General features: G+C 68.5%; 105 protein-coding genes and 3 tRNA genes (2 of these 108 only partly in view). 76 read left to right on the top strand and 32 right to left on the bottom strand.

Annotated elements, in window-relative coordinates:
- The 3 genes from ACK4SC_RS02805 to coaD form a co-directional block, all read left to right on the top strand.
- A protein-coding gene (locus ACK4SC_RS02805; RefSeq protein WP_409614606.1) for an ATP-dependent DNA helicase RecG crosses the window boundary here: on the top strand, positions 1-1051 show its 3' portion. It extends 1166 nt beyond the left edge of the window; the window shows 1051 of its 2217 coding nt (coding positions 1167-2217); its start codon lies off the left edge, out of view; it ends in the stop codon at positions 1049-1051.
- A gap of 3 nt (positions 1052-1054) precedes the next feature.
- Positions 1055-1741 (top strand): endonuclease/exonuclease/phosphatase family protein, encoded by a 687-nt coding sequence (locus ACK4SC_RS02800; protein ID WP_409614604.1) that lies wholly within the window; start codon positions 1055-1057, stop codon positions 1739-1741.
- Between the two features lie 69 nt (positions 1742-1810).
- Positions 1811-2302: a pantetheine-phosphate adenylyltransferase gene (coaD, locus tag ACK4SC_RS02795; protein WP_409614602.1), complete on the top strand. Its 492-nt coding sequence runs from the start codon at positions 1811-1813 to the stop codon at positions 2300-2302.
- A gap of 232 nt (positions 2303-2534) precedes the next feature.
- Here the strand turns inward: coaD and ACK4SC_RS02790 are convergent, their stop codons facing one another.
- Together ACK4SC_RS02790 and ACK4SC_RS02785 are read right to left on the bottom strand one after the other, a co-directional pair.
- A complete protein-coding gene (locus tag ACK4SC_RS02790; protein ID WP_409614600.1) occupies positions 2535-3029 on the bottom strand; it encodes a hypothetical protein in 495 nt (164 codons plus the stop codon).
- A gap of 156 nt (positions 3030-3185) precedes the next feature.
- Positions 3186-3473 carry a hypothetical protein gene (locus ACK4SC_RS02785; RefSeq protein WP_409614598.1) on the bottom strand — a complete coding sequence of 96 codons (288 nt, stop codon included), beginning with the start codon at positions 3471-3473 and terminating at the stop codon, positions 3186-3188.
- A gap of 423 nt (positions 3474-3896) precedes the next feature.
- Between ACK4SC_RS02785 and ACK4SC_RS02780 the strand changes: the two genes are divergently transcribed.
- The 4 genes from ACK4SC_RS02780 (at position 3897) to ACK4SC_RS02765 (ending at position 8799) form a co-directional block, all read left to right on the top strand.
- Entirely contained in the window at positions 3897-4121 is a 225-nt protein-coding gene (locus ACK4SC_RS02780; RefSeq protein WP_409614596.1) for a PLDc N-terminal domain-containing protein, read from the top strand.
- A gap of 130 nt (positions 4122-4251) precedes the next feature.
- Positions 4252-5220 carry an AAA family ATPase gene (locus ACK4SC_RS02775; RefSeq protein WP_409614850.1) on the top strand — a complete coding sequence of 323 codons (969 nt, stop codon included), beginning with the start codon at positions 4252-4254 and terminating at the stop codon, positions 5218-5220.
- Between the two features lie 13 nt (positions 5221-5233).
- Entirely contained in the window at positions 5234-6502 is a 1269-nt protein-coding gene (locus ACK4SC_RS02770; RefSeq protein WP_409614594.1) for a DUF58 domain-containing protein, read from the top strand.
- Positions 6499-8799, top strand: a complete 2301-nt coding sequence (locus ACK4SC_RS02765; protein WP_409614593.1) for a transglutaminaseTgpA domain-containing protein — start codon at positions 6499-6501, stop codon at positions 8797-8799. The genes ACK4SC_RS02770 and ACK4SC_RS02765 overlap by 4 nt, the downstream gene beginning before the upstream one ends.
- On the opposite strand, the gene ACK4SC_RS02760 is transcribed toward ACK4SC_RS02765, so the two are convergent.
- Positions 8786-9307 (bottom strand): DUF402 domain-containing protein, encoded by a 522-nt coding sequence (locus tag ACK4SC_RS02760; protein ID WP_409614591.1) that lies wholly within the window; start codon positions 9305-9307, stop codon positions 8786-8788. The genes ACK4SC_RS02765 and ACK4SC_RS02760 overlap by 14 nt on opposite strands.
- Before the next feature lie 62 nt (positions 9308-9369).
- Here ACK4SC_RS02760 and ACK4SC_RS02755 point away from each other — a divergent pair, with 62 nt between their 5' ends.
- The 6 genes from ACK4SC_RS02755 (at position 9370) to mutM (ending at position 14701) form a co-directional block, all read left to right on the top strand.
- A complete protein-coding gene (locus ACK4SC_RS02755; protein WP_409614589.1) occupies positions 9370-10620 on the top strand; it encodes an FAD-binding domain-containing protein in 1251 nt (416 codons plus the stop codon).
- An 87-nt stretch (positions 10621-10707) separates the two neighbouring features.
- Positions 10708-12081 (top strand): aspartate aminotransferase family protein, encoded by a 1374-nt coding sequence (locus ACK4SC_RS02750; protein WP_409614587.1) that lies wholly within the window; start codon positions 10708-10710, stop codon positions 12079-12081.
- A 118-nt stretch (positions 12082-12199) separates the two neighbouring features.
- Positions 12200-12730, top strand: a complete 531-nt coding sequence (locus tag ACK4SC_RS02745; RefSeq protein WP_409614585.1) for a YceD family protein — start codon at positions 12200-12202, stop codon at positions 12728-12730.
- 74 nt (positions 12731-12804) lie between these two features.
- Complete coding sequence (gene rpmF / locus ACK4SC_RS02740) at positions 12805-13008, top strand: 50S ribosomal protein L32 (protein ID WP_096421009.1); 204 nt, start codon at positions 12805-12807, stop codon at positions 13006-13008.
- A gap of 22 nt (positions 13009-13030) precedes the next feature.
- On the top strand, positions 13031-13738 hold the full coding sequence (gene rnc, locus ACK4SC_RS02735) for a ribonuclease III (protein ID WP_409614583.1): 708 nt from the start codon (positions 13031-13033) through the stop codon (positions 13736-13738).
- Between the two features lie 30 nt (positions 13739-13768).
- A complete protein-coding gene (gene mutM, locus ACK4SC_RS02730; protein WP_409614581.1) occupies positions 13769-14701 on the top strand; it encodes a bifunctional DNA-formamidopyrimidine glycosylase/DNA-(apurinic or apyrimidinic site) lyase in 933 nt (310 codons plus the stop codon).
- A gap of 263 nt (positions 14702-14964) precedes the next feature.
- Here the strand turns inward: mutM and ACK4SC_RS02725 are convergent, their stop codons facing one another.
- Positions 14965-16044, bottom strand: a complete 1080-nt coding sequence (locus tag ACK4SC_RS02725) for a GNAT family N-acetyltransferase (protein ID WP_409614579.1) — start codon at positions 16042-16044, stop codon at positions 14965-14967.
- 99 nt (positions 16045-16143) lie between these two features.
- Between ACK4SC_RS02725 and ACK4SC_RS02720 the strand changes: the two genes are divergently transcribed.
- Together ACK4SC_RS02720 and ACK4SC_RS02715 are read left to right on the top strand one after the other, a co-directional pair.
- Entirely contained in the window at positions 16144-19905 is a 3762-nt protein-coding gene (locus ACK4SC_RS02720) for a chromosome segregation SMC family protein (RefSeq protein WP_409614577.1), read from the top strand.
- Positions 19906-20182: 277 nt separating this feature from the next.
- The gene (locus tag ACK4SC_RS02715) at positions 20183-20359 is read left to right on the top strand and encodes a hypothetical protein (RefSeq protein WP_409614575.1); all 177 of its coding nucleotides are present in this window, start codon (positions 20183-20185) and stop codon (positions 20357-20359) included.
- A 101-nt stretch (positions 20360-20460) separates the two neighbouring features.
- Here the strand turns inward: ACK4SC_RS02715 and ACK4SC_RS02710 are convergent, their stop codons facing one another.
- Complete coding sequence (locus ACK4SC_RS02710; protein WP_409614573.1) at positions 20461-21801, bottom strand: nicotinate phosphoribosyltransferase; 1341 nt, start codon at positions 21799-21801, stop codon at positions 20461-20463.
- Positions 21802-21861: 60 nt separating this feature from the next.
- Between ACK4SC_RS02710 and ACK4SC_RS02705 the strand changes: the two genes are divergently transcribed.
- The 5 genes from ACK4SC_RS02705 (at position 21862) to ACK4SC_RS02685 (ending at position 26271) form a co-directional block, all read left to right on the top strand.
- Positions 21862-23340 (top strand): cryptochrome/photolyase family protein, encoded by a 1479-nt coding sequence (locus ACK4SC_RS02705; RefSeq protein ID WP_409614571.1) that lies wholly within the window; start codon positions 21862-21864, stop codon positions 23338-23340.
- A gap of 62 nt (positions 23341-23402) precedes the next feature.
- Positions 23403-24245: a glutamate racemase gene (gene murI, locus ACK4SC_RS02700; protein ID WP_409614569.1), complete on the top strand. Its 843-nt coding sequence runs from the start codon at positions 23403-23405 to the stop codon at positions 24243-24245.
- Positions 24242-24994, top strand: a complete 753-nt coding sequence (gene rph, locus ACK4SC_RS02695) for a ribonuclease PH (protein ID WP_409614567.1) — start codon at positions 24242-24244, stop codon at positions 24992-24994. Before murI ends, rph begins: the two co-directional genes overlap by 4 nt.
- On the top strand, positions 24991-25593 hold the full coding sequence (gene rdgB / locus ACK4SC_RS02690) for an RdgB/HAM1 family non-canonical purine NTP pyrophosphatase (protein WP_409614848.1): 603 nt from the start codon (positions 24991-24993) through the stop codon (positions 25591-25593). The genes rph and rdgB overlap by 4 nt, the downstream gene beginning before the upstream one ends.
- 9 nt (positions 25594-25602) lie before the next feature.
- Positions 25603-26271 carry a metal-dependent transcriptional regulator gene (locus ACK4SC_RS02685; RefSeq protein ID WP_409614565.1) on the top strand — a complete coding sequence of 223 codons (669 nt, stop codon included), beginning with the start codon at positions 25603-25605 and terminating at the stop codon, positions 26269-26271.
- 9 nt (positions 26272-26280) lie between these two features.
- Here ACK4SC_RS02685 and ACK4SC_RS02680 read toward each other — a convergent pair whose 3' ends face one another.
- Together ACK4SC_RS02680 and ACK4SC_RS02675 are read right to left on the bottom strand one after the other, a co-directional pair.
- Positions 26281-27249, bottom strand: a complete 969-nt coding sequence (locus ACK4SC_RS02680; RefSeq protein WP_409614846.1) for a DUF368 domain-containing protein — start codon at positions 27247-27249, stop codon at positions 26281-26283.
- A 2-nt stretch (positions 27250-27251) separates the two neighbouring features.
- On the bottom strand, positions 27252-28082 hold the full coding sequence (locus ACK4SC_RS02675) for a DedA family protein (protein WP_409614563.1): 831 nt from the start codon (positions 28080-28082) through the stop codon (positions 27252-27254).
- 110 nt (positions 28083-28192) lie between these two features.
- On the opposite strand from ACK4SC_RS02675, the gene ACK4SC_RS02670 reads away from it, so the two are divergent.
- Both ACK4SC_RS02670 and ACK4SC_RS02665 read left to right on the top strand, forming a co-directional pair.
- On the top strand, positions 28193-29749 hold the full coding sequence (locus ACK4SC_RS02670) for an L-lactate permease (RefSeq protein ID WP_409614561.1): 1557 nt from the start codon (positions 28193-28195) through the stop codon (positions 29747-29749).
- A 161-nt stretch (positions 29750-29910) separates the two neighbouring features.
- Positions 29911-31005 (top strand): alkene reductase, encoded by a 1095-nt coding sequence (locus tag ACK4SC_RS02665; protein WP_409614559.1) that lies wholly within the window; start codon positions 29911-29913, stop codon positions 31003-31005.
- A gap of 75 nt (positions 31006-31080) precedes the next feature.
- Here ACK4SC_RS02665 and ACK4SC_RS02660 read toward each other — a convergent pair whose 3' ends face one another.
- A complete protein-coding gene (locus ACK4SC_RS02660; protein ID WP_409614557.1) occupies positions 31081-31305 on the bottom strand; it encodes a hypothetical protein in 225 nt (74 codons plus the stop codon).
- Positions 31306-31338: 33 nt separating this feature from the next.
- Positions 31339-31420 (bottom strand) — tRNA-Leu (locus tag ACK4SC_RS02655).
- A gap of 202 nt (positions 31421-31622) precedes the next feature.
- On the opposite strand from ACK4SC_RS02655, the gene ACK4SC_RS02650 reads away from it, so the two are divergent.
- A complete protein-coding gene (locus tag ACK4SC_RS02650; protein WP_409614555.1) occupies positions 31623-32261 on the top strand; it encodes an NYN domain-containing protein in 639 nt (212 codons plus the stop codon).
- A gap of 30 nt (positions 32262-32291) precedes the next feature.
- On the opposite strand, the gene ACK4SC_RS02645 is transcribed toward ACK4SC_RS02650, so the two are convergent.
- Entirely contained in the window at positions 32292-33848 is a 1557-nt protein-coding gene (locus ACK4SC_RS02645) for a PucR family transcriptional regulator ligand-binding domain-containing protein (RefSeq protein ID WP_409614553.1), read from the bottom strand.
- A 147-nt stretch (positions 33849-33995) separates the two neighbouring features.
- On the opposite strand from ACK4SC_RS02645, the gene gabT reads away from it, so the two are divergent.
- The 5 genes from gabT to ACK4SC_RS02620 all read left to right on the top strand — a co-directional run bounded on the left by gabT (position 33996) and on the right by ACK4SC_RS02620 (position 39684).
- Positions 33996-35348, top strand: coding sequence for a 4-aminobutyrate--2-oxoglutarate transaminase (gene gabT, locus ACK4SC_RS02640; RefSeq protein ID WP_409614551.1), 1353 nt, complete (start codon positions 33996-33998; stop codon positions 35346-35348).
- 75 nt (positions 35349-35423) lie between these two features.
- Positions 35424-36884 (top strand): NAD-dependent succinate-semialdehyde dehydrogenase, encoded by a 1461-nt coding sequence (locus ACK4SC_RS02635; protein ID WP_409614549.1) that lies wholly within the window; start codon positions 35424-35426, stop codon positions 36882-36884.
- A gap of 243 nt (positions 36885-37127) precedes the next feature.
- Positions 37128-38666 carry an APC family permease gene (locus tag ACK4SC_RS02630; RefSeq protein WP_409614547.1) on the top strand — a complete coding sequence of 513 codons (1539 nt, stop codon included), beginning with the start codon at positions 37128-37130 and terminating at the stop codon, positions 38664-38666.
- A 35-nt stretch (positions 38667-38701) separates the two neighbouring features.
- Positions 38702-38971 carry a hypothetical protein gene (locus ACK4SC_RS02625; protein WP_409614545.1) on the top strand — a complete coding sequence of 90 codons (270 nt, stop codon included), beginning with the start codon at positions 38702-38704 and terminating at the stop codon, positions 38969-38971.
- A complete protein-coding gene (locus tag ACK4SC_RS02620) occupies positions 38968-39684 on the top strand; it encodes a gamma-glutamyl-gamma-aminobutyrate hydrolase family protein (RefSeq protein WP_409614543.1) in 717 nt (238 codons plus the stop codon). The genes ACK4SC_RS02625 and ACK4SC_RS02620 overlap by 4 nt, the downstream gene beginning before the upstream one ends.
- Here ACK4SC_RS02620 and ACK4SC_RS02615 read toward each other — a convergent pair.
- Positions 39637-40680: a phosphotransferase gene (locus ACK4SC_RS02615; RefSeq protein ID WP_409614541.1), complete on the bottom strand. Its 1044-nt coding sequence runs from the start codon at positions 40678-40680 to the stop codon at positions 39637-39639. The two genes, ACK4SC_RS02620 and ACK4SC_RS02615, sit on opposite strands and share 48 nt — an antisense overlap.
- A gap of 112 nt (positions 40681-40792) precedes the next feature.
- Between ACK4SC_RS02615 and nudC the strand changes: the two genes are divergently transcribed.
- On the top strand, positions 40793-41737 hold the full coding sequence (nudC, locus tag ACK4SC_RS02610) for an NAD(+) diphosphatase (protein WP_409614540.1): 945 nt from the start codon (positions 40793-40795) through the stop codon (positions 41735-41737).
- Entirely contained in the window at positions 41734-43479 is a 1746-nt protein-coding gene (locus tag ACK4SC_RS02605; protein WP_409614538.1) for an ATP-dependent helicase, read from the top strand. Before nudC ends, ACK4SC_RS02605 begins: the two co-directional genes overlap by 4 nt.
- Here ACK4SC_RS02605 and ACK4SC_RS02600 read toward each other — a convergent pair.
- Positions 43448-44248 (bottom strand): hypothetical protein, encoded by an 801-nt coding sequence (locus tag ACK4SC_RS02600; protein ID WP_409614536.1) that lies wholly within the window; start codon positions 44246-44248, stop codon positions 43448-43450. The genes ACK4SC_RS02605 and ACK4SC_RS02600 overlap by 32 nt on opposite strands.
- 55 nt (positions 44249-44303) lie before the next feature.
- Entirely contained in the window at positions 44304-45701 is a 1398-nt protein-coding gene (locus tag ACK4SC_RS02595) for a zinc-dependent metalloprotease (RefSeq protein ID WP_409614534.1), read from the bottom strand.
- A 113-nt stretch (positions 45702-45814) separates the two neighbouring features.
- Between ACK4SC_RS02595 and ACK4SC_RS02590 the strand changes: the two genes are divergently transcribed.
- The 8 genes from ACK4SC_RS02590 to ACK4SC_RS02555 all read left to right on the top strand — a co-directional run bounded on the left by ACK4SC_RS02590 (position 45815) and on the right by ACK4SC_RS02555 (position 57837).
- Entirely contained in the window at positions 45815-46927 is a 1113-nt protein-coding gene (locus ACK4SC_RS02590; protein WP_409614532.1) for a PDZ domain-containing protein, read from the top strand.
- A 74-nt stretch (positions 46928-47001) separates the two neighbouring features.
- Positions 47002-49932 carry a UPF0182 family protein gene (locus tag ACK4SC_RS02585; RefSeq protein ID WP_409614530.1) on the top strand — a complete coding sequence of 977 codons (2931 nt, stop codon included), beginning with the start codon at positions 47002-47004 and terminating at the stop codon, positions 49930-49932.
- 174 nt (positions 49933-50106) lie between these two features.
- Complete coding sequence (locus tag ACK4SC_RS02580; protein WP_409614528.1) at positions 50107-50463, top strand: hypothetical protein; 357 nt, start codon at positions 50107-50109, stop codon at positions 50461-50463.
- A 49-nt stretch (positions 50464-50512) separates the two neighbouring features.
- Positions 50513-50586 (top strand) — tRNA-Met (locus tag ACK4SC_RS02575).
- Between the two features lie 444 nt (positions 50587-51030).
- A complete protein-coding gene (locus tag ACK4SC_RS02570) occupies positions 51031-53382 on the top strand; it encodes an ATP-binding protein (protein ID WP_409614527.1) in 2352 nt (783 codons plus the stop codon).
- A complete protein-coding gene (locus tag ACK4SC_RS02565; protein WP_409614525.1) occupies positions 53379-54995 on the top strand; it encodes a diguanylate cyclase domain-containing protein in 1617 nt (538 codons plus the stop codon). The genes ACK4SC_RS02570 and ACK4SC_RS02565 overlap by 4 nt, the downstream gene beginning before the upstream one ends.
- A gap of 2 nt (positions 54996-54997) precedes the next feature.
- Positions 54998-55546 carry a molybdopterin-dependent oxidoreductase gene (locus ACK4SC_RS02560; protein ID WP_409614522.1) on the top strand — a complete coding sequence of 183 codons (549 nt, stop codon included), beginning with the start codon at positions 54998-55000 and terminating at the stop codon, positions 55544-55546.
- Positions 55501-57837 carry a putative bifunctional diguanylate cyclase/phosphodiesterase gene (locus ACK4SC_RS02555; protein ID WP_409614520.1) on the top strand — a complete coding sequence of 779 codons (2337 nt, stop codon included), beginning with the start codon at positions 55501-55503 and terminating at the stop codon, positions 57835-57837. Before ACK4SC_RS02560 ends, ACK4SC_RS02555 begins: the two co-directional genes overlap by 46 nt.
- Positions 57838-57840: 3 nt before the next feature.
- Here ACK4SC_RS02555 and ACK4SC_RS02550 read toward each other — a convergent pair whose 3' ends face one another.
- Entirely contained in the window at positions 57841-58725 is an 885-nt protein-coding gene (locus ACK4SC_RS02550) for a ribokinase (RefSeq protein ID WP_409614518.1), read from the bottom strand.
- A gap of 59 nt (positions 58726-58784) precedes the next feature.
- Between ACK4SC_RS02550 and ACK4SC_RS02545 the strand changes: the two genes are divergently transcribed.
- Positions 58785-59591: a carbon-nitrogen hydrolase family protein gene (locus ACK4SC_RS02545; protein WP_409614517.1), complete on the top strand. Its 807-nt coding sequence runs from the start codon at positions 58785-58787 to the stop codon at positions 59589-59591.
- Here ACK4SC_RS02545 and ACK4SC_RS02540 read toward each other — a convergent pair.
- The gene (locus ACK4SC_RS02540) at positions 59588-60784 is read right to left on the bottom strand and encodes an aminotransferase class I/II-fold pyridoxal phosphate-dependent enzyme (protein ID WP_409614515.1); all 1197 of its coding nucleotides are present in this window, start codon (positions 60782-60784) and stop codon (positions 59588-59590) included. The genes ACK4SC_RS02545 and ACK4SC_RS02540 overlap by 4 nt on opposite strands.
- A 35-nt stretch (positions 60785-60819) precedes the next feature.
- Positions 60820-61485: a TetR/AcrR family transcriptional regulator gene (locus ACK4SC_RS02535; RefSeq protein WP_409614513.1), complete on the bottom strand. Its 666-nt coding sequence runs from the start codon at positions 61483-61485 to the stop codon at positions 60820-60822.
- A 230-nt stretch (positions 61486-61715) separates the two neighbouring features.
- On the opposite strand from ACK4SC_RS02535, the gene ACK4SC_RS02530 reads away from it, so the two are divergent.
- From ACK4SC_RS02530 to ACK4SC_RS02515, 4 genes are all read left to right on the top strand, one after another.
- Complete coding sequence (locus ACK4SC_RS02530; RefSeq protein WP_409614511.1) at positions 61716-62285, top strand: hypothetical protein; 570 nt, start codon at positions 61716-61718, stop codon at positions 62283-62285.
- Between the two features lie 344 nt (positions 62286-62629).
- Complete coding sequence (locus ACK4SC_RS02525; RefSeq protein WP_409614509.1) at positions 62630-63217, top strand: hypothetical protein; 588 nt, start codon at positions 62630-62632, stop codon at positions 63215-63217.
- Between the two features lie 124 nt (positions 63218-63341).
- The gene (locus tag ACK4SC_RS02520; protein ID WP_409614507.1) at positions 63342-64859 is read left to right on the top strand and encodes a S1C family serine protease; all 1518 of its coding nucleotides are present in this window, start codon (positions 63342-63344) and stop codon (positions 64857-64859) included.
- A 25-nt stretch (positions 64860-64884) separates the two neighbouring features.
- Positions 64885-65937 carry a glycosyltransferase family 2 protein gene (locus ACK4SC_RS02515; protein WP_409614506.1) on the top strand — a complete coding sequence of 351 codons (1053 nt, stop codon included), beginning with the start codon at positions 64885-64887 and terminating at the stop codon, positions 65935-65937.
- A gap of 21 nt (positions 65938-65958) precedes the next feature.
- Here the strand turns inward: ACK4SC_RS02515 and ACK4SC_RS02510 are convergent, their stop codons facing one another.
- Positions 65959-68751, bottom strand: a complete 2793-nt coding sequence (locus ACK4SC_RS02510) for a CDP-glycerol glycerophosphotransferase family protein (protein ID WP_409614504.1) — start codon at positions 68749-68751, stop codon at positions 65959-65961.
- Positions 68752-68879: 128 nt separating this feature from the next.
- Between ACK4SC_RS02510 and ACK4SC_RS02505 the strand changes: the two genes are divergently transcribed.
- The gene (locus ACK4SC_RS02505; protein ID WP_409614502.1) at positions 68880-70187 is read left to right on the top strand and encodes a CDP-glycerol glycerophosphotransferase family protein; all 1308 of its coding nucleotides are present in this window, start codon (positions 68880-68882) and stop codon (positions 70185-70187) included.
- On the opposite strand, the gene ACK4SC_RS02500 is transcribed toward ACK4SC_RS02505, so the two are convergent.
- From ACK4SC_RS02500 to ACK4SC_RS02485, 4 genes are all read right to left on the bottom strand, one after another.
- Entirely contained in the window at positions 70165-70968 is an 804-nt protein-coding gene (locus tag ACK4SC_RS02500) for a hypothetical protein (RefSeq protein ID WP_409614501.1), read from the bottom strand. The two genes, ACK4SC_RS02505 and ACK4SC_RS02500, sit on opposite strands and share 23 nt — an antisense overlap.
- Positions 70965-71708: an ABC transporter ATP-binding protein gene (locus ACK4SC_RS02495; protein ID WP_409614499.1), complete on the bottom strand. Its 744-nt coding sequence runs from the start codon at positions 71706-71708 to the stop codon at positions 70965-70967. Before ACK4SC_RS02495 ends, ACK4SC_RS02500 begins: the two co-directional genes overlap by 4 nt.
- 2 nt (positions 71709-71710) lie before the next feature.
- Entirely contained in the window at positions 71711-72508 is a 798-nt protein-coding gene (locus tag ACK4SC_RS02490; RefSeq protein WP_409614498.1) for an ABC transporter permease, read from the bottom strand.
- Between the two features lie 78 nt (positions 72509-72586).
- Entirely contained in the window at positions 72587-73279 is a 693-nt protein-coding gene (locus tag ACK4SC_RS02485; RefSeq protein WP_409614496.1) for an NTP transferase domain-containing protein, read from the bottom strand.
- A 204-nt stretch (positions 73280-73483) separates the two neighbouring features.
- Between ACK4SC_RS02485 and ACK4SC_RS02480 the strand changes: the two genes are divergently transcribed.
- The 3 genes from ACK4SC_RS02480 to ACK4SC_RS02470 are packed head-to-tail and all read left to right on the top strand — an operon-like array spanning position 73484 to position 76204.
- Entirely contained in the window at positions 73484-74389 is a 906-nt protein-coding gene (locus tag ACK4SC_RS02480) for an ABC transporter ATP-binding protein (RefSeq protein ID WP_409614495.1), read from the top strand.
- Positions 74365-75927 (top strand): ABC transporter permease, encoded by a 1563-nt coding sequence (locus tag ACK4SC_RS02475; RefSeq protein ID WP_409614493.1) that lies wholly within the window; start codon positions 74365-74367, stop codon positions 75925-75927. Before ACK4SC_RS02480 ends, ACK4SC_RS02475 begins: the two co-directional genes overlap by 25 nt.
- A 10-nt stretch (positions 75928-75937) precedes the next feature.
- Complete coding sequence (locus ACK4SC_RS02470; protein WP_409614492.1) at positions 75938-76204, top strand: DUF3039 domain-containing protein; 267 nt, start codon at positions 75938-75940, stop codon at positions 76202-76204.
- A 4-nt stretch (positions 76205-76208) separates the two neighbouring features.
- Here ACK4SC_RS02470 and ACK4SC_RS02465 read toward each other — a convergent pair whose 3' ends face one another.
- Positions 76209-76814 (bottom strand): vitamin K epoxide reductase family protein, encoded by a 606-nt coding sequence (locus ACK4SC_RS02465; protein WP_409614490.1) that lies wholly within the window; start codon positions 76812-76814, stop codon positions 76209-76211.
- 342 nt (positions 76815-77156) lie between these two features.
- Between ACK4SC_RS02465 and ACK4SC_RS02460 the strand changes: the two genes are divergently transcribed.
- Genes ACK4SC_RS02460 through ACK4SC_RS02445 form a run of 4 tightly spaced genes read left to right on the top strand, consistent with a single transcriptional unit; the run spans position 77157 to position 82848 of the window.
- On the top strand, positions 77157-79703 hold the full coding sequence (locus tag ACK4SC_RS02460) for an Rne/Rng family ribonuclease (RefSeq protein ID WP_409614488.1): 2547 nt from the start codon (positions 77157-77159) through the stop codon (positions 79701-79703).
- Complete coding sequence (locus ACK4SC_RS02455; protein ID WP_409614844.1) at positions 79697-80743, top strand: permease; 1047 nt, start codon at positions 79697-79699, stop codon at positions 80741-80743. Before ACK4SC_RS02460 ends, ACK4SC_RS02455 begins: the two co-directional genes overlap by 7 nt.
- A 1-nt stretch (position 80744) precedes the next feature.
- Positions 80745-81485: a TIGR03943 family putative permease subunit gene (locus ACK4SC_RS02450; RefSeq protein WP_409614486.1), complete on the top strand. Its 741-nt coding sequence runs from the start codon at positions 80745-80747 to the stop codon at positions 81483-81485.
- A complete protein-coding gene (locus ACK4SC_RS02445) occupies positions 81466-82848 on the top strand; it encodes a hypothetical protein (RefSeq protein WP_409614485.1) in 1383 nt (460 codons plus the stop codon). The genes ACK4SC_RS02450 and ACK4SC_RS02445 overlap by 20 nt, the downstream gene beginning before the upstream one ends.
- Here the strand turns inward: ACK4SC_RS02445 and ACK4SC_RS02440 are convergent.
- On the bottom strand, positions 82801-83130 hold the full coding sequence (locus tag ACK4SC_RS02440) for a DUF4031 domain-containing protein (RefSeq protein ID WP_409614483.1): 330 nt from the start codon (positions 83128-83130) through the stop codon (positions 82801-82803). The genes ACK4SC_RS02445 and ACK4SC_RS02440 overlap by 48 nt on opposite strands.
- A 165-nt stretch (positions 83131-83295) precedes the next feature.
- On the opposite strand from ACK4SC_RS02440, the gene rplU reads away from it, so the two are divergent.
- From rplU to rsfS, 9 genes are all read left to right on the top strand, one after another.
- Positions 83296-83604: a 50S ribosomal protein L21 gene (rplU, locus tag ACK4SC_RS02435; protein ID WP_096421064.1), complete on the top strand. Its 309-nt coding sequence runs from the start codon at positions 83296-83298 to the stop codon at positions 83602-83604.
- 18 nt (positions 83605-83622) lie between these two features.
- A complete protein-coding gene (rpmA, locus tag ACK4SC_RS02430) occupies positions 83623-83877 on the top strand; it encodes a 50S ribosomal protein L27 (RefSeq protein WP_096421065.1) in 255 nt (84 codons plus the stop codon).
- Between the two features lie 103 nt (positions 83878-83980).
- Positions 83981-85495 carry a GTPase ObgE gene (gene obgE / locus ACK4SC_RS02425; RefSeq protein WP_409614482.1) on the top strand — a complete coding sequence of 505 codons (1515 nt, stop codon included), beginning with the start codon at positions 83981-83983 and terminating at the stop codon, positions 85493-85495.
- A complete protein-coding gene (proB, locus tag ACK4SC_RS02420) occupies positions 85492-86277 on the top strand; it encodes a glutamate 5-kinase (RefSeq protein WP_409614480.1) in 786 nt (261 codons plus the stop codon). Before obgE ends, proB begins: the two co-directional genes overlap by 4 nt.
- 28 nt (positions 86278-86305) lie before the next feature.
- A complete protein-coding gene (locus ACK4SC_RS02415; RefSeq protein WP_409614842.1) occupies positions 86306-87592 on the top strand; it encodes a glutamate-5-semialdehyde dehydrogenase in 1287 nt (428 codons plus the stop codon).
- A gap of 47 nt (positions 87593-87639) precedes the next feature.
- On the top strand, positions 87640-87843 hold the full coding sequence (locus ACK4SC_RS02410; RefSeq protein WP_409614478.1) for a hypothetical protein: 204 nt from the start codon (positions 87640-87642) through the stop codon (positions 87841-87843).
- A 27-nt stretch (positions 87844-87870) separates the two neighbouring features.
- Positions 87871-88482: a nicotinate-nucleotide adenylyltransferase gene (gene nadD / locus ACK4SC_RS02405; protein ID WP_409614840.1), complete on the top strand. Its 612-nt coding sequence runs from the start codon at positions 87871-87873 to the stop codon at positions 88480-88482.
- Entirely contained in the window at positions 88479-89630 is a 1152-nt protein-coding gene (locus tag ACK4SC_RS02400; RefSeq protein WP_409614476.1) for a hypothetical protein, read from the top strand. The genes nadD and ACK4SC_RS02400 overlap by 4 nt, the downstream gene beginning before the upstream one ends.
- A gap of 31 nt (positions 89631-89661) precedes the next feature.
- On the top strand, positions 89662-90054 hold the full coding sequence (gene rsfS / locus ACK4SC_RS02395; protein WP_409614475.1) for a ribosome silencing factor: 393 nt from the start codon (positions 89662-89664) through the stop codon (positions 90052-90054).
- On the opposite strand, the gene ACK4SC_RS02390 is transcribed toward rsfS, so the two are convergent.
- A complete protein-coding gene (locus ACK4SC_RS02390) occupies positions 90014-90571 on the bottom strand; it encodes an antibiotic biosynthesis monooxygenase (protein WP_409614474.1) in 558 nt (185 codons plus the stop codon). The two genes, rsfS and ACK4SC_RS02390, sit on opposite strands and share 41 nt — an antisense overlap.
- A 116-nt stretch (positions 90572-90687) precedes the next feature.
- Here ACK4SC_RS02390 and ACK4SC_RS02385 point away from each other — a divergent pair.
- The 4 genes from ACK4SC_RS02385 (at position 90688) to ACK4SC_RS02370 (ending at position 94168) form a co-directional block, all read left to right on the top strand.
- Positions 90688-90763: transfer RNA gene (locus ACK4SC_RS02385), tRNA-Ala, on the top strand.
- Between the two features lie 118 nt (positions 90764-90881).
- The gene (locus tag ACK4SC_RS02380) at positions 90882-92282 is read left to right on the top strand and encodes a pyridoxal phosphate-dependent decarboxylase family protein (protein WP_409614472.1); all 1401 of its coding nucleotides are present in this window, start codon (positions 90882-90884) and stop codon (positions 92280-92282) included.
- A gap of 53 nt (positions 92283-92335) precedes the next feature.
- Positions 92336-93007, top strand: coding sequence for a pyridoxamine 5'-phosphate oxidase (gene pdxH, locus ACK4SC_RS02375; RefSeq protein WP_409614470.1), 672 nt, complete (start codon positions 92336-92338; stop codon positions 93005-93007).
- A 78-nt stretch (positions 93008-93085) separates the two neighbouring features.
- Positions 93086-94168, top strand: a complete 1083-nt coding sequence (locus tag ACK4SC_RS02370; protein WP_409614468.1) for an LLM class flavin-dependent oxidoreductase — start codon at positions 93086-93088, stop codon at positions 94166-94168.
- A 10-nt stretch (positions 94169-94178) separates the two neighbouring features.
- Here ACK4SC_RS02370 and ACK4SC_RS02365 read toward each other — a convergent pair whose 3' ends face one another.
- From ACK4SC_RS02365 to ACK4SC_RS02350, 4 genes are all read right to left on the bottom strand, one after another.
- Positions 94179-96827, bottom strand: a complete 2649-nt coding sequence (locus tag ACK4SC_RS02365) for a cation-translocating P-type ATPase (RefSeq protein WP_409614466.1) — start codon at positions 96825-96827, stop codon at positions 94179-94181.
- A gap of 83 nt (positions 96828-96910) precedes the next feature.
- Complete coding sequence (locus ACK4SC_RS02360; protein ID WP_409614464.1) at positions 96911-97744, bottom strand: UbiA family prenyltransferase; 834 nt, start codon at positions 97742-97744, stop codon at positions 96911-96913.
- Positions 97745-97753: 9 nt separating this feature from the next.
- On the bottom strand, positions 97754-98119 hold the full coding sequence (locus ACK4SC_RS02355; RefSeq protein ID WP_409614462.1) for a rhodanese-like domain-containing protein: 366 nt from the start codon (positions 98117-98119) through the stop codon (positions 97754-97756).
- A 58-nt stretch (positions 98120-98177) separates the two neighbouring features.
- A complete protein-coding gene (locus ACK4SC_RS02350; RefSeq protein WP_409614461.1) occupies positions 98178-98435 on the bottom strand; it encodes a hypothetical protein in 258 nt (85 codons plus the stop codon).
- A 194-nt stretch (positions 98436-98629) separates the two neighbouring features.
- Between ACK4SC_RS02350 and ACK4SC_RS02345 the strand changes: the two genes are divergently transcribed.
- Both ACK4SC_RS02345 and ACK4SC_RS02340 read left to right on the top strand, forming a co-directional pair.
- Entirely contained in the window at positions 98630-99862 is a 1233-nt protein-coding gene (locus ACK4SC_RS02345; RefSeq protein WP_409614459.1) for a phosphotransferase family protein, read from the top strand.
- A 74-nt stretch (positions 99863-99936) separates the two neighbouring features.
- Positions 99937-100335, top strand: a complete 399-nt coding sequence (locus ACK4SC_RS02340; protein ID WP_409614457.1) for a hypothetical protein — start codon at positions 99937-99939, stop codon at positions 100333-100335.
- Between the two features lie 6 nt (positions 100336-100341).
- Here ACK4SC_RS02340 and ACK4SC_RS02335 read toward each other — a convergent pair whose 3' ends face one another.
- Genes ACK4SC_RS02335 through ACK4SC_RS02325 form a run of 3 tightly spaced genes read right to left on the bottom strand, consistent with a single transcriptional unit; the run spans position 100342 to position 103641 of the window.
- A complete protein-coding gene (locus ACK4SC_RS02335; protein ID WP_409614838.1) occupies positions 100342-101004 on the bottom strand; it encodes a response regulator transcription factor in 663 nt (220 codons plus the stop codon).
- Positions 101004-102536: a sensor histidine kinase gene (locus ACK4SC_RS02330; protein ID WP_409614455.1), complete on the bottom strand. Its 1533-nt coding sequence runs from the start codon at positions 102534-102536 to the stop codon at positions 101004-101006. The genes ACK4SC_RS02335 and ACK4SC_RS02330 overlap by 1 nt, the downstream gene beginning before the upstream one ends.
- A gap of 52 nt (positions 102537-102588) precedes the next feature.
- Positions 102589-103641 carry an App1 family protein gene (locus ACK4SC_RS02325; RefSeq protein ID WP_409614454.1) on the bottom strand — a complete coding sequence of 351 codons (1053 nt, stop codon included), beginning with the start codon at positions 103639-103641 and terminating at the stop codon, positions 102589-102591.
- A 176-nt stretch (positions 103642-103817) separates the two neighbouring features.
- On the opposite strand from ACK4SC_RS02325, the gene ACK4SC_RS02320 reads away from it, so the two are divergent.
- From ACK4SC_RS02320 to ACK4SC_RS02300, 5 genes are all read left to right on the top strand, one after another.
- Positions 103818-104459 (top strand): TetR/AcrR family transcriptional regulator, encoded by a 642-nt coding sequence (locus ACK4SC_RS02320; protein WP_409614452.1) that lies wholly within the window; start codon positions 103818-103820, stop codon positions 104457-104459.
- A 212-nt stretch (positions 104460-104671) separates the two neighbouring features.
- A complete protein-coding gene (locus tag ACK4SC_RS02315; RefSeq protein ID WP_409614451.1) occupies positions 104672-105496 on the top strand; it encodes an ABC transporter ATP-binding protein in 825 nt (274 codons plus the stop codon).
- Positions 105493-106197: an ABC transporter permease gene (locus ACK4SC_RS02310; protein WP_409614449.1), complete on the top strand. Its 705-nt coding sequence runs from the start codon at positions 105493-105495 to the stop codon at positions 106195-106197. The genes ACK4SC_RS02315 and ACK4SC_RS02310 overlap by 4 nt, the downstream gene beginning before the upstream one ends.
- Positions 106194-106952: an ABC transporter permease gene (locus ACK4SC_RS02305; protein ID WP_409614447.1), complete on the top strand. Its 759-nt coding sequence runs from the start codon at positions 106194-106196 to the stop codon at positions 106950-106952. Before ACK4SC_RS02310 ends, ACK4SC_RS02305 begins: the two co-directional genes overlap by 4 nt.
- Positions 106952-107878 carry an ABC transporter substrate-binding protein gene (locus tag ACK4SC_RS02300; protein ID WP_409614446.1) on the top strand — a complete coding sequence of 309 codons (927 nt, stop codon included), beginning with the start codon at positions 106952-106954 and terminating at the stop codon, positions 107876-107878. The genes ACK4SC_RS02305 and ACK4SC_RS02300 overlap by 1 nt, the downstream gene beginning before the upstream one ends.
- 36 nt (positions 107879-107914) lie before the next feature.
- On the opposite strand, the gene ACK4SC_RS02295 is transcribed toward ACK4SC_RS02300, so the two are convergent.
- A complete protein-coding gene (locus tag ACK4SC_RS02295; protein ID WP_409614444.1) occupies positions 107915-108643 on the bottom strand; it encodes a DedA family protein in 729 nt (242 codons plus the stop codon).
- A gap of 149 nt (positions 108644-108792) precedes the next feature.
- Between ACK4SC_RS02295 and ACK4SC_RS02290 the strand changes: the two genes are divergently transcribed.
- The 5 genes from ACK4SC_RS02290 to ACK4SC_RS02270 form a co-directional block, all read left to right on the top strand.
- Positions 108793-110214, top strand: coding sequence for a cytochrome ubiquinol oxidase subunit I (locus tag ACK4SC_RS02290; RefSeq protein WP_409614442.1), 1422 nt, complete (start codon positions 108793-108795; stop codon positions 110212-110214).
- A 24-nt stretch (positions 110215-110238) separates the two neighbouring features.
- On the top strand, positions 110239-111258 hold the full coding sequence (gene cydB / locus ACK4SC_RS02285) for a cytochrome d ubiquinol oxidase subunit II (protein WP_409614440.1): 1020 nt from the start codon (positions 110239-110241) through the stop codon (positions 111256-111258).
- A 44-nt stretch (positions 111259-111302) separates the two neighbouring features.
- Positions 111303-112886: a thiol reductant ABC exporter subunit CydD gene (cydD, locus tag ACK4SC_RS02280; protein WP_409614439.1), complete on the top strand. Its 1584-nt coding sequence runs from the start codon at positions 111303-111305 to the stop codon at positions 112884-112886.
- Entirely contained in the window at positions 112883-114544 is a 1662-nt protein-coding gene (gene cydC, locus ACK4SC_RS02275; RefSeq protein WP_409614437.1) for a thiol reductant ABC exporter subunit CydC, read from the top strand. Before cydD ends, cydC begins: the two co-directional genes overlap by 4 nt.
- A 148-nt stretch (positions 114545-114692) precedes the next feature.
- Positions 114693-115048: the start of an aspartate ammonia-lyase gene (locus tag ACK4SC_RS02270; protein ID WP_409614836.1), read on the top strand. 1105 nt of this gene lie beyond the right edge of the window; the window shows 356 of its 1461 coding nt (coding positions 1-356); it begins with the start codon at positions 114693-114695; its stop codon lies beyond the right edge, outside the window.

Below are 115048 nucleotides of genomic sequence, written 5' to 3'. Positions count from 1 at the left end.
GCGCATCGTCGTCGGCACCCACGCCCTGCTCGGCGACCAGGTGCAGTTCGTTGATCTCGGTCTCGTGGTCGTCGACGAGCAACACCGTTTCGGGGTCGAACAGCGCGAGACACTCCGACGCAAGGGTGCTGTGCCACCCCACGTGCTCGTTCTCACCGCCACCCCCATTCCCCGAACGGTCGCGATGACGGTGTTCGGTGACCTGGATGTCTCGACGATTCGCACGCTGCCCGAGGGACGCATCCCGATCGTGAGTCACGTCGTGCCGCTCGCCGACAAGCCGGGCTGGTGGCCGCGCGTCTGGCAGCGCCTCGGCGAAGAACTCGACGCGGGGCGGCAGGGCTTCGTCGTCGTGCCCGCGATTGACCCGTCGACGGTCGAAGACGACCCGGATGCTCTCGCTGACGACCCCGACGCCCCTCCCATCATCGACCGCCCGCCCGGCAGCATCGTCGACTTGCTGCCGATCCTGCAGCAGGCGCCCCCGCTGGCTGGCCGCCGCATCGCCGCGCTGCACGGCCGCATGCCAGCCGAGGAGAAGGACGCGACGATGCGCGCCTTTGCCGCCGGCGACCTCGACGTGCTGGTCGCGACGACGGTCATCGAGGTCGGGGTCGACGTGCCGAACGCGACCTTCATGGCGGTCATCGACGCCGACCGCTTCGGGGTCAGCCAGCTGCACCAGCTGCGGGGGCGCGTGGGGCGGGGCGCGCATCCGGGTCTGTGTTTGTTCGTCACGGCGGCGGAACCCGACACGACGGCGCGGCAGCGCGTCGACGCGGTCGCCGCGACGCTCGACGGTTTCGAGCTGGCGCAGGTCGACCTGGAGCTGCGTCGCGAGGGCGACGTGCTCGGCGCGAACCAGTCGGGCGGCCGCTCGAGCCTGAAGTTGCTGCGCGTCGTCACCGATTCTGAGGTGATCATCGACGCACGCCAGGCTGCAGCGGGGATACTGGAGGGTGACCCGGCGCTGGCCGGGCATCCTGCTCTGGCGGATGCCCTCGCTCGGCGTCTCGATGAATCAGCTCGAGAGTTCATGGCGAAGAATTAGACGATGCGTGTCATTAGCTACAACCTCCGCAAGCACGCGGCGATCGGTGAGCTCGCCGCTCTCATCGCCGAGTACGAACCCAATCTGCTGTGCCTGCAAGAGATCGACACGAACCGGCTGCCCGATGATCTCGGCCCGATGCACTTGGCCGATGCGACGCGGGGCAACCGCTTGGGGCTCGCCATCTACTACCACCACGAACGGTTTGAGGCCCTCGACACCAAGGCCTTTTCGCTGAAGCGCTCGCTGCACGACATCATTGCCAAGCCTGCCCATGAGCGCCTTCTGGGGTCGCTGCTGTTCGACCACAAACACCAGCGTGAGGTCGTGATTGGCTCGTTCCACGCCGCGCCCCTGACGGCGCTGAACTCGCTGCGCCGCACCCAGATCCACGCCGCGCACGAGGCCCTCGACTCGTTCGGCGCACACCTGCCGACCCTGATGGTCGGCGACTTCAACTATCCGTGGTTCCAAGAGTTCTTGTCGTCGACCGTGCAACGCTCGGGCCACGAGGTTACGCTGGCCGACTCGCGCACGTACACCCGCTACAAGTTCTTCCGCGGGCACTTCGACTTCGCCACGTCAATCGGCATGGCTCTGACCACCGTGACGACGCTGCCGCAGGGCGTGAGCGACCACATGCCGATTCTCGTCAACGCGGAGTACGCCGAGCGGGTGCAAGCCGCCTGACACGATTCGGGGATGCTCGTGGCCGGTTCCGTCACGGATCGATAACGTCGAGTCGCTAGGCTGGAGCACATGAGCAGGATCGCCGTCGTTCCTGGGTCGTTCGACCCGGTCACTCTGGGCCACCTCGATGTCATCGAGCGCGCGGCCAACATCTTCGACGAGATCCACGTGCTCGTGGTGCACAACCCCGGCAAGGCGGCCATGCTGCCCATCGCGCAGCGGGTGTCGCTCATCGAGCAGGCGATCGCCGACCGCGCGCTGCCCGACTCGATTCGCGTCACGGGCTGGAGCGTCGGGCTCCTCGTCGACTACTGCACCGAGGTCGGGGCCACGGTGCTCGTCAAGGGCGTGCGCAGTCAGGTTGATGTCGCCTATGAGACGCCCATGGCGATCGTCAACCGCAACCTCGCGGGCGTCGAGACGGTATTCATGCTGCCCGATCCCGCGCACGCACACGTGTCGAGCTCGTTGGTGCGCCAGGTGGCGAGCCTGGGCGGCGATGTGGCGCCCTACGTGCCCCGCGCCGTGGCGGAGTTCCTGGAGGAAACGGGGGAGGGGTAATACCCCAGGGGGTATAGTGGGGGTACTCGCGAACCCCAAGGAGTCCTCCATGTGCCAGCAGGTCACCTGCCGTAAGTGCGGCAAAGCAACCTGGACGGGATGCGGCCAGCACGTCACCCAGGTGATGCGCGGTACCCCTCAGTCGAAGCGATGCCAGGGCCACGAGGGCGAGCCAGGATTCTTTGCGCGCCTCTTCCGTCGGGCATAGACCGCGCGACGCCAAACCCGACTGTTAGGCGGAGACGCGCTCGGGTACGGGGATGCTCGCAGTATCGGCCTTGTGCTTGCGCAGCGCGTGCCCGCCAATGATCAGTGCGCACGCAATGATGACGAGGTTCTTGACGATGTACTGGCCCTCGATTGTCAGGCCGAAGGGGAAGACCGTGTAGGTCACCTCGGGCAACAGCACGAGCGGGAGGAAAGTGCCCGGCATCTGCGGAATCAGCATCAGCAGCGCCAGTCGCGTCGTCGGCGGGAAGAGGAATGCGAGCCCGATCGCGACCTCCCACACGCCGAGCAGGGGCACGATGATCTCGGGAGTGGCGAAGTACACGGTGGCTGCCACCAGGTCGTAGGCCGGGCTCAGGTCACCCATGATCTTGAGGGCCCCGAACCAGATGAACACCACGCCGATTGCGAGGCGGGCGAACTTCACCCCGAAGTTGTCCATGGTCCAGACGACGAACCGGTCGAACAGGTCAATTCCTCGGGTGATGAGTGCGCGCATCCTGATATTCGCTTTCGTGACGACGAGGGTTCCGTGCTCTCACCGTAGGGTGCTCATCTGAGCAGCCGCTCAGCGTCGCACGCCGGACGCCGGACGACGGAGGCCGGACGCCGCCGCATGCCCGCCCGGGCATGAAAGCCCGGGCGGGCTGGGTGCTCATCGCGGCGGCAGGCACTGCAGCATTAGCTGCACCTGCCGCCGTTCACGCTGCTCGTCGCTCATGCGACGGTGCACCCGGCGCTCGAGTTCATCGCGACGATCGGCGATGCGCGGGCGCCGGCTCCACGTCACGAGCGCGACACCCACGGTCAGGGCGATGCGGTCGATCAGCGTCAGCGAGCGGCGATCGCGTCGGGCGCGGAGTGAACTCGGGCGTATCGATTCGGCTTCGGGCCGACGCGCGTGCGTCGACTCGGGGGAGGGGGTGTGGGTCGTGATGGTCACGAGGGGTGTTCCTCACTGCGAGAAAGGCGGGCGGTGCGGGGGAGCCGCGGCGCACGACGGCGCCGGGCGCCGCGCGCGGGCGCGGCAGACGGGGCGATGATCCGCTCTGCGCTGCGGTTCTCGCGCGACGTAGAGTGCGCGCAATAACAGCGAGGGGATCGAGCTTCGTGAGCGTCGCCACCGGCAGAACGGGTGGCGAGAGCGCTACCCGCTTACGCGGTGAGGACGCCGACGAAGCCGGCGGTGTGACGGGGCTGTCCCGTAGTGAAAATAAACATGCTCGGCCTCCTTTCGACGTGAGAGCGAAAACGACCGTAGCGGGCGGGATGCGCATCCCGCAAGGGGCATACGGCGATTCGTCGAAAAGTTTTCCGTTTGACGGCGGGCTCGACACGAGCATCCCGCTCTGCCAGTCTCGACCGCATGGAACAGCTATCGGGCTTCACGCCTCTCGCCGTGATCATTCTGCTGCTCGGTGTGCTGTGGATCGCGCTCATCGTCGTGGCGCTTATTCAGATCGCGCAGTCGACCGAACTCAGTGCGGCGATGAAGCTCGTGTGGGCGGTCATCGTGTTTTTCTTCCCGTTCCTCGGCACCATCGCGTGGTTCATCCTGGGGCGCCGCATCGGTGACCCGTTCCGCTCGTGACGGGCGCGAGGCGGGAAATCCTCATCTGAATGCGTGATTCTCGGGCGTTTCGTCACGCGCGCGTGGCAGAGTACGCAGGGTGAGCACGACGACGAGCGCGACGACAAGCCCCGCGGCCGGGTCCGGCCCCATGACCGCCGATGAGTTCCGCGAGGCCGGCGACGCGATCCGACGGGCCATGAACGGGGTCATCGACGGCAAGCCTGACGCGGTCGATATCGCTCTCACGGTGCTCCTCGCCGAAGGGCACCTCCTGATCGAAGACGTGCCGGGAGTCGGCAAGACCGTGCTCGCCCGGGCGCTCGCCCGCTGCGTCGACGGCCGGGTCAGCCGTATCCAGTTCACCCCGGACCTCCTGCCCGCTGACATCACCGGAGTCAGCGTGTACCGCCAGCAAACCGGCACCTTCGAGTTCACTCCGGGGCCGGTGTTCGCCCACATCGTCATCGGCGATGAGATCAACCGGGCGAGCCCCAAAACCCAGTCGGCCCTGCTCGAGTGCATGGAAGAAGGGCAGGTCACCGTCGACGGGCGCACCCACGAACTTGCCAAGCCCTTCCTCGTGGTGGCAACGCAGAATCCCATCGAAATGGAGGGCACGTACGCCCTGCCCGAAGCGCAGCGCGATCGCTTCATGGCCCGCATCTCGATCGGCTACCCCGCGGTTGACGACGAACAGCGCATGCTGCGTGATCGAGAGCGGGTGAGCCCCCTCGACGAGTTGCGTCCGGTCGTCGACATCGCCGGATTGACCCGGATGATCGCCACGGTCCGCGAGGTCTACGTGAGCCCCGCGGTCGAGCGCTACGCCGTGCTGATCGCTCAGGCGACCCGTGACGACACGGCGCTGCGTCTCGGCGCGAGCCCCCGCTCGACCCTGCAGCTGGTTCGTGCCGCGCGGGCGCGGGCGGCCCTCGACGGTCGCGACTTCGTCGTGCCCGACGACATCGACGCGCTCGCGACGACCGTGCTCTCGCATCGGGTGATCCTCGTTCCGCGAGCACAGCATCCCGATGGGCGCCCCGTCGGACACGTCGACGAGGTGATCGATCGCATCGTGGCGTCCACCCCGGTGCCGGTTCCGACCGCCACCGACTGACCCCGCCGCGCTCGTGCCCCGTCTCACCTTCCGCGGCGTGATCTTCGCGCTCGCCGGAAGCGCGATCATCACGCTCGCCTATGTCGTCGAACGGCCCGAGCTGCTCGCGGTCGGCGTGATCGCCGTGGCGGCCCCACTCGTTGCCCTCGTCGTCGTGGCGTCGGGGCGCCCGCGGGTGCGGGTGAGCCGCCACCTCGATCCGGTCGTCGCGACAGTCGGCGAACCCGTCTCCGTCACCGTGACGGTCGCGGGGCGGGCGCGCGCCGCCGAGTGGGTTGAGCGCGTGCCGATGCGGCCCGGCTTCGCTGGCCCCGGCCGACTCCCCGACGTGCGCCGTACACGGCCCGCCCGCGTCACCTACCGCTACTGGCCCGCAGAACGCGGACTCGTCGCCGTCGGACCGCTGCTCATCGAGGAGCGCGACCCGTTCGCCCTCGCCGTGCGCGTCACAGACACGACGGCCGAGGCGACCCAGCTCGTGGTGCCCGAGGTGGTGCCGCTGGTTCCGGGCCCTGTGCCTGAACCGTCGACCGAGGCTGGCCCGCGCAGCAGCCGCTCGCGCGAGCGCGCTGACGACGACGTCGTGACGCGGGAGTATCGCGACGGCGACGCTCTGCGTCGCGTCCACTGGCGCGTCACCGCCCGGCACGGCGAGCTGATGGTGCGCCAAGACGAGCCGCAGGCCGGCCCTCACTCGCGGTTGATCGTCGACACCGACCCCGCCGGCTACGCCGACAGTGTGCGTCGGGGACCGCGCCCCGGAGCGCACGGTGGTGCGTGTTTCGAGTGGGCCGTTCGGATGGCTGCGTCGTCGGCCGCGCACCTCGTTGAGCGCGGTTATTCCGTCGACCTCAGCACCTCGACACCTCAGGCACCGCAGCCGCCGCTCGCCGATGCACCCGGCATGTCGGCGGCCCTCGCGCCGGTGCTCGGCGAGCTCGCGCTGCTGCGTGCGGCTCCGGCCGACGGCAGCCCGCCCCCGCTCGAGGCACACCCCGCGGTGCCGCTCATCGCCATCGCCTCCCTCCCGCAGAACGCCGTCATCGATTGGATGCTCGCCCAGCGCGCCCCCGGAACGGTCGCCGTCCTGCTTCTGGTCACCCCGCAGGGCACGGTCGACACCCCCGAGGTGCTGGCCCTGGCTGACGCGTTCTCCCGCGCTGGGTGGCAGGTGGCACGCGTTGACCCGAGCGTGCCGGTGGACGCCGCGTGGCGCCGTCTCATCGATGGCCCGCCGGTGGCGGTCGAGGCGACCGCGATCCTGCGGGGAGGCACGCCGTGAGCGCCCGGGTTCGCGCGGCCCGGCCCGCGCCGACGGCCTGGTGGCTGAGCGTTGCCGTCCTCGTGTCGGTGGGTGCCGCTCTGAGTGCCCTGAGCGTGGTGCTCGGCGATGGCGACTGGTTCGTGCCGACGATGGTGACGGCAGCGATCGGCGTCGCGGTGGCCGCTGTTGTGCGGCGCGCCGTTCCCGTCTGGCGGGGCTTCTGGTCGGTTGTCGCCGGCGGCGCAGCGCTGTTCGCCGCGGTCGTCGTGCAGTTTGCCGCCGACACCGCTCTGCTGGGGGTTGTTCCCCTACCGGAGACGTTTCTGCGATTGTCGCTCCTCATCCGCGAGGGCGAACTGTCCATCGTCGAACAGGCTGTGCCGGCGTTTGCCGACGACGGCATTCGTTTCCTTCTCGCGGCGGGGGTGGGCGCGCTGGCGGTGCTGTCCGATGCCCTGGTCGCCGCAACGCGCAGGCCTGCGCTTCTCGCCGCGCCGCTCCTGGCGCTCGTGGCTATTCCGGTGATCGTTGCGCCCGGTGCTCTGCCCCTTGTCAGCGTGCTCGCGACGGCTGCGGCGTTCCTTGTCGTGCTGGCGCTGCACCGCCCGGCCGCGGTCGGGGGAGCGGGTGGTGTGTCTCGGCTGGTCGCTGCGGTCAGTGCCGCGCTCGTCGCCGCGGTCGTTGTTCCGGGGTTGCTGCCCACGGCCGTCGTCGGCGATAACCCCGCCGGCACCGGCCCGGCAAGCCTCGTCACGGGGGTGAACCCGGTGCTCGAGCTGGGAAACGATCTACGTCGGGCAAGCCCTGTCGAGGCGCTGCGCTACTCGACCGACGCGGAGGGCGGCGTGTACCTCACGCTCTCGCACCTCGCCGAGTTCGCCGGCCAGCAGGTGTTGCCGGTCGAATTCGACGCCCCCGCCGTCCCCCTGAGCGAGCTCGCGCCGCCCACGTGGCTGCCCGACGAGCTCGCTACCGGCACGCTCGACACCCGCATCGACCTTCGCACTCTGCGCACGCAGTGGCTACCGCTACCGCAGGCGCCTGAGGCCGTGTCGGGGGTCGGCGGCAACTGGGTGATCGATCCCGCCGGCACGACGGTGCGCGCCGAGTCGGGCGTCGCCCGAGACCTGAGCTACACGGTGCGGAGCCTCGTTGCACAGCCCACGACCGAGCAGTTGCGCGCGGCAACGGCCGGTGGTGACGGGCTGGAGCAGTTTCTGCAGATCCCTGAGGGGCTCGACCCGAGCATCCCCGAGGCCGCGCGCGAGGCGACCGCCGAGGCGCGCACGCCGTACGAACAGGCGATCGCCCTGCAGCGGTTCTTCACCGGCGGCCAGTTCGCCTACTCGGAAGACGCGCCGGTCGAGGGCGGCTACGACGGCTCGGGCGCCGACATCGTGGCGCAGTTCCTCGTTGAGCGCAGCGGCTACTGCGTGCACTTCGCCAGCGCGATGGCGCTCATGGCGCGAACCCTCGACATCCCGTCGCGCATCGCCGTGGGGTTCCTGCCCGGGGCGCGCAACCCCCAGGTGCCGACCGAGTTCATCGTCAGCTCCGACAACCTGCACGCGTGGCCCGAGCTGCACTTCGACGGGCTCGGGTGGGTGCGTTTCGAGCCGACCCCGAGCCTCGGAGTACTTCCCGATTACGCGACCGACGACATCCTCATCGGCGATGAGGCGCCACTGCCCGACGGCGAGACGCCCGCCCCCGAGCCCAGCGATGCGGTCGACCCCGCGAACCCTGATGGCGAAACCGACCCCGCTGACCCCGCGAGCCCCGACGGCGACGCTGACGCCGGTGGACCGGACGGCATCCCCGACCTCGTTGACGGCGGTGACGAGGCGGGCGGTTCCGGTGAGGGCCGCGTGCTGACCGACCCCGTGCTGCGGTCGACCCTCATCGTCGCCGTGCTCGTGGCGCTCGCCGTGGCTCTTGTCGCGACCCCCGCGCTGTGGCGGCAGGCGCGGCGCCGGCGGCGAATGCGCTCCACCGATCCGCTGATCGTCTGGCGGGAGGTGCGCGACACGGCCCGCGACCTGGGCCGCGCGGCCGAGCCCACGCGCACCGTTCGCGAATTGGGTGCGCGGTGGGGCGTCGACGTCGCGCTCGTCGCACCGCTCGTCACGGCTCTGGAGGCGCGGGCCTACGCTGGCCCGCAGGGGGAGGGTGTCATCGCGCCGTCCGTCAAGCCCCTGATTGCCGCGCTTCGGGCGGCCACGCCGTGGTGGCGTCGAGTGCTCGCGGTGATCGCCCCCCTCTCGCTCATCGACCGTGAGCCCGACGACGCTCGGGTCCTCGTCACGACTCCATGAGGGCGAGCCAGGCGTTGGCCCGGCCGTCGAACACTCCCGACCGCTGAGCGGCAAGTTCACGCACCCGCCGCGCGTCGGACAGCACCCGCGCCGCCACGGCGTCGGGGTAGCCGAGGGTGCGTCGGTGCAGCGAGAACTCGTCGATGTCGTCGATGTACGGGCTCTCGCGCGGGGCGCGCACGATGACGTCGAGGTCCATGTCGATGGCAGACACCCCGAACTCTTCCAGTCGCAGCTCAGCGGCAATGTCGACGTACAGACCGATGCGAGCGCCCTCGCGATCGGGAAAGAACGCCGGCATCCACTGCTCGCCCGGCATCAGCACCTTCACGTTCGGGCGATAGGCGTGGAAGTCTGCACCGGGTCGGCGACTCACCGTGCCCTGCTGCTGGCCGAACCACACGCCCGACTCGTCCTCGCCGAGCACGATCACCGGATGCACCCAGTGCGGCGAGCCGTCCCACTTGCGCCACCGCAACTCGGCGGGGGTGCCGGGCACGAGCGTCATGCTCGGAAGGCTACCGACCACCCCTCAGCGAATGCCCGGTGTCTGCGGTGACACTGACAGTCGTGACCGACGAATCCGCAGCGCCCGCGGGGCTCTTCGCTCCGACGCGGGCGGCGGCGCTTGAGCGGGTCGCGGCGGCCCTGCCTCGCCTCGGCTCGGCCTACGGTCGCGACCGTAACCACGACAGGGGGCTCGGCGAGGCAAGCACCGTGAGCGCTCTGTCGCCCTATGTTCGCCACCGACTCCTCACCGAGCACGAGCTTGTCAGCGCCGTCATCGAGCGGCACGGTCACCGTGCCCCCGAGAAGTTTGTCCAGGAGGTGTTCTGGCGCACCTATTGGAAAGGCTGGCTCGAACTGCGGCCGCAGGTGTGGCGCGACTACGTCGCGGACGTGACGCGTCTCATGAGCTCTGACGAGCATCCGCTGCCCGTGGACGAGACGCTGCGCGACACGTACCGCGACGCGATCGGCGGACGCACCGGCATCGACGGCTTCGACGACTGGGCGCGCGCGCTCGTCACCGACGGCTGGCTGCACAATCACGCACGCATGTGGTTCGCGAGCATCTGGATCTTCACACTGCGCCTGCCCTGGCAACTCGGCGCCGACTTCTTCCTGCGGCACCTGCTCGACGGTGACCCCGCCTCAAACACCCTCAGCTGGCGATGGGTGGCGGGGGTGCAGACCCGCGGCAAGACGTACCAGGCGACCGCCGAGAACATCGCCCGATTCACCGACGGCCGCTACCGGCCGCGCGGGCTCGCAACGACCGCCGAGCCGCTCGACGCGCCGCCTCCGCCGCCCGCGAGCGCCGCGCCCGAGCCACGGCCCCTCGCGCCAGGCCGCGCCCTCCTGCTGCTCGGCGAAGACGACCTGCACCCGGAGTCACTGGCGCTCGGCGGCATCGACGTCGTCGCGGTGGTGCGGCCCGAGCGGGGCGCGCCCCGCGGTCCAGGGCGCGCGGCCGAGGGGGTGCAGGCGTTCCAGCGCGGGGCGCTCGCCGACGCTGGTCGTCGCGCGGGCGAGCACTTCGGATGCGCGGAATCCGTGATCGAGGAGGTGCGAGCATCCGAGCTGGTCGCCCTCGCTCGCACGCACGACGTCAGCCGCATCGTGACCGCCCACGCTCCCACCGGCTACGCCGCCGATGCGCTCGCCCGAGCGAGCGCTGAGGCTGCCGCCGACGGCGTCGTCATCGAGACCGTGCTGCGCGGTTGGGATGCCCGTGCCTGGCCCCACGCGACGCGCGGCTTCTTCCCGTTCAAGGAGCGCATCCCCGCGCTTGTTCGCGACGCCGGAATCGGCGCGTGACACAGCGCCGCGACCCGCGATAATGAGCGATAGCGGCGCCGGTGCCCACCGGCGCGTCTCACCCTCGTTGTCAAGGAACCGATAACCATGACCGACACGATGAACCGGTCAACTGCTGCCCCCGCCCACCCTGACCTCGACCCCGCGGACGGCCGCCGGGCGTACGAGCTCGATCGCCAGTACGTGTTCCACTCGTGGAGCGCCCAGGGCGCCCTCGACCCCTTCGTGATCGCCGGCGCGGCCGGCAGCGAAGTCTGGGGCTACGACGGCGAGCGCTACCTCGACTTCTCGAGCCAGCTCGTCAACACCAACATCGGGCACTCCCACCCGAAGGTCGTCGAGGCGATCCAGCGTCAGGCGGCGGAGCTTGCCACGGTCGCCCCGGCCCACGCGAACCTCGCGCGGGGTGAGGCCGCCCAGCGGATCGTCGCCAAAGCCGGCCCCGGCTTCGCGAAGGTCTTCTTCACGAACGGCGGTGCCGATGCAATCGAGAACGCGATCCGCATGGCACGCCTGACCACGCGTAAGCACAAGGTCATCTCGACCTTCCGCAGCTACCACGGCAACACCGGCGCCGCCATCGCCGCGACCGGCGACTGGCGCCGCATGCCCAACGAATACGCCTGGGGACACCTGCGCGTCTTCGGCCCATTCCTCTACCGCAGCGAGTTCCACGCCACGACCGAGGCCGAGGAGTGCGAGCGCGCGCTGCAGCACCTGGAGCGCACGATCCAGGCTGAAGGCCCCGACACGATCGCCGCCATGGTGCTCGAGTCGGTGCCGGGAACGGCCGGAATCTTCGCGCCGCCGGCGGGGTATCTTGCCGGGGTTCGCGCGCTCGCCGACAAGTACAACATCGTGTGGATCGCCGACGAGGTGATGGCGGGCTTCGGCCGCACCGGCGAGTGGTTCGCCTGGCAGGGTGCGAGCGTCAACCCGGAGGGCGTCGTTCCCGACCTCATCGCCTTCGCCAAGGGCGTCAACTCGGGCTACGTGCCCGTCGGCGGTGTGGTGATCTCGCCCGAGATCGCCGCCGCCTTCGACGAGCGAGTCTTTCCCGGCGGCCTCACCTACTCCGGCCACCCGCTGGCCATGGCGTCGATCGTCGCCTCAATCGACGCGATGGAGGAGGAGGGCATCGTCGAGAACGCCAAGATGATCGGCGAGCGGTACCTGGGCCCTGGCCTGCGTGCCCTCGCGGACAAGCACGACATGATCGGCGACGTGCGCGGTCTCGGCGTGTTCTGGGCGCTCGACCTCGTCACCGACCGCGCGACCCGCGAGCCGGTGCCGGCGAGCACGATCGGTGCCCTGAAGCGCGAACTGATGGCGCGTCGGGTGCTGCCCTTCGCCGCCGAGAACCGCATCCATGTGGTCCCGCCCTGCGTCGTTACGCCCGACGAGGTCGAGCGTGCGCTCGCCGCCTACGACGAGGCGTTCACGGCGGTTACGCAGGGCTGACGCGGCGCGCTCACAGTGTCGTTGGGGCGTTCACGGAGCGAGCACGACCTACCGTGATGGGGCCGCGGCATCCACCGTTTGATCGGGGGTGGATGTCGCGGCCCTACACTTAACGGCTATGCCTGCCGCGACTTCTCCGTACCGCGTATCTGTGCGCGATCTGATGCATCGCCCCGGCGAAATGCGCGAGCGCAGCCTCGAATTCGCGGCGCCCGAGCAGCTCGGGGTGGGCGCCGCCTACGTCGCCGAGGGCTCCGCGCTCGCCATCGACCTCCGCTTGGAGGGTCTGCACGACGGAATCCTCGTCACCGGCGAGGTCGATGCGACCCTCTCGGGCGAGTGCGTCCGCTGCCTCGATCCGGTCTCGCGGCCGCTCGAAGTCGAATTCCAGGAGCTTTTCGCGTATTCTCCTGAGGACGCTGTCGACTACACGGTTCACGATGATCACGTGGATTGTGAACCCGTAGTTCGGGACGCGGTTGTGCTTGCGCTTCCGTTCCAGCCCGTGTGTCGCGACGACTGCCCCGGCCTCGACCCCGAGACCGGCGAGAAGTTGGCCGACCACCCGGAACGAAAGCCGCGCGAGGTCATCGACCCGCGTTGGGCTGCCCTGGAAGGATTCCGGGCAGACGAGACCGACACCGACTGACACCGGCACCCCACTGACTGAAGACTGAACCCAGGCGCGCGTGCGCGTCGGGGCTGAGAGAGAAGAGAGACACCATGGCTGTTCCCAAGCGGAAGAAGTCGCGCGCCAACACCCACGCCCGCCGCTCGCAGTGGAAGGCTGAGGTTCCCACGCTCGTCAAGACCGTCGAGAACGGCAAGGTCGTGTACAGCCTTCCCCACCGCGCGAAGGTCGTCGAGGACTCGGCGGGCACCCCGCTGTTCCTCGAGTACAAGGGCCGCAAGGTCGCCGACGTCTGATCGGTTCGACCGATCCGTGGCCGTGAGCGCTGACCCCGGGGCTGCCCCCGACCGGTCGGCGCTTTCTGCCGCGCTCGGGGTCACGATCGACCCCGAACTGCTCGAGCTCGCCCTGACGCACCGGTCGTGGGCGTACGAGCACGGCGGCGTGGCAAACAATGAGCGCCTGGAGTTTCTCGGCGACTCGATTCTGGGCCAGGCCGTGACGGTCATGCTCTATTCGAGCTACCCCGACCTCGACGAGGGCGAGCTGGCGAAGCGTCGCGCATCACTGGTGTCGGCTGTCGCCCTGGCCGAGGTCGCTCGGTCGATCGGCCTGGGTGACCACCTCAAGCTCGGCAAGGGCGAAGAGCTCACGGGCGGCCGCGGCAAGTCGTCCATTCTCGCGGACACCGTCGAGGCGCTCATCGGCGCCGCCTATCTCGACTGCGGCGGTGAGGAGGCCACTGCCCTGGTGCTGCGCCTCATCGATCCGCTGTTGGCCGACCCTGCCCGCTTCGGTGCCGCCATGGACCCGAAAACGTCGCTGCAAGAGCTGGTCGCCTCTCTCGGTCGCTCGGCGCCCGTCTACGAGGTCGTCGACGCCGGGCCCGATCACTCGAAGGTGTTCACCGCCACCGTCGTCGTCGACGGTGAGGGCATCGCAACAGGCACCGGTACGAGCAAGAAGCAGGCCGAGATGGCCGCGGCGCTGAGCGCCTGGACGGCGCTGTCGGCCCGCACGGCGTGAGCCGCGCTGTGCGTCGCTGGTCGAGCATCCATGCCTGAACTTCCCGAGGTCGAGGTCGTCCGTCACGGCCTCGCGCCCGCCGTGACCGGAGCGACGATCGAGCGTGTCGAGGTGCTCGACGAGCGCTCGCTCAAGCGTCACGACGGCCCGTCGGAGGATTTCGTCGACCGCCTCACCGGTGCGCGCCTCGTCGCGCCCGTTCGCCGCGGAAAATTCTTGTGGATGCCCGTGGCGGTCGGCGACGGATCCTTCGGTGAGCCCGTCGAGGCCCTCGTCGTGCACCTCGGCATGAGCGGCCAGGTGCTGCTGCGGGCGCGGGGTGCGGACGACGGACCGCTGACGCGCATCCGGTTCGAGATCGTGCACCCCGAGCACGGCGAGTTGCTCGTGAACTTCGTTGATCAGCGCATCTTCGGGTCGATGGCTCTCGACGCGTTGCAGGCGACGCCGGACGGGGCGGCGGGCGGCTATGGGTCGTCGCTGGCGCTCGTTCCGAGCCAGGTGGCGCACATTGCACGCGACCCGCTTGACCCTGCGTTCGACGATGCGGCGTTCATCGCGGCGCTGCGGCGGCGCCGCACGGGCATCAAGCGGGCGCTCCTTGACCAGACGCTAGTGAGCGGCATCGGCAACATTTACGCCGACGAGGCGCTGTGGGCGGCGCGTCTGCACTACGACCGGCCGACCGCGTCGCTGCCCGTTGCGCGTGTTCGCGAGCTGCTCACCGAGGTGCGCATCGTGTTGGCGCGGGCGCTCGAGGAAGGCGGAACATCGTTCGACGCCCAGTACGTCAACGTGAACGGAGCGAGCGGGTACTTCAGCCATTCGCTGCGCGCGTACGGCCAGCAGGGTAAGGAGTGTTCGCGGTGCGGGGGTCTGATCGTGCGCGAGCAGTTCATGAACCGCGGCTCACACTTCTGCCCGTGCTGCCAGCCGCGAGCGCGCCGCCGCCGCGCCGCCTGAGTCGCGGCGCTGCCCGAGTCGCGGCCGCGTGCGCCTTGGCCGCGCCACTGAGCGTGGTCGCTGCCGACCTTCCTTTCCGGGAGGAGATGCCCCATCCCGGGCGACTTCCACAACAGCGGAATGGCTGACGAGCATTCACGCGTTCCGCTGTTGTGGAAGTCGCCACAGGGGGCACATGTCATCTCCGGCGGGCGGGTGTGCGCGCGGCGCGCCGCCCGCCGCTCAGCGCCCGCCGCCCAGCGCCCGCCGCCGGATCGGAGGGCCTACAGGCGCACGTCCTTCCTCCACGCTCCCTCGTACACGAAGGGCTCGAAGCCGATCGCCTCGTTGACGTCGAGCATGTGCCGGTTCTCCTCCGCGTTGTAGGTGATGATGCGGGGGTGACCGGGGCGCACCCGCTGCAGGTGGGCGATGTTCGCGAGCTTCAGCAGCATCCCGAGACGGTGGCCCCGGTGCTCGGTCAGCACAATCGTGTCTTCCTGGTCGACGGGGCGTTCCCGGTCGTCCGGGGCGTTGAGCTCCGTGAATCCGACGAGACGGCCACTCGGCACGTGCTCGACCGCAGCGACGAGGTTGAGCGAGGGGCTGCCCTCCTCGAGCGCTTCGTCGGCGAGCAAGCGTTCCACGGTCCACGGGTCCTCGTCTTCCTCGAGTCCAGCCGTGGGGGCGTCCGTGCTCATGCGCGTCAGCAAGTGCGCGATGTCGTCTCGCCACTCGGCGGGAGTCGCCCCGTGCCACGTGTGCACGCGGTACTCCGACCCCGCCGCCGCACACGCGTCGGCGATCGACGCGTCGAGCGCCGACGTATCGACTGGAAGCGCCAGGCGACTGCCGCGCTCCACTTGCTCCAGTCGGTAGCCGAGAGACTGCAGCAGCCGGGTCTCGGGGGTGTCGGCGGCCACGTCGCCGAAGCCGGTGGGCGCGGCCAGGCGCGGCCCACCGACCCTCCAGCACGGGGCGTAGACGATGAATTTCGTCGCCCGCGCCTCCCGAGCGAGGTCCTCCACGCGCTCGGCGAGGGCGCGACCGATTCCGCGACCGCGCGCATCCGCCACCACCTCGACCGCCAACCACGCGGTGTCGGCGGCATCGCCTGGCCGGTGCTCGGCGATGCCGCGCCCGACGGGGCGTCCGTCGAGACGGGCCAGCAGCATCCGTTTCGGTTCAAATTCTTGCTTTCGCCAGCCCGGCAGCATCTCCTCCGGCGGCCGCACCTCGTCGCGCGTGCCCGAGTCGTGCGCCCAGACCGCGCTGCGCACGTCGATACAGGCGAGGAAGTCGCGCGCGTTCGGGGCGTCGACGCTGTCGGGAATGACCACCTCGGTGATCGTCAGGCCGGTCATATCTGCTCACTCTCGTTCGGCCAGCCCGCCAGGCTACTCCCGCGCGAGCCGGTACGGTAGGCCTGTCCCGCTCCGCCCGCGTTCTGTGAGGTTTCGCCCGTGCACCTGAAGTCCTTGACCATCAAGGGGTTCAAGTCGTTCGCGCAGCCGACGACCTTCCACTTCGAGCCGGGCGTCACCTGCATCGTCGGGCCCAACGGCTCCGGCAAGTCAAACGTCGTTGATGCGCTGGCCTGGGTCATGGGCGAGCAGGGGGCGAAAACGCTGCGCGGCGGCAAGATGGAGGACGTCATCTTCGCCGGCACCGCCACGCGCGGCCCGCTTGGCCGGGCCGAGGTGCGCCTCACCATCGACAACTCCGACGGGATGCTGCCGATCGAATACTCGGAGGTCACGATCTCGCGCACGCTGTTTCGCAACGGCGGCAGCGAGTACGCGATCAACGGCACCGCCTGCCGCCTGCTTGACGTGCAAGAACTGTTGAGCGACTCGGGCCTCGGCCGCGAGATGCACGTCATCGTCGGCCAGGGTCAGCTCGACGCCGTGCTGCACGCGAGCCCCGAAGACCGCCGCGGCTTCATCGAGGAGGCCGCCGGAATCCTGAAGCACCGGCGCCGCAAAGAAAAGACGGTGCGCAAGCTCGAGGCGATGCAGACGAACCTCACGCGCCTGAACGATCTCGCCGGTGAGATTCGCCGCCAGCTGACGCCGCTGGGCCGCCAGGCCGAGATCGCGCGCGAGGCGCAGACGATCGCCGCGATCGTTCGGGATGCTCGCGCGCGCCTCCTCGCCGACGAGGTCGTCAGCATTCGGCGCGCCCTGCACGAGCACCAGCGCACCGAGGCCGAGCGCACGAGCGAGCGCATCGTGGTGCAGGAGCAGCTGGATCAGGCGCGGCTGCGGGTGCAACGCATCGAGTCGCAGATGGTGGGCGATGCGGTCGATCAGGCGCGCGGCGTCACCTTTGGGCTCGAGCAGGTGCAGGAGCGCCTGCGCTCGCTGTCGTCGCTTGCCCAGCAGAAGCTGACGCTGCTGAGCCAGCAAGCGGAGGCTCCCGGAGCCCAGACGACCGTCACGCAGGCGCAGATTGACGAGGCGCTCGCCGAGGCCGACGAGCTGGCTGCGGGCGTGGCCGAGGCCGAGCGCAGCGTCGGCGAGGCAGCGGCCCGCACCGCGACGGCCCGCGCCGCCCTCGACTCGCTCGACGAAGAGATTGCCGCGCAGTCGGCGCTCGTCTCGCAGCACGACCTCGAGCTGCAGAGCCTGTCGGGGCGCGTCGACGTCGCGCGCTCGACGCTCGCCGCCGCCCGCGGTGAGTTGCTGCGGCAGCAGAACGCGCTCGAGCAGGCCGAGGCCCGGGTCGCTCAGACGCGCGCCGATCTCGCGGCCCTTCCCGAGCTGGAGCAGGCGGAGGGCGTCGACGCCGAACTCGACGAGGCGCTCGCCGCCGCCGATGCACGCGTCGCTGAGGTCACGGCACGCATCGATGCTGAGCGCGACCAGCTCCACACCCTTGAGCGTGAACGTGACGCCCTTGCCGCCCGTGTCAGCGCCCTGTCGCAGGCGGTCGACGTCGGCGATGGCGCGGCGGGCCTCGCGGGCAGCGATGGTGTGCGCGGGCTCGTGAGCGACCACCTGCAGGTGACGCCCGGCTACGAGGCGGCCATCGCCGCGGCGCTCGGCACGCTCGCCGACGCGGTGCTCGCCGACGACCTGGATGCGGGCCTCGCCGCTCTGCGCCGCGTGCGCGACGACGAGGGCGGCCGGGTCGAGGTCGTCCTCGCTGACCTCCTCACGCCGTTCGACCCGATGGCGGGGCCGCAGTCGACCGGTGGGCTCGTTCGCGCCTCCGGCGTCGTTACCGCTCCCGACGGGGTGCTGTCCTTGCTGTCGCACGCGCTGATCGCCGATGACCTCGACGCTGCGCGCGCCGCGTGGCCCGCCGTCGAGCGACTGGGCGCGCTGGCGAGCGTCACCGTCGTCACGCGTGACGGCGAGGTGCTGTCGCGCGCCGTGCTGCGTGGCGGGTCCGGGGCGGGTCGCAGCCGCCTCGAGCTCGCGGCCGAGCGTGACAGCGCATCCAGTGCCCTCGACGACGTGTCGACCGAGATCGAGCGCGCCCGCGGCGTGCTCGACGACTCGCGTCACGAGTTGGCGTCGGCGAAGGAGGAGGCGACGGCGGCGCTCGCCGCCGTGCGCGACCAGGATGCGCAGCGCGCGGCCCGTAGTGAGCAACTGTCGCGCGCGCGGACGCAGGCGGAGGCCGCCGAGGCGGAAGCGGAGCGCCTCGCCGCGGGCGTTGAGCGCGCCGAGGCCAGCGTTCGCGAGGCGGAAGCCGCTGCCGCCGCCGCACAGCAGGCCCTGGACGAATTCTCGTCGCGACCGCGCCCCATGCTCGACGCGAGCGCTCGCGATGGACTCGTGGCCGAGCTCGATGCCACGCGCGCCGCCGAAGTCGAGCAGCGCATCGCTCTCGAGACGGCCCGCGAACGCGTGCGCGCGGCGCGCGATGCGGCCGAGCAGTTGCGCCGCCGCCGCGAGGCTGAGCGCGCTGCCGCCGAAGAGGCCGCTCGACGCGCGGTGCTGCGGCAGCGCCAGGTCGACGCCGCCCGCCGGGTGGCAGCCGCACTTCCCGCCGTGCTCACGGCCGTCGACCGGTCCGTTGCTGAGGCGCGTGTCGCGCTGCACGCCCGTGAGGCCGAACGGGCCCAGCAGAACGACGAGCTGGCCGAACTGCGCCGCACCGAGTCCAGCCTGCGCGAACGCCTCACCGGAATCACCGAGGGCGTTCACGGCCTCGAACTGCAGATTTACGAGAAGAAGCTCCACCTCTCGCAGCTGCTCGAGCGTGCGGGCGACGAGCTGGGCCTCGTCGAAGACGTTCTCGTTGCGGAGTACGGGCCTGACGTGACCGTGCCAGACGACGACGCGCTGACGAGTGCCGCGCAGGCCGCCGCCGACGCGATCGCCGCCGAGGCCGCCGCGCGCATCGACCCGGATGACCCGTTTGCCGAGCCCGAACCCGATGAGCCGGCCGATGACGAGGCTGCCGAGCGGCGCGTCGCCGAACTCGTTGCCGCGAACCCGGCGTTCACCACTCAGGAAGACGGCGCCGATTCTGCCGCCGACCACGACGCCGACGACTCGCATCCTGAGTTACGAACGCTCCCCGCCGGCAAGCCGTTCGTGCGCGAGGAGCAGCAGTCGCGCCTCGCCCGCGCTGAGCGCAAGCTCAGCCAGCTCGGTCGCGTGAACCCGCTCGCGTTGGAAGAGTTCGCCGCGCTCGAGCAGCGGCACAAATTCCTCACCGAGCAGCTCACCGACCTCGCGAACACGCGCCGCGACCTGCTGGCGATCATCGACGAGCTCGACGAGACGATGCAGCACATCTTCGCTGAGGCCTTCGCCGACACGCAGCGCGCCTTCGACCAGGTGTTTCCGATTCTGTTCCCGGGCGGCTCGGGCAGCCTCATGCTCACGGACCCCGACAACATGCTCACCACGGGCATCGAGGTCGCGGTGAAGCCGGCGGGCAAGAAGATCGAACGCCTCAGCCTGCTGTCGGGTGGCGAGCGGTCGCTCGCGGCCGTCGCCTTGCTCATTGCGATCTTCAAGGCCCGGCCGAGCCCGTTCTACATCATGGACGAGGTCGAGGCCGCGCTCGATGACGCGAACCTGGGCCGGCTGCTCACGATCTTCCGTGACCTGCGCGAGAACTCGCAACTCATCGTGATCACCCACCAGAAGCGCACGATGGAGATCGCCGACGCGCTGTACGGCGTCAGCATGCGGCAGGACGGTGTCAGCGCCGTCGTGGGGCAGCGCGTAGCCGACCCTCACGCTGAGCCCGCGGCGAGTTAGCCGCGGTGCCGGTGCGACCGGCAGAACGCCTTCCTCCACATTGACTGCGAATGGCGCAGGAACCTCTCAGGAGGTATTCAGACCCGCGTGTGGCACGGCTCTGGCATACATCGGCGCCCCGTGCTGCCGCGTATTTCTGGGGGAGTTGCCGCTAAACCGCCGCGACGGCGGCGGAATGTAACACTCCGTCACGGCATGCGCAACCGCTCTTGTCTACCCCCTTTCGGGGGGTAAGCGAGATCGATACCTTTCCGTTACCGAACGAAAGGAGACGCTCATGAAGCGCGCACTTGTCATCCTCGGAGTTGCCAGCACTTTCGCTCTTGCCGGATGCGGCAATGGCACCGTCAACGACGCACCGAACAACGAGCCGTTGCCCGGTGAGCAGCAGCCGATGCCCGACGAGCCCGGCATGCCCGGTGACGACGGCGTCGACGAGGACATGCAGCCCTAACGGCCCCGTCCTCGGGACGCAGCCTGTCCCGCGTCCCTTTCGACACGCCCCGGTCGGCGTCACGCCGCCGGGGCGTTGTCGTGCGCGGCGGCGTGGGCTGACTACTGAAAGACCGTGGGCAGTGCGGGCTCGCCCGCACCAAGCCGCAGCGCCTCAGCCGGCAGCTCGGCGATCGCGGCTGCGTGGTGTGTGCGCGCGAGGCGCACGGCGTCCGGCCCGCGGTAGCGGGCATCCGGTTCGCCATCCGTCGCGTAGGTCACCGTCAATTCCCGGATGCTCGCCCCGGCCTCGCGCAGCTCGTCGCGGTCGGCGGGCGCGTCGGGCACACCGTCCCGCGTCTCGTCGATGGTGACCAGTTCTGCGCGCGCGACGCCGTCGGCGCCGATGAGTCGTCGGCCGCGTTTCGCCGCGCCCCGCGAGACTTTGCCGACGGATGCCTTGGCCACCGGGCGCCATTCGCCCGACTCCTCGTCTTCCACCGCCACTAGCTTGTACACGAAGCCGGCGGTTGGCGCGCCCGAACCGGTGACGAGGGCCGTGCCGACACCGAACGCGTCGACCGGAGTGCCGCGCAGGGCTGCGATCGTGTACTCGTCGAGGTCGTTGGTGACGGTGATGCGAGTGTTCACGGCACCGAGGGCATCGAGCTGTGCACGCACCTGCCGCACCAGCTGAGGGAGGTCTCCTGAGTCGAGGCGCACCGCACCGAGGCCGGGGCCGGCCACGCGCACCGCGGTCTCGACGCCCCGCTCGACGTCAAAGGTGTCGACCAGCAGGGTCGTTTCCGGGCCCAGTGCGTCAACCTGCGCGCGGAAAGCCTCCTCCTCACTGTCGTGGAGGAGCGTGAAAGCGTGCGCCGCCGTACCCATGGTCGGAATCTCCCAGCGCTGACCCGCCGCGAGGTTCGACGTTGCCGCGAAGCCGGCGATGGACGCGGCGCGGGCCGCGGCGATTGCCGCTTCCTCGTGAGCTCGGCGCGATCCCATTTCGCTGAGGGGCGCGCCGTCCGCGGCCGCCACCATGCGGGCTGCAGCGCCCGCGATCGCGCTGTCGTGATTGAGCACGCTCAGCGTGAGTGTCTCGAGCGCCACCGCCTCGATGAAGGTTCCCGTGACGCTCAGCACCGGAGAGTTCGGAAAGAACAGCTCGCCCTCCGCGTACCCCTCGACGGACCCTCGGAAGGGGGAATCCTGCAACCGGTCGAGCGTTCTGGTGCTGACGACGCCCTCGCGGGCCAGCCACTCGACGGTCGCGGCGTCGAAGCGAAAGTCCGCGAGAGCATCCAGCAGCCGTCCCGTGCCGGCAACCACCCCGAAGCGTCGTCCGGCGGGTAAGCGCCGAGTGAACACCTCGAAACGGCATCTGCGGTCGGCGCGGCCAGACGCGAGGGCCGCCTCGATCATGGTCAGCTCGTATCGGTCGGTTCTCAGGGCCGTTGTCACGGCGCCAGACTACGCTCGCGCCATGAACGACCGGCAGACCGTTGACGCAGGGGCGATGCCGTGACCTCTCCGACCCGCTGGCTCACCAGTGAGCAGCTCGGCCCGCACTTCGACGACGGCGGCGAGATCGTGCTCGTGGAGGTGCTCGAGCAGTATCGACGGCGGCCCGTGCACCGCCAGAAGGCGCACCTGCACCTGAGCGCGGTGCGTCACCGGGCGCGCGAGCTGGCAGATCGGGCACGCATCGTCACGGGTCCCACGCACCGCGAGGCGCTCGTGGAGGCCGGGCTCACCGGTGATCGGCTCGAGACGGTCGGCGCGATCAGCTGGGGCATGCGCAGGCTGGTGGAAGACCTCGGCGGCACCATGCTCGAACCCCGCGGCTTCGTCACCGAGCGCGCCACGTTCGACGACTGGGCGGCCGGTAAGAACGCCTCGCAGCTGATCATGGACCGCTTCTACCGCGAGGTGCGCGAGCGCACGGGCCTGCTGATGGAGGGCGGCCAGCCCGTCGGCGGCCAGTTCAGCTTCGACGCCGACAACCGCGAACGCCCACCGAAGGGTGCGGTCAGCCTCGGCCTGCCCGACCCCTGGCGGCCCGTCGAAGACGACATTGACGCGGCGGTACGCGACGATCTCGACCGGCTCGCAGCCTCCGGCGCGCGATTCATCGGCGTGGATGCGCCGCGCCGGTTTGCGGCGACGCGCGAGGAGGCGCTCGCCGCCCTCGATGACTTCGTTGAGTCGCGGCTCAACGACTTCGGCCCGTACGAGGACGCGATGCTGCGCGGCGACGCGATCATGGCCCACACTCGCCTCAGCGTGCCGATCAACCTCGGCCTGCTGCACCCCCTCGAGGTCGTCGAGCGCGTGGTCGCCGAGTACGAGGCGGGCCGGGCGCCGCTGAACAGCGTCGAGGGCCTGGTGCGCCAGCTCATCGGCTGGCGCGACTGGGTCTGGCACCTGTACTGGCATCTCGGCCCCGACTACACGACCTCGAACAACTTCCTGGATGCACGCACGCCGGTCCCCGAGGACTGGTGGCGGCCGGATACCTCCACCGTCGCCGCCGCCTGTCTCTCGGACGCGCTCGACCAGGTCGCGCAGACCGGTTGGACGCACCACATCCTGCGCCTGATGGTGCTCGGCAACCACGCGCTGCAGCGCGGCTATGACCCGGCCGAGCTCACGGCATGGTTCCGCGACGCCTTCGTCGACGGCACCGCCTGGGTCATGCCGGCCAACGTCGTCGGCATGAGCCAGTTCGCCGACGGGGGAGTGGTGGCGACGAAGCCGTACGCCAGCGGCGGCGCGTACATCCAGAAGATGAGCGACTACTGCGGCTCGTGCCGCTTCGATCCGAAGAAGCGGCTGGGTGAGGACGCGTGCCCGTTCACCGCCGGGTACTGGGCGTTCCTTGACCGGGTCGAGCCGCGCATCCGCGGAAACCACCGCATGGCGCAGCCGCTCGCGGGCCTGCGTCGCCTCGCCGATCGCGAGCAGGTTGTGGCGCAGGAGCGCGCCCGCGACGCGTACTGACCAGGCGGCCCCGTCGCTCGGCCCGCGCCCGCCCCGTTCCGCCCGCGCCTACACTGGGGCGGGTGAGTAACGCGCCGATCGGAGTCTTCGATTCCGGCGTCGGCGGCCTCACCGTGGCCCGCGCGATCATCGACCAGCTGCCGGCCGAGCAGATCCTCTACCTGGGGGACACCGCGAACGGCCCCTACGGCCCGCGCCCCATCGCGCAGGTGCGCGAGCACGCCCTCGCCGTCCTCGACGAGCTCGTCGACCAGGGCGTCAAACTGCTCGTCATCGCGTGCAACACCGCATCCGCCGCCATGTTTCGGGATGCCCGCGAGCGTTTCGAGCAGGGCCACGGCATTCCCGTCGTCGAGGTCATCCAGCCCGCCGTGCGCGCCGCCGTGCGCCGCACCCGCACGAAGCGCATCGGCGTGATCGGCACCGAGGGAACGATCCGATCCGGGGCGTACAGCGACGCGTTCGTGGCCGACCCGAGCATCCAGCTGACGACCGCTGCCGCGCCGCGCTTCGTCGAATTCGTCGAGGCCGGCGTCACGACCGGCCCCGAGGTGCTGGCGCTCGCCGAGCAGTACCTGGCGCCGCTGAAGGCCGCCGACATCGACACCCTCGTGCTCGGCTGCACCCACTACCCGCTGCTCGCCGGAGCCATCCAGTACGTCGTCGGCCCCGACGTCTCTCTCGTCTCGAGCGCCGAGGAGACCGCATACGACGTCTACCGTCGCCTCGTCGCGCACGGAATCGAGGCCACTCGAACGGATGCACCCGCGCACGTCTTCGAGGCGACCGGCACCGATACCGACCGATTCCGCGAGCTTGCCCGACGCTTCATCGGCCCCGCCGTCACGCGCGTCGACCCCTTCCCGACCGGCACGATCCCCCTCCCGAAAGGTCCCACCGCATGAACGCCACCATCGCCGAGTCCGCCGGTCTGCGCGCCGACGGCCGCACCGCCGACCAACTGCGCCCCGTCACCATCGAGCGCGGCTGGAGCGCTCAGGCCGAGGGCAGCGCGCTGATTAGCTTCGGGGGCACGAAGGTGCTCTGCACGGCGAGCTTCACGAACGGTGTACCGCGCTGGTTGACCGGGAAGGGCTCAGGCTGGGTGACGGCCGAGTACGGAATGCTCCCGCGCTCAACGAACGAACGCATGGACCGCGAGAGCGTGAAGGGGCGCATCGGGGGGCGGACGCACGAGATCTCGCGTCTCATCGGCCGCAGCCTCCGCGCCGTCGTCGACACGAAGGCGCTCGGCGAGAACACGATCAAGATCGACTGTGACGTGCTACAGGCTGACGGAGGCACGCGAACCGCCGCCATCACCGGTGCCTTTGTGGCGCTGTCCGACGCAGTTGAGTGGGGGCGCGAGAAGGGCTTCATCGCTCGCCGCGCCGCCGCGATCACGGGCAGTGTGGCCGCCGTCAGCGTCGGCATCGTCGACGGCACACCGCTGCTCGACCTTGCCTACGTCGAAGACGTGAAGGCCGAGACCGACATGAACGTCGTCACCACCGGCGACGGGCGCTTCGTCGAGGTTCAGGGCACCGCCGAGGGGGCCCCGTTCGACCGTGACGAGCTGAACGCCCTGCTCGACCTCGCCCTGGGCGGCACCGCCGAGCTGACCCGCCTGCAGCGCGAGACCCTGGGGCGCTGATGCGCGCCGTTGTCGCGACCCATAACGCGCACAAGGTGGCCGAACTGCAGCGCATCCTGAGCGCCGCGCTGCCCGGCCTCGAGCTGGTCGCCTACGACGGCCCGAGCCCCGTGGAGGACGGCGACAGCTTCGCGGCGAACGCCCTGATCAAGGCGCGTGCCGCGGCCGAGCACACCGGCCTCGTCGCGATCGCCGACGACAGCGGCATCAGCGTCGACGCGCTGGGTGGCGCGCCCGGAATCGACTCGGCGCACTACTCAGGGAGCCGCGACGATGCGGCAAACGTAAGGCACCTGCTCGCGAACCTCGCGGACGTGCCTGCTGAGAATCGCGCGGCACAGTTCACCTGCGCCGCCGCCCTGGTCGACCCCACCCGCGCCGACGACACCCGCGAACACGTCGAGCTCGGCGTCTGGCCGGGTCGTGTTGCGTTCGAGGTGGCGGGTGGGGGAGGGTTCGGGTACGACCCGGTGTTCATCCCCGAGGGGCTCGCGGTCACGAGCGCCGAGCTCACCGCCGACGAGAAGAACGCCATCAGCCATCGCGCCCGAGCCTTCGCGGCCCTCGCCACCGTCATGCGCGAGCGGTACGGAGCGTAAGGTCACCCCATGTCTGACACGGTCGCCACCACCGTCGCCGACGACTACCTGAAGACGATCTGCCAGCACACCGAGTGGCAGCCCGAGCCGATCACGCCGAGTCAGCTCGCGGTCGCTCTCGCCTTGGCGCCCTCGAGCGTGACCGAGATGGTCAAGAAGCTCGCCGCTGCTGGGCTTGTCGACCATCGGCCATACGGCGCGATCACGCTGACCGACGCTGGCCGCGCCCGCGCCCTCGCGATGCTGCGCCGGCATCGCCTCATCGAGACGTGGCTGGTCGAGCGACACGACTACGGGTGGGACGAGGTGCACGACGAGGCTGAGGTCCTCGAGCACGCCCTCAGCGACCGCCTGCTCGACCGCATCGACGCCGAGCTTGGGCACCCGATCCGCGACCCGCACGGCGACCTGATTCCTCGAAAAGACGGCACGATCATCCGGCCCGATGCGGTGCGGCTTGACCGCGCGCCCGCCGGAACCGACGGCGTCGTCGTGCGCATCAGCGACCGTGACCCCGATGTGCTGCGCGTGCTCGATCAGCTCGCCCTGACGCTGGATGAACGGGTCCGGGTCGGCGACGATCAATCACCCGCCGCCGGTGTCGCGCTGGTGCGCGCGTCCGGCTCAACGATCGTCATCGATCCGGCGGTAGCCCGAGCCGTGTGGCTCGCGGTCTGAGGCCGCGCGCTACTCGGGGTCGCGCACCGTCGGGATCGCGTCGGTGGCGGGGTCGCTGACGACGTCGGCCGACAGGAGGCGTCGGGCCACGAGCATCCGTTCGAGGGCGATGAGGCCGAGAATCACGGCCGCGCCGGCGACGGCGAGGCCCAGCATGAGGGGCCAGTCGGAGCCAGCCGCCTGAAGCCCGCCGTCGTCGTCCTGCCAGGGCCAGAGCGCCCGCAGCGACCCGGCCATGAGGCCCGTCATGACGACGAGGGTGATGCGGCGGCGCTTCGCGAGCAACCACTGCAGGCCAGAGACGAACAGTCCGAGACCGAGAACCGCTCCCAGGATGAACGTGCCCAGGTACCCAAAGTCGCGGTCGTTCACGGCGGCGAGCGTCGGCGCATACATGCCCACCGTGAGCAGGATGTACGAGCCGGAGACGCCGGGGAGGACGAGCGCGCACACTGCGACCGCGGCGGCGAGCGCAATGACGACCACGGTCGGCTCCTGATCGGCCGCGCGCGGCAAACCGGTGAGCACGAAGGTGAGCGCCGCGGCGGCCAGGAATACGCCGTACTCGTGCACGCGCCACCGCCCGCCGACCATGCTGATCGGCACGATGAGCGAGGCCACGATGAGCCCCGCGAACACGGCACGCGTCTCGGCGGGATGCTCGTCGAGCAGCGGCGCGATGAGGGCGGCGCCCACGACGATCGCGGCGAGCATTCCCACGCCAATCGGCAGGATCGCTGCCCAGTGCACACTGCGGAAGTGGGCGCGCGCCTCCGCCGTGCCGCGACCGCGCACTCCGTCACCGACGAGCCGAGCAACCCCGCGAGCGAGGTGGCCCGCGCTATCGATGAGGGTGTCGTAAACGCCGACGATAAGGGCGATCGTGCCCCCCGAAACCCCGGGCACGATCTCGGCAAACCCGATGAGCGAGCCGCGTGCGGCGTCAAGAACGGAGCGTGCGGCCGTGCGGGGGGTCATGCTCACAGGGGGAAGTTTTCCTTTTCGTGTTTACCGTCGTGCGGCCCCACGCCGTAGGTGGGTGCGGTGGCCGCCGGCTCGGTGGCCTCGTGTCGCCCCTCGTGAGCCGGCTCATCGACCCAGATCTCGACGGGAGGCAACTCGACACCCGCGCGTTCCAGTTCGTCTTCGATCTTCTGCTGGTGCCGCTCGTGCAACCAGTGGTAGGCGATTCCGATGAGCACAATGCCCACGATGACGAGCAAGACGATATCGATGTAGGCGATGACCCACTCGGCGACGCCGGGAATCTGGGCGATTCCATAGCCGAGCACGGGGAGGCCAGTGCCCCAGAGGATCGCGCCGAGCGTATCGAAGAAGAAGAACCGGCGGTAGGGCATCCGGCCGACGCCCGCGGCGACGGGCGCGATGGTGCGCACAACGGCGATGAAGCGCGCAATCGTGATGGCGAACCCGCCGTAGCGCAGGAAGAACGCCTCGGTGCGGGCGACGCTGCGTTTCGAGAAGAACCCCGCCTGCTTGCGGTTGAAGATCGGGGGGCCGACCTTGCGCCCGATCAGGTAGCCGAGGTTGTCGCCGGCCATCGTCGACAGGGTGATCGCCAGCGCCACCAGCCAGATGGGCTGCGGAATCACCTCGGTGAAGGTCAGCACGCCGGTCAGGATCAGCAGGGTGTCGCCCGGCAACAGAAAGCCGATCAGCAACCCGGTCTCGACAAATACGATGCCGCAGACAACGATGAGCGCCCAGGGGCCGGCGTCGCGAATCAGCGACTCGACATCGAACAGTCCGATGTCCATGGGCAACATGGCGACTCCAGCGGTGCGGGGCAAGGGGATCAGCGTAACCCCGCGCGAGCATCCCACCTATCCGGCCGGGTAATCGTTCACCCTCCGTTACCCGTCGATATGGTGGTCACGACCGGAAGGACGGCTCCCCGACGATGCTCGCACTGCTTGCCGCGCTGCCGGTACTCGCCGTGCTGGTGCTGATGACCGTGGTGGGCTGGTCAGCCGCGCGGGCCGGGCTCGTGACCGCCGCCGCAACCCTCGTGCTCGCCGTCGTTGGCTTCGGTTTCGGGGTCGGCGAGGACGCCGATCCGGGCCTGGCCTGGTCGCTCACGGGCGTCGTCGCTGAAGCCGGCTTCATCGCGCTCACCATCATCGGCATCATCGGCCCGGCGCTCGGCATTCACGTGCTGCAGCGCTCAACCGGCGCCGCCGCCCGCCTGCGGTTGGCGCTCGCCGTGCTGCACCCCGACCCGCGGCTCGGGGCCCTGCTCGTGGCGTGGTTCTTCGCGCTCTTCTTGGAGGGAGCGGCAGGCTTCGGCACGCCGATCGCATTGGCCGCGCCGTTCCTGGTCGCCGCGGGCATGACGCCGGTCGCCGCGGTTGCTGCCGCCCTCGTCGGTCACGCGGCGGGCGTCTCGTTTGGCGCTGTGGGCACGCCGATCCTCGCGCAGGCGACCATTGCATCCACGACTCTGCCCGAGGTGACCGGCCCGGTGTTGGCCCGCGGCGTACTGCCATACCACCTCGCCTTCGGCTGGATCCTGCTCGTGGTGCTGCTCACGATCATTGGCAGCGCCTACGGCAACCGGCGCGGGCTCGTTGGCTGGGGTCTGCTCGCCTGGGTGAGCTTCTTCCTGCCCTACAGCCTGATCGCCTGGTTCGTCGGCCCCGAGTTGCCGGCGCTCGGCGGCGCCCTCGTGGGAGCGATCCTGTTCTCGGTCGTGCTCGCCTGGCGACGCGAGCGGGCGGAGGTCGCCGCGGGGGCGCACCACCCGCACCCGGATGTCGAAGAGACCGTGCTCGCCGAGCTGTCAGTGCTGCGGGCGGCCGCCCCGTACCTGGTGCTCGTCGCGATCGTGCTCGTCACCCGGCTGATCCCACCGATTCAGGATGCGCTGCGCTCGGTCACGCTCGAATGGCAGCTTCCCGGAGGCTTCGCCGGATCCGTGCAGCCGCTGTATCACCCGACGATGCTGCTCACCGTGGCGTTCGTGGTGGGCGCGCTGATCCAGCGGGCGTCGTGGCGGCGCATCCGCATCGCGGTCGTGTCGGCGACCCTGCAGCTGGGGCCGGTGCTGCTCGCCCTCGTCGGAATGATCACCATCGCCCGCGCCATGTCGGCCTCGGGCATGACGCAGACGCTCGCCGAAGCCGCCGCCTCGACGGGAGCCGCCTGGCCGCTCTTCACCGTCGCGGTCGGGGTCTTCGGGTCGTTCATCACCGGAAGTGCGACCGCCTCGAACCTGCTGTTCACCGACCTGCAGGTGTCGACGGCGCGCGCCATCGGGGCCTCGCCCCTGCCTCTGCTGGGAGCCCAGGGGTACGGCGCGGCGCTCGGCAATCTGATCGCGCCGGGCAACATCATCGCGGCGTCGGCCACGGTCGGACTCGCAGGCCGTGAGGGCACGGTGCTGACGCGCACGCTGCCGTGGGTGGGGCTCTGCACGGTGCTCGGTGGGGCGTTCGCGCTGGTGCTGACACTGTCCTGAGAAGGTGCTCCGAGCATCCCGCCGATTGGGAATAGGGGCTTGTCTTCCCACGTTCGATGTTTACTGTGGCTGAACGCCTTGTTGGCCACGGGCGGTCGCGGCGACATCGTCGCTGCCCGCCCTTTTCCGCTGTTCCCCGATGTAGAGAAAGCGATACCGCTATGTCTTTGGACTCCCTCTGGCAGCCGATCACCGTCGGCCGCATGGACCTCCCGCACCGCCTTGCGATGGCGCCGATGACGCGCAGCCGTGCGAACGCGGACGGTACGCCGGGTGCGCTCGCCGCCGAGTACTACGGCCAGCGTGCATCCCTGGGGCTGATCATTTCGGAGGGCACGCAGCCGTCGGATGACGGCCAGGGCTACCTGAACACCCCCGGCATCTACACCGATGCGCACGTCGCGGGCTGGCGCGAGACCGCCGACGCGATTCACGCCGGTGGCGGCTACCTGTTCATTCAGCTGATGCACGTGGGCCGCATGTCGCACCCTGACAACACGCCGCACCACCGCCAGCCGGTCGCCCCCTCGGCGATCGCCCCGGGCGTCGACATGTTCACGGCGGCGGGCATGCAGCCGGCCCCCGAGCCGCGCGCGCTCGCGACCGAGGAGATCGCTGACGTGATCGCCGAGTTCGTGCACGCCGCGAAGTCGGCCGTCGAGGCCGGTGCCGACGGCGTCGAGATTCACGCCGCCAACGGGTACCTCGGCCACCAGTTCCTCGCCCCGAACGCCAACGTGCGCGACGACCAGTACGGCGGTTCGGTCGAGAACCGTTCGCGCTTCGTCGTCGAGGTGTCGAAGGCCGTTGCCGACGCGATCGGCGCCGACCGCACCGGCATCCGCATCTCTCCCGGAATGCCCCTCGGCGGCCTCGACGAGGGCTCGGTCGACGAGGTGCGCGAGCAGTACCTGCACCTCGTGGGCGAGCTCGCCAAGCTCGACCTCGTCTACCTGAACCTGCACCACGGCGGCGACGACGTGCTGCTGGAAGAGATCCGCAAGGCGTGGCCGAACACGCTGCTGGTGCTGCGCTACGGCCGCACCCGCGAGCAGATCGCCGACGAGATCAACGCCGGCCTTGCCGACATCGCCCCGCTCGGCCAGTTCGCGCTCGCGAACCCCGACGTGGTCGAGCGCCTGAAGACCGGCGCCCCGTTCAACGAGGCCGACCCGGCCACGTTCTACGGCGGCGACGAGAAGGGCTACACCGACTACCCGACGCTTGCCGAGGCAGAGGACGAGGCGGCCGCGTAAGCACCCACACGCCAAAGACGCGGCGCCCTCTTCCGCGACTGCGCGGGGGAGGGCGCCGTTCTTGTTTGTTGGGTGTCAATTGGTGAGTTGCATAAGCGCAACGGCCGTGAAGATGACACCCCCAACGACGAACGCGACACCCGTGAAGCGAATCGAGCCAGGCGCGAAGAACGAGGGGCTGATGCGTACCGTCGACGCGGCACGCTTGAAGCTCTTAGAAGACTCGGTTGGCACCGCGAAAAGGCACAAGCCAATGGTGATGGCGACGAGACCTCCGATGATCAGGATGACCCACTCCACTATGCACCGCTCTTCCGACGTCGGCGAAGACAGTGCGGAAGGAGGGACTTGAACCCTCACGCCCGAAGGCACAGGAACCTAAATCCTGCGTGTCTGCCAATTTCACCACTCCCGCTGGCGCCGCCAGTCTACTGAGCGGTGGCCGCAGGAAGGTTCGGAAGGCACTCGGCACCCGCCGCGAACACAAAGACGGCCCCCTTGCGGAGGCCGTCGGGCCTGGCTGACCGTAGTCAACCAGGTGGAGTGCCATCACGATAGCGCGGGGCCGCTGGGTAGACAAGCGACTCCCCGTTTGAATTCGTCGATACGGTGCGCGCGTGCAATCACCACGACCACACCCGCCCCAGCAACGGATGATCGTCTACGTCGACGGGTTCAACCTGTACCACGGGATGAAGAGCCAGTTTGGCAGGGCCACCCTGTGGCTCGACCTCGTCGCCTTGTCACAGTCGTTTCGACCACATCAGCGTCTTGTCGCGGTCAAGTACTTCACGGCCCCGGTGCTCGACAACCCCGAAGGCCAGAGTCGCCAGGCGCACTATCAGCGTGCCCTCGAGTCGCTGTATCCAGGGGTCGTTCACATCGTCAATGGTCGTTATCAATCGAGAAGTGTTCGGTGTATTCAATGCGGTCACGAATACACCCGCTATGAAGAGAAGGAAACCGACGTCAACATTGCGACGGCGGTGGTCTCGGATGCGGCGCTAAACCTGATGGACACCGCCATCATCGTTAGCGCAGATAGCGATCTAGCTCCGGCGGTACGTGCCGCGAGAAGTATTCGCTCGACGCTTTTCATCACGGCTGCATTCCCACCCAGGCGCAGTTCCGCGGAGCTGAAGAACCTGATGCCGGCCTCTTTCCGAATCGGCAGAAACAAGATTGTGCAGAGTCAGTTACCCGACCAATTCGAGGCTGACGGGCAGGTGCACGAGCGTCCGGACTACTGGCGCTGACGCGAGAGCGACCTTGGGGCTAAGTCCAAGCTACGCCCGTCCGGCCGCAACCAGCGCCGCCCACAGTTCAGCCCGCGCCGGGAACGCCCCGAGGTCGCGCCCCAGCAGCTGCTCGGCCCGCCGCACGCGGGCCCGCACGGTGTGACGGTGCACGCCCAAGACTGCGGCCGCCTGCTCGGCGACCGCGTCGGCACCGAGCCATGCCGCGAGTGTGGCGACCAGAGCATCCCCGCTGTCGGCGTCGTGGCTGTCGAGAGGCGCGAGCATCGCCTCGGCGGTGCGCCGCGCATCCGCCCCCGCGAGCCGCGTGAGCATGCCGTCGTCGCGCAGCGCCGCCGCGTCCAGGATGCGGTCAGGGGCGGCCGCGTCCGCGCCGACCCGCTCGGCCATGCGGTCGGCTGCTCGTGCCGCGTCATCGATGGCCTGCTCGAGGCGCTCCCAGCGCACGCGCCGCACGACACCGGCCGTGCCGCGCGACTGCTCGACGAGCTCGGGCAGCAGTTCGTCGATGCGCTCGCTGTCGGCGAGCACGACGACGCGCGCCCCGTCGCGGGCGTGGAACACCGAGCGCTCGCTTCTACGCTCGCGACCCCGAGCCCCTGGATGCTCGCCCCCCGTCACCGACGCCTCCCCGCGAGCCCGCGCGCCCAGCAGGTCGAGCAGAGCCTCCCGTCGACCCGAGGCCGGATCGATGACCGCCACCGCGAGCGGCTCGTCAGGGATACCGCCGCCGAGCGCCTTGAGCGTGGTGGCGACGAGCTCGCGTTCGCCGCGCATGAGCGCCGACAGCAACTCGGCGCGCAGGTCGTCGAGAGTGCGCGCGAGGCGCCGCTCTTGTTCGAGCGCGAGGCCGACCATCGCGACGACGCTCGTCACGACCGCGCGCGTCGCGTCATCGTGGGCCCCGCCGCCGACCGCGAGCACCCCGCGTAGCGCATCGGGCCTACCGATGGTTTGCAGGGTGACCCCGTCGATGACGACGGCGGCCCGGCGGCCGTCGGCGAGCATCCGCCGCGCGGTGTCGAGGGCAACGCGACCCGGGCGATGGCCCACGGCCACGCGTCCGTCGCTGCCGATGAGGGCGACGGGGCCGCCCACGCGACGCTCCAGTTCAGTGAGGGCGGCGGCGAGACCGTCGGGGCGCAGGGCAGCAAGGGCGATGGCGCGCTGCGCGTCGAGGGTGAAGCGCACGCGGGCGAAGCGTTCGCTCGCGTCGAGGTCGGCGACGGTGCGAATGACGGCGATGAACGGGGTGCGGTACGGCACCTCGAACAAGGCGATCCCATGCTGGCGGCAGGCGGCCGCCAGGGCGTCGGGCGTTCCGTCGCGGAACACCTCGGTGCCGAAACCGATCGCCGGAACGCCGACCGCGGCGAGCCGCTCGACCCAGGGTGCGATGTCGGCGTCGTCATGCCACTGCGTGCCGGTGGTGAGAAGCGCGTCGCCGCGCGAGAGAAAGGGGGAGGGATCGGCGAGGTCGCTGGAGTGCACCCAGCTCCAGGGGCGGGCGGCGGCCTCGTCGTCTGACCAGACCGTGGTCAGGCCCAGCTCGCGGCGCTCGAGCATCGACGTCAACGTGATCGGCACGGTAGGCCTCCGGGGGAAACGGAACGGGCGCAGAGTCGCCGGTGTCCACGATGGCGACCAATCGCATCCGCAGTGTACATCGTGGATAGAAATAGGGGGTGCGCGCCTCACTACCGTGGGCCTCACGCGTTACGAGAGGACACCGTCATGAGCATGACCGCCGCCGGCCCCGCCGTCGTGGGAGGCCCGTCGCTGCCGCAAGAGCGTCGCCTCGTCACCGCCATCCCTGGCCCGAAGTCGCAGGAGCTCATCGAGCGCAAGAACGCCGCCGTGTCCGCCTCGGTGGGCACCATGATGCCGGTCTACGCGGTCGCCGCCGGTGGCGGTGTCATCGTCGACGTCGACGGCAACAGCCTCATCGATCTCGGAAGCGGCATCGCGGTCACGAACGTCGGCAACGCTGACCCGCACGTCGCTCAGGCGGTCATCGAGCAGGTGCAGCGCTTCACGCACACCTGCTTCATGGTCACCCCGTACGACGGCTACGTCGAGCTCGCTGAGAAGCTCAACGCGATCACTCCGGGTGACCACGCCAAGCGCACCGCCCTGTTCAACTCGGGCGCCGAGGCCGTCGAGAACGCGATCAAGATCGCCCGCTACTACACCGGCAAGTCGGCCGTCGTCGCGTTCGACCACGGCTACCACGGTCGCACCAACCTCACGATGGCACTGACCGCCAAGGCGATGCCCTACAAGAGCGGCTTCGGCCCGTTCGCCCCCGACGTGTACCGCGCGCCGATGTCGTACCCCTTCCGCGACGGACTGTCGGGGGAAGAGGCCGCGGCGCGCGCGATCCACACCATGGAGAAGCAGATCGGCGCCGACCGTCTCGCCGCGATCATCATCGAGCCCATCCAGGGCGAGGGCGGCTTCGTTGTTCCCGCGAAGGGTTTCCTGCCCGCCCTGCAGAAGTGGGCGAACGCGAACAACGTCGTGTTCATCGCCGACGAGGTGCAGACCGGCTTCGCCCGCACCGGCCAGATGTTCGCGAGCGAAGACGAGAACGTCGTGCCCGACATGATGACCCTCGCTAAGGGCATCGCCGGTGGCCTCCCGCTCGCCGCGGTCGTCGGCCGCCAAGAGATCATGGACGCCCCGCACGTCGGCGGGCTCGGTGGCACCTACGGCGGCAACCCCATCGCCACCGCAGCCGCGCTCGGTTCGCTGAAGGCCTACGAAGAGGGCGACCTCCTCGAGCGCGCGCGCGAACTCGGCGCGATCATGCAGTCCGAGCTGACCGCCATGAAGTCGCGCGACCCGCGGGTCGGCGACGTCCGTGGCCGCGGCGCCATGATGGCGATCGAGCTCATCGACGCCGACGGCAAGCCTGACGCCGCCCTCACGCAGCGCGTCGCGAAAGCCTGCCACGCCGCCGGAGTCATCGTGCTCACCTGCGGCACCGACGGCAACGTGTTCCGCCTCCTGCCGCCGCTGTCGATCACCGACGAGCTGCTGCGCGAGGGCCTGTCGGTCATCGCCGACGCGCTCGCCGCGAACTGACCCCGACGCCCACGACCGACCTGCCCGATCAGCGGACCGCCACCACCGCATCCGACACGTACCAGGAAAGCGACCATGATCTCCGAATCCGACCTCCTCGCGAAGGTTCCCACTCAGCTGTTCATTGGCGGCGAGTGGGTCGACGCCGAGAACGGCCGCACGCTTGCCGTGAGTGACCCGTCGAACGGCGAGAAGCTGGTCGACATCGCCGACGCCTCGGTCGCCGACGGCGTGCGCGCACTGGATGCTGCGGTCGCGGTGCAGGAGGAATGGGCCGCCACGGCGCCCCGCGAGCGCGGCGAAATTTTGCGTCGGGCGTTCGAGCTGGTGCGCGAGCGCGCCGACGAGTTCGCACTGCTCATGACGCTCGAGATGGGCAAGCCGCTCGCCGAGGCGCGCGGCGAGGTCGCGTACGGCAACGAGTTCCTGCGCTGGTTCAGCGAAGAGGCCGTGCGCATCCACGGTCGCTTTGGGTCGAACCCCGAAGGCACCGGCACGATCGTCACCTCGAAGGCCCCTGTTGGCCCGTCGTTCCTCATCACCCCGTGGAACTTCCCGCTCGCGATGGCGACCCGCAAGATCGCCCCGGCGATTGCCGCCGGCTGCGTGAGCGTCGTCAAGCCCGCCGCGCTCACGCCGCTTACGACCCTCTACTTCGCCCAGACGCTTGTCGACGCGGGGCTCCCGAAGGGCGTCGTGAACGTGGTCACGACCTCCGAGAGCCGTGCCCTGTCGGCCGAGATCATCGGCGACCCGCGTCTGCGCAAGCTGAGCTTCACCGGCTCGACGCCTGTGGGTCGCCAGCTGATGAAGCAGGCCGCCGACGGCATCCTGCGCACCTCGATGGAGCTCGGCGGTAACGCCCCCTTCGTTGTCTTCGAGGATGCTGACCTCGACAAGGCGGTCGACGGCGCGTTGCTCGCGAAGTTCCGCAACATTGGCCAGGCCTGCACGGCCGCGAACCGTTTCCTCGTGCACCGCAGTGTCGCCGACGAGTTTGCGCGCCGCGTCACCGAGCGCGTCCAGGCCATGAAGATGGGCCGCGGAACTGACGACGGCGTGCAGATCGGCCCGCTGGTCGACGACAACGCGGTCGAGGGTTCGCACGAACTGGTGAGCGACGCCGCCAGTAAGGGCGCGACGATTCGCGTTGGCGGCTCGATCCCCGAGGGTGCGGGCTCGTACTACCCGGCGACCGTCCTCACCGACGTGACCCCGGATGCGCGTCTCCTGAAAGAGGAGATCTTCGGCCCGGTCCTCGCGATCGTCCCGTTCGACTCGGAGGAGGAGGCCGTGCGCCTCGCCAACGACACCGAGTACGGCCTCGTGAGCTACGTGTATACGCAGGACCTGAACCGCGGCATGCGCATGATCGAGAAGCTGCAGACCGGCATGATGGGCCTGAACGCCGGCGTCATCTCGAACGCGGCCGCCCCCTTCGGCGGCGTCAAGCAGTCGGGCATCGGCCGTGAGGGCTCGTTCGAGGGCATCGAGGAGTACCTGACCACGAAGTACACCTTCGTGCCGCGCGCGTAGCGCGCCGATTCAAGTTTCCGTCGCCGGGCGCTGTGGTGGCCGCCCGGCGACGGATTTCTTTTGGCGCCAGCTGGCAGCCGCTCGCGCCCCGCGCTTCGCGCCGCGGGTCGGCAGGCGTGCCGTGCCGTGGCGCGCAGATCGGGGTGTTGCGCGCTTGACGCGGCCCCGCGCATCCAGCACTCTGTACCCAAGTCGTTTTGATCCGAACGACCTTTCCACTCAATGAGGAGTCCGGGAATACCCATGTCCGATCAATCCACCCCCACCTCGTCCCCGTCGCGGGGCGCCCACGCGGCTGACAGCGCATCGAGCGGCAACGCCCTGAAGCGCGGCCGTATTGGCGTCGTCGGCATCGTCTTCTTCGTCGTCGCGGCTTCCGCGCCACTCATCGGCATGACCGGCGCCGTTCCGGTCGCCATGGTGCTCGGCAACGGCGCCGCCGTCCCCGGCGCCTACCTCGCCGTCGGCCTCACCCTGCTGCTGTTCACGGTCGGCTACGCCGCCATGAGCCGCACCATGACGAACACGGGCGCCTTCTTCGCCTACGTCGGCAAGGGCCTTGGCGTCAACGCGGGCGTCGCCAGCGCGTTCACCGCGGTCGTCGCCTACGTCACGATTCAGCTCGCCATCTACGGCTTTTTCGGGGCCGTGATGGGTGGCACGATGGCCGAGTTCGGCGTTGAGCTGCCCTGGTATGTGTGGTCGCTGATCGGATGGGTGCTTGTCACGGGCCTGTCACTGCTGAGCGTTGACATCGGCGCGAAGGTTTTGGGCGTGCTGCTGACGCTCGAGATTCTCGTGCTGCTCATCGTCGGCATCGCCTCCCTGGGCAGCGGCGGCCCCGAGGGCATCGACGTCGCGGCCTCCTTCAGCCCCGTCGCCGTCCTGGCGGGTGGCTTTGCCGGAACCGCCGGAATCGCCCTCGCATTCGCCTTCGCCAGCTTCATCGGCTTCGAGGCCACTGCCATCTACGGCGAGGAGTCGAAGGATCCGAAGCGCACCGTGCCGCTCGCCACCTACGTCGCGATCGCTGTCATCAGCGTCCTGTTCGCGATCGTGTCCTTCGGCGTGGTCACGGGCCTCGGCGCAAGCGGCGTCGTCGACGAGGTGCTCGAGCGCTCGAACGGGCTCGAGGCCCCCGAGGGAGTCCTGTTCAGCCTCGCCGAGCAGTACGTCGGCGGCTGGCTGATCCTGCCGATGGCGGTTCTCGTCATCACGAGCCTCTTCGCCGGGCTCCTCGCCTTCCAGAATGCCGCCGCGCGGTACTTCTTCGCGATGGGCCGCGGCGGCGTGCTGCCCAAGCGCCTCGCGACGACCAACTCGCAGGGCGCGCCCGTCGGCGGCGTGATCGCGGTGTCCGCGCTCGCCGCGCTCGTCATGATCATCTTCGCCGCGACGGGGCTCGACCCCGTGCTCAACCTGTTCTTTTGGATGAGCTCGATCACGGTGATCGCGATTGTCACGGTCGAGATCCTCGTGAGCATCGCGGTCATCCGGCACTTCGTGAAGCGGGGCGACGGCGGCCTGTGGTCGACGAAGATTGCCCCGGCGCTCAGCGCCGTCGTGCTCGCCCTCGGCCTGTACCTGCTGATGTCGCGCTTCAACCTGCTCGCCGGTACGGCGCCGGCCGATGTCGACCCGTCGCTGCCCGAGAGCGCCTGGCTGCTCAACCCGCTCGGCTGGTTCCTCGTGCTGGTGCCGTTCATCGCGCTGGTGATCGGGTTCATCGTGTCGGCGGTGCGCCCGAAGAACGAGCAGCTCGTGAAGGACTTCGCGAGCTAACCTGCCCCTGTTCCCGATTCGACGAGGAGCCCGTCATGGCCAACGACACGTTCGATCTCGACGTCACCGCCGAGCATCCGATCGACGATGAGGCGTTCGCGGCGATCGACCGCGACCGCCTGGTCGCCGAGATCGCGGCACTGCCGAGCGATCTGCGTGCGGGCATGACGGGCATCCTCGTCGACGGGCGCACCTATTCCGATGTGTCGCAGGAGCTCGGCATCCGCCAGCCAGAACTCGTCCGCGTCATCCAGCGCGGTAAGGCGATCATCCTTCGCCGCACCGCGCAGGCTGACGAGCGATGACGGTACTGATCGGCCTGAGCTCGTACATGGAGCAGGCCGCCATGGGCCTGTGGGACCGTCCCGCGGCGGTTCTGCCGCGCGTCTACTCCGATTGCGTCCTCGGCGCGGGCGCCGCGTTTGTCGCCCTCCCCCCGCAACCGGCAAGCCCGGATGCTGTCGCTCGCGTCCTCGACGCCGTCGACGGCCTCATCGTCACCGGTGGCAAAGATGTGGATTCTCGCCTCTACGGCCAGGAACCGCATCCAGAAAACGACGCCCCGCGCCCCGACCGTGACCAGTGGGAGCTCGCGCTCGTGCGCGGCGCGATTGAGCGCGACCTGCCCTTCCTCGGCATCTGCCGTGGTCTGCAGATCCTGAACGTCGCCCTCGGTGGCACGCTCATTCAGCATCTGCCGGATGTGATCGGCTCGAACCGCTACAGCTACGGCGGCGCCGTGTTCGCCGACAACCCGGCCATCACCGAGCCGGGGTCGCGCCTCGCATCCATCGTGGGGGAGCGCCTCACGGTGAAGAGCTACCACCACCAGGCGATCGACCGTGTGGCCGAGGGCCTCACTATCAGTGCCCGGGGCGACGACGGCATTATTCAGGGCGTCGACATCGACGGCATGACCTTTGGGGTGGCCGTGCAGTGGCACCCGGAAGAGTCGCCCGACGACCTGCGGTTATTCGCGGCCCTCGTCGACGCTGCCGACGCCCGACGCGCGCACTGAGCGCTCGGCGAGCCCGCCGTCGGCGAGGTCGATTGCCTCGGTGAGGCTGCCGCTGCGGCGCTCGGGGTCGACGCTTTCGGCCAGCGGATGCATGACGTCGCCTCCCACCCGGTCGAGCAGGGCGTGCAGCATGTCGACGGCGTCGTCGACGATCTCGGTCGAGCGCTGGTCGGTGCCGTGCAGCAGCCACCGCGCAACCTCGAGTTCCGCGGCGAATGCGGCTCGCTTGCCGACCTGCCGATCGTTCACCCCGCGGGCCTGCGTGTAGGCGTCGAGTGCCGCCTCGGGCACGGCGGGGTCGGCCGAGCCGAGGATCCAGAACAGGTCGCGCGCGGGGTCGCCGACCTGCAGGCGCGACCATCCGAGCATCCCGGTGACGGTCTCGCCGACGGCGAGCAGCGACCCGGCCGACAGTGAGCCGTTGATGACGGTGGGGGTGAACTGCCAGAGAGCCTGGTCTTCGGTTGCCGCCTCCCAGCGCGTGAGCAGCGACGCGGGCACGAGGCCGGTCGCGGCGGCGCGGTCGAGGGTTGCCACGGCTTCGCGCACGACGTCGACCGGCCGCCACTGCGGTAATCCCACGTCGCCCACGACGCTGGTCGGGAGGGCGTGCACGGCCGCGACGGCTCGGCCGATCGACGCGGCCTGGCCGGGAGTGATGCGCTGTAACTGCAACGGCGTGCCGTCGAGGTAGTCGGTCACGATCGCGCGGGTGCCGTCGACGATCGTGGTTCCGAGGATGCGGTGCACCGCAAACGGCAGACGGTTGCGCACACCGTCGCTCAGGGCGCGCAGCGCCACCAGTTCAGCTGACTGCTGCTGCTCGCCCGCGGGCGTCCGTGGCAGCCGCATGACGAGCATCCGGCCGTCGCGCGCGGTGAGCACGGCGACGTCGGCATCGCCTCCTGCCGTACCGAGACGCTCAGCCCCAACGACGTCGAGGCCGGGCACGGCCGCCGTGGCGAGCGCGGCAAGAGTGAGCGGTGTCCTGGCCATGCCCACCAGGGTAGGTGCGTGGGGCGCCGAGTGCGTCGTTCGCCACACGTTCTCTCGGGTCGGCGGGCGTAGGGTTATCGTCGCTCGTCGTCACGTTCATCCTGGAGGCTGTGTGCTTCGCTCGCTCACCGGTCGACTGCCGCTGTCGCGCTACCGCATTGATCGCGACAGCACTACGCGCGAGCGCCCGCACCTCTTTGACGAGCTGTGGGCGGATGCTCGCACGCGCGTGCTTGCCCTGTGGCGCGGGGAGGTTCTGCTCACCCCCGCGCAGGAGCCCGCGCTCGAGTTTCTCCGGCCCGACCAGGTGCCCGCCGACACGCTGCGCATCTACCTGGGGCGCACCGTCGACGACGATCCGGACGGCGGGATTCCTGCCGGCTCTCCCATCGTCGCTGTCGTGGTCGACGACGTCACCGGGCCGGCACTGGCTGCCGACATGGCGCGCTGGGGCAACCCCCGCACGTTCGGCCACCAGCTGTGTGATCGCGACGCGGGGCTTGCCATCGAGGCGCTCGGTATCGCGAACTGGCATGCGTCGCACCAGTTCTCGCCGCGCACGGGAAACGCCACAGAACCGGGCCGCGCCGGCTGGGTGCGCGTCGACGTCGAGACCGGGCGCGAGATCTTCCCGCGAACCGACGCGGCGATCATTGTGGGCGTCACCGACGAGCACGACCGGCTCGTGCTCGGCTCGAACGCCCAGTGGGAGTCCAACCGCTTCTCGCTGCTGGCTGGTTTCGTTGAGCCGGGCGAATCGCTGGAGGCCGCCGTCGTGCGGGAGGTATTCGAAGAGTCGGGCTTGCGCGTCGTTGACCCGCAGTACATCGGTTCGCAGCCCTGGCCCTTCCCTGCCTCACTCATGCTCGGCTTCCGCGCGACCCTCGACCCGGCCCAGAGCGCGACTCTGCGCCCGGATGGCACCGAGATTCTCGACCTGCGGTGGTTCAGCCGCGACGAGTTGCAGGCGAGCCTGCCCGACATCGTGTTGCCAAGCCGCACCTCCATCGCCCGCGCGATCATTGAAGACTGGTTCGGCGGGCCGCTCGACGCATGACGACCGTCACGGCCGAGCGACTGCTCGCACAGCTCGATGAGCGCCAGCGCGACGTCGCCGAGGCGCTCGTCGGCCCCGTCTGCGTTCTGGCCGGCGCGGGCACCGGCAAGACGCGGGCCATCACGCACCGCATCGCGTATGGCGTCTCGACGGGGGCGTATGACCCCCGCCGCGTGATGGCGCTCACCTTCACGACCCGCGCAGCCGGCGAACTGCTCGGCCGTCTGCGTGCGCTCGGCGCCGACGGGGTGGCCGCCCGCACCTTCCACTCGGCCGCCCTGCGCCAGCTCGCCTACTTCTGGCCGACGGTCGTCGGAGGCTCCCCGCCTCGTGTGCTCGACGGAAAGGGCCCCTTACTCGGCCAGGCCGCTCAGTCGCTGCGCGTCAGCGTCGACACGGCGGCGCTCCGTGACCTCGCCGCCGAGATCGAGTGGCGCAAAGTCAGCAGGCTGTCACTCGAGCAGTACGCGACCCGAGCGCCGAGCCGCAGCATGCCGGGCGGCCTCACCGTCGAGCAGGTCATCGACCTGCAACGCCGCTACGAGGACATCAAAGACGAGCGTCGCCAGATCGACTTCGAAGACGTGCTGCTGGCCACCGCCGGGATGCTCGAGAACGAACCGCGCGTCGCCGAGCAGGTGCGTGAGCAGTACCGCTTCTTCGTCGTCGACGAATACCAGGACGTCTCGCCGCTGCAACACGACCTCCTCATGCTGTGGCTCGGGGGCCGGCGCGAACTCTGCGTCGTCGGTGACGCCTCGCAGACGATCTACTCGTTCGCTGGTGCCACGAGCGACTATCTCGTGCGCTTCGGCGACGAGTTTCCCGAGGCGGCCGTGGTGCGCCTCGAAGACAATTACCGGTCGACGCCCGCAATCGTCGAGACCGCCAACCGTCTGATGCGCGGCCGTCCCGGCGCCTTGACGCTCCGCGCCGCGGCGCATGCGTCGGAGGCCGCGACGGGCAGCGCGACGCCGCGTCCGCGCGATGTCGCCCCGAGTATCCGGGGCCACTCAGACGATGCTGCGGAGGCCGCGTACGTCGCCGAGCAGGTCGCCCAGCGCATTGCCGATGGAGCCGCACCCGAGTCGATTGCGGTGCTGTACCGCATCAACACCCAGTCGATCGCCCTGGAGGCGGCGCTGAGGCGGCAGGGCATCGCCGTGCAGTCGCGTGCGAACAGTCGCTACTTCGACCAGCCGGAGGTGCGCCAGGCCATCATGCTGCTGCGCGGCGCCTCCGTGGCCGTCGGTGACGAGCCCCTGTTTAAGAGCGTCAGCGACGTGCTGCGCGGTCTTGGCTGGCGACAGGATCCGCCGACCGGCGGCGGCGCCGAACGCGCGCGCTGGGATGCGCTCAACGCGTTGCTGGCGCTCGCCGAAGAGGCCCCGGCGGGCACAACGCTCGCCCAGTTCGTCGATGAACTGCGCACCCGCGCCGAGCAGCAGCACGCCCCCACCATCTCGGCCGTAACGCTGTCGACCCTGCACGCCGCGAAGGGTCTCGAGTGGGACCACGTGCACGTCGTGGGGCTCTCTGAGGGGCTCGTGCCGATCAGTTATGCCGGCACCGACCTTGCCGCGATCGATGAAGAGAGGCGCCTGCTGTACGTGGGAGTGACCCGCGCCCGACGCACGCTCGACCTGTCGTGGGCGGCGACGGGGGCCAACTCGCGCGGCGAACGAGCGCCCAGTCGGTTCCTGGCGGAGCTCAGCCCGCCGCGACCGGTGTCACGGCGCTGAGTTCGAGACCACGGCATCCGCAGCGCGCCGACGGCGCCCACGTGCGCTCGGTGCGGGCGCCCGTCTCGGTGTCGAGGCGCACCTGATGGGATGGCCGGTCGGCGAGGATGCGCACCACTTCGAGGGCGGCCTCGGTGGCGGCGAGCTCGGTGTCGGCGGAGGCCTGGGTGCGCCACAACTGCGGGCTGATGGCGGCCCACGCCGGGTCAGCGTCGGTGCGTTGCTGTTCGACGCACGCGATGCACGGAGTCTGGCCAGGGTCGACGAGCGGCCCGATCGTGACGGCGAGCTCGCCGAACACGATGGGCACGTGAAGCAGGTCACGGTTGAGCCAGCGGAGGTGTTCGCGGGGGTCGACGACATGGTGGCTCACCAGCACGGCGGCGGCGATGCCCGCCGTGTCGAGCGCCTCACCCGTGGAGGCGGTGACGACACGGAATCCGGCGCTGGCGAGTAGCCCGGCGATGCGGGCGGTCGCGGGAACGTCACCCACAACCGCGACGCGTGGCCGCTGGACGGGCTGCGGCGGGGGAGCCAGAGCCGGCTCAATCGCCGTGATGAGTCGTGCGACGCGCTCGGGGCTCACGCCGGCGAGCTCGGCGAGCACGTCGAGCCCGTCGCGCGTGACACCGCTCGATAGTGCCCCCAGCAGTCGCGCCTCTCCGTCGCCCATGTCGTCGATGATGGCGACGACGGGGTCGACCCCCAGCTGGACCGTGTGCGGATCGCGCCAGACGAGGGCTCGGCGCGGGTCGAGTCGCAGAATCATGGCGCACATGATGCGCCGGGCGCGCTACCCGCAGCGCCGGTTGTGCACAGCCCGATTACGCGGTGGGTTCGGCACTCGAGGGCGGCTCGTCGGGGGCCTCTCCTGGCCCGCGCTCGACGGGTCGGTCGCCTTCGCCGGCGAGCAGGTCGCTGAGGGCCTTGTCGAGTGCGTCGGGCTCTGCCGGGCCCGCCGTCATCGACCGGATGCGCGCATCCGGTTCATCGATGTCGGCGGAGGTTGGCATGAGGTCGGGGTGCGCCCAAAGGCCGTCGCGGGCATCCGTGCCGACGGCATCGGTCACCGCCCGCCAGAATGCGGCCGCTTCGCGCAGCCGGCGAGGCCGCAGTTCGAGGCCGACGAGCGTGGCAAAGGCGCGCTCGGCCGGGCCGCCTGAGGCCCGGCGCCGGCGCACGGTTTCGGCCACCGCGTCGGCGCGGGGGATACGGGTCGTGGCATCGGCCGTGACCACGTCGACCCACCCCTCGATCAGGGCCAGCGTCGTTTCTAGCCGGGCGAGGGCCTGCTGCTGCTCGTCGGTCTTGGGGGGAATCAGCGCGCCGCTCGTGAGCGCTTCGCGCAGGCTCTCGGGGTTCTGCGGGTCGAAATCGGCCGCGAGCGACTCGATGCGCTCGGTGTCGATGGTGATGCCGCGGGCGTAGTCGGTGATCGCGCTGATGAGGTGTGCGCGCAACCATCGCGCATGCCGGAACAGCCGGGCGTGCGCGAGTTCTCGAACCGACAGGTAAAGCTGCACCTGGTCGACGGGGATATCCAGGTCGGTGCTGAACGCCGTCACGTTCTGCGGTAGCAGAGCCGCCTGCACGTCGGTCTCGTCACGACCCGGCAGCAGCGGGATGCCGATGTCGCCGCCCGAGACGACCTCCGCCGATAGCCGGCCGACGATCTGACCCAGCTGCAGCGCGAACAGGGCGCCCCCGATCTGGCGCATCATCTGGGTCGCGCCCGCGAGCATCCCTTTCAACTCTTCCGGCACCTGTTCGGCGAGCACCCGGGTGAGCGAGTCGGCGATCGAGCTGGCGACAGGCTCGGCGAGTTCGGTCCACACCGGCATCGTCTGGTGCGCCCACTCCGCGCGGGTGAGCAGGGCCGGCTCGCTCGTCAGCTGCGTGATGCCGGTGGCCTCGTCGAGCCAGAGCGCGGCGACGCTGAGGGCCTGGCGGAGGCGGTCGAGATCGAGCTGGGCGGTGCGGGTCGACCCTTCCGCGGCGATGCGTCCCGCCTCGTCGCGGGCGCTCTGCCAGTCAATGCCGTCGCCGGTTGCGTTCATCGCCTTGCGCAACTGGCCCATGAGCCGCGCCATCATCACGGGGTCGGCGGGCAATCCCGCGGCGCCGGCGAGCTTCGACGGGTCGATGTCGCCCTCTCCGGAGAGGAACTTGCGCATCATTTCGCGGAACTCGTCGTCGTTCGCCCCGAGGGGGTTCTCAGCCATGGTTCCTACGCTAATGCGGTTGCGACGCGCAGCACCCGGTCGTTCGCCGTAGGCTGACCGGGTTCCCAGTGGCGCCTCAGCCCGCGCCGCAGAAACGTTGATCAAGGAGACGCGTGAGCCTGTTCACCGACGACGACGCGCGCGTCGAGCAGACGGTGCGCCGCGGCGGTCGCCGCGTCGGCCTTCTCATGATGGCCGTGACCGTATTCGGGATGCTCGGGCTCGCGATTCTGCCCTCCCCGTACGTCATCGAACGTCCCGGCCCGGTCATCGACACCCTCGGGTCGGTGACCGTGGACGGTGTCGAGGTGCCACTGATCGAGATTCCTGACGAGCCGACGTACCCCACCGAGGGCTCGCTCAGTCTGTTGACGGTCAACGTGCTCGGAAACCCCGAGAGCTCGCCGAGCTGGTTCGAGGTCATGCGCGCCTGGGTCACCCCGTCGCAGTCCGTCGTGCCGGTTGACCAGGTGTTCCCTCCCGGTGTGTCGACCGAGCAACGTCGCGAGCAGAGCCGTATCGACATGGAGAACTCGCAGCAGGAGGCGATCGCCGCGGCCCTGCGTGCGATCGGTGAACCGTACGAGAGTCGCCTCGTGGTGGTCGACCTGCTCGAGGGCAGCCCGGCGGCCGACGTCATCGAGCCTGACGACGAGATCGTCGCTGTCAACGGCGTCGGCGTGCGCGATGTCACGGCACTGCGGGGCGAGATCGCCCGCAACGGTGTCGGTGCGGCGGCCGACGTGACCATCATCCGGGACGGCGTTGAGCAGTCTGTGTCCATCACTCCCGTGCTGTCGGAGGGCACCGATCGGGTTCCGGTAATCGGGGTGCTCATCGCCGGGCAGTACGAGTTCCCCATCGACGTGCGCATTCAGCTCGAGAACGTGGGCGGGCCGAGCGCCGGCATGATCTTCGCCCTGGGCATCATCGACAAGCTCACCCCCGGATCGCTCTCCGGCGGCGCGGAGGTTGCCGGCACGGGCACGATCGCGGCCGACGGCTCGGTCGGTCGCATCGGCGGAGTGGTGCAGAAGATGCACGGCGCCGTCGGCGTCGGCGCCGACGTCTTCCTGGCCCCACTGGCGAACTGCGCCGAAATCTCGGGCAACATCCCCGGCGACCTCGACGTGTATCCGGTCGCGACACTGAACGACGCCATCGCCGTCTTGCAGGCCATCGAGTCGGGGTCGTCGACCGCCGAGTTCGCGCGCTGCGGAGGCTGAACGCTCCCCGGGGAGTCCAAGCTTCCTCCCACTAGTCTGGAAGGGAGTGCCCACCTACCCCGGGAGTCCACGACGTGACGTCCACAGCAACGCCGCCCCAGAACCGGTCGAGGTCGACCCTCGCGATCTCCGCCGGAATCCTCGCGGCGCTCGTCATCCTGTTCTTCGTCTTCGCCAACTTCTACACCGACATCCTCTGGTACGACCAGCTCGGCTTCCTCAACGTGCTCACCACGCGCTGGATCGCGACGGGCGGCATGTTCCTCGTCGGTTTCCTCGCCATGTTCCTCCCGGTGTGGCTGAGCCTGCAGCTCGCGTACCGCACCCGGCCGATGTACGCGAAGCTCTCGTCGCAGCTTGACCGTTATCAGGAGGTCGTCGAGCCGCTGCGTCGGGTCGCGATGCTCGGTATCCCCGGCGTGCTCGGCTTGTTTGGTGGAGTCGCGGCGGCCAGCAGCTGGCCCGTCGTTCTGCAGTGGTGGAACCGCACTCCGTTCGGCATCGTCGACCCCGAGTTCGGCTTCGATGTCGGTTTCTTCGTCTGGGAGCTGCCGTTCTGGCGGGGCATCATCGCCTTCGCCTCGGCCGTCGTCCTGCTGTCGCTGCTCGCGGCGGCGGCCACGGGCTACCTCTACGGAGCGATCCGCGTGAGCGGCCGTGAGGTGCGTATCAGCCGTACCGCGCGCATCCAGTTGGCGGTCACGGGCGGTATCTACGTCGCCCTCCAGGGCGTGTCGATCTGGTTCGACCAGTACGCCGCTGCCGTCGAGCCGAGCGTCGGTTTCCTCGCCGCCGGTGCGGGCTTCACCGAAGTCAACGCGACCATTCCGGGTCGCGCGATTCTCGCGGGAATCGCGATCGTCGTGGCGATCCTGTTCTTCATCACCGCTGTGATCGGGCGGTGGCGTCTGCCCGTCATCGGTACCGCGCTGCTCGTCATCAGCGGTCTGATCATCGGCAGCGGCTACCCGGCCCTCGTGCAGCAGTTCCAGGTCGTGCCGAGCGAGCGTGAGCTGGAGGCTCAGTTCATCCAGCGCAACATTGACTTCACTCGCGATGCGTACGGTGTCGCTGACATCGTCGAGGTCCCCTACAACGCGCGGACCGAGGCGGAAGCGGGCGCCCTGCGCGAAGACGCCGAGACCACGGCGAATATTCGCATCATTGACCCCGCGCTGGTCTCGCCGGCGTTCGCGCAGCTCGAGCAGTTCCGCCAGTACTACCAGTTCCCGCGCTTCCTTGACGTGGGTCGGTACGAGATCGACGGGCAGACGCAGGACACGGTTCTCGCCGTGCGCGAGCTGAACCCCGACGGTCAGTCGGCGCAGAACTGGGTCAACCAGCGCATCGTGTTCACCCACGGGTACGGCGTCGTGGCCGCGTTCGGTAACCAGCGCGCCGACGACGGTCAGCCGGTGTTCCTCGAGCAGGGCATCCCGGTCGATGGGCTTCTGACCGAGCAGCTCGGTGAATACGAGCCGCGTATCTACTTCGGCGAGTTCTCGCCGACGTACTCGATTGTCGGTGCCCCGGAGGGTGCTGAACCGCAGGAGCTCGACTTCCCCGCTGAGGGCGAGGTCGGCAGCGACGAGAACATCGATGCGTCGGGCAATGCGCGCTACACCTTCACGGGTGACGGCGGCCCCGCGCTTGACAACGTCTTCAAGCGCCTCATCTACGCCATCACGTTCCAGTCGACCGAGATCCTGCTGTCGAACCAGGTCAACGAAGAGTCGCAGATTCTGTACGACCGTGACCCGCTCACCCGCGTGCAGCGCGCCGCGCCCTACCTGACGCTCGACAACGACCCGTATCCGGCGATCATCGACGGGCGCATCAAGTGGATCGTCGACGGCTACACGACGACGGCGAACTACCCGTACTCGACGTCGGTCGCGCTGTCAGCGGCCATCGCCGACTCGTTCACGCCGGCCCCGCAGTTCCCGATCGACAACATCAACTACATCCGCAACTCGGTGAAGGCGACGGTTGACGCGTACGACGGTTCCGTCACCCTCTACGCGTGGGACACGGAAGACCCGGTGCTGCAGACGTGGCAGAGCATCTTCCCGAACACGCTGCGGTCGGCTGACGAGATGTCGGAGGCGCTGCTCAGCCAGGTTCGATACCCGAGCGACCTGTTCAAGGTCCAGCGCAGCATCCTCGGCCGGTACCACGTGACTGAGCCGGGCTCGTTCTTCGCCACCGACGACGAGTGGCGCACCCCGAACGACCCCGTGTCGAACCCGAACGCGCCGACTCTGCAGCCGCCCTACTACCTGACGATGCAGGTGCCGGGCAGTGACGAGCCGTCGTTCACGCTGTACTCGACGTTCATCCCCGCGGCGACCGGTGAGAACCAGCGCAACGTGCTCTTCGGCTACCTCGCCGCGAACGCCGACGCGGGTGACGACTACGGCAAGTTGACGCTGCTGCGCCTGCCGCGCCAGACCACGATCCCCGGCCCCGGCCAGGTGCAGGCCCAGTTCGACTCCGACGCCAACGTCGGTCAGCAGCTGAACCTGTTGCGCCAGGGGCAGACCGAGGTCATCAGCGGAAACCTGCTGACGCTCCCGGTCGGTGGCGGCCTGCTCTACGTGCAGCCGGTCTACGTGCAGTCGACCGGTGACACGAGCTTCCCGCTCCTGCGTCGTGTGCTCGTCTCCTTCGGTGAAGAGATCGCCTTCGAAGACACGCTCGATCAGGCGCTCGACGTCCTGTTCGGCGGAGACTCGGGCGCCGCCGCCGGTGACGGCGACGTCGAGCCCGTTGATCCGCTGCCGACCGACCCGGCTGAGCCGACGGATCCGGCCGAGCCGACCGACCCGTCGACGCCGGCCCCGCCGATCGACCCGAATGCGCTGCAACAGGCCCTCGTCGACGCGCGCGACGCACTGCTCGAGCGCGAGGCGGCCTACCGGGCCAACGACCTCGTCGCGGCCGCGCAGGCGGACGCCCGTTTGCAGGAGGCACTCGAGCGCGCGATCGCTCTCAGCAACGACTAGCGGGCGCTGAGGCGCTGAACCCCCGGAGGCGGGCAGAACGCGAGTTCTGTCCACCGGCCGGGGGTTCCCCGTGTTGGGACTGCTGACGAGAACTCCACACCTTTAGGGTTTTCCTAGGGGCTGGGAAGGGAATGTCTCATGGTCACATGGGGCCGTCAGGCAGAATTGAGCGTTATGGGGGATCACGACGAATTCGTCGCGCGGTTCGCGACAGTTCACGGCGCGCTGGAACAGTTCGCCTGCGTCGCTGTCGCCTCGCTCATGGTCGCCGAAGCTCGTGTCGAGCTGCAGACCGACGCCGGTCGTCTGACGCTCGCCTCCTTCGGTGAACCTGTCGACCGCCCCGCGTATCGATTTGAGGTGCCCATCCGAGCACTCACCGGCGAGACAATTGCGTACTTCATCGTGCTCGACCCGAACGCGCGCGAAACGCACGAATTCGACCTCGAAGTGATCTACAAGTTGGCAGACAGCGCCCAGCGCAAGCTGATGCTGGCCTGGAGCGACTCTGGCCCGCGCTCTGTGCTCTAGGCGGCCGATTCGCTCGCGCCGTTCCCCCCGTGGTAGCCTGAAAGCACGCCGCGGGGTGGAGCAGTTCGGTAGCTCGCCGGGCTCATAACCCGGAGGTCGTAGGTTCAAATCCTGCCCCCGCAACTCGTGTCGAAAGCCCCTTGACCACTGGTCAAGGGGCTTTTTCTTTGCGGGCGGCCCCGACGCGCCGTGCCTGCGTTCGGGGCACATCGCGTATTCGCTCAGCGAATGGTGGTGCCGTTCGCTGTTTTGATGGGGCAGCTCGAAACGGAAGAGTATGAGGCAGGTCCTCCGCTGCTCAGCCCCCTACCTTGTGCGGTGGAGTGAGCCGGGGTGCTGACGGAATCGGGTTCCCTCAGCACCCCGGTGTTTCTTCGTCGCGCGCCGACGGCGGGCATGTTCGTTTTACGCACATGCGTGCCGAACAGGTCGACGCGCCATCGAGCGGCTTATTTGCGCCCGTGTCAGACTCGGGGCGAGGGTGTACCCGCACCGTCACTGCCGTCCGCGTCCTCTGTGCGGGCGGCTGGTTGACCGTCACGACAGGGGCAATAGGGGGCGGACGACGTGAAGTCGCAATTCGAGCGATGGTCCGCCACGCAGGCGCCTGAGCCGGGCGACTGGCTGTCTATCGCCGCCGCCAACGGTCTGCGCAGTCTGCTGTCGGACTCCGACGACGACCCCGTCGTGATCTTCGACGACACGAAAACGATCGTGCAGACCAACGCTGCCGCGCGCGTGTTGCTGGACGGAAACGGTGCCGTGAAGGTGGGCACCTTGGCTGTGCATGAGCATTTCACGCGAGTGACCGTTGCTGCGGAGGATGTGCTCGCTGGCGAAAGCGTTCGTGTTGTGTACACGGCTCAGCTCCCTGCCGGCGGTATGCGCTCGATGGTCGGCACCGGTATCCCTCTCCGTAACGCCGCCGATGGCCGCGTTGTCGGTGGCGTGTTTCTCGTGCGCGCTGCCCGGGCGACGTCGATGGCGAGCGGTTCGGGCATCGATGCGGAAGACCGACTGTTTCGCCTGGCCGGGCGACTCGCTCGCTTCGACGGGTGGACCCTCGACCTCGCCGATGAATCCATTCGGTGGATGCACGAGGGCGGCTTACGGCTCAAGGAATCCCTGTCCGACGCGGTCACCATTGACGAGCTCGCCGCAACGCTGGCGCCGGCGGATGCGGGTCGTTGGCAACGTAGTCTGGCTCGGGCCGTCGTCGAGCAAAACATCTTCGACGTCTTCGTTGAGCACCGGCTCGGCACCGACGACCGGGTCGTCATGCGGTGGACGGGCAAGCCGGTTCTCGATCCGACGAGTGGCCAACCTCGTTACGTGTCCGGGGTTGCTCAAGACGTCACCGAGATCTTCGAAGCGCAGCGCGCGCGTGATCAGGTGGAGAGGCGCTTGTACGACACGCTCGCAGCCCTCTCGGACGGTGTGATTCGGTTTGACGAGCAGCGAAACGTCGCCTACGCGAACCACGTAGCCTGCCAGATGCTGTCGCTCGCGGCTGACGAGGCGATCGGATCGTCGGCCGAGGCGACGCTTGCGAGCGTGCCGGCCGTGCTCGATCTGGTGCGCGACATCGGGTCGGACTCCGTGTCTGCCAGCCGCATCGAACGCGTGATCTCGACGGGTGAGTTCGACTGGGCGGTAACCGCCTACCGGGTCGACGATTCGATCACGCTCCTGATGCGAGACGTCACGGAGGAGCAACGCGCCTACCGTGCGGCACAGGTGGCCGAACGGGAGCTGTCGAAGGCCCGGCGCTGGGAAGCACTCGGAACCTTGGCCGGGGGGTTGGCGCACGACCTCAATAACGCGCTGACCCCGATCACGATCGCGACGAAGTTGCTGGACCGGGCCGTGGTTGATGAGCAGCACCGTTCGGCGATCACGATCATTGAGCAGGCCGTGACGCGCGCGAAGGACATGACCGCTCAGGTGATGTCGTTCTCGCAGGTGGGACGCGGGCCGCGGGGTCCGGTGGATTTGAGGGCACTGTTTGATGAAGTGGTGCGCTTTAGCGCTGACGTCATGGGGCCCGAGGTTGACTTCCAGACCGAGATCGCGGAGGACCTGCCCTGGGTTGATGTTGTCGAGACGGAGCTTTATCAGGCACTGACCAATCTGCTCATCAACGCCCGTGATGCGGTCTTGGCGAGAGAGGATGACGGGCAGCGCGAGGTCCGCCTGACGGTCACGACAGGGGCGCCGAGCCACCATGTGACTCCGTGGCCCCACGAGGTTCCCGAGACGGTGGTCACGATCGCGGTCACCGACACCGGTGTGGGCATGCCGCCGAGTGTCGAGGAGCGCATCTTCGAACCGTTCTTCACTACGAAGGGTCCGGGACGAGGGACCGGGCTCGGCCTTCCCACGGCGCAGCGCGTGGTTCGCTGGTCGGGAGGGCGTCTTCTGGTGCACACAGCGCAGGGCGTAGGAACGACGTTCGCGATGGAGCTCCCCATCAGTTCAGCCCGCACGCGCACATCGCCGGCATCCTTCCCAGCGAGCTCAACGGCCCTGCACGGAAACGGGCGCAGAGTTCTCGTTCTCGACGACGAGGTGTCGGTCACGTGGGCGATCCAAGCGTTGCTGGAAGAGTCGGGCTACGTTGTCACCTCGGTCGATTCGACCGCGGCTGCGATCGACCAGATTGAGAGGGGTCCGCGTTTCGATGCCGTCATCGCCGATCTCAATCTTGCGGGGGAGTCTGGACTGGAGGTTGCTCACAACCTTCAGCGCCGTGAGTCCGACACTGCGCTGATCATCATGACCGGATCCGGTATCGACAACCCTGTTCCCGCATCGCTCGCGGCGCGTGTTGCCGCGGTTGTGCGAAAGCCCTTTGCCCCCGAACGACTACTGTCGACGCTCGCTGACGCTCTTGCCCGGCGCGAGGAGGATGCACAATGACACCCGCCCAGTTGCTTCCCGATTCCTCTGTCCGCATCATCGACGAGTTCATCGAGTCCGTGTTGCGTCGTGTGGGGTGGCGTGCTGGCCGCGCTTGGTGGCGCATGGACGAGCGCTTCGCGACGTCGTCGTGGGTGATTCTGGGTGGCGAGGCGGGACTCCTCGCTGATACGGAGAGCCACACCCTCAATGATGGGCGGCGCCGATACATGGAGCCGACTCTCGTTGCAGCGGCGGACATCGACCTGCCTCCGGGTGACCGCGAAGTGTTGCTTGCTCAAGGAGCCGACCGCGTACTCGTCGTCGACGTTGCGGCGGATCAGTCGGTCGACGTGCGTCTTCTGCTGGCGCCGCCGCCCGGGGCGCCCGTGAATCCCGAACACGTGGACTCTGTGCGTTCCGCCATGCAGTTGGTGCCGACGGTTTTCCTCCAAGAACGCAGCAAGCGGGAACTGGGCCTGCGAGCCCACCACGATCCCTTGACTGGCCTGCTCAATCGCCGCGGGTGGGAACGGCTGCTCACCATTCGCACCGGAACCGTGCTCGCCGGCGCGCTGTTGTTCATCGATCTGGACGGGTTCAAGGCCATCAACGATCGCCATGGACATCGGGCAGGCGATGAGGTGCTGACGGCGGTCGCGCGGGCATTAACGTCGACGGTTCGACCCAATGATGTGGTCGCCCGCATCGGCGGTGACGAGTTCATTGTCTTCGCCGCCGATGTTGCCGACGACGAGACGGCGCTCGCTGCCGCAACGCGCATCATGCGCCAGGTGCAGCGCGACATCCTGCTGAGCACCGGACGCGTCATTGCCGTGAGCGCGAGCACCGGCGTCTCGCTCTGGCGAGCCGGCGAGGATCCATCGGAGGCAATCGCCGAGGCCGATCGACTGATGTACGAGGCGAAACGACTCGGTGGGGGCGTGGCTAACCGGCGGCAGGATGGCTCCCTCGGAGTTGTCGATGTCGTTACGGGACGCGATATCCATGCCGACAACGATCCCTGGGTGTCCGGGACGATCGCCGTACGCGCCCGACGAGGGCCGGACGGGGAGGCGACGGCGGTGCTCGTGGCCCTTGCGCCCGCCACGGCGAGTACGCCCCCGTCCGAGCTCGCGAGCGCGATCGTTGAGGCCGTCGGGGCGGCGGGCCTGTCGCCGCAGCTGCCCATCACCGTCCTTTTCCGCGGGGCGGGCTGGACGCGTCTCAACAGACTTGCCGCGTTGCTCGCGTCTCTCTCCGAGGCGGTCGTCGACGGAGCTCGCGTCAGCGTCGCCTTGCCCGCCGACGCCCGCGACGCTGATGTGCGGGCTGCCGCGGAAGACGCGGCGCGGGAGCTCGGGCTGCAGCGGTCGGTAGCGATCAGCCAGATCGCGGGCACCGACCTCGGCGCTCTCATGCTCGGCGGCATCGATGCCGTTTTCTTGGGCCCGCGCTGGGCGCGTTCTGCCGAGCCGACGGTGGGCGACACCGCCGCACTGGACGCGCTCATCGCACTGACGCTCGCGCTGGGCCAGACGCTGGTCGTGGTCGACGGCCAGCTTGTCGATCTTGCCGCGCTCGACACGCCGAGCGTGGAGATCGCATCATCGCGTGAAACGAAGGAGAGTTAGCTGTGGTCCGTCCTCGTCGTGTCTTCTTGGCCAGCGTTCTGCTCCTCGCCATGGCGACAAGCGCGTGCGCGAGTCCGGCTCCGTCTGATCCGGAACCGACAGAGAGCTCCGAAAATCCGTACGGGGGTTTCCCCGTTGATCCCCCGGCCGACGACGAGATTGTGTTGTCCATCGACGGCGAACCGGGTAGTGACCTGACCTACCGCGAACTTCAGGAGCGCGCGACGGTCACGCACGACATTGTCGAACCCTTCGTCAACCGGGCCGAGAGCTTCACCGGGGTCCCCCTTCGCGAGCTGGCTGACGAGGCGGGCCTGTCTGGTCAGGAGACGGTCGTCACGATCGCGCTCAACGGATATGAGTACTCCGACACGGTCGCGGCGCTGACGGAGGCAGACGCGCTCGTCGCCGTATTCCGTGATGGCGAGCTCATTCCTATGGACGAGGGCGGGCCGATTCGACTCGTATATCCGGTGGGCTCGACCTACTACGAATTCCTTGACGCGTGGAACTGGAGTCTGCGCAGCGTCGTCATCGCGACCACTCCCTGATCATGATCCATCCGGGGCCACAAGCCACCCTCCTGCGCCCCTTCCGGCTGCGCCCCGGGCAAATTCTGCTTGTCGTTCTCGTCATGGCGGCCATCATCATGCAGATCGCGTGGTCGTTCTTGGCGACGCGGGCCCATGAGATCGAACGTGCGACAGTGTTCGCCGAAGAGGCTGACGCTACGGCGATGACCTTCGTTCAGCGCGAATCGTTCAATACGTTGCTGCTCCTGGAGAGGTGGGCGACCGGCGAGGTCAGCGCACGCGACGTGCAGATTGCGCGAGCGAACCTTGGTCAACGGCTGGGCGTTCGCGTGTCATCGGGCGCTGTCACGGCAGACATCGTGCAGGAGGAGTACCGCCAGACCCTGACCGCGCTGGATGAGCACCTGTTGCGACTCGGAGACGTGACCGACGCTGACCGCCGAGCGTTCCGAGGCGCAATTGCCGATGATGTCGAATCGTTTCTCGGCGAAACGCGTGCGCTGTCTCGAGTGTTCCAGGCGTTGACTCGGGAACAGGTCACGGAGGTGCTGGAGGATCGGGCAGAAGCTGAGCGGCTTCAAGCGCTTCTCGGTGGGCTCATTCTCGTGCTGGGCATGGCTCTCGCCGTCTGGCTGGCTCGAGACATTAGCGATAGCTATCGCGTCAGTCGCGCGCGCTTGGCGGAAGAGCGCGATCAGCTTGAGCAGCTACGACGTCGATTCACGGCGGTTCAGTTGATCGGTCAGGCGGCGACGGGCTGGCGTGAGCAGGCGGAGAGGGTTGCTCACGGCGACGAGCTTTTCGACCGCATTCGGGCCGACCTCGACCGGTATGTACCGGACCTCGCGATAACGATCGAGCCCGATGCCGCGGTGCCCGTGACCGTAATTCCCCGCGACGAGGGGCACCATGATCCTGACGACATCGCGTACGTCACAGGCAGAGTGACCGACGCGGTGCAGGCCTGGATCTCTCGAGAGCGCGCGCGGGCCGCCCTCGAGCACGAGCGTGTGCACGATGCCCTGACGGGCTTGCCAAACCGTCTGCGCCTACCGGAGCTGATTGATGAGTGTGGCCGGCGGCACGCGTACGTGGGACTGGCCGTGCTCGATATCGATCGCTTCACCGACCTCAACAGTGCCTTCGGCGAAGCAGCGGGCGACAGGGTCCTGTGCGCACTCGCCGAGGCAATCACGCCCTCTGAACCGCACCCGCACGGCGCGCTTCGGCTGGCGAGCGACGACTTCGCCATCGTTATCGGGGGTGCCACCGAAGACGACGTTCGGTGGCGCCTTAGCGAGGTGATCAAGCGGCTTCCACCCGCGGTGTCGGTCGAACGCGGCATTGCCCCACTGTCTGTCAGCGTCGGTGTGGCCATCGTTCCCCCAACGCCCACCGTCAGTATCGACGCGATTCTCGCGCGATCACTTGCGGCCCTTCAGGTGTCACGCGCTTCCGTCGCGCGCAACAGCGTGGTCGTCTTTGACGAGACGCAGCATTCTGACCTCTTGGTGAGCGTGACGGAGGAGGCCGAGTTCCGCGAGGCGGTGGTCTCCGGCGACGTCTACGTCGTTCTACAGCCCATCGTTAATCTGCGAACCGGACGCCCCGTGGGCATGGAGGCGCTGGCGCGCTGGCGACGCGGAGACACCGTGGTGACCCCCGACCGCTTCCTGCCGATTGTGAGTCGGGCTGGCCTGTTCACCGAGTTCTCCACCGCGGTATCGAACAGCGCACTGCGGGCCTGGAGGCAGGTGGCCTCCACCTGGAGTGACGCGGCGGGCGGCGACCCGCCGTACATCTCCATCAACGTGCATCCCAGCCAGCTCGAGACGTCCCAGTTCGTGGACTGGATGTCCGCGCTGGCACGCGAGCACGACGTGCCGACCGAATCGATTGTGTGCGAGATCACCGAAGACGCGGTCGTCAACGCCACCGGCGTGCTCGATGTGCTGACCGCCCTCCGCGGCGAGGGCTTCCGCATCGCCGTAGACGACTTCGGTACCGGGTACTCCAGCCTGGGGCAGGCTATCTCGCTGCCCCTCGACATTCTCAAGATTGACCGCTCGTTCATCTCGAGCCTCGACCTGTCCGACTCCGCCGGCGGACTATTCCGCGACCTTGTCGGTATTGGGCGCACGCTCGGCGCTGTCCTTGTCGCGGAGGGAGTCGAATCGGCTGAGGTCGCCGTGAAGCTGAGTGAGCTCGGCGTCGACTGCGCTCAGGGCTTCCACTTCGCCCGGCCGATGCCGGTCGACGACGTGATCGGCTGGTTCGACGCGCAGCAGGGGCGATCGGTAGCGATGTAGGCGCTAGCGCCGCGGCGGCTGCGCCCCGAGCCACTGCACGGCTGCACTACCGGCCGCGACACCCGTCTCGACGGCGTCGGCCAGTGGGCGGCCATCGCTCAGCGCGGCGGCGAGCGCACCGACGAACGCGTCGCCAGCGCCAGTCGTGTCGACAACCTCAACCGCGGGCGCATGGATCCGGCCCGTCTGCGATCCGTCGCTCCACACTGCTCCGGCACCGCCGAGGGTGACGACGACACTGCGGCAGCGCGTGGCGAGTGTCTGCGCCGTGTCCTCTGCCCCTGCCTCGTCGGTGGCTGAGGCTCCTCCCGTCGCGCGCGCCTCGCTTTCGTTCACCACGAGCGGATCGCACAGGGCCAGGAGGTCTTCGGGAACATCGCGCGCCGGCGAGAGATTGAGCACCAGCCGACCGCCCGCGGTGGCGACGGCTCGTGCGGCCGCATGAACGACGTCGAGCGGCACCTCGAGCTGACTGAGTAGCACCGTCCCGGGGCCAGCGAGGTCGGCAATCGTGGTGACCACCGCATCCGCGTCGAGCCGGCCGTTTGCGCCGGGTGCGACGACGATCGTGTTTTCACCGTCGCGCGACACGGTGATGAGTGCGACGCCCGTGGGGGCGTCGGTGAGCCGCGCAACGCTCGACACGTCGACGCCGCCGCTGCCGAGCGCGTCGAGCATCGCGCGACCTCCGGCGTCATCGCCGACCGCGCCGACGAACACGGGCATTGCGCCGGCGCGCGCGGCAGCGAGAGCCTGGTTTGCGCCTTTTCCGCCCGTCGCGACGATCAGGTCTCGGCCGAGCAGGGTTTCACCGGGCAGCGGATGCCGATCAACAACGACGGTGTAGTCGGTGTTGGCCGACCCGAGAACGATGAGGGAGGCGCTCATGAGTCCATGCTGGCAGAGGGGCCCTGTCGATGGGCACACGACGCCCGTAGGCTGGCGGCATGAGCGAAACCTTGCGGGTCGCCGTTGCCCAGTTTGCGCCGGGGCCGTCGCGCGACGAGAACCTTGAGGGCATCCGCCAGCTCGTCACCGAGGCCGCGCGTTCCGGCGCCGGGCTCGTCGTGTTGCCCGAGTACTCGGCCTTCTTTGGCGGGCCGATGGGGGCGCACTGGGTCGCGGCGGCCGAGCCACTCGACGGGCCGTTCGTCGCCGGCCTCGCCGACATCGCCCGGTCGAACGGCATCGTCGTGGTCGCCGGGATGCTCGAAACCGCATCGCGCGACGACCGGTTTCGCAACACGATCGTCGCGCTCGGCGCCGACGGCGCCCTGCTCAGCGTGACCCGCAAGCTTCACCTTTATGACGCATTCGGGCAGACCGAATCCGACTGGGCAGAACCCGGCGACATTGTCGACGCCGAGACCTTCACGGTTTCGGGCGTGCCCGTCGGCGTGCAGACCTGCTACGACCTGAGATTTCCGGAGGTGACCCGCCGGCTCGTCGACGCGGGAGCGGAGCTCGTGCTTGTTCCCGCCGAGTGGGTCGCGGGGCCCGATAAGCGTCACGCCTGGCGCACCCTCGCCGCCGCGCGGGCCATCGAGAACACGGTGTACCTCGCCGCGGCCGACCACCCGCCGCCCGTCGGGGTGGGGGCGAGCCTGATCGTCGACCCGCTCGGTCGCGAACTGGCGTTCATCGACGACGAGGTGGCCGTGGCGACGGCATCGATCGACCGCGCCGAGGTTGTCCGGGTGCGCACCGTGAACCCCGCGCTTTCGCTTCGACGCTTCCGCGTGCAGCCCGTCTAGCGGCCGGCGGTGAGGCGCCGCACCGCCTCGTCGATCTGTGCGTCGGTCTTGCAGAAGGCGAAGCGCAGCGACGAATGGATGCGCGCATCCCCCGATCGCGGATCAAACGCCGAGAGCGGAATTGCGGCCACCCCGCGCTCGATGGTCAGCTCGCGGGCGAACTGATTCGCGTCGCTCACGCCGAGTGGGGAGGCGTCGGCCACCACGAAGTACGACCCCTTGCTCGGGGAGACGGCGAAGCCGGCGGTCGCCAGTCCCGCGGCCAGTCGGTCGCGTCGGGCAGCCATCGTGCGGCGCTGCTCGGCAAAGTAGTCGTCGCCGAGCCCGAGCCCGACGGCCACCGCAGGCTGAAAGGGTGCGCCGTTGACGTACGTCAAGTACTGCTTGACCGCCATCGCCGCGTCGATGAGTGTCGCCGGGCCGGTCATCCAGCCGATCTTCCAGCCGGTCACCCGGAACGTCTTGGCGGCGCTCGAGATCGTCAGGCTGCGTTCGGCGGCACCCGGGATGCGCGCGATGGGCGTGAACGGTGCGTCATCGAACACGAGGTGTTCGTACACCTCGTCGCTGACGATGATCGCGTCGTGTCGGGCCGCGGCGGCGACGATGCGCTCAAGCAGCTCGGGAGCGATCACCGAACCCGTCGGGTTGTGCGGGTTGTTGATGAGCACCAGGCGGGTGTTCGGGCCGATCGCGGAATCGATCGCCTCGGGTGTGGGCTGGAAGTTCTCGCCCTCGAGCGGGATGGTGACGTGCCGCGCCCCGGTGAGCCCCACCATCGCCGCGTAGGCGTCGTAGAAGGGAGAGAGCGTGACGACGTCGTCGCCCACACCCGCGAAGGCGAGCAGTGCGGCGGCGATTGCTTCGGTGGCCCCGGCCGTGATGAGCACCTCGGTGTCGGGGTGACGGAGCTCGCCAAAGAAGCGTTCACGGTGTTCCGCGACCGCCGCGCGTAATTCGGGAGTACCGCGGCCGGGCGGGTACTGGTTGAGGCCCGCGCGAATCGCGGCGATGGCTGCCTCCGTGACGGGCGCCGGGGCATGCTCGTCGGGGAACCCCTGCCCGAGGTTGACGGCGTCGTGTCGGGTGGCGAGTGCACTCATCTCCGCGAAGATCGTCGGCCGAACACTGCCGTCTGGGTCGCGCAGGCCTGCGGCGTCGATGGCGCGTAGCCACGGCGGTGTGGTCGTCACGCTGCCACCCTAGCCGGAGCCGCTCGGTGGCGAGACTAGTCGGCGTCTGCCCCGGCGTCGGCGTCGGCGCGCGGCTGCGTGAGGCTCGTCGCCCACTGGTAGAAGACCTGCTTACCCGGCTCGGTGTCGGCGACGTGTTCGTCAACACCGCGCGCAAGGAGGTCGCTGAGACCGCGCACGACAGCGTCGAGATCGTCGTGCGGCGCGGTGAGGGCGAGGCCCGCCGTGAACGACGAGATGACGGCCGACAGCCGGAAGGCGTCAATGTCGCGTCTCACCATGCCAGCCTCTTGCAGTGCCTCGATGAGCTCACCGCGTACGCCGATCTGTGGCACGTAGCGGAACGACGAGCTGTTGCGCATGATGGCGTTCAGTGCACTGCGATCGATGATGAACAGCGTGCGGGCCAGAGGTCGCTCATACAGGGCCGTGAGGATGTACAGGTAGACGCGTGAGAGCAGGCCGCCGCGGGGGTCGCGCTCGATGTTGTCGACGATGCTCGTGTAGATGCGCTGAAACTCGCGGTTCAGCATGCTGATCAGCACATCGCCGCTCGAGTCGTAGAGCTTCTCGAGCTCCTCGACGGCGTAGCCGCACTTCTCGCTGATCGATCGCATTGTGACGGCTTCATAGCCATCGTTGACGATGATGTCGGCGGCGGCGTCGAGAACACGGGTTACGTCGGTCACGGAGTTCGTCATGTGGGGCGAGCTTTCGGGGGCGAGGTTGGTGGTGTCTCGATACTAGGCGGGCAGATAGAACCGTGGGTCGACCCACTTGGGGGGCAGTCGAAGTTGTCTGGTCGCGTTCACAGAACTCGACGTTCACGGCCGCGAGGCTCGCTCCTCACCAGGCTCGATCGCCGCGGTCGTTCCGCAGAGGTGTGGACATCTCGCCGGAGAGTGGAAAGTCGCCGTCTACCGTGTCGCGCATGCCCCGACGTTCTCTCACCCTCCGTGCCGCCGCGGTGCTCGCCGCCGCCGTGCTCGGAGCGAGTCTCGCCGCCTGCTCCGACACGACGCGCATCCCGCCCGCTCCCACCGGCACGGATGCGGCAGAACCGCTGTTCGCCTCCGACGAGGAGGCGCTCGCGGCCGCGGTTGAGGCCTACGAGGAGTTCCTGGCCGTGAGCGCTGCAATCTTGCAAGACGGAGGGGCCGATCCGGAAAGGCTCCGTCCCCTGGTCTCTGATGAGGTGTACGAGCTCGAGTCCGCGGGGTTTCAGGAGGCGAGAGACAGCGGGCTGCGACTTGTCGGAGCGAATGAGCTACTTCATGCTGAGCTTCAACAGTGGAGCGTGACTGGTGACAGGTCTGCCGAGGTGATCACGTATGTGTGTCTTTCTAACGAAGAAGCGGACATCGTTGATGAAGCTGGCGAATCCGTCGTCACGGAGGACCGTGTGACCCGCCTCACATTCGAAGTGATTATTGAGTTTGTGAGCAAAGACACCCTTATTTCGTCGTCAGCACCTTGGACTGGGGCTTCCGTATGCCCGTGAAGTTTCTGAGTTCTACTGCTGCGCTCGCGCTGACGACTGCTCTTGTTTTGGGGTGGTCGGCCCCTTCCCTGGCGAGCGTCGGCTCCTGTGGTCAGTTCGGTTTCGCAGGAACGGGGTGCCCGGAGGTTTCTGGCTCAGCCAACGGCGATACTGCCGAGATTGTTGGGGTTGGATCTGTATCTGATTCGTCCCCTGGCTCAGGGGCGTCAGGAACTGACCAGCAAAGTGGCCCGAGGGCGGGTTCGGGTGGAGGCGCTTTTCCGTCAGGTGGGGGCGCTTCACCCGCCCCGATCTACATCCCTCCGCTCGGCGACAACGGCTTTGGTGATTACGACATTGACTGCGTGATCGGTGCGGCGGGGCACTGCATTTCTCGGTTCATCCCCGATCTGCCTCCCGCTGCGGCCGCAGACGTTCCGGAGGGTGAGGCGGATTCCGCGGCGACCATTGTCATGATCAGCGACATCGCGAGTTTCTCGCCGATCGCGGCCGTGCAGTTCATGCAACCGGATGGCTGGATGGTGGTGGGGCTTCCGGCGAACTTCTACGCGCAGATCGACCGCCACGTGGTCTCCGGCACCCTGCTCGGCGAGTCGGCCGACGTGCGGTTCACACCGCGCGCCTTCGACTGGAGCTACGGTGACGGAACCTCCGCGCTCGTGGGAACGGCAGGTGGTGCCTGGCAGTCGCTCGGGCTCGCCGAGTTCGACCCCACTGCAACAAGCCACGTCTACACGGCCGAAGGCACCTACGTGATCGACCTCACCGTGCTCTACACGGCTGAATACCGGTGGGCCGGTGGCCCGTGGACGCCCATCGCCGGCCACGTCGAACTGCCCGCCAACCCATTGGTAGCCCAGGCAACGTCTGACGCCGTCACCGTCCTCGTCGACCGTGACTGTACGCGAGGCCCCACCGGGCCCGGCTGCTGACCGTTTCCCGCGAACGCCCACGCACACCTCAGGGCTTAGCGAACCGTCGGATACCGCTCAGACGCGGCAAATACCATGCCAAGGTTGACGGAGCACGCTGTACGCGGCGAAAGGACCCATCACCATGAGCAGCACCCCCGAGCAGCCCGACGTGCCCGCCGCACCCCGCAGCGACGACACCGCCGCGCAGCCGGCCGGCACCGCCGCACAGCCGGCCGAGAACGCCACGCAATCGGCTGACACCGCCGCGCAGCCCGCCGAGAACACGGCGCCGCCCACCGACAACGCCGCGCCCGCGGCTCCGGCGCAGAACACCGTCGCCTCAGCTGACGATGCCGCCGACGCGCAGCCGCAACCCCTCCTCGGGGACCCAGCAACTAACCCGGCAACCCCCGTGCCCCCCGTGCACCCCTCCCACGCGGCAAACCCCGCCCAGCGCCGCTCCCTTCTCCCCGTGGTTGCCGCGCTCGCCGTCGGCGCCCTCATCGGCGGTGCCGCCGGGGGTGGTGTCGTCGCGGCCCTCTACGGTGGGCAGCCCGGCACCATAACCAGCGGCGGCAGCCCGACCACGGTCACCGTGAACAACCCCGACAACGCGACCGAAGTCACGGGCGTTGTCGCCCGGGCAATGCCCTCGATCGTCACCATCAGCGTCAGCGCCACCAACGGAGCGGCTGGCAGCGGCTCGGGCGTGATCCTGAGCGAAGACGGCTACGTGCTGACCAACTCGCACGTCGCCACCCTTGATGGCGCGACCTCGGCCCCGAGCATCCGCGTTACCACCCACGACGGTCGAATCTGGAACGCCACCCTCGTCGGAGCCGATCCCATCGCCGACCTCGCCGTCGTCCAGCTCGAAGGCGCCAGCGGCCTGCAGCCCATCGAATTCGGCGACTCCGACCAGCTCAACGTCGGCGACCGCGCCATCGCCATCGGCGCACCCCTCGGCCTCAGCGGCACGGTGACCAACGGCATCGTGTCCGCGCTCAACCGGTCAATCACCGTGCGATCCTCTGCCGTTCCCGACGCGCCGCCCGAGATGCAAGACGACGGCGACGACAGCGACAGCGGCGACGCTCCGCCCTTCGACTTCTGGAACTTTGCGCCCCCCGGAGACTCTGAACCACAGCGCCGCCCCAGTGCCCCCATCTCGCTGAGCGTCATCCAGACCGACGCCGCCATCAACCCCGGCAACTCCGGCGGTGCCCTCCTCGACAGCGACGGACGACTCATTGGCATCAACGTCGCCATCGCAACGGCCGGAGGCACGTCGACCGCCGGCAGCATCGGCGTCGGCTTCTCGATTCCCGCCAACTTCGCCCAGCGCATCGCCACCGAACTCATCGAAACCGGGCGGGCGAGCCATGGCCTTCTCGGCGCCACCGTCACAGACGCCTCCAACACCGCCACGAGCCCCGTCGTCGGCGCGCTCATCGACCAGGTCAGCCCCGGCGGGCCAGCCGAGCTGGCGGGCTTGCGGCCCGGCGACATCGTCACCGAGTTCAACGGCGTGCCCATCACCAACCGCATCGACCTGACCGCGCAAGTGCGGGTGCTCGCCGGCGGCGACGACGCGACGCTCGTCTACGTGCGGGGAGGGCAGGCACGTGAGGTTCGCGTCACGCTCGACGAACTGCAATAGCCCGAACACCCGCTAGATTCGGGGCATGGGCGAGCCTGACACACAGCGCACCGGCGTGAGTTACGTCATGCCCGTCTACAACGAGATCGCCTACATCGACGATGCGATCGACAGCGTGCTTGCTCAGCAGTACGACGGGCCGACCGAACTCGTGCTCGCCCTCGGCCCCTCCACCGATGGAACCAGCGAGCGCGTGCGCCAGCGCGCCGACGCCGACCCGCGCATCCGCATTGTCGACAACCCCGACATGGCGATCCCGATCGGGCTGAACCGCGCGATCCGGGCATCCCGCCACCCGATCATCGTGCGCGTCGACGCGCACACCGAATTGAGCGAGGGGTACACGGCGGCCGGCGTCGCCACGCTCAAACGAACGGGAGCCGTCAGCGTCGGTGGCCTGATGGTCGCCCACGGGCGCACCCCTTTCCAGCGCGCGGTTGCCCGCGCCTACAACAGCCGCCTGGGCCTCGGCGGCGCGAGCTATCACACCGGCGGCGAAGAAGGTCCCGCCGAGAGCGCGTACCTCGGCATCATGCGCCGCGACGAACTGCTCGACATCGGCCTCTACGACGAACAGATCAACCGCGGGGAAGACTGGGAGCTGAACAAGCGCCTCCGCGACGCGGGGCACGTTGTCTGGCTCGACCCGGCGCTGCGCGTCACCTACTGGCCCCGCGACACGTGGAGCAAGCTTGCCCGACAATTTCGGGCCACCGGCATCTGGCGGGGCGAGCTGGTGCGACGCGCCGGCGGCCGGAGTCCCATCCGCTACTACGCTCCGCCGGCGCTCGTCGCCTCCAGCGCGCTCAGTCTGTTCGGTCTGGTCGCTCTGGCCATCGGGATACTCGAGCCCGACACCGGCCCGGTAGCCCTCGCGGTCATCACCGCGCCGACGGCGCTCTACCTGCTGCTGTTGCTTGTTGCTCTCGTCACCCCACTGGGCGGTCGCACCGTGCGCGACCGTGCCGCGTTCGTCGCGGTCATCGCGACCATGCACTTCGCGTGGGGCGCCGGCTTCATCGGCGGGGCGCTGTTCGGCGCGCGCGGGTCTGTCGATCGGTCGCGCACCGAATCCTGAGCGTCGCAATCGCGACCGTCGCTAGTTGAGCATCCCCTCGGCGAAGATGCGGTCCACGACGCGTGTCGAGGCGTGGCCGTCGTCGAGGGGGGCGAACCGCGCGCGCCAGTCGGCGCGTCGCCGACCCCACACGGTCGCATCGGGATGCTCGCCGTCAGCCAACTGCGCCAGCACCGCCAGCAGGGCGGCGCGATCCGTCACGGTGGGCCCAGGGAACGTTGCCGTGACGTCGAAGTAGAACCCGCGCAGCTGTTCGCGGTACTTCGTGAGGTCGGGAGCGAAGAGAACGAGCGGGGCCTCCGTGGTGATCGCGTCGAACATGATGGAGGAGTAGTCGGTGATGATCACGTCGGCGGCGAGGAGCAGTTCGCTCATGTCGGGGTAGGTCGTCACGTCGATGAGTCCCGGAGCTCGCCGGTCGGTTCCGCCGCGCAGGGTGCGGCTGTGGCCGCGCACGAGAACGACGTGGGCGGCGCCGGTCAGCTCATTCAGCTCGGGCGCGACACTGGGCAGATCGAGATAGTCGACGAGGTCGTGAGCGTCGTCGCGCCACGTTGGAGCGTAGAGCACTGCCCGCTGGCCGGGATCCAGCCCGATGCGACGCCGAATCGCATCGCGGTCGCCGGAGATGAGCACGTCGTCACGCGGATACCCGTCGACCCAGATGGGGCCGGTGAACGCATACGCGCGCCGGAAGATCGCTGCCGCGTAGTCGTTTTGCGCGAGCAGCACGTTCCAGCGTGCCGACTCGCGGCGCACGGCCAAACGCGTGTGCACGCCCACCCCGTCGCGGTCGAGGGCGAGCCGCTTGAGCATGGTGCCGTGCCAGGTCTGTACCACCCGCTGGTGGGCGCGGGGTTTCCAGCGCTTCCGCATCCAGTCGTTGACCACGATGAGCCGCGCCGCGCCGCGTACTCGCCACCACTCGTCCGACCCTTCGACAACGGCGACAGCTCCGGGTGGAACCGCGACCGAGTGGTCGACGACGCTCCAGTAGCGCGTGATGTCGGCGCGGCGCGAGGCAAGTTCGCGGTCGATGGCCAGCGGGTTGCAGGCGGCGGTCTGCGAGTAGAAGCTCTCGAACATGACCGCGTTCTCGGGTTCGGGCCGTGCGCGGCGGTAGGCGCGTTCGCGTCGGCGCTGCGCGCGATACCCGCGTTCGTCGTCACGCAGGGGTGCGCTGACCGTCACGACGACGCCACCTGACTCGGCGGCGACATCGGCGCGAAGCAGACTCGTCATGACCGACGGGGGCAGGGAGCCGGTGACGCGGGCCCGGCCCGACTCGTGGGCGGCGCCCACCGCGAGCCACTGCAACCGGTACGTCCCGCTGACTGGGGCGAGTCCGGCGCGTCCCCAGCGCTCGCGAATCAGGGGCACGGTCACCGTCAATCGCCCATTCACGAGTGTGCTGGTTGCGTCCAGCCGCATGCGCGGCCCCACCAGGGCAACGGACGCGATGTCGACGGCGCTCGCGCCCTCCAGCCGCAGCGTTTCGCCGTCGAGTGTGACGTGGTCGATCGTCACTGCGCTCGGCGCGCCGAGCGTGTCGGGGCGCTCGAGCGGCCGACCCTCCACGATCGCGTCGATGGCGTCAAGAACCCGTTCGGTTGCGCCGCCCTCAAGCTGGTCGACGTGCTCGTCGCGCAGCCAGCGCGTGTGTTCGGCGACGACGCGCGCGAACGCGCTGCGGGCATCCCGTAGCTGATCGAGCTGATCGAGCACCGCCCGCCAGTGCGTCACGTGGCGACCGCCCGTGAATTCCGCATACGGCATGTACAGGCCGCGCGTAGCGAGGTACGTCGCGACGTCCGGGGCGAAGAAGATGCTCGGCACCTCGGCGATCGCCGCGTCGAAAGCAATCGACGAGTAGTCGGTGACGACGGCATCCAGCGCCGGGATGATCGGGGTGACGTCGGCGATCACGTCACGCCCGATCATGCGAATCCGATCGCTCGCGGCCAGACCGTCCTCGTACGATCCAGCCCCCAGCGGGTGCGACCGCACCAGCAGCGTCGTCTCGGTGGCTTCGCACCACTCGGCGATGGCTGTCCACTCGGCAGCGCTCGGGATCGCCGGGTCGACGGCGCCATCGCGCCAGGTCGGGGCGTACAGCACAACGGAGCCGGCGCGAATCGGACCGATTGCTGTCTCGATACGGGCACGCGCGTCCCGACGTCGCGTCTGCGGATCTCCAGCGACGAGGACGTCGTCGCGCGGCTCTCCCAACGCGATCACGCGATCTGACGCAATCCCGAAGGCGCTCCGGATGCGCGTGGCCACCAGTTCGGACGCCACCGGGAACAGAGAAATCTCGCGGCCCGCGCGCCGATAGAGCCCGGCCATGAGGCGGCGTGCTCCGGGAAGCGATCCCACGAAGGGCAGTCGCAATGCCGTCGGGGTGTCGAGGTGGAGGCGCTTGAGCGGGATACCGTGCCAGAGCTGCACGAGTGTGGCCCCGCGCGTACCGAAGCGGTTGACGTCGCCGGCGCCGTGCGTCACGACGATGACTCCCGCCCGCAGCGTTGCCCACAGCCCCCGCGGGCCCCGCTTCAGGTGACTGCGCATACCGCGCGCGCGTGCCTCGTCGCGCTCGGCGCGGCTCGAGGCGAGCCACAGGTGCTCACGCCCATCCCCGCGGGCGACAGCGGCGTCGTACACGGCGAGCGCGCCTTCGCCTACCCCGATGCCGCTCCCGTACACCCAACGCCGGGGTGAGCGTGGCACCAGGACAGCCGCGATCCAGCCGGCCACATAGAGCGGAGCGCGGGCAAGCACCCGGGCGTTGCCGGCGCTGAACGTGAAGCGGGCCATCGCGCTGATTCTTGCACGCGGGTGGCTTCGACCACCGCACGTCTGCGCCTTCCCTGCCCTCGCTACGACTCCATAACGGTGTACGGGAATGGTCAGGTGTGCCGCGTCCGGCTTGCGAGAATCGGGGGGTGAACGTGGGGGAACAGCTGAAGACAGCGCGCCGGGTGATTACGCGCCTCCTGCGGCAGCGTCGCAACCGTCTGCAGATGGACAAGCGCATGGCGGAGGTCGACCTGACTCTGCCCAACGACATCGAGGTGGCCGTCTACTTCGCCGACGGCGTGGTCAACCTCTACCAGCTGCGTCAGTGGTTTGCGCCGCTGGCCACGTTGGCGACAACTCGACGGGTTGCGATCATCACGCGCAGTCCGGGCGCCACCCTCGCGTTGCTCGAGGAAAGCCCCGTGCCCGTTGCGTATTGCCGCACGGTGCTCGACCTTGAGCAGTTCGTCGCGCAGAACCCCACGCGCCTCGTGATGTACGTCAACCAGAACGCCAAGAACTTCCAGATGTTCCGCTACGGACGTATGTGGCACGTATTCATCAACCACGGTGAGTCCGACAAGATGTACATGACGACGAACCAGTACAAGGCGTACGACTTCGCGTTCATTGCCGGGCAGGCGGCCCATGATCGGCTCAGCAAGGTGCTGTGGGGCTACGACCTCGCATCGCGGACATTCCGTATTGGTCGCCCGCAGGCTGACCACTTTGCCTCCGATCTGCCGTACAGCCCGGACGACCGCACCGTGGTGCTGTACGCCCCGACGTGGGAGGGCGATCGGCCAGCAGCTGCATATGGGTCCATCGCGAGCCACGGTGAGGCTATCGTCTCGGCGCTGCTCGCGACCGGGCGGCACCGGGTGATCTATCGACCACATCCTCGCAGTGGCGTCCTCGACCGTGACTACGGCCAGGCGCATCGTCGCATCGTGCAGGCGATCGAGCAGGCCAACGTGAGCGACCCCGGCGCTCACCACATCTTCGATGACGGACCGAGCTTGGGCTGGCAACTTGCCGCCGCCGACGTCGCCATCTGCGACATCTCGGCGATGATTTACGACCGGCTCGCCACGGGCAAACCCCTGCTGGTCACGAAACCGCTGTCGCCGGATGCCCTGGTCGATACGGGCGGCTACCTCTCAGCGTGTGAGTGGCTGACCGCCGATGCTGCGGCGGAGGTGGTCCCCGCGCTCGACCGAGTGCTCACCGATGCTGACGCGCACGCGGCCCTGCAGCACTGGGCGACGCACTACTTCGGCGACACAACTCCCGGGGCGGCCACGGAGCGCTTTCACGCGGCGGTCGAGCAGCTCATCGAACGCTGGCATGAGGCCGAGCGCGAGCATCTCGGTGATCCGGTAGTGCGGGGCACCGAGCACGACGCCGACGACCCGCTCGACGACGAGGCGCTCAGCGACCGAGTCGCCGTTTAGCGCCGTCGATCGCGGGGCGCAGCGAGAGGCGACGTTTCTCTCCTGTCGCTCGCGGAGCCTTGGGGGCCCTGGGCGGTTTGACGACCGGCTCGAGTCCTGGCGGAAAGAGCGCCGGGGCCGGCCCGAACGCTTCCCGTGCCGCGTCGACCGCGCGGCCGCCGAGCGTCCGGTTTGCGCTGCCTCCGATGATGGCGCCGATGCCGAATGGGATCAGACGACCCGCCATGCTGCCGCCCTGTGCGACGGCGAATCGGCGCACAAACTGCTCTCGCAGCTTCGCATTGAGCGCCGTCGTGAGGGCTTTGGGCATGGCCGATGCCACCGTCTCGCCCCAGTACTGCCGGCGATCGGGGCCCGAGCCCGAGGCCTGCAGCAGAAACTGCTGCACGAGATCTTTGCCCGGGCCGCCGAGCAGCAGGGCCATCACGAGCGTGTGGGCGCGCTCCTCATCGTCGACCACGATGCCGTGCACTTCGGCCACCGACTGGGCGTACAGTGCGGTCATTTCGAAGAACGTGACGGTCTCGACGCCGATCACGGTGAGCCCGACGGCGGTTCCCACGCCGGGAATCATCGTTGCCGCGCCGCTTCCGGCACCGGTCGCGGTGACGCCCGCCAGGTACCGTCGCTCGAGAATGCGCACCACCTGCTCCGGCGTCGCGTGAGGGTAGCGCTGACGAATCGACCGAATGTGGGCCACGACGGCTGGGCGCTGGGCCGACATGGCGGCACGGAGGCCCCGGATCAGCAGCGGGTCGGCCTGCCGCTCAACCTCGGTCACTTCTTCGTTCCGTAGTCGGTGTTGTAGCGCTCGAGCACGTCCGTAATGGGCCCATCGAGCGCGAGGGCGCCCTTGTCGAGGTAGAGCCCGCGGGTGCAGAACCGCTTGAGGTCGCGCTCGTTGTGCGACACGAAGAACAGCGTTCGACCACCGGAGAGCAGCTCATCGATGCGGGCGTAGCACTTGTCGCGGAAGGCTTTGTCGCCGACCGCGAGCACCTCATCCACGAGCAGAATCGGCTCGTCGAGTCGCGAGATAACCGAGAACGCCAGGCGCACCTTCATGCCGCTCGAGAGGTGCTTGTACGGGGTGTCGATGACGTCGCCGAGTTCAGCGAAGTCGATGATCTCGTCGAAACGCTCGTCGATCGCGCTGCGGGTCATGCCGTGCAGGCCCGCGGTCAGCAGCACGTTTTCTCGCACCGTGAGGTCGTTGACGAACCCGCCGGTGATCTCGATGAGGGGCGCAACGCCCTTGTGCACAGTCACCGAACCCTCGTCGGGCAGCATGACTCCCGCGACGAGCTTCAGCAGCGTCGACTTGCCTTGGCCGTTTCGGCCGACGACACCGATGGCTTCGCCGGCGTGCACCGTCGTCGTTACCCCGCGGAGCGCCCAGAACTCGCCGGGACGTGCGCGTCGATTTCGCCCGGCGAAGAGGTCTTTGAACGACCGTCGGCCGCCACGATTGCGGCGAAAGCGGATGCCCGCATCCCGAACTTCGATGACCGGTTCAGCCACGCTCACACCTCCTTCAAGACGGCGCGAATGGTGCGGCGGAAGACCAGCGTGCCGATGCCCAGGAACAGCAGCGACATGAGCGCGGCGATCGCGACAGCGCGCAGGTCGAGCAGCTCGGGGAAGAACGCGGCTCGGTACAGCGAGAAGATGCCGGCGAGGGGGTTGAAGGCCGCCCACACTTCCAGGCCATCGGGGAGGTCATCGATCGCGTAGATGATGGGCGAGGCGTAGAACAGGAAGCGCAGAATCAACTTGACAGCGCGTTCGAGGTCGCGGAAGAACACCACGAGCGGGGCAATGATCAGCCCGAGCCCCACGATGACGATGGCTTGCAACAGCATCGCGAGCGGGAACCACAGCACGCCCCACGTCAACTCGGCGCCGAACGCGATCGCGAATACGGCCAGCACGGGCAGGCTCAGGACGAACTCGATGCCCTTCGACAGCACGATGCGATTCACCCAAATACTGCGGGGGATGCGCGTGGACCGTACCAGCTTCGCGTCGCGGATGAAGGCGCGCGTCGAGTCGCCGACGGCGCCCGTGAACCACATCCAGGGCAGGAGTCCCGCGAGCAGAAACACAATGTACGGGCTGGCCCCCACCGTGCGGTCGAACACCTGCGTGAAGACGAACCAGTAGATGCCCGCCATCACGAGCGGGTCGAGCACGCTCCAGAGATAGCCAAGAAACGACGTTGAGTACCGCACTTTGAGGTCGCGAGACGTCAGCAACCACAGCGATTGCCGGTAGGCGGCCGCGGGAGAGCGGCGCGCGGGCGTCGAGGCGGCGGTGGTCACGGCAGAAACGCTAGCGGGTTCGGGCGCGAGCGGACGCAGACGGAGCCGAACCGGCCCCGTACATCCGATTGCGGCGAATTAGACGAAGAGGTTCGCGCGCTCGAGGTCTTCGGCGAAGTCGACCTCGACGGCGTACAGGTCGCTGATGTCGACGGGCTCAATACGCAGACCGTCGTGCTGGATCGCCAGCTCGATGCCGCGCTCGAAGTAGTCCTGGTCATCGACGCGCTTCAGGTGGGCGATCAGAGCCTGCTTGTCGGTGCTCGAGATGTAGTTGATGCCCACAGCCTCGCCCAGGCCTCCGACGACCTCCTTCGAGATCTCGTTGATGAAGCCCTCGGCGTCGACCGTGTACTTGACCTCTTCGTCGCTCACCTTGGCGGTGTTGACGGTCACGAAGCTGCGGTCGGCGTGCACGAGCGGCGCCGACCGCACGAGCGCCTGCGGGTCGAAGACGACGTCGCCGTTCAGCCACAGGACGCCGGCCTTGCCGGTTGCCTTGAGGGCCCGCAGCAGGCTCTTCGACGTGTTGGTCTGGTCGTACGCCTCGTTGTAGACGTACTCGACATCAGGGAAGGCCTCGACGATGTGCTCGAGCTTGTAGCCGACGACCGTGGTGATGACGGCGTCGTCACCGAAGGCGGCACGGATGTTGTCGTGCTGCTGCTGCATGATGGTGCGGCCATCGCTGAGCTCGGTGAGCGGCTTCGGCAGGCTACGGCCGAGACGGCTTCCCATGCCAGCGGCGAGAATGACGACGTTGACGGTCATGACGGACTCCTTTGGGGGTAGGCGATGACACTTCGTCGTGTACCGGGCGAGTTTACCTGAATAGACAGCGAAAATTCAGAAGCCGTTCATCTCGAATCCGCAACGTGCCGCCGACCGGGCCCCGTTGTGGCGATTGCCGAGTATTTCTCCCCGCGGTGGGTGCGTCGACTACACCGACCCGTCGGCGTTGGTACGGTGGGTCGCGTGAGCGCCGCCAAAGCGGGCCAGAAGTCGGGCTCGGCCACCCCGAAACGGCCACAGTCGACCTCAAAAGCGGCGAACAAGAAGGGCTCAAAGGCCACGACGCCTACGTCAGGTGCTGCCGCCAAGCGGCCCGCTCCCGAACCCGCTCCGGTCGTCCTGCACGTTGAGCAGCTGACCAAGCGCTTCGGTCGTACGACGGCCGTTGACGGCGTCTCGTTCGACGTTCGTCGTGGCTCGATCTTCGGGTTCGTGGGGCCGAACGGCGCGGGAAAGACCACCACTCTCGGCATGGTGACCGGCCTGCTCCGGCCCGACTCCGGGCGGGTGCGCGTCGTCGACGCCGATGTGTGGGCGAAGCCCATCGAGGCGAAGCGACTGATCGGCGTGCTGCCCGATCGCATGCGGTTGTTCGACCTCCTCACGGGCGCACAGCTTCTGTACTACGCGGGCGTTCTGCACGGTCTCGACCGCGAGACCGCGCGCGCCCGCACCGCCGACCTCGGGCGGTCGTTGGGTCTCGAGGATGCTCTCGAGCGACCCGTGCGCGACTACTCGATCGGCATGGTCAAGAAGATCTCGCTGGCCGCCGCGCTCATTCATTCGCCGCGCCTGCTCGTGCTCGATGAGCCCTTTGAGGCGGTCGACCCGGTGTCGACGCAGCGCGCGTCCGACGTCTTGCGCCGGTACGCCGACGCCGGAGGCACGGTCGTGCTCTCGAGTCACAACATGAACTTCGTCGAGCGCATGTGTGACGAGGTGGCCGTCATCGTCGGCGGGCGCATCCTGGCCAGCGGCTCGATGGCTGAGGTGCGCGACGGGCTGAGCCTGGAGGAGCGGTTCGTCGAACTGGCGGGCGGCCGCCAGGCTGTGGAGGGGCTCGAGTGGTTGACGACCTTCTCCGACTGAAGCTCGCCCTTCTCGCCTCCGCCCTCCGCCCCGGCTCTCGGCGCGCTGTTCGCAGCCTCGCCCTCAGTGCGCTTGTGCTCGTTGTCACCGTCGGGATGCTCGCGGCTGCGTCATCCGCAGACGTCACCGACCCGGGGCACCGCGCCGCGCTCATCATCGCCGCGGGCGCGCTGTCGTTCGGCATTCTCGTCGCCCCGCTGTCGGCGGGGCTCGGGTCAGCGATGGAGCCGCGCCGTTTTGCCGCCTATCCGATTCCGGCGGGCCGGCTTGCGCTCGGCCTGTATGCGGCGGGATTCGTCGGCGTGCCCGGCCTGCTCGCCGTGACTCTGGCGATCTCGGTGGAGAGCGCGTGGTCGCAGCAGCCCGGCCGCGGCGTCGCGGTCGCGGCGGGAGTTGTCACCGCGCTCACGATCATCCTGTCGTCACAATTGCTGGTCGCCATCGCCGCGCAGCTCGCGGTCTCTGAGCCCGCCGCACGAGCCGTGACGGCAACGGCGCGCGCCGTGGTCGCCATCGCCATCGCCTGCGCCGCCCTTGCCGCCATCGTCGCCGCTCGTGGTGATGACGACGTGGCGCTCGCGCGGTTTGCCTCCGTGGTGGGCCGCAGCCCCGGCGGCCTGACCTGGGCAGCGATCGGTGAGCCGGGGCCCGAGGTCGCCGTTCGGTTGGCGATCGCCATCGCCGCTCTCGGTGCACTCGCGGTGCTCTGGCGGTGGACGGTCGGCAGACTGCTCGTTGCCGCCGACACGCGACGGCCCAGCGATGACCGTCGCATCGACGCGGGGCTCGGCTGGTTCGACATGACACCGGCGACCCCTGGCGGCGTCATCGCGGCGCGGTCCCTTCTCTACTGGTCACGCGACCCGCGCTACCGACTCGTGTTGCTCGGTCTGCCCCTCGCTCCACCGCTGATCATGCTGGCGTTGCTGATCGCTGGCGTGCCCCTGCCCCTGTTGTGGCTGATCCCGCTGCCCTTCTTGGCGTTGTTTCTGGGGTGGTTTAGCCACAATGACGCGGCCTACGACCACACGGCACTGTGGATGCACGTCGCGGCACCGCTACGCGGGGCCGCCGACCGCTGGGGGCGCTTGGTTCCGCCCCTCGTGCTCGGTGTTCCGCTCGTGCTGATCACGGCACCGCTTTTCGCGCTCTGGTCGGGCGTCGACAACGGGTTTGAAGCGTTGGCGGGCATCAGCCTGGGTCTGTTGTTCACCGCTCTCGGGGTCTCCAGCGTCGTGTCGGCACTTGCTCCCTACCCGGCGGCGCGCCCCGGCGCTGGCCCCTTCGACCAACCGCCGCTGACCGGCTCGCGCTCGTTCTGGTCTCAGGCAGGGTCCCTCGTGGCCACGATTGGTTTCATGTCGCCCGCGCTCACGGTTGCCTGGTGGGGCCTCATCGCCGATCCGCGCTGGTTGCCGATCGCCGGACTCGCGGGCGTCGGCAGCGGGCTTGTCATGCTCGCGCTCGGCGTGCTGGTCGGCGGTCAGGTCTTCCGTCGCCGCGCCCCTGACCTGCTCATGCTCGCCCAGCGCACGTAGAATCACCGGCATGGCTACGACCGACGACGCGGGACAGGGCGGCGGCATCGACGTGCTCGACCGTGAGCTCGAAAAGCTTCTCGAGGGGGAGCAGCTCGAGGACGGCGACCACGAGCGCTTTTCGCACTACGTTCCGAAAGACAAGATTCTCGAGTCGGCTCTGACCGGCAAGCCCGTGCGTGCTCTGTGCGGCAAGAAGTGGATTCCGGGCCGCGACCCCGAGAAGTTTCCGGTCTGCCCCGACTGCAAGAAGATCTACGAACGGATGAAGGCCTAGCGCCTCAGCGCAGTCCGATACTCGCGAGCAGGGTCGGGAACATCGCGAGGATGGTCAGCGCGATCGCCGCGTAGGTCGCCACGACGAAGGCCCACGTGAAGGGCAGGATGCGCGCGGCGGCTCGCTGCACGCGCCCGCCGCGCCGGGTGAGCTTCGCCGTGGCGAGGCTCCACCACAGGGTCGACCAGAACAGCGGGATCGTGGCCGCCCACACCACCATGCAGTAGGGGCACAGCACGCCGATCACGAAGACGGACTGCTGAAACAGCCACAGCACGAACCCGAAGGCGACGCTGACACCCCCCAGAAACAGCGCCCAGAACCAGCGGTCGAAGCGCGCGCCGGCCAACAGTGCGAGGCCGACCGCCATGGGCGCGACGAATCCGGTCACCCCCAGCAACGGGTTCGGGAATCCGAACAGCGACGCTTGGGGCGTGACCATGACGCTGCCGCACGACAGCAGGGGGTTCACGTCGCACGCGATGGCGTAGCTCGGGTCGGCCAGGCTACGAACGCGCTCAATGATGAGAGCCATCGCCCCCCACCATCCAATGGCGCCGGTGATGAGCAGGGTGAGGGCCATCGCCCAGGGTCGTCGCGCATCGCTCACCGCCCCAGTATCGCCCGCCCGCGGTGGGGCGCGCCTGGGTCGAACGTCCTGTCTTGAGCGCTCGGCGTGCGATAATGAGGCGCAATCGATGCGAGCTGTGCTGGCGTCGACACACGAAAAGCTTTCCGGGCACAGACCGGGCCGGCCGAGCGGCGCACGACGCGTCACGGCCGTCGGATAGCCAGTTCCGCACCTGACAGCGTGGTGACAGCGCGCGACGGTTCCGCTCCGCCCCGATTGTGCGGCTCGGCACCGCAAGAGAAGAGTTCGCCGGATGCTCGCGGGCGTTCGGCATAACAGGTTCCGTCTGGCAGGCCCAGACGGTCGAGGAGTACACCAGCGATGGTGAGTGATGACAACACCAACACGACCGACACCGACACCACCCGCCGCCGCGGACGCATCTTCGGCGGTCGCAGCCGCAAGCGCGCCGACGAGGCGGCGGCCACGACCGTGACCGACACCCCGAACGAGTCGGTTTCCCCGGCTACCCCTGACCCGGTCGCCGAGGCAGACCCGACAGCGGCGGAGGCACAGCCGGTCGCTCCTGCTTCGGGCACCGACGCGCCGACGGAGGATGCCGTCGCGCCGACATCTGCCGACGAGCCGATGTCCGCCGATGAGACAACGTCGACGGAGGCGGAGCCACAGCAAGCCGAGCAGGAGACCGCTCCGGCCGTGCGAGCCGTGTCGACGACCGACCTCCTCTTCGTGCCGCCGCCTGCCGAGCTCGTGCGGGCGACGACGGCGCCCGCACGCGGGGGAGTAGCGGCGCGCGCAGCCGATGATGACGACGATGACGACGCGGGTGCGTCGGGTCGCCGACGCCGGCGCCGGTCACGCGGTGGTGTCGCGAGCGACAACGACGCGTCGGCGCGCGAGCAGTCTGAACGCGACGGACGAGACGACGACGAGCAGGGCTCAACCCGCACCCGGTCACGGGGTCGCGGTCGCAGCGGATCGGCTCGACGCGAGCCCGAGCCGATCACCGAGCCCCAGCGCATCAAGGGGTCGACGAGGCTCGAGGCGAAGAAACAGCGTCGCCGTGACGGCCGTGACGCAGGGCGTCGCCGTCCGGTTGTCACCGAGGCCGAGTTCCTCGCCCGCCGCGAAAGCGTCGACCGCGTCATGGTCGTTCGGTCGAAAGAGAACCGCATCCAGATCGGTGTTCTCGAAGACGGCGTCCTCGTTGAGCACTATGTCGCCCGCTCGAGCGAGTCGAGCCTGATCGGCAACGTGTACCTCGGCAAGGTGCAGAACGTGCTGCCGAGCATGGAGGCGGCCTTCGTCGACATCGGTCGCGGCCGCAACGCCGTGCTCTACTCGGGCGAGGTCGACTGGGAGGCCGCGCAGGCCGACGGCGACAAGAACCAGCCGCGCCGCATCGAACTGGCGCTCAAGCCGGGCGACAAAGTGCTCGTGCAGGTCACGAAAGACCCGATCGGGCACAAGGGCGCGCGTCTCACGAGCCAGGTGAGCCTGCCGGGCCGGTACCTCGTGTACGTCCCCAACGGGTCGATGAGTGGCATCAGTCGCAAGCTCCCCGACACCGAACGCGCTCGCCTCAAGAAGATCCTCAAAGAGGTGCTGCCCGACAACGTCGGAGTGATCGTGCGCACCGCCGCCGAGGGTGCGACGGAAGAGCAGCTCACTCGGGACGTCCAGCGCCTGACGAGCCAGTGGGAGCACATTCAGAAGCAGATCGAGAACTCGGGCGCCCCGGCGCTGCTGCACAGCGAGCCCGATCTGCTCGTGAAGATCGTGCGCGACGTCTTCAACGAGGACTTCCGCTCGATGGTGATCCACGGCGACGAAGCGCACCGCACGATCACGAGCTACCTCGAGTCGGTCGCCCCCGACCTCCTCGAGCGCGTTGAGAAGCACGACGGCGAACACGACCCCTTCGACGAGCACCGCATCACCGAGCAAATCGAGAAAGCACTCGAGCGCAAGGTGTGGCTTCCGTCGGGCGGTTCGCTCGTCATCGACCGCACCGAGGCGATGACCGTCGTCGATGTGAACACGGGCAAGTTCGTCGGCTCCGGGGGAAACCTCGAAGAGACGGTCACGAAGAACAACCTCGAGGCCGCGGAAGAGATCGTTCGGCAGCTGCGCCTGCGCGACATTGGCGGCATCATCGTGGTCGACTTCATCGACATGGTGCTTGAGACCAATCGTGATCTGGTGCTGCGGCGCCTCGTTGAGTGTCTGAGCCGCGACCGCACGAAGCACCAGGTGGCCGAAGTGACGAGCCTCGGCCTGGTGCAGATGACGCGCAAGCGCATCGGTCTGGGCCTCCTCGAAACCTTCAGCGAAACGTGTGACGTCTGCGCGGGTCGAGGCTTGATCGTGCACCACGACCCCGTCGTGAAGCACCGCGGCCAGAACGCCGGTGGTGACGGTGGGCGCGGCAATCGCCGTGGCGGTTCGGCCAATGGAAACGGAGCGAACGGAGGCTCCGGTCGCGGCGGTAACGGCAACCAGCAGAAGGGTGCTCCGGCGCCCGCAGCGCACGCCATCACGGAGGACGTCTCGAAGGCGCTCGCGACGATCGCGGCCAAGACGGTGCATCACGACAGTGACTCCGCGCCCGATGCCCCGGCGTCGCCCGCGGCTCAGGCTGACGAGGCGACGACGGTCAATGACGCGCCGGTTGCCGACGCTCCCGAGACTCCGGTCGAAATCCTCGACATTCCGCTGCCGGTGACAAATGGCGAGCGCAAGCGACGTGCCGTCGATCCGAGCACCGCCGAGCAACTGCTCGGCTCGGTTCTCGAGTCGCTGCCCGAGCCCCCGGCACCGGGCACGCGAAAGCGCGCGTCGCGCCGAGCGACGACCGGTACCATCACGGCGACCCCGTCCAGCAGTGAGGAGACCGCCGGATCGTGACCCGCGTCGCCCCCGACCGCACGTCGCTGCTCGCCGACTCACCTCGGCGTATGCGGCCTCGCCATGTCGTGTGGATGCTCGCGGGCATCGCAGGGCTCGTCGGTGTCGTCGCCCTGCGGCACCTGACCGCGGCCGACGGGCCGTGGGATCTGCCGAACGCCGGCCAAGACCTGCTGACGCTCGCCACGAGCGTGCTCGTCGAGTCGCTGCCCTTCATCGTTCTCGGCATCACCCTGTCGATCGTGGTGCAGGTCTGGGTGCCGCAGAGCTGGCTCATGCGCTGGCTTCCGCGTAACGCGATCGGCCGCCGGGCCGTGATCTCGATGTTTGGCATGTTCCTGCCCGTGTGTGAGTGCGGCAACGTGCCGCTCGCGCGCGGCCTAGTGCGTCGCGGGTTTTCGGTTCCCGAGTCGATGACGTTCCTCATCGCCGCGCCCATCTTGAACCCCGTGGTCATCATCACGACTCACCAGGCGTTCGGCTTCGACGACGGCATCCTTGTCGCCCGGCTCCTCGGCGGTTTCCTCATTGCGAACCTCATCGGCTGGCTGTACGCGAAGCACCCCGAACCCGAGACGCTTCTGACGGCGCGCTTTGCCGAGCAGTGCCGTATCGACGAGGCCAGCCACGAGCATCCGACGAAGTGGCAGCAGACGCTCGACCTGTTCGTTCGCGAGACGAGCATCCTGATGCCCGCGCTCGTGATTGGCGCGCTGGTCGCCGGCGGCATCCAGGTGATTGTCCCCCGCGAGATTCTCGTCGCGCTCGGCAGCGACCCCCTGTGGTCGATCGTCGCGATGATGGTGCTGGCCTTCATCATCTCGGTCTGCTCGAACGTTGACGCGTTCTTCATCCTGCCGTTCGCCGCAACGTTCCTCCCCGGCTCCATCGTGACCTTCCTCGTCTTCGGCCCCATCATCGACGTCAAGATGCTCGCCCTCATGCGCACGACCTACTCAACGCAGACACTGATCCAGATCACGACCGTGGTGGGCCTGCTCGCTGCGGCCCTCGGCCTGGTGGTGAACTATGTGGCGTAGCGTGCAGCGCTGGCGGGGTGTCGTCATCATCGGCGCGATGGCTGCTGTGATTTTGTGGCTCGCGGTCTCTGGCCAGCTCGCCCTCTACATTCACCCGCGGTACAACGTCTTCACGGTGCTGATGGCGGTGATCGCCGTCGTTCTCGTCGTCGGATCGCTCGTGGGGCGTCGACACCACGACGATGAGGATGCACCCCCTCCGTCACGCCCGCAGCGGGCGGTCGCGCTCACCGCCGCGGCGATCGCGGGGGCCTTCACGGTCGGGATGATCGTGATCCCTCCGGCGACCCTCTCGACCGCAACGGCGGAACAGCGCGAGATCAACTCCACCGCCGCGAGCGACGCGGCGGCGTTCGAGGCGGCCACGAGCGCCGATGCGGATGCGGTGGCGCAGTTCACGGTTCGCGAGTGGGCGACGATCTTGCGCCAAACCAGCGATCTGTCGTTCTTCGCGAACAAGCCGGTCAACGAGCTGGTGGGCTTCGTGACTCCCGATGCCGACGATCCCGACAACGTGTTCTATGTGTCGCGCTTCGTCGTGACGTGCTGCGCGGTCGACGCGCAGCCGCTGGGGGTCCCGGTGTACCTGCCGGGATGGAGTCAGAGCTTCTCCCGCGACGAGTGGATCAGCGTCGACGGTAGCTTCGCGAGCAACCCCAGCAGCGCGAGCGTGCAGCCCGTTGTCGTCATCCCCGACGCTGTCACCCCGATCGAGCAGCCGCGTGAGCCCTACCTCTTCTGACGGCCGCGCGTTCCGACGCGCCTTCTGGTGGACCACGGCCGTCACCGCCGGGGTTGCCGCGGTGTTCCTGCTGCTGGGCGCGCTCCAGGGCCCCAAGCTGTCGACCGCGCAGGTCGACTCGGTACGCGTGACCGAGCAGGCAGGCCAGCAGCTGCGACTGTTTGCCAACCAGCCGCTCAGTGACGTCACGGTCGACCAGATCACGGTGGAGCCGGCGGTACCGGTGCAGGTAAGCGTGCAGGGCGAACTTATCGCGGTGCAGTTCGAGCGGGCGCTCAACTACGGCACCGAGTACACCGTGACGGTTACGGGTGTCGCGTCCCCCTCGCGCAGCGCCACCAGCGACTTCGTCCACACCTTCACCACGGCGCCCGGTTCATTCCTCTACGTCGACCGCGGCGACGACGTCGATGAGGTGTTGGTCGCCGACGTCGCCGGAACCGGTCGAGGCGAGGTGCTGCACGCTGCCCCCGGCATCCAATTCGCCGCACCGCTCGAGAACGCGCTGATCCTCGCCCGCGACGACGGCGACGGCGGCAGTGTCCTGGAGGTCGTCGATCGCGCCTCTGATGCGGTCGAGCGGGTACGTCTTCCGGCCGACGGGTTGCGGGTCGATGCTCTGCGGGTACCGCGCGTCGGAACGACGGTCGCGGTGATCCTGTCGTCGACGGTCGGCGGCGAGGACTCCGCCGACCGGTGGCTCGCTCTCGTCGACCTCGCCGGAGCGGGGGTCGCAGAGTGGGTCACGGGTCTCGACGGCGAGCCCATCGTCACGCGGGATGCACTCTTCACGCAGGCGGGGGATGCACTGCTGGTGCACGACCTCGACCAGGCGCTGCTGCGGTTGCCGCTGGCCGACCCGACCCTGATCTTGCCGGTGGCGCAGTTCAGCGATGTGCACAGCGTCTCGAGTGACGGGCGCCTGCTCAGCGCGACCGACCCCTTCGGAGGGGTGGCCGTCGACCTCGAATCGGGCGATGAGCAGCGCATCCACCCGTCGCTGTTTGACGACGAACTCGTCTTCGGGGCCGACTTCCACCTGCTCGCGTCAGGGGAGTGGGTGCAGCGGGTGGCGGTCACCGACCCCTCGGGTCTGGCGGTTGCCAACCTCATCGTGCTGGACGACGGACGAGGAGACTCTCGCCTGCTCGCCAGGACCGTGCAGGACGCCGGCTCGTTTGTCGACTTCCGCGTCTCGCCGAACGATCAGTACGTTGCGATCGAGGTGGTGCCGGTGGTGGCCGAGGCCGAGCCAGACGGCCGGGCGGTGAACGGTCGCGCCACATCGATCACGGTGGTGATCGTCGATATCGCCTCAGGTGAGCTTGTGCGCAGCGTTGCCGGCTTCGCGCCCTCCTGGTAGCTCACCGAGTTCTGCTGCGCGCTTGTCGCGTTGCCGCACCCGCAAGCCAGACGCGCTCAGCCGGTGCACGAGCTCACGCCCGGACACGGGCAGGGCGCCGCGGGCGACCAGGTCGTCGTAGCGTTCCTCCGGAACGTCATAGTGGTCGTGATCGAAGCCGCGTCGAGGAATCCCGGCGCTGCGGGCGAACGCGTGCAGTTCCTCCAGTGAACTGTCGCTCACGAGGTGTGCCCACAGTCGGCCGTGGGCTGGCCATGCGGGGCGGTCGATGAGAATCGCCATGGTCCCCAGAGTGTAGGCTGTCGGGGTTGCGCACCGCTCCGAGCTCGTTTGACCGGGCGGGTGGCGCTCGGCTATTCTTGACCGTTGGTGTGCGCTGGGCAGAAGCTCGCGCACGTGCCCTCAGTCTTGAGCAACAGATTCCTTCGAACGAAGTAAAGGTGAAACGTGGTCTACGCAGTTGTGCGCGCCGGTGGGCGGCAGGAGAAGGTCGAGGTCGGCACGGTCGTCGTGCTCGATCGCGTCACCCCGGGTGAGGACGGCACGATCCAGCTGACCCCCGTTCTGCACGTCGACGGTGACACGGTCACGACCGACGCGAAGAAGCTCGCGAAGATCACCGTCACCGCTGAGGTGCTCGGCGACCTGCGCGGCCCCAAGATCATCATCCAGAAGTACAAGAACAAGACCGGGTACAAGAAGCGTCAGGGCCACCGCTCCGAGCTCACCCGCGTCAAGATCACCGGCATCAAGTAAGAAGGGGCGCGAGAAGACATGGCACACAAGAAGGGCGCTTCGTCCACCCGTAACGGCCGCGACTCGAACCCCCAGTACCTGGGTGTGAAGCGCTTTGGCGGTCAGGTCGTCAAGGCCGGCGAGATTCTCGTCCGCCAGCGCGGCACGCACTTTCACCCCGGTGCCAACGTGGGCCGTGGCGGCGACGACACGCTGTTCGCGCTGTCGGCCGGTGCGGTGCAGTTTGGCCAGAAGGGCGGCCGCAAGGTCGTCAACGTCGTCGCGGGCGAGTAACCCACGACCACACTCTTGAGATGACGGGGCGGGCTTCGGCCCGCCCCGTCATCGTCTTTCCCACCGCCCCCATCGCGGGGCTCGAGCCGCGAGGAGGCCGACCGTGGCGACATTCGTCGACCGGGTGACTCTGCACCTGCGCGCCGGGCACGGCGGGCACGGCTGCGTCTCGGTACGCCGCGAGAAGTTCAAGCCGCTCGCGGGCCCCGACGGCGGTAACGGGGGCGACGGCGGAGACATCGTGCTGATCGCCGACGCCCAAGAAACGACCCTGCTGCCCTACCACCGCAGGCCTCACCGCTCGAGCGACAATGGCGGCCCCGGCATGGGTGACAACCGCGCGGGCTTCTCGGGGGGCGACCTCGTCTTGCCGGTTCCCGTCGGTACCGTGGTGCGCGACGCGGATGGCACCGAGCTGGTCGACCTGGTCGAGCCGGGAATGCGCATCGTTGTCGCCCCCGGCGGGCGCGGAGGCCTCGGCAATGCGGCCCTCGCGACGACCAAGCGCAAAGCTCCGGGTTTTGCGTTGCTCGGCACTCCGGGCTGGGAGGGCGATGTCGTCCTCGAGTTGAAGACCGTTGCCGACGTCGCGCTTGTGGGTTATCCGAGTGCGGGCAAGTCGAGCCTCATCGCGGCGATCTCGGCCGCGAAGCCCAAGATCGCGGACTATCCGTTTACGACACTGCATCCGAACCTCGGCGTCGTCGAGGCAGGCGACATGCGCTACACGGTGGCCGATGTTCCCGGCCTCATCGAGGGCGCGAGCGAGGGCAAGGGCCTCGGCCTGGAGTTCTTGCGGCACGTCGAGCGTTGCAGCGCGCTGCTTCACGTGCTCGACTGCGCCACGCTCGAGCCGGGGCGCGATCCCCTCAGCGACCTCGAGGTCATCCTGGCCGAGCTCGCTGCCTACGACGTGCCGGAGGGGCAAACGCCGCTGCTCGAGCGGCCCCAGCTCATCGCACTCAACAAGGTCGACGTGCCCGACGGGCGCGAGCTGGCCGACTTCGTGCGCCCCGAGCTCGAGAAGCGTGGCTACCGTGTCTTCGAGATCAGTGCCGTGAGCCGCGAAGGGCTCCGTGAGTTGACCTTCGCCCTCGGCGAGCTGGTCGCGGCCGACCGTGACGCGCGCGCCGCCGAGACGACCGTGCGCGAGCGCATCGTGCTGCGTCCGACCCCGGTCAACGAGGTCGACTTCACCGTCACCGTCGAGGGTGGCAGCTACGGCGACATCTACCGCATCCGCGGTGAGAAGCCCGAGCGCTGGGTTCAGCAGACCGACTTCCGCAACGACGAGGCCGTGGGCTACCTGGCCGATCGCCTGGCGAAGCTCGGTGTCGAAGACGAATTGTTCGCCAAGGGTGCGGTCGCGGGCGCGACCGTGATCATTGGCCCGGGCGACGGCGTCGTCTTCGACTGGGAGCCGACCCTGACGAGCGCGGCCGAGCTGCTGACCGCACCGCGCGGCACCGACCCGCGCCTGGACGCCCTCAACCGCCCGACGACGTCGCAACGCCGCCAGGGGTACAAAGAGCGCATGGATGCGAAGGCCGAGGCCCGCGCTGAGCTGGAACGCGAGCGGGAAGCAGGCGTGTGGCGCGACGACGAGGACGACGCGTGAGCGCGCCTCGACCGGCCGTTCTGGCCGCGCGGCGCGTGGTCGTCAAGGTCGGATCATCATCGATCAGTGGCGCGAACACCGGCCAGATCGGCCCGCTCGTTGACGCTCTCGCCGCGCTGCACGCGCGCGGCACGGAGGTCATCCTCGTCAGTTCCGGTGCCATCGCCACCGGCATGCCGTTCTTGCACCTCGACTCGCGACCGAACGACTTGGCCACGCAGCAGGCGGCGGCCGCGGTCGGTCAGAACCTCCTCATGGTGCGCTACCAGGACAGCCTCGACCGCTACGGGCTGACGGCGGCCCAGGTGCTCTTGACGGCGGGCGACCTCGAACACGCAACGCCGCGCAGCAACGCGCAGCGCGCGATTGATCGCCTGCTCGGGCTGCGCATCCTGCCGATCGTGAACGAGAACGACACCGTCGCGACGCACGAGATTCGGTTCGGCGACAACGACCGACTCGCGGCGCTGGTCGCCGAGCTGGTGGCGGCGGACCTGCTTGTCCTGCTGAGCGACGTCGACGCCCTGTACACCAAGCCGCCGCACGAGCCCGGTGCCCAGCGCATCGACGAGGTCGCTGCCGATGACGACCTCGCACACGTCGAGATCGGAGAGCCCGGTGCTGCCGGAGTCGGCACGGGAGGCGCGGCCACCAAGGTCGCCTCCGCGCTGCTTGCGGCGCGGCAGGGCACTCCGGTCGTGCTGACGTCGACGGCGAACGTCTCTGCCGCTCTTGCGGGGGAGGCCGTCGGCACCTGGTTCCACGCGGCCGCCGTAAAATGACGGCGTGACCTCGACGACCGTCCGCCCCATGCTCGCCACCGAGAACCAGCCGATCGATGCGGTTCCGGCCGGCATCATCGACGCGCCGCTCACGGCGGCGAAAGAGGCGTCCCGCGCACTCGGACAAGCGACGACGGCGGTGAAGGATGCGGCGCTCGCGGCGATCGCGGACGCCCTGATCGCCAACACCGCGCGCATTATCGACGCCAACGCCGATGATCTGGCGCGCGGGCGCGAGTCCGGGCTGAGTGACGGCCTGCTCGACCGGCTACGCCTCGACGCGTCCCGCGTGACCGCCTTGGCGTCCGCCGTTCGCGATGTGATTGCGCTGCCCGACCCGGTGGGAACAGTGGTGCGCGGCTCGTCCCTCCCGAACGGCGTGCTGCTCAGCCAGGTGCGCGTGCCCTTTGGCGTGGTGGGGGCGATCTACGAGGCTCGCCCGAACGTGACGGTCGACATCGCGGCGCTCGCGCTGAAGAGCGGCAACGCCGCGGTTCTGCGCGGGGGAAGCGCCGCGCGGTCGAGCAACGAGGTTCTCGTCGCGATCATTCAGGACGCCCTGGCGAGTTCGGGTTTGCCCGCCGAGGCGGTGCAGACCATTGACGAGCACGGCCGCGCCGGAGCGACGGCGCTCATGCGGGCGCGCGGCTTCATCGACGTGCTGATTCCGCGCGGAAGTGCCGACCTCATCCAAACCGTGGTGCGTGAGTCGACCGTGCCGGTCATCGAGACGGGTGCGGGAATCGTGCACATCGTTCTCGACGAAAGCGCCGACGAGCAGATGGCCATCGACATCGTGCACAACGCGAAGGTCCAGCGGCCGAGCGTGTGCAACGCGGTCGAGACGGTGCTCGTGCACGCGAACGCGGCCACACGCCTCGTTCCGTCCGTCGTCGAAGCGCTCCGAGCATCCGGTGTCGTGGTGCGCGGTGACGAGCGCGCCCGCGCGATCGTCGGTGACCTCGACGAGGCAACCGACGACGACTTCGCGACCGAGCACATGGCTCTGGAACTGTCGATCGGCATCGTCGACGACCTGGATGCTGCGCTCGCCCACATCCGCCGGTTCTCGACCCAGCACACCGAGTCGATCATCACGCGGGACATGGCCAACGCCGAACGATTCCTGGCGGAAGTTGACTCGGCGGTGGTCATGGTGAACGCCTCCACGCGCTTCAGCGACGGCGGCGAGTTCGGCTTTGGAGCCGAGGTGGGCATCTCGACGCAGAAGATGCACGCGCGGGGTCCGATGGGGCTTCCCGAGCTCACCAGCACGAAGTGGATCGTCCGCGGCGCCGGGCAGGTACGCAGCTAGCACCCGCTAGACTGCTGGCGTTCACCGTTCCGGAGAAAGAGAGCCTCATGACGTCGCTGAGCAGCGTGATCCTCGCCCTCGATGAGTACGCGCCCCTGTTCGCCCCGCCGCTGGTCATCGCCGGAATCGCCTTCCTGTTCTTCTTCATGCTCGGCGTCGTGACGCACGCCTACCGTGACGTCGCCAACCGCCACCGCAACAAGACCTCGAACCCCATGCGGGGCGAGGGCGGCCACGACGCGGGCCACTAGCGCCGTCGCGTCCCTCGGAGACCCGCTATCGCCCCCGCAGAAGTGACCGCGGCCCCGCGCCGCATCGGTGTGATGGGCGGAACATTCGACCCCATCCACCACGGGCACCTCGTGGCGGCGAGCGAGGTTGCCGACCGTTTTGACCTCGATGAGGTCATCTTTGTGCCGACGGGCGAGCCATACCTGAAGCCGGATGCCACGGGAAGTGAGCACCGGTACCTGATGACGGTGATCGCCACGGCGTCAAACCCGCGCTTCCGTGTGAGCCGCGTCGACATCGACCGCGGCGGGCCCACCTACACGATCGACACGCTGACCGATCTCGCACAGCAGTATCCCGACGCCGAGCTCATCTTCATCTCGGGGGCCGACGCCATCGCGCAGATCGTCGACTGGAAAGACCACGAGGCGCTGTGGCCGCTGGCGCACTTCGTCGCCGTGACACGCCCCGGCCATCAGCTCAGTATTCGCGACCTTCCGGAGGGGCGCGTAAGCTGGATCGAGATCCCGGCGCTCGCGATCTCGTCGACCGACTGTCGTGATCGCGTCGCCCGCGACGCCCCGGTCTGGTATCTCGTGCCCGACGGCGTCGTGCAGTACATCGCCAAGCACCAGCTGTATCGGAGAAACCCCGCATGAGCGCGCCGAACGACCCGCCGCTGACGCGCCGGGAAGCCCGGCGGCTGCAGCAGCTTGCTGACGAGGCAGCCGCCGCGGCCGCGGCCGGCCAGCACGCTGACCCCGCCGTGCCGAGCGTGCCCGGCTCCGCGTCGGCTGCATCCAGCGCGAGCGCGAGCGAACCGGGTGGCGACCCATTGGCCTATCGCACGCAGGTGCGGCCCGCGATTCCCCGCCATGAGCCCGCGACCGTCGGGTCTGCCGCCGCCCCGGGCAGCGGCTCGGCTGTCTCCGCGCCGGCGCGGCCCGACAGCGTTCCCGACGCGCCGACCGCCCCGTGGGCGGCCGCGCCCGGATCGTTCCGGCGCCGTGACTTCGCTCCGTCGGCGCCGTCGGGCGACGCGCCGCAGAGTTTCGCGACCGAGCGCCCCGACCAGCCGCTCGACTATCACACGCAGGGTCGCAGCCCCTTCGTGCCGGTGCCCGATCTCGTTGAGCCTGCTGAGCCGCCGATCGTGCGCGACGTCGCACCCGCCTCAGCGCCCGAGCGACCCCTGTCGCGCCGCGAGTTGCGCGCGCTGGCCGGAGCCGAAACCGACACGGTCGACGAGTCGGCATCTGCGCCCGCCGTGTCGCCGAGCCCCGAGTCCCCGCCCGCTCCCGCGATCCTGCCGGGCGAGGCCGCCGCGCCCCACGCCCCGGAGGTTTCGAGCCACTGGTCGGTCGGTGTGCACGACGATGAAGACCCCTTCACCAACACGTTTAGCCGTCAGGTGGGCTCAGCGGCCACAAGCACCAACGCGCTCGTCCTGCCCGAGATGCCGCGCGGTGACCTGGCCGGCCCCGTTGAGGGCACGGGTGAAATCATCATCACCGGCATGATCGACGTTCCGCGCAGCGTCGCCTCGACGGGCGCCGTGCCGTCGGTGCACGACAGCCCCGACATCGACGACGTCTTCGATGTCGATACCGAGTACGCGTCGACAGACTCGGCTCCGGTCAGTGCCATCAGTGCGGTGAGCAGCCACACCGCGACGCGCGACGTCATGGGCGGCCGGAAGGCACGACGCACGGGCGTCCTGACCACAGTGCTCGTCAGTTCGACCGTCGTCCTGGCCGTTGTCGCAGTCGCCCTGTTCGTCGTCGCGGCCGTGAATGGCCTGTTCTGATGACCGTCCGCTCCAACCCCCGAAAGGCACTGTGACCGCCTCCGATCGCGCCATTGAGCTCACCGCCGTCGCCGCGCGCGCGGCCGACGCCAAGCAGGGGGAGGATCTGGTCGCGCTGGACGTGTCGGGGCCCCTTCCGCTCGCAGATGTCTTCCTTCTGGCGACCGGGCGCAGCGAGCGCAACGTGCTCGCCATTGCCGACGAGGTCGAAGACCGCATGATCGCGGCGGGAGCCAAGCCGCTCCGGCGGGAGGGTCGCAGCGAGGGCCGCTGGGTGCTGCTCGACTTCGGCGACGTCGTCGTGCACGTGTTCCACGAGGAAGACCGCCAGTTCTACTCGCTCGAGCGTCTCTGGAAAGACTGTCCCGTGATCCCGCTCGACCTCACCGACCCCGCAGCAGCCACGGCCGAAGCGCCCGAGTAACCAGCGGCAGCCCCACGTACGTCATCAGGGGCGACACGATCGCGACCAGCGCGAGCACGCGCATCCACAGCGGCCAGTCGGCGCTGACCGGAGCCAGGGCGGCGTTCGTGCCGAGACTGAGCGGGTAGAAAACCAGCACGATCGCGACCATCTGCTTCCAGCGCGGGGGAGTGGGCGTCGGCGTGGGGACTGTCTCGACGCGGCGAGGCGTGTCGAACCAGCCCTCGATGCCCGTGCGGCGCTCCTGACGCGCGTCTTCGGCGAGACCCCGTGCCGTGCTGATCCACCAGCGCCGCTCCTCCGACGACTCCCAGCGCTCGAGTGACGCAGCATCGGCGAAGCGGAAGAGCATGTGCCACTCGTCCGACTGCTCATCCGGCCGGACCCAGCCCGAGCCGAGATAACCGGGCGACTCGCGGAGGAGGTCTTCGCCAGCCCGCGCCCAGGCGGCGAACTCGCGGGCCCGCTCGGGCGGAACGGTGCGGGTGATCGAGACGGTGACGGGCTCGGAAGTCATGCCTCCATCCAACTGCCCCACGGCGTGCCGCGCGAGCCCGCGTGGAATTGGTACCGGGCCGCGGCGTGTACTACTCTGGTCGAGTTGCCCCGCCGACGGCGAGCGGCGACCAACGAGGGCCTGTGGCGCAGCTGGTAGCGCACCTGCATGGCATGCAGGGGGTCAGGGGTTCGAGTCCCCTCAGGTCCACCACGACGACCCGGCTTCGGCCGGGTCTCGTCGTATCCGGCGCCTGCTGTCCCGACCCGCGGGGCGGCGCGTCGGTGGTCGCGGCTCTGGGCCCGCGACCCGGCCCGAAAGGACCACCGTCGTGAGCGACGTCACCTCCCGCCCGCACGCCGACCCACTGCGGATGCACTCGGTCACCGCCGAGACCACCGCGATCGTCGACATGGTGCTCGATTACGCCCGCCGCCGCCTGCTCGATACGGCGACGCCCCTCGACAAGCCGATGCCTCCAGCAGAGTTGCGGCGTCTCGCCTCCGGGTCGATCTCCGAGGACGGACTGGGCGGCCGCCGAGCTCTTGCCTTGTTCGAAAACGTGCTGGCTCCGGCCTGCCTGACGATCGACCACCCCGGCTACCTCTCGTTCATCCCGTCGGCTCCGACGAAGGCGGCGAGCGCGTTCGACCTGATCGTCTCAGCGACGGCCGTCTACGGGGGATCGTGGATGGAGGGCTCTGGCGCGGTCTTTGCCGAGAACGAGGTGCTCGCGTTCCTGGCCCGCGAGTTCGGCCTCCCCGACTCGGCCGGGGGCGTCGTGGTGCAGGGCGGCACGATCGGTAACCTGTCGGCGCTCGTTGCCGCGCGCGATCACGCGGCCCGCCGTCTCAGCGAGCGGGGCGTACCGCGGCCTGATCGCTGGGTCATCATCGCGAGCAAAGAGGCGCACTCGTCGATCGCCTCGGCGGCGCGGGTCATGGATGTTGACGTCGTGAAGGTCGCGGTCGACGACACCGGTGCTCTGCACGGCGACCAGGTGCGCCCCGCCCTTGAGCAATACGGCGATGCGGTGATCGCGGTAGTCGCGACGGGCGGTTCCACGAACTTCGGCATCGTCGATGACATCGCGTCGATCGCGGCGGTGACCGATGAGCGCGACGTCTGGCTGCACGTCGACGGAGCGTACGGTCTCGCGGCCGCGCTCGCGCCCTCGGCGCGGCACCGATTCGCCGGTATCGAGCGGGCGGATTCCCTCATCGTCGACCCACACAAGTGGTTGTTCACGCCGTTCGACGCGTGTGTGCTGCTGTACCGCGACCCCGCGATCGCCCGCGCCGCTCACACGCAGCACGCTGAGTATCTCGACACGCTCACTGATCGCGACGAGTGGAATCCCAGCGACTACTCGATCCAGTTGACGCGCCGGCCCCGCGGTCTCCCGCTGTGGTTCTCGTTGGCCACGTTCGGCGCGGCGGCCTACCGCGAGGCGATTGAAGACTCACTTCAGCTCGCTCAGCGCATTGCCGACGAGATTCGCCTCCGTCCAGAACTGCGACTCGTGCGCGACCCCCAGCTGTCGGTCGTCGTGTTCGAGCGGGAGGGCTGGGAGGCCAGTGACTACGCGGCGTGGTCCGAGCGCCTTCTCGACGATCAGCGCGCTTTCGTCGTGCCGAGTTCGCACGCGGGTCGGCCCAACACGCGGTTCGCGATTGTGAGTCCGCGCACCTCGTTCGAGCTGCTGACGAGCATCCTCGACACCATGCGCTGACCTCTCGGCGCACGTTCGGCGTTCCGTCGGCTCGGCGGGCATACGCTCGTGCCATGAGCCACGACGCTGTCCCCGACCCGCTGCTCGACAAGGCGTTGCGCACGCACACGGATTACGGCCAGGAGCACCTGGACGAGCACGAGCTGGCTGCCGACCCGTTTACACAGTTCACCGCCTGGCTCGCTGAGGCCGCTGCGCGGCAGGTCTACGAGCCGAACGCGATGGTGATCGGCACGATCGACCCCGACGGCCGGCCGTCGTCGCGTACCGTGCTGCTGCGCGGCGTCGATGAGCGCGGGTTCGCGTTCTACACCGACTACACCTCGCGCAAGGGGCGCGCCCTGATCGCGAACCCGGGCATCTCTGCGGTTTTCCCGTGGTATCCGCTGCACCGCCAGGTGCTCATCTACGGCGAGGCGCACACGGTCGACGAGGCCGACTCTGACTCCTACTTCTCAAACCGACCCCGGGGGGCGCAGATCGCCGCCTGGTCGAGCGACCAATCGCAGCCGATCGACGGGCGCACGGCTCTCGAGCAGAAGGTGCGCGACACCGAACAGCGGTTTGCCGACGCCGAGGTGGTGCCTCGACCCGAACGGTGGGGTGGTTTCCGCATCGTGCCGCACCGGGTGGAGTTTTGGCAGGGACGCACCTCGCGCCTGCACGACCGACTCGTGTTCGAGCGGCAGGGGACCGGCTGGGCGGTGAGCCGCCTGCAGCCGTGAGCGGCCGGCGGGAATATCGCGCGCATCCTTCTGGTTCTTTTTGATACGTTTGCATAAATCAGCGAGAGGATGCGCGCAATGGCCCGCGAGATCGACCCGGCAGCCGTCGAATTCGGCATTAACACCTTCGGTGACGTCACTCAGCGACCCGACGGCACCATGACACCGTACCCGCAGGTGCTGCGGGACGTCGTGCAGGAAGGCATCGTGGCCGACCAGGTCGGTATTGATGTCATGGGGGTGGGCGAGCACCACCGAGACGACTTCGCCGTGTCGGCACCCGACGTTGTGCTCGCCGCGATCGCCGCCAAGACCGAGCGGTTGCGGGTGAGCTCGGCGGTGACCGTGCTGTCGAGCGACGACCCGATCCGGGTCTTCCAGCGTTTCGCCACCATCGATGCCATCTCCGGGGGACGCGCCGAGATCATCGCGGGCCGCGGCTCGTTCACCGAGTCGTTTCCGCTGTTCGGGTTCGAGCTGAGCGACTACCAGGTGCTGTTCGAGGAGAAGCTCAACCTGCTCGCCGAACTGCTCAAGGAGGATCCCGTGACCTGGTCGGGCTCGATTCGACCGCCGCTGGATGGTGTGCAGGTCTACCCGACGACCGAGAACGGCATCCGCACCTGGATCGGTGTCGGGGGAAGCCCGGAGTCCGTCGTGCGCACCGCGCACTACGGGTTCCCGCTCATGCTCGCCATCATCGGCGGCGAGCCCGCGCGCTTCGCGCCCTATGTCGACCTGTTCGACCGCGCCCTCGACCAGTTGGGCAAGGAGCGGCAGCCGGTCGGCGTGCACTCGCCCGGCTACATCGCTGACACCGATGAGCAGGCCGCGGAGGAGCTGTGGCCGCACTACGAGGTCATGTACTCGCGCATCGGGCGCGAGCGAGGCTGGGGCCCGACGACGCGCGCACACTTCGAGCAGGAGATTCGCCACGGCTCGCTCTATGTCGGATCGCCGGAGACGGTAGCCCGCAAGATTGCCGACACGATTCGCGTGCTCGGCGCCGAGCGGTTCGACCTCAAGTACGCCACCGGCCCTGTCCCGCACGGCAAGCTCGTGCACGCGCTGGAGCTGTACGGGCAGAAGGTCATTCCGATGGTTCGCGAGCTGCTCGCCGAGCAGCCCGTTGCTGCCGGAGCGTCGACGAGCGCCCGCTAAGACGGGTGCATCATCGCTGGCGGCGGCCCCGTGCCGTCGCCAGCTTGTCGAGTTCTGAGACGGCGACCACCGTCGAACCGATCAGCAGGCAGGCGAGCCACTCCTCGAGACTGAGCGGCGCAAGGCTGAGCACCGTGTTGCCCACCTCTGTTGCGGTGGCCAGATAGTGCAGCGCGAGCGACCCTACCGCCGACGCCAAGAGAAACGGGTTCGAGAGGGGGTTGAGCCGGAACAGAGACCGATGCTCGGCGCGCGCGTTGCCCGATTGGAAGAAGTTCACAGCGACGACAACCGTGAGGGCAAGAGTGCGTGCGTGCTCGTCGGAATAGCCGTTGTCGATCGCCCACGAGAACGTGAGGATGATCACCGCAGCCATCCACAGTCCCGTGATGACGAGTCGGCGCCACAGCGTGGGAGACAGAAGCCCTTCGCTGCGCGGGCGAGGTGACCGCTGCAGCTCTCCGCCCTCCGCGGGCTCGAACGCGAGCGCCACATCTTGCAGGCCGTTGGTTACGAGGTTGATCCACAGCACTTGGATCGGCAAGAACAACAGGGGAGCGTCGGCGAAGACGTTGATGCTCACCGCCGTGATGACCGCCGCAGCGGTAGACAGCAAAAAGTAGGTGGCCTTGCGGATCGCGGCAAAGGTCACACGCCCCTCGCGAACGGCCGTGACGATCGTCACGAAGTTGTCGTCGGTCAAGACGAGGTCGGCGGCTTCACGCGCGACATCGGTGCCACTGGCACCCATCGCCACCCCGATCGACGCCGCGCGGAGGGCGGGAGCGTCGTTCACTCCGTCTCCCGTGACGGCGACGACATCGCCCCGAGACTGCAGAACGTTCACGATGCGGAGCTTGTCCTGCGGCGAGACGCGAGCGGCGACGTTCGTCTCTCGGAGGCGCGCGGCGAGCACCTCGTCGTCGATCTCAGCCATCTCGGCGCCGGTGATCGCCGGGGTGTGACTCGTGATGCCCAGGCGCTGCGCGATGGCTTCGGCCGTCACCGGGTGATCACCGGTGATCATCATCACGCTGATTCCCGCATCGTGGCACTGGGCGACGGCCTCGGCAACGCCGGGCCGTGGCGGGTCGGCCATACCCTCCAGCCCGAGAAAGGTCAGGTCGTCGGGAGGCGGCACGACACCGTCGGCCCACTCATCAGCGCGAATCGCGCGTGTCGCCGTGGCGATCACGCGCAGCCCCCGGTGAGCCATCTCGTGATTGGCGGCGTGCGCGGCATCGCGATCGATCCCCTCGTCTCCGCGTGAGGTGCGCCACCGTGTGCTGCGCTCGATGAGGGCATCGGGTGCACCCTTGACGACAAGGAGATACTCGCCGTCGGGACCGGTCACAACCGTCTGCGAGTAGCCGAGCGAGGGCTCATACGCCGTGTGAGCGTGTCCGCGGCTGCCGACCTCCTCGGGCGAGATCACTCCGAGGCGTACAGCAACTGATGCCATCGCGACATCGACCGCGTCGCCCACGAAACCACCGCGCGCATCGACATTCGGCGTCGCCTCGTTCGTGAGTGCGCCTGCCAGCACCATCTCGGCGAGCAGGGGGTCGCCATCGGGCACGAGTGATCCGTCGGATTCCAGGCTGGTGCGCCCGGTCGGGGTCCACAGTTCTTCGACGGTGAGCAGGTTCTGCGTGAGCGTTCCGGTCTTGTCTGAGCCGATAACGGTCGTTGACCCGAGCGTCTCGACGGCGGGCAGGGTGCGAATGACGGCGCGGGCGCGCGCCATCCGTGCGACGCCGATACTCAGGGCGATGGTCAGGACCACCGGGAGAGCCTCGGGAATGGAAGCGACGGCGAGAGCAACGGCCGAGAGGAACACATCGCCGAGATCGCCGCCGAGTACCAGCCCCGCCACGAAGACGACGGTGCAGACCGCCCCGACGACGATGCCAATGCGCGCCTCGAGGCGATGAAAGAGTCGTTGCAGCGGGGTTGCCGGCGGTGCAGCCTGGACGAGGTCGTTGATGAGGCCTAGCTCCGTTGCCGGTCCCGTCGCGACCACCACCCCGATGGCCCGCCCGCTCACCACAAAGGTGCCCATGTAGGCCATGCTGTGCCGGTCGCCGATTCCGCTCGCCTCGGGCACGGGTGCGGCTGTCTTTGTTGCCGCCAGCACTTCCCCGGTCAGCATCGACTCATCAATCTGCACCAGCGCGGCGTCGAGAACGCGAAGATCGGCCGGTACGCGCTCGCCGCTCTCCAACATGACCACGTCCCCCGGAACAAGATCCGTGGCGTCCATCGTTGAGACGCGGCCGTCGCGGCGCACACGGCACACCGGATTCGTGAGTCGCGTCAACGCCCGTATTTCCGCCGCGGCTTTGCGTTCCTGCCAGAAGCCGATGGAGGCGTTCAGAATGAGGACGAGCACGATCGCCCCCGTGTCGAACCACTTTTCGAGCACCGTGGTGACCGCCGCCGCTCCGACCAGGATCAGGATCAGGGGGCTGCGGAATTGCCGCGCAAGTACGAGCCACGCGGGCGTGGGAGGGGTGGACTCGAGGGCGTTGGGTCCGACCACCGCTCGCCGCTGCCGGGCGTCGTCGTCGGTGAGCCCGTCGAGGCTGCTACTCAGCTCGGAGAGCACCTCGGCGACGGGGCGGGCGTGCCACGGTGGCGTCACTGCCTCGGTGCTCATGACAGCGACGTTACCCACCGGGGGTGACGAGCACTATGGACTTCGGTCCCGATCCGTCATCGGCCGACGGGTCGCGCACGCCCTCAGCTCAGGGTTCCTGCTCCGACCAGCACGGTCACGGTGGCCAGCGCCGCGGCCATCACCACCCGGAAGAGCCACCGAGACCGCGGCGCCCGAATGAGCAGCACAATCGCGGACACGACGCACGCGACGGTGAGTGCTGACCCGATCATGCTCAGTACCGTGACCATTTCGGTGCGGCTGGCGCCGTAGACGCCGAGAGCGCTCGCGGTCGCGAGGGCTCCAATCGCCAGACCAATGGATGCGCGTGGCGTGATGAGGTGCGGAATCGCGCGCATGCCCTGTCGCCGGTCGTCGTCGCGGTCTGGTGCGACGTTCGCGAAGTGTGCCGCAATGCCCAGGAGGGCGCCCGCACCCGTCGCCCACGTCGCGGCGACGCTCGGAGGGTCGGCCGCCAACGTGATCACGGAGGGGAGGGCGCCGAAGCCAACGGCGTAGCACGCCGTGGCCGCGAGAGTGCGCTTGAGTCCGAGGTTGTATGCCCAGCCGGAGGCGAGCAGCAACGCATGGGCGATGGCGGCCGCGACGCCGAGCGTCAGCGACAGGGCCACCGCGAGACTCGCGGCGACGATCGCGCACCCCATGAGGGTTGCCGACGAGACCTCGTCGCGAGCGACGGGTTTGTCGCGCCGCCCCGCCTCGCGGTCGCGAGCGGCGTCGATGGCGTCATTCGACCATCCGATGGACAGTTGATTAGCCAGTACCGTCGCGATCACGAGAAGCGTCGTGGCCGGGTTCAGCCCGACCGAGATGGCGAGCCCGCTCGATACGGCCGTGACGACGACGGTCGGCCCGGGGTGCGACGAGGCCAGCAGGGTGCGGAGGCGGGGCCACATTGCCCCAGGTTAGGGCGTCACGACCGGAATCCCTGTTGCGCTCGACGCGGAGGACACGCTGCCCCCGTTCACGAGGTCGGTGAAACCGAGCTCTGTCATGCGGGCGATTGCCTGCCCCGAGCGGTTGCCGCTGCGGCAATACACGACGTAGTCGCCCGCGGGGTCGAGCTGCGTGATGCGCTCGTCGAAGTCAGCAGACTGCACGTCGATGTTGATCGCTCCGTCGAGGTGCCCGGTGGCAAATTCTTCGGGCGTGCGGACATCGATGATCACGGTGTCTGCCGCCACCTCAATCGAACCGCCGTTAGGGGAGCAGGCGGCGAGTCCGAGCGCGAGGCCGATCGTCGCGACGATGGTGAGGAGTAAACGGCGCATGGGGTCTCCAATCTGATGGCACGGAGAGCCTATCAGATACCCCGGGGGGTATGCCCGCCTACAGGGTGGGCAGCTGGAAATCGACGATTCGCTCGGGCAGGTTGTTCTCGCTGACCGACTTCGGCGCGGGATTCGTGGCCGATGCGGGTTGAAGCGTCGCGACGGCACCGAGTGCCGAGCCGATCACAATGGCAGCTGCCGACGCAGCCATGATTGCCCCGGTCACAACCGTGAGCTTCTGGTGACGCTCGAGAGTGATCACGATGGCGCCAACGATCACCAGAGCGGCGGCGGTTCCAATAAGGGTCAAGACCATGATGTTCCTCGTCGGGTACGGGAACGGCGCTGCGGCGGGTACCGCGAGCGGGTTCGAGCGGGTATGTCGTCGTGCTGTCGTTGGGTACGACGGTCCGTTGGGGAGCGGACCTGAGCTCAGGATACCGCGGTGGATCGATTCCCTGCCAGCATTTCGCGGCCCCACTTCGGGCGACATGCCGCCAAGATGGTCACGTGACCGATCGTTCGCCCGAGATTCTGCATCGCGATGTTCTTGACGCCGTCGCGTCCTCCCTCGGGTCGGAGGTTGTCGCCGCGCACGCCCTGCAGATCGAGCCCACCGGAAGCGGATTCACCCACGGTTATCGCGTCAGTCTGCGCGACGCGGCAGGTGCCGTTGCCGACCACACCGTTTTCGTGGAGACGTCTCCCCCCGACACGACCCGCCCCGGTGTCCTCACGCTCACCCAGCCCGACTCGGGGGAGCGCGTTGACGTGTGGGTCTATCCGGCAGATCCCGCCTTGCCCGCCTTGCGAACGGCCGTGTATGCCGAGGCCGCGGGAATCGTGCTGGCGCGTCTCGGCCTTCCCGTCGACGAATTGCGCGTCAGTCTTGCGGCGTACCGGCCGGGCAAGCGGGCGGTCGTCCGCGTCGACACGGCGCAGACCTCGTATTTCCTGAAGGTTGTGCGCCCGCCGACGGCCGAGCCCCTGCAGGCCAAGCACACCCACTGGCGCAACGAGGGCGTGCCGGTACCCGCGGTTCTCGGCTGGAGCGAGGAAGGGCTGGTCGCGATGGAGGCGCTCGCCGGTTCCGAGCTCATCGGAGTCCTCGACCGGGTGTCGAACCCTGACGTACTGCTCGACGAGATTCAGCACCTGGTTGGTCAGATCGCGAGCGTCACGTCGACGGCGCCTGCGCGGGCGTCGCTCGTGCGACGCCTCGACTGGTACGAAGAGCGGCTGATTGAGCAGCTTCCCGACTATGACGGGCTGATCGAATCAACCGCCCGCACCATCGCGCGGCGCTACAAGGCAGGAGGCACGCCCCCGCCCGAGCGCACCGTGCACGGTGACCTCCACCTCGCGCAACTGCTGGTCGACCCCGCCGCACCCGCAACCATCACGGGAGTACTCGATATCGACACGTCGGGCTGGGGCGATCCGGCAGACGATGCCGCTGCCCTCTACGCCCACCTCATTGCCACGGTCGTACACGACGGGGGCTCGCGCGCAACCATTCGGGCTCGCCGCTGTTCCGTGCTGGCCGACGGATGGCGCAGGCGCTGGTTCCGGTCATCCGAGCCCGGACTGGCCGACCGCGCCCACGCGATCAGCGCGGTGCAGCTGCTCGGCCACGCGCTCGCGCGCTCAGCGGCCGGCTCGCCGGACGCTGCGATCCTCATCGAGCGAGCTCATCGCATGGTGTCGGCTGACGACCGGCCGCTGACGTCAGCGAGCTGGTGAGCGTTGGCGGTGGATGAGAAAGCTCTCATCCGCGCCTCCTGAAGCTCTCATCTGCGCCATTCACGATCGATGACATGGACACGAAGAGTTGGATTGCCGCGGGGGCCGCGTCGGTTCTCGGGCTCGGCGCCCTCGCATCGGGTGCACTCACCGTCGCAAATGCGATGCCCCTGTACGACGTTTCGACGGCAACTGATGTGCCGCCCATCACCACGGTTGCTGCTGACGCCAAGGCGTTTTCTGGCACGGGCGACGTTCGTTTCTGGGTGCAGCAGTCCACCGTGACGCCCACCCCGACGGCTCCGACGCCGAGCGCGGCGACTCCGTCTCCGGCGTCCTCTGCGGCGCCCGCCCCGGCGCCAGCGCCCACCGTTCAGCAGGCCCCGGCCCCGGCTCCGCAGCCCGTCGCTCCCGCCCCGACGGGCAGTGTTGATAGTCCAGACAGCCCCGACAGCGTCGACAGCGTCGACTAGACGACGTCACACCAAGCGGTACCCCATGCCGCGCACCGTCTCGATGCGGTCGGCGCCGATCTTGCCGCGCAGGTAGCGAACGTACACATCGACGACGTTGGAGCCGGGGTCGAAGTCGAACCCCCACACACGGCTGAGCAGTTGCTCGCGCGACAGAACCTGCTCGGGGTGCTGCAAGAACTGTTCGGCGAGCCCGAATTCGCGTGCGGAGAGATCCATGCTCGTGTCTCCCACCGTGATGCGTCTGGTGCGGAGATCGAGGCGAAGATCGCCGTGCTGGAGCACCTGTTCTGCGCTGCTCTGTTGCCCCGACTCCCGTAGCCGCAACCGCACGCGTGCAACAAGCTCGTCGAACTTGAACGGTTTTGGCAGGTAGTCGTTGGCCCCGCCGTCCAGCCCGGCGACAGTGTCCTCGACGCTGGAGCGCGCCGTGAGCATGATGATGGGAACGCTCGAGCCGCTCTCCCGCACCCGCTTGAGCACCTCAAAGCCGTCGAGACCCGGCAACCCCACGTCGAGCAGAACCAGGTCGAACGAGCCCGTCATGAGGTAGTCGACGGCGTCGCGGCCCGACGCGACCACCGTTGGCGTGTAGCCGGCGGCGGCGAGCCCTTTCTCAATGAATGTCGAGATGCGCTCTTCGTCTTCCACGATCAGGATGCTGGTCATCATCGCCCTTCCGTGTCGATATCGACGGGATCCCCGTCGCCGTCGGCCAGGGATGCGCCGGCGGCGACGGGCGCACCGTCCGACATGTCGAGCGGTACGACGATGCCGAACCGCGATCCCGCGGGGGAACTGTCGAGACGGACATGTCCGCCGTGGCCGCGCGCAATGGCTGCCACGATCGGCAACCCCAGCCCGGATCCCGCGATGCCGCGGCCGGTGTCGGCACGGCCGAATCGTTCAAAGATGCGCTTGTGCGCGTCCTCGGGGATCCCCGGGCCTTCGTCGGCGACCCAGAACTCGACCGTGTCGTGGTGCACTCGTGACGCGAGACGAATGACGGTGCCCGCGGGCGAGTACTTCGCAGCATTGTCGGCCAGTTGCAGCCACGCCTGGGTAATGCGTGTTGCCGACAGGGGAGCGACAGCCTCCGCTACGGCGTCGAGCTGCCACTCGTGACCGGCGATGGCACGTGCTTTGGCGAAGACCTGTCGGGTGAGATCGGCCACGTCGGTGGGCTCGGTCAGCATCGTCGCCATCGACGCCTGGGCGAGCACATCGATGTCACTCACCAGTTCGCTCATCCGGTCAAGCTCGTCGATCGCGAGCGCACGGGTGGCGTCGACCTCGTCGGGCGCATTCGGGTCGAGCAGCTCCAGGTGACCGCGCACGATGGTGATGGGTGTCGTGAGTTCGTGACGCACATCGTCCAGCAGTTGTCGCTGCGCGGTTGCCGACTCGTCGAGCCGTTCGAACATCCCGTTGATTGTCTCGGTCAGACGCGACACGTCGTCGCGACCGGTCACGGGGATGCGCTCGCTGAGATCGGTGCCGGTGATGCGCGACGCGGCTGCCGTGACATCACGGATCGGGCGAAGGAGTCGACCAGCGACGAACCAGCCGACGACACCGATCGCAAGCAGCGTGATGCCGGCGATGATCGCGTACGTCGCGAATGCGCTGTCGATGTCGTCGAGTTCGCCCTGGATCTGATAGCCCGTTGCGTACACGCCCACCGCCGCGTCGTCGGCGATCGTGACGGGTGCGGCGATGTAGCGAATCGCTCCGTCTTCGGTAAAGGCCGTGCCGATGCTGACGACTCCGTCTCGGGCCTCCGACCAGACGCGTTCCATGAAGGCGTCGTCGTCGAACATCTGAAAGTCGACGTCAACGGGCGGGATGTAGACGGGGTCTCCATCGATCATCGCGACGCTGCTCTCGCTTCGGCCCGGAATGATGCCCTGCATGATGCGCACCATCGCCTCGTCGACGCTGGCGGGCGGAGTCACCGGGTCGGGAGACGCCGGAGCGTCGGCGTCCTCACTAGTGACCGCGTCGCGAGGAAGGCCGGTGGCGATGGCGCGGGCTGACTCGACCGCGGTGAACAGCTCGTCGTCAATCACGTCGAGGACACGCTCGCGCTGAAGGAGGTACGCGCTCGCTCCCGCAACGGTCATCCCGAGCGCGGTGATCACCAGAATCACGCCGAGGATGCGGGAGCGCACTGACCAGCGGGGGAGTGTCAGTGCGGCCATCTCGTCATTATCGACCGCGGCGGGTGCGAATCGGCCTCAGATGAGAGGAATCTCACCGCGGCGGGAGCACTCCGATGCTGATCAGCGCCTCGGCCAACTCCGCGCCGTTGGGAGCCTGAACCCACGGTGCTCCGCGATGCGGAACGTCGGCGTTGCGCCGGCCGCCAGCGAACACGGCCTCGGGCGTGGAAAGTTGTCGAATCGCGACGGCCTTGACGTTCTGCGGGTGTGAGTCGAGGAAGGCCTGGTAGAGCTCCTCATCGTGCTGGCCGTCGTCGCCGACGAGGATCCACTGGATATGCGGAAACTCTGCGGCGAGCCGTTCGAGGCTCGTTCGCTTGTGGTCGCGCCCACTGCGGAAGAGGCGATCCGTTGTTGGCCCCCAGTCGGTGAGCAGCAGGGTTCCGGTCGGGTAGAGGTGTCGCCCCATGAATCGCTCAAGCGTCGGCGCGACGTTCCACGCTCCCGTCGACAGGTACACGACGGGTAATCCGGCGTGGGCCGCAACGATCCGCTCGTACAGGACGGCCATACCGGGAACAGGGCGCCGGGCCCGCTCGTCGAGCACGAACGTGTTCCAGGCCGCGAGAAACGGTCGGGGCAGCGAGGTGACCATGACCGTGTCGTCAATGTCGGAAACCAATCCGATGCGAGCCTCGGGGTCGATGATGTCGACGGGGGCATCAACGGCCTCGCCGTCCTCAGCCTGCAGCGTGATCGTGTGCTCGCCCGGTGCAAATCCCATGTCGATCGGGAGGTCGACATCGACGACGCCTCCACGGTCGGCCCGCACCGCGACCTGGACACCGCCGATTGTCACCGTCACGGTTGCGTGCGCAACGGGGATGCTCACGAAGCTGCGCCATCCACGGATGCGCGCGCGTTGCGACCGCGAATCCCGCTTCGGCTTGGTCAACAGCACGCGGCACAGCACCCGAACCCAGCGGTCGGTGCCGTATCCCCGGTAGGGGATGATCACGGGAGTGAGTCCCCGCCGCCGCGCGCGCCGCTCTCGCCACGCGTGGAACGAGTCCTCTAAGCGCGCAGCGCGTCGAGCCCACGGCCGGTCGGGCAGCGGAACGTCGGGGGTCACCTCGGCCGTCACGGTTTCAGTCTTGCAGAGGCGGGTTCGTGCTGTCGGATCGGGGCGCGTCCGCGGGGAACCCAGACGGGTAAGTGCATCCCGAGAAACAAAAGATTCCCGACACGCAACGAAATTTTTCCTCCCGTGCCGCAAATGGGGGGCTAACATGGGTCGTGGTCATCGAAAGGACTCCTCACGTGTCGAATCTCGAACTCTCCTCGAGCCTGCTGGCCGGGTCAGCGTTGATCCGCAACGAGCCCGTGCAGGCCCGCAGTACCGCCCGCCTCGCCGCCCTCCTTGATGCCGCGGCAGCGGTCATCGACGAGATCGGCTACGAGCGACTCACGACCGCCATGGTCGCTGATCGCGCCGGTGCCTCCATCGGCACCGTGTACCGCTACTTCCCCGACCGCATCGCGGTGCTGCAGGCGCTCGCCGCGCGCAACTCCGAGCGCCTCGCTGCCCGTCTCGCCGATGAACTCGACCCCGAGCGTCACGAGAACCCCGCGGCAGCGATGCACGGCGTGCTGACCGCGGTCGCCGACCTGTTCCGTCGCGAGCCGGGGTACCCGTCGATCCGCGTCGGCGACGTGCTCGACCTGCGTCCGCCGGTGTCCGCCGAGACGGCGAACGGAGCGGTGGCATCCATGATCACCGACGCCTTCATCGCCCGGTTCGGCGTGCGCGACTCTGCCGAATTGCGCGGCGCTGTTGCGACGGCATACGAGCTGATTGATGCGTTTGTCGCTCGCGCGTTTGCCCGCAACCGCGACGGCGACAAGGCTCTGCTGGCCGAAGCCAGCCGCGTGCTTGACGCGGTCATCGACGGCAAGCTGTAGCGCGCGTCCGTTCTCCGTCGGGCCCCGAACGATTGCTCGTTCGGGGCCCGACGTCGTCTGCGCGGGCTGGCATGGTGTCGACAATCGTCTGGTAAGCCGCTCCGAATCCTGCGAAATCAGCGAGCGGCGGTGCGGGCTTCCTGCTTGACTGGGAGCGTGCTGGGTGCGCGCTCAGCGCGCGCACGACCGCCCGGCCCGAGGAGGCACAGCGCATGATCGAGTTCCGCTCCATCGAGAAGGTGTTTCCGGACGGAACCCGCGCCGTTGACGACTTCAGCCTCGTGATCCCGTCGCGCAAGACAACCGTCTTTGTCGGGTCATCGGGATGCGGAAAGACCACGCTGCTGCGGATGATCAACCGCATGGTCGACGCGACCGCGGGCGAACTGCTCATCGACGACGAGAACGTGTCGACCATCGAAGCGGTGCAGTTGCGCAGGCGCATCGGATACGTCATGCAGAATTCCGGGCTCTTGCCGCACCGCACCGTCATCGAGAACATCGCCACCGTGCCGCGTCTCACGGGCGTGTCGAAGCGGGAGGCCCGTGCGCGAGCTATGGAGCTGATGGACACCGTGGGGCTCGACCGGACGATGGCCGACCGCTATCCGGCGCAGCTCTCCGGCGGTCAGCAGCAGCGCGTTGGCGTGGCTCGTGGGCTCGCCGTCGACCCGAACATTCTGCTCATGGACGAGCCATTCGGAGCGGTCGACCCGATCGTGCGCGCTGAACTGCAGCAAGAACTGCTGCGCCTGCAGCGCGAGCTGGGCAAGACCGTGGTGTTCGTGACGCACGACATTGACGAAGCCTTCCTGCTCGGCGACCAGGTCGTCATCCTGGAAAGGGGAGCGCGGATCGCGCAGAGGGGGACACCCGAGGAGATCCTTGCAAACCCCGCGAGCGACTTCGTGGCGTCGTTTATCGGGGCGGATCGCGGCAAGCGCGCGCTGAGCATCCGAGAGGTCAATGGTGAGCGCGTGCTTGTCGACGGTGACGGCAATGTCGCGGGACGTCTTGCGGAGTCGGGCGCGGCGTGAGCTGGCTGCTCGACAACCTCGAGCTCATCGGTCGTCTGACCGGTGAGCATCTGCGGCTGAGCGCGATTCCGATCGTTCTCGGCTTTCTGCTGTCGATCCCCCTCGGGTGGGTCGCCTACCGCTACCGTCTGACGCGCGGGCTCATCCTGACGCTCGTCGGGCTGCTCTACACGATCCCCTCGCTCGCGCTCTTCGTGCTGTTGCCCGCCATCATCGGCACGCCGTTTCTCAGCGAGGCGAACGTCGTGATCGCGCTCACCATCTACGCGGTCGCGATCATGTCTCGCTCGGTCGCGGATGCGCTGGGCAGCGTCGACCCGGACGTCAAGCAGGCGGCAACCGCCATCGGTTACTCCTCTCTCCGGCGCTTCTGGGCGGTGGACTTTCCCCTTGCCGGGCCGGTGGTCCTCGCGGGGCTTCGTGTGGTCGCGGTGAGCACCGTGAGCCTGCTCACCATCGGCGCCGCAATCGGTATCGACACGTTGGGCTACCTCTTCACGAACGGCTACCAGCGCGGAATCATCGCGTCGGTGCTCACTGGCGTGGTGGTCACCGTCGCTATCGCGCTTGTCCTTGACCGGGTGCTGGTGGTTATCGGCAGGGCCCTCATGCCCTGGACTCGAGCGTCGAGCACGTCCGAACGGTCCGGCGTGACTCGCGCTTTCATGACCGCGCGGAAGGTGCCGGAGGCGGTGCCGTGAACCTCTTCGCCGACGCATTCGCATGGATTCTCGACCCTGGCAACTGGGAAGGGCGCAATTCGATTCCCCAATTCATCGGTGAGCACCTCTGGTACACGGCGCTCGCAATGGTTCTTGCGAGCGCCATTGCGATTCCTCTGGGCTGGTACATCGGGCACACGGGTCGTGGTCGGGACATCGCCGTCGCCACCACCGGCGCCGCGCGGGCACTGCCCTCGTTCGGGCTGCTCTTCCTGTTCGTGATGATCGGCGGCGTCGCCAATCGAGACAGCTCGGTCGTGATCGTGCTCGCGTTGCTTGCGATCCCGCCCATCTTGGCCGGGGCGTATGCGGGCTTCGAGGCGATTGACCGCCGCGTCATCGACGCTGCTCGCTCGATGGGGATGACGGAGCGTCAGATCGTCGCGCGAGTCGAGATCCCGCTCGGCCTTCCCCTGCTGTGGGGCGGGCTGCGCAACGCGGTGCTGCAGGTCGTGGCGACAGTGGTGCTCGTCGGGTTTGTCCGAAACGCGACCCTCGGCTATCCCATCGTGCAGGGCATCCAGATCAACCGATTCGATCAGATGCTTGGTGCGTCGATCCTCATCATTGTTCTCGCCCTGTTACTCGACGCAATCTTCGCGCTGCTCGAGCGATACGCGACGCCCGCCGGCGTCCGCGCCGGCCGAAACCGAGACCACCGCACGTCGTCGACCCGGCGACGCGCGGCCGGCGGGATACGACCCGCCTCCACCGAGAAAGAAAAGAGTGTGTGATGTTCACAGCAAGGAACAAGGGCCGGTTCGCGCTCGTCGCGGCCGCGGCTGGGGTGTCATTGGCCCTCGCAGGGTGTGCAACGGGCGATCCGCTCGACGACACGACAGACCCGACCACCGAGCCCGCAGAGCCGGGCACGAGCGAGTCGATCACCGTCGGCTCGCAGGCGTACTACTCGAACGAGATCATCGCCGAAATCTACGCGCAGGCTCTCGAGAACGCTGGCTTCGAGGTGAACCGCCAGTTCAACATCGGCCAGCGTGACGCCTACATTCCGGCGCTCGAGTCGGGCGAGGTCGACCTCTTCCCCGAGTACACCGGCAACCTGCTGCAGTACTACGTGCCGGACACCGAGGCGACTCAGTCGGACGAGGTCTACGCCGAGCTGCAGGGCGCCCTGCCCGACGGTCTGCAGGTGCTCGACCAGTCGAGCGCCACCGACCAGGACAGTTACAACGTCACCGCCGAATTCGCGGCCGAGAACAACCTCGTGACGATCGCCGACCTCGCCGGCGTTGACGGGCTGATCCTCGGCGGCAACCCTGAGCTCGAAGAGCGTCCGTACGGTCCGAGTGGCCTTGCGGAGGTCTACGGCGTGGAGGTCTCCTTCGACGCGACCGGCGATGCGACCGTCGACGCACTGCTGCAGGGTGTCGTGAACGTCGCCAACGTCTTCAGCGCTGACCCGCGTATCGGTGAGAACGACCTCGTGACCCTGGAAGACCCTGAGGGACTCTTCCTCGCCTCGAACGTCGTGCCGCTCGCGAGCGCCGATCTGCCTCAAGAGGCTATCGACGTCATCAACGCCGTCAGCGCGGCGCTGACGCCCGAGGGCCTTGTCGCCATGAACGTGCAGTCGACCACAGACCAGCTGTCGCCCGCCGCGATCGCGACCCAGTGGCTGACCGAGAACGGCCTCATCTAACCGAGAACGGGCATCCCGAATGAGCGGGGCGGGGCGCTAAGCGCCTCGCCCCGTCGCCGTCTCGCCGTCGCTCTCGTCACCGTTGCCGTCCGCGTTCGCGCGATCAGGGCGGTCGCGCCCGACCAGCAGGTGCTTGGTTTGGTGGTGCATGTAGCGATCGAGCACGCGTTTGACGGCGTACATGAGCACGAGGAAGCCGCCCAGAATGCCGGCGAAGACCCATGCCGCCCCGCTGAAGCGCTCCGATAGTTCTCGGTAGCCATCGGCGGCGCCGTAGCCGGCCGAGACGTAGAGAAACGCCCACACGACGCTCGCGGGCGTGAGCCAGGCGATGAAGACCCGGTAGCGCAGGTGGCTCATGCCCACGAGCAACGGCGTCAGCGAGCCAAAAACCGGCAGGAACCGCGACACGAACACGGCGATGCCGCCCCTCTTGTCGAGGAAGTGCTCCGCCCGCAGCCAATTGTGTTCGCCGATCCAACCGCCGAGCCGCGAGCGGCGCAACCATGGGCCGAAGTGTCGCCCGATCGCGAAACCGATGCTCGAGCCTCCCAGCGCGCCCGCGACCACGACGGCGACCAGCGAGAAGTACTCGACCAGGTTCTCTACGCCCGTGCTGGCGATCAAGACGACGGTGTCGCCCGGCACGATCAGCCCGATCAGGACGCTCGTTTCGAGCAGGATGAAGACCCCGGCGATCAGGGTCCGCAAGACGGGGTCGACGGCCGTGACCCAGTCGAGAAAGCCGTCGAGCACGTCGTTCACGAACCCGAGCCTAGCGACCGGGCATCGACGGGTGCTGGACTTGTTCCCGTCGCGAAAGTGGGGACTTTCGGCCCGTGTGCGACGGCGGCCGTCGTTCCTAGCGTGGAGGTACCACCCCCGCTCCCTACGCCCACGGCAGGAGACCTTGCGTGCTCGATTGGCTTGACCCCCTACTGCTCGCCCGCTGGCAGTTCGGCCTCACCACCCTGTACCACTTCCTCTTCGTTCCCCTCACGATCGGCATGGTGCCGGTCGTCGCGATCTTCCAGACCGCCTGGGTGCGCACGGGCAACCTCCGGTACCTGCACCTCACGCGCCTGTTCGGGAAGATCTTCCTCATCAACTTCGCCATGGGCGTTGTCACGGGCATCGTGCAGGAGTTCCAGTTCGGCATGAACTGGAGCGACTATTCCCGCTTCGTGGGTGACGTCTTTGGTGCGCCTCTGGCCATGGAGGGTCTGCTGGCGTTCTTCCTCGAGGCCACCATGATCGGTCTGTGGATCTTTGGCTGGGACAAGCTTCCCGCGAAGCTTCACCTCGCGACGATCTGGCTCCTGGCCGTGTCGACAACGCTCAGCGCCTACTTCATCCTCGCCGCAAACGCCTTCATGCAGAATCCCGTCGGGTTTGTCATCAACGAGGAGCGCGGTCGAGCCGAACTGGTCGACATCTGGGCGGTCCTGACGAATCCGGTGGCGCTCGCGCAATTCCCCCACACGATCTTCGCGTCGATCATGTTCGCCGCCGTCGTCGTTGTCGCCGTCGCGGCGTATCACCTCTCGAAGGGCCAGTACATCGACGAGATGCGCACCGCCCTGCGCTTCGGTCTCATCACGAACATCGTCATGTTCGCCGGCGTCGCCATCTCGGGCGACCAGCTGTCGATCATCATGACGCAGACGCAGCCGATGAAGATGGCGGCCGCCGAAGCCCTGTACACCACGACCGCTGGCGCATCCTTCTCGGTATTCAGCCTTGGCACCCCTGACGGGTCGAGCGAGATCTTCTCCATTCGCATCCCGTACCTGCTGTCGTTCCTGTCAACGCACGACTTCTTCGGCACGGTCGAAGGCATCAACGACCTGCAGGCACAGTACGAACAGCAGTTCGGCCCCGGTGATTACACGCCGATCATCTGGGTCACGTACTGGAGCTTCCGGTGGATGATCGGCCTGGGTGCCCTTTCGGCTCTCGTCTCGATGGTCGGCCTGTGGGTCACCCGCGGCGGTCGCACCCCGGAGGGATGGGCGTGGAAGGTCGCCATCTGGTCGGCGCCCCTGCCGCTGCTGGCCAGCCTCATCGGATGGATCTTCACCGAGATGGGCCGTCAGCCGTGGATCGTCTTCGGCCTGATGCTCACCGAGGACGGTGTCTCTCCGGGAGTCGCGGGGTGGGAGGTGCTGCTGTCGCTCATCGCCTTCACGCTGATCTACGGGGCGCTCGCCGTCGTCGAGTTCCGCCTCATTGTTCGCGCCGCGGTCGATGGCCCGAAGGATTGGGCGAAGTATGGCGGCGCAGACGGCTCGACCGATGGCCCCGTTGACCCCACCAAGCTCGCCACCGTCTACTAATCGGAAAGACTGGATACCCCTCCCATGGACCTCGCGATCCTCTGGTTCGGCATCGTCGGATTCTTGTTCATCGGCTACTTCGTGCTCGATGGCTTCGACTTCGGCGTGGGTATGTCGATGCCGTTCCTCGCCAAAGACGACACCGATAAGCGCATCCTGATCAACACGATCGGTCCCGTGTGGGACCTCAACGAGACGTGGCTCATCGTGGCCGGCGCATCCCTGTTCGCCGCATTCCCGTTCTGGTACGCGACGCTCTTCGACGGCTTCTACCTCGCGCTGCTGCTGATTCTGCTGGCGCTCATCGCTCGCGGCGTGTCCTTTGAGTACCGACGATTGGGCAAGAGTCCGCAGTGGACATCCCGATTCGATCTGATGATCATCGTGGGTTCCGCCGTGCCGGCCCTGCTGTGGGGGGTTGCGTTCGCAAACATCGTGCAGGGTGTCGCGATCGATGAGACGGGTACCTTCACGGGCACGCTGCTCGATCTCCTGAACCCCTACGCGCTGCTCGGCGGCGCAACGACGCTGCTGCTGTTCTTCACCCACGGGGTGCTGTTTGCGGCGCTGAAGACCGACGGCGAGCTGCGCGCTCGCGCCCGCTCTCTCGCCACGCGATCGGGCATCGTGACGATCCTCGTCGCCGCGGCCTTCCTCCTCTGGACCGTCGGACAGCACCTGTCGTCGCCGCATCTGCCCGTCATCATCACGCTCGCGGCGAGCGCGGCAGTGACGCTGGTGGGTGGCTGGCTGGCGAACAGTCTCGCCCGCGAGGGCTGGGCTTTCGGGTTGACCGCCGCAACGATTGCGCTCGCCGTTGCCACGATCCTTGCCGCACTGTTCCCGTACGTCATGCCGTCGACGACGGACCCCGCATACAGCCTCACGATCGAGAACGCCTCGAGCAGCTCGTACACGCTCCAGATCATGACCTGGGTCGCCGTCTTCATGATGCCTCTCGTCCTCGCATACCAGTCGTGGACGTACTGGGTCTTTCGTCGTCGCGTTACCCGCGAGCAGATCCCCGTGGCGGCAGCGCCCTGAAACCCCTCGATTCGCGATTACTCCGCACCGCGCGGGCGGCCAGGATGCTCCTGGTCGCCGGCGGGGCGGTGGCCGTCGCGCACACCCTCGCTGTCGTGGCGTTCTGTTGGAGCGCAGCCACGGCAATCGCCGCCATTGTCGCCGGGGAGTCGATCGACAGCCTCGCCGTACCGGTCATCGCCACCGCTCTGGGCGTCCTGGTACGAGCCGTCACACAGGCGGGACTGGATGTTCTCGCGGCGCGCGGTGCCGCTCGAGTGAAGTCCCAGTTGCGCACTGCCGCGGTGGAGGCGCTCGACCGCGGCGGCCTCGATGCGGTGACCGCGCGCTCCAGTGCTCGCACTGCCGTGCTGCTCGGTCAGGGCCTCGACGCGATGGACGGCTACGTCGGCAAGTACCTGCCCCAGCTGGTGCTCACGGTCGTGGCGACGCCACTCGTCGTCGCGGTTCTCGCACTCGCCGATCCCGTCACAGGCATCGCGGTGGTGCTGACTCTGCCCCTCATCCCGCTGTTCATGATCCTGATCGGGCTCGCGACCCAGGCGATGCAGCAGCGGCAGTGGGAGGCGCTGGGTGTGCTCGCGGAGGGTTTCCACGAGGTCGTCCGCGGCCTCCCCACTCTGACGATCTTCGGCCGGCAGCACCGACAAGAGTCTCGCATTCGCGACATCACCGAGCAGTATCGGCGACGGACCATGCGCGTGCTGCGGCTGTCGTTTCTCTCCGGGTTCGCACTGGAACTCGCGGCGAGTTTGTCCGTCGCCGTGGTCGCGGTGTCGATCGGAATTCGCCTGATCGACGGTGACATCACGCTGGCTCTCGGGCTGTTCGTGCTCATGCTCGTGCCCGAGGCCTACCTGCCCCTGCGTCAGGTTGGGGCTCAGTACCACGCTGCTACCGAGGGCATCGCTGCCGCAGACGATGTGCTGAACGTGATTGAGCGTCCCGCACGCGCTCGGCCGACAGCGGACATCCCCGACAGGCGGGGCGCCGTGCTCGCGCTCGAGGCTCGTTCCGTCACGGTCGAGCGTGACGGCGTGCCATGCCTGCACGCGTGTGACGTCACGGTTGCGCCCGGCGAGATCGTCGCGGTTGTCGGGCCGAGTGGCGCCGGCAAGTCGACCCTGGTGGCCGCGATCCTCGACTTCGTCGACCTCCGCGAGGGCAGCATCCTCGTGGGGGGCTCAGCCGCGAATCGCCGCGACCGGATTGCCTGGGCGCCACAGCGGACGACCCTCATCGGCGCGACCGTCGGCGATGCCGTCACTCTCGGCGACCCGGAGGGTGATCCGGAGCACCTTCGGGCCGCGCTTCGACTTGCCGCGTGTGACGTCGAGCCGACCGCGCCGCTCGATGCATCGGGCGGCGGGTTCTCGGGCGGGCAAACGCATCGGGTGGCGATCGCCAGGGCCGTTTATCGCGCTCTCCGCCGGCAGACTGCCCTCATCGTGCTCGACGAGCCGACAGCCGCCCTTGACGCCTGCACGGAGTCGCAGGTCATCGATGGCCTTGCCGAACTCGCGGCCGACGGCTTCGGCATTCTCATCGTCACTCACCGAACCGCCGTTGCTGACCGCGCCGATCGCGTGGTGACCGTGCTCTCGCGGGAAGCGGAGGCCCGCGCATGAGCGGCCACGCTCGCGTCGCCGAACGCCGCGCGATCCTCCGAGCAGCGACGCCGCGCGGCCGGGCAGCATTCGCATCGCTGGCCGGGGGAGTGCTGGCGAACCTGTCGGCCGTCGGACTTCTGGCGACCTCTTCCTGGCTTATTGCGCGCGCCGCCGAACAGCCGCCGATCCTGTTCCTGGGGTTCGCGATCGTGGGTGTGCGCGCGTTCGCGCTCGGGCGGGCCGTCTTTCGCTACCTCGAGCGCCTAAGCGCGCACGATGCCGCGTTCCGAACCCTCGCCGAGCTTCGCGTCGACGTGTATCGACGACTCGTACCGGTCTCGCCAGACGGCGTTCGCGGGGTGCGCGATGGCGAGCTGCTCTCGACGGTCGTCCGCGATGTTGACACCCTGCAAGATCAGCCGCTGCGTGTGCGCCAGCCGCTGGTCACGAGTGCCATCGTGGTGGGCCTCGCGCTCGTCGCGGTGTCGTTCGTGTCGATCGCCGCGGCAACCGTGCTCGCTGCCGTTCTCGCGCTCACAACGGCTGCGGCCATCGGACTCCTCACCCTGGTGAGCCGTGAGGCAGAGCGCCGAATCGCCCCCCTGCGGGGTCGCTACGCCGCCGCGGTGCTCGACTATCTCACGCGGTGGGAGGAACTGGTCGCCTTCGACGCTGACGAGGCGGCCCGTCGTGAGTTGACCGCGATCGATCGTCATTTGCTGCGCGCCCAGCGGCGCCAGACGCTCGCCGCGGGCTTCGTCGGAGCCGTCTTCACGCTCGGCGCCGGTGTCAGCGTGGTGGGCACGCTTCTCGTTGCCTCGCCAGGGGTCGCGCTCGGTGACATCACGGGCCCACAACTGGCGATGCTCGTCCTCGTTCCGCTCGCCGTCGTCGAACTCATGGCCGTTCTTCCCGGTGCCGTGGCCGCCCGCTGGCGAGTGAACGCCAGCGCCGACCGCCTGAGCTCGGCAATCCCCGCGTCGGTCCCCGCGGAAATCCCGACGCCGCCGCCCTCTCCTGTCCCGATTCCCGCGGGCCCCATCGCCGTGCGCATGCGTGACGTCTCCGCTCGCTGGCCGGGCGCGACGTCCGACGCCGTCTCAAGAGTCACGTTCGAGCTGCGGGGCGGCGATCGCCTGCTCGTGACCGGACCCTCTGGTGCGGGCAAGACCACCCTGGCCCACGTGCTCGTGCGCTTCCTCGACCACACGGGGCAGTACACGATCAACGGCGTCGATGTGACCCGCGCGCATCCCGACGACGTCCGACGCCGCGTAGTCCTCATCGAGCAGCGACCGCATCTGTTTGACCAGTCCATCCGGCAGAATCTGCTGTTCGCCGATGACAGCGCCGATGACGAGCGACTGACGACCGTCCTCGAGCGGGTCGGCCTCGCCGAATGGATGCACGCCCGCGGCGGCCTGGACGCGCCGGTCGGGGAGCGCGGTCGCCTCGCTTCCGGCGGCCAGGCCCAGCGGCTCGCGCTCGCCCGAGGGCTGCTCGCCGAGGCGCCGGTGCTCGTGCTGGATGAGCCGACCGCGAACGTCGACGCTGACCGCGCCGATGCCCTGTTGCGCGACCTGCTCGGGGCCGCAACCGGCGCCGACCGCGCCGTCATCCTGATCTCCCACACGCCCGTCGACGACTCTCTCATCACCGCCCGCCTCGCGCTCTAGGGGAGCGCGGTGAGCGCTAGAGTAGGCGTGCCACCGCCACCGATGTCGGACCCCAAAAGGAAGGCACGCACACGAAATGGTGCGCACAACTGGCCCCGCCCCGAGCTTCACCACGAGCGACGACGGAGTTCCGATCTACCGCCCAGGGATGAACGAAGATCCCGACGCCCCGCGCCCTATGCGCACCGAGAGCGATTCGCTCGGCGACATGCCGGTGCCCGCAGACGCCTACTGGGGCATTCACACCGCTCGCGCGCTCGAGAACTTCCCCATCACGCGGCGCGCGCTCTCGAATCATCCGAACCTCGTCATCGCCCTCGCCATGGTCAAGCAGGCCGCTGCGCGGGCAAACCGCGATATCGGCACACTTGACCCCGACAAGGCCGAGGCCATTGATCGCGCGTGCCAAGAGATCATCGATGGCTCACTGCACGAGCAGTTCGTGCTCGGAGTGCTGCAGGGTGGTGCGGGCACGAGCACCAATATGTGCGCGAACGAGATCAT

Source organism: Microcella sp., assembly GCF_046293215.1.
GTDB lineage: Bacteria > Actinomycetota > Actinomycetes > Actinomycetales > Microbacteriaceae > Microcella.
This window is presented reverse-complemented; position numbering and strand designations above follow the sequence as displayed.

What these genes read in the sequence shown, in the direction of transcription:
- rph (WP_409614567.1), top strand. Translation starts at nt 24,242, where the DNA reads ATGAACGCCACCATCGCCGAGTCCGCCGGTCTGCGCGCCGACGGCCGC.
- pdxH (WP_409614470.1), top strand. Translation starts at nt 92,336, where the DNA reads ATGAGCCACGACGCTGTCCCCGACCCGCTGCTCGACAAGGCGTTGCGC.
- ACK4SC_RS02750 (WP_409614587.1), top strand. Translation starts at nt 10,708, where the DNA reads ATGACCGACACGATGAACCGGTCAACTGCTGCCCCCGCCCACCCTGAC.
- ACK4SC_RS02605 (WP_409614538.1), top strand. Translation starts at nt 41,734, where the DNA reads ATGACGACCGTCACGGCCGAGCGACTGCTCGCACAGCTCGATGAGCGC.
- ACK4SC_RS02545 (WP_409614517.1), top strand. Translation starts at nt 58,785, where the DNA reads ATGAGCGAAACCTTGCGGGTCGCCGTTGCCCAGTTTGCGCCGGGGCCG.
- ACK4SC_RS02510 (WP_409614504.1), bottom strand. Translation starts at nt 68,751, where the DNA reads ATGGCCCGCTTCACGTTCAGCGCCGGCAACGCCCGGGTGCTTGCCCGC.
- ACK4SC_RS02635 (WP_409614549.1), top strand. Translation starts at nt 35,424, where the DNA reads ATGATCTCCGAATCCGACCTCCTCGCGAAGGTTCCCACTCAGCTGTTC.
- ACK4SC_RS02600 (WP_409614536.1), bottom strand. Translation starts at nt 44,248, where the DNA reads ATGATTCTGCGACTCGACCCGCGCCGAGCCCTCGTCTGGCGCGATCCG.
- ACK4SC_RS02400 (WP_409614476.1), top strand. Translation starts at nt 88,479, where the DNA reads ATGAGCGCGCCGAACGACCCGCCGCTGACGCGCCGGGAAGCCCGGCGG.
- ACK4SC_RS02515 (WP_409614506.1), top strand. Translation starts at nt 64,885, where the DNA reads ATGGGCGAGCCTGACACACAGCGCACCGGCGTGAGTTACGTCATGCCC.
- ACK4SC_RS02565 (WP_409614525.1), top strand. Translation starts at nt 53,379, where the DNA reads ATGACACCCGCCCAGTTGCTTCCCGATTCCTCTGTCCGCATCATCGAC.
- ACK4SC_RS02775 (WP_409614850.1), top strand. Translation starts at nt 4,252, where the DNA reads ATGACCGCCGATGAGTTCCGCGAGGCCGGCGACGCGATCCGACGGGCC.
- ACK4SC_RS02760 (WP_409614591.1), bottom strand. Translation starts at nt 9,307, where the DNA reads ATGACGCTCGTGCCCGGCACCCCCGCCGAGTTGCGGTGGCGCAAGTGG.
- ACK4SC_RS02520 (WP_409614507.1), top strand. Translation starts at nt 63,342, where the DNA reads ATGAGCAGCACCCCCGAGCAGCCCGACGTGCCCGCCGCACCCCGCAGC.
- ACK4SC_RS02745 (WP_409614585.1), top strand. Translation starts at nt 12,200, where the DNA reads ATGCCTGCCGCGACTTCTCCGTACCGCGTATCTGTGCGCGATCTGATG.
- ACK4SC_RS02460 (WP_409614488.1), top strand. Translation starts at nt 77,157, where the DNA reads ATGGTGAGTGATGACAACACCAACACGACCGACACCGACACCACCCGC.
- ACK4SC_RS02370 (WP_409614468.1), top strand. Translation starts at nt 93,086, where the DNA reads ATGGCCCGCGAGATCGACCCGGCAGCCGTCGAATTCGGCATTAACACC.
- ACK4SC_RS02330 (WP_409614455.1), bottom strand. Translation starts at nt 102,536, where the DNA reads ATGGCCGCACTGACACTCCCCCGCTGGTCAGTGCGCTCCCGCATCCTC.
- ACK4SC_RS02685 (WP_409614565.1), top strand. Translation starts at nt 25,603, where the DNA reads ATGTCTGACACGGTCGCCACCACCGTCGCCGACGACTACCTGAAGACG.
- cydC (WP_409614437.1), top strand. Translation starts at nt 112,883, where the DNA reads ATGAGCGGCCACGCTCGCGTCGCCGAACGCCGCGCGATCCTCCGAGCA.
- ACK4SC_RS02350 (WP_409614461.1), bottom strand. Translation starts at nt 98,435, where the DNA reads ATGGTCTTGACCCTTATTGGAACCGCCGCCGCTCTGGTGATCGTTGGC.
- rpmF (WP_096421009.1), top strand. Translation starts at nt 12,805, where the DNA reads ATGGCTGTTCCCAAGCGGAAGAAGTCGCGCGCCAACACCCACGCCCGC.
- ACK4SC_RS02535 (WP_409614513.1), bottom strand. Translation starts at nt 61,485, where the DNA reads ATGACGAACTCCGTGACCGACGTAACCCGTGTTCTCGACGCCGCCGCC.
- ACK4SC_RS02665 (WP_409614559.1), top strand. Translation starts at nt 29,911, where the DNA reads ATGTCTTTGGACTCCCTCTGGCAGCCGATCACCGTCGGCCGCATGGAC.
- ACK4SC_RS02780 (WP_409614596.1), top strand. Translation starts at nt 3,897, where the DNA reads ATGGAACAGCTATCGGGCTTCACGCCTCTCGCCGTGATCATTCTGCTG.
- ACK4SC_RS02410 (WP_409614478.1), top strand. Translation starts at nt 87,640, where the DNA reads ATGACGTCGCTGAGCAGCGTGATCCTCGCCCTCGATGAGTACGCGCCC.
- mutM (WP_409614581.1), top strand. Translation starts at nt 13,769, where the DNA reads ATGCCTGAACTTCCCGAGGTCGAGGTCGTCCGTCACGGCCTCGCGCCC.
- gabT (WP_409614551.1), top strand. Translation starts at nt 33,996, where the DNA reads ATGAGCATGACCGCCGCCGGCCCCGCCGTCGTGGGAGGCCCGTCGCTG.
- ACK4SC_RS02530 (WP_409614511.1), top strand. Translation starts at nt 61,716, where the DNA reads ATGCCCCGACGTTCTCTCACCCTCCGTGCCGCCGCGGTGCTCGCCGCC.
- ACK4SC_RS02790 (WP_409614600.1), bottom strand. Translation starts at nt 3,029, where the DNA reads ATGCGCGCACTCATCACCCGAGGAATTGACCTGTTCGACCGGTTCGTC.
- ACK4SC_RS02550 (WP_409614518.1), bottom strand. Translation starts at nt 58,725, where the DNA reads ATGAGCGCCTCCCTCATCGTTCTCGGGTCGGCCAACACCGACTACACC.
- ACK4SC_RS02300 (WP_409614446.1), top strand. Translation starts at nt 106,952, where the DNA reads ATGTTCACAGCAAGGAACAAGGGCCGGTTCGCGCTCGTCGCGGCCGCG.
- ACK4SC_RS02615 (WP_409614541.1), bottom strand. Translation starts at nt 40,680, where the DNA reads ATGGCCAGGACACCGCTCACTCTTGCCGCGCTCGCCACGGCGGCCGTG.
- ACK4SC_RS02625 (WP_409614545.1), top strand. Translation starts at nt 38,702, where the DNA reads ATGGCCAACGACACGTTCGATCTCGACGTCACCGCCGAGCATCCGATC.
- ACK4SC_RS02340 (WP_409614457.1), top strand. Translation starts at nt 99,937, where the DNA reads ATGGACACGAAGAGTTGGATTGCCGCGGGGGCCGCGTCGGTTCTCGGG.
- ACK4SC_RS02485 (WP_409614496.1), bottom strand. Translation starts at nt 73,279, where the DNA reads ATGACCGTCAACGTCGTCATTCTCGCCGCTGGCATGGGAAGCCGTCTC.
- ACK4SC_RS02670 (WP_409614561.1), top strand. Translation starts at nt 28,193, where the DNA reads ATGCTCGCACTGCTTGCCGCGCTGCCGGTACTCGCCGTGCTGGTGCTG.
- ACK4SC_RS02360 (WP_409614464.1), bottom strand. Translation starts at nt 97,744, where the DNA reads ATGTGGCCCCGCCTCCGCACCCTGCTGGCCTCGTCGCACCCCGGGCCG.
- ACK4SC_RS02355 (WP_409614462.1), bottom strand. Translation starts at nt 98,119, where the DNA reads ATGCGCCGTTTACTCCTCACCATCGTCGCGACGATCGGCCTCGCGCTC.
- rpmA (WP_096421065.1), top strand. Translation starts at nt 83,623, where the DNA reads ATGGCACACAAGAAGGGCGCTTCGTCCACCCGTAACGGCCGCGACTCG.
- ACK4SC_RS02715 (WP_409614575.1), top strand. Translation starts at nt 20,183, where the DNA reads ATGAAGCGCGCACTTGTCATCCTCGGAGTTGCCAGCACTTTCGCTCTT.
- ACK4SC_RS02315 (WP_409614451.1), top strand. Translation starts at nt 104,672, where the DNA reads ATGATCGAGTTCCGCTCCATCGAGAAGGTGTTTCCGGACGGAACCCGC.
- ACK4SC_RS02680 (WP_409614846.1), bottom strand. Translation starts at nt 27,249, where the DNA reads ATGACCCCCCGCACGGCCGCACGCTCCGTTCTTGACGCCGCACGCGGC.
- cydB (WP_409614440.1), top strand. Translation starts at nt 110,239, where the DNA reads ATGGACCTCGCGATCCTCTGGTTCGGCATCGTCGGATTCTTGTTCATC.
- coaD (WP_409614602.1), top strand. Translation starts at nt 1,811, where the DNA reads ATGAGCAGGATCGCCGTCGTTCCTGGGTCGTTCGACCCGGTCACTCTG.
- ACK4SC_RS02440 (WP_409614483.1), bottom strand. Translation starts at nt 83,130, where the DNA reads ATGGCGATTCTCATCGACCGCCCCGCATGGCCAGCCCACGGCCGACTG.
- ACK4SC_RS02335 (WP_409614838.1), bottom strand. Translation starts at nt 101,004, where the DNA reads ATGACCAGCATCCTGATCGTGGAAGACGAAGAGCGCATCTCGACATTC.
- ACK4SC_RS02415 (WP_409614842.1), top strand. Translation starts at nt 86,306, where the DNA reads ATGCTCGCCACCGAGAACCAGCCGATCGATGCGGTTCCGGCCGGCATC.
- ACK4SC_RS02725 (WP_409614579.1), bottom strand. Translation starts at nt 16,044, where the DNA reads ATGACCGGCCTGACGATCACCGAGGTGGTCATTCCCGACAGCGTCGAC.
- ACK4SC_RS02470 (WP_409614492.1), top strand. Translation starts at nt 75,938, where the DNA reads ATGGCTACGACCGACGACGCGGGACAGGGCGGCGGCATCGACGTGCTC.
- cydD (WP_409614439.1), top strand. Translation starts at nt 111,303, where the DNA reads ATGCTCCTGGTCGCCGGCGGGGCGGTGGCCGTCGCGCACACCCTCGCT.
- ACK4SC_RS02620 (WP_409614543.1), top strand. Translation starts at nt 38,968, where the DNA reads ATGACGGTACTGATCGGCCTGAGCTCGTACATGGAGCAGGCCGCCATG.
- ACK4SC_RS02800 (WP_409614604.1), top strand. Translation starts at nt 1,055, where the DNA reads ATGCGTGTCATTAGCTACAACCTCCGCAAGCACGCGGCGATCGGTGAG.
- ACK4SC_RS02595 (WP_409614534.1), bottom strand. Translation starts at nt 45,701, where the DNA reads ATGGCTGAGAACCCCCTCGGGGCGAACGACGACGAGTTCCGCGAAATG.
- ACK4SC_RS02365 (WP_409614466.1), bottom strand. Translation starts at nt 96,827, where the DNA reads ATGAGCACCGAGGCAGTGACGCCACCGTGGCACGCCCGCCCCGTCGCC.
- ACK4SC_RS02580 (WP_409614528.1), top strand. Translation starts at nt 50,107, where the DNA reads ATGGGGGATCACGACGAATTCGTCGCGCGGTTCGCGACAGTTCACGGC.
- ACK4SC_RS02390 (WP_409614474.1), bottom strand. Translation starts at nt 90,571, where the DNA reads ATGACTTCCGAGCCCGTCACCGTCTCGATCACCCGCACCGTTCCGCCC.
- ACK4SC_RS02630 (WP_409614547.1), top strand. Translation starts at nt 37,128, where the DNA reads ATGTCCGATCAATCCACCCCCACCTCGTCCCCGTCGCGGGGCGCCCAC.